102 protein-coding genes, 2 tRNA genes and 2 pseudogenes (2 of these 106 only partly in view) are annotated in these 112,497 nt (G+C 66.9%); 52 read left to right on the forward strand and 54 right to left on the reverse strand.

Annotated features, from left to right (window positions below; translation table 11 throughout):
• Positions 1–210 carry the 3' portion of a glycosyltransferase family 4 protein gene (locus PBT88_RS00875; protein WP_270077380.1) on the forward strand. Its footprint begins 1,593 nt before the window's first position, so 210 of the gene's 1,803 nt are visible here — the last part of the coding sequence; its start codon lies beyond the left edge, outside the window; its stop codon occupies positions 208–210.
• A gap of 13 nt (positions 211–223) precedes the next feature.
• Here PBT88_RS00875 and PBT88_RS00880 read toward each other — a convergent pair whose 3' ends face one another.
• Both PBT88_RS00880 and PBT88_RS00885 read right to left on the reverse strand, forming a co-directional pair.
• The gene (locus PBT88_RS00880) at positions 224–2,362 is read right to left on the reverse strand and encodes a glycosyltransferase family 4 protein (RefSeq protein ID WP_270077381.1); all 2,139 of its coding nucleotides are present in this window, start codon (positions 2,360–2,362) and stop codon (positions 224–226) included.
• 119 nt (positions 2,363–2,481) lie between these two features.
• Positions 2,482–3,594 (reverse strand): glycosyltransferase family 61 protein, encoded by a 1,113-nt coding sequence (locus PBT88_RS00885; protein WP_270079131.1) that lies wholly within the window; start codon positions 3,592–3,594, stop codon positions 2,482–2,484.
• 165 nt (positions 3,595–3,759) lie between these two features.
• Between PBT88_RS00885 and PBT88_RS00890 the strand changes: the two are divergent.
• Together PBT88_RS00890 and PBT88_RS21090 are read left to right on the forward strand one after the other, a co-directional pair.
• Positions 3,760–4,893, forward strand: a pseudogene (locus PBT88_RS00890) (IS701 family transposase); the annotation flags it as partial.
• Positions 4,894–6,482: 1,589 nt separating this feature from the next.
• Positions 6,483–6,848: pseudogene (locus tag PBT88_RS21090) on the forward strand (hypothetical protein); the annotation flags it as partial.
• 941 nt (positions 6,849–7,789) lie between these two features.
• Here the strand turns inward: PBT88_RS21090 and PBT88_RS00900 are convergent.
• On the reverse strand, positions 7,790–7,945 hold the full coding sequence (locus tag PBT88_RS00900; protein WP_270077383.1) for a hypothetical protein: 156 nt from the start codon (positions 7,943–7,945) through the stop codon (positions 7,790–7,792).
• A gap of 296 nt (positions 7,946–8,241) precedes the next feature.
• Between PBT88_RS00900 and PBT88_RS00905 the strand changes: the two genes are divergently transcribed.
• Both PBT88_RS00905 and PBT88_RS21095 read left to right on the forward strand, forming a co-directional pair.
• Positions 8,242–9,603 (forward strand): TniQ family protein, encoded by a 1,362-nt coding sequence (locus PBT88_RS00905; protein WP_270077384.1) that lies wholly within the window; start codon positions 8,242–8,244, stop codon positions 9,601–9,603.
• A 450-nt stretch (positions 9,604–10,053) separates the two neighbouring features.
• The gene (locus tag PBT88_RS21095) at positions 10,054–10,368 is read left to right on the forward strand and encodes a transposase (protein ID WP_407696545.1); all 315 of its coding nucleotides are present in this window, start codon (positions 10,054–10,056) and stop codon (positions 10,366–10,368) included.
• Positions 10,369–10,641: 273 nt separating this feature from the next.
• Here the strand turns inward: PBT88_RS21095 and PBT88_RS00910 are convergent, their stop codons facing one another.
• From PBT88_RS00910 to PBT88_RS00945, 8 genes are all read right to left on the reverse strand, one after another.
• Positions 10,642–11,199: a ferritin-like domain-containing protein gene (locus PBT88_RS00910; protein ID WP_270077385.1), complete on the reverse strand. Its 558-nt coding sequence runs from the start codon at positions 11,197–11,199 to the stop codon at positions 10,642–10,644.
• 124 nt (positions 11,200–11,323) lie between these two features.
• On the reverse strand, positions 11,324–11,824 hold the full coding sequence (locus PBT88_RS00915) for a DUF1993 domain-containing protein (protein WP_270077386.1): 501 nt from the start codon (positions 11,822–11,824) through the stop codon (positions 11,324–11,326).
• A 274-nt stretch (positions 11,825–12,098) separates the two neighbouring features.
• A complete protein-coding gene (gene rpoN / locus PBT88_RS00920) occupies positions 12,099–13,610 on the reverse strand; it encodes an RNA polymerase factor sigma-54 (protein WP_270077387.1) in 1,512 nt (503 codons plus the stop codon).
• Between the two features lie 5 nt (positions 13,611–13,615).
• Positions 13,616–14,392, reverse strand: coding sequence for an LPS export ABC transporter ATP-binding protein (gene lptB, locus PBT88_RS00925; RefSeq protein WP_270077388.1), 777 nt, complete (start codon positions 14,390–14,392; stop codon positions 13,616–13,618).
• Between the two features lie 102 nt (positions 14,393–14,494).
• Positions 14,495–15,127: an LptA/OstA family protein gene (locus PBT88_RS00930; protein ID WP_270077389.1), complete on the reverse strand. Its 633-nt coding sequence runs from the start codon at positions 15,125–15,127 to the stop codon at positions 14,495–14,497.
• Positions 15,124–15,795, reverse strand: coding sequence for an LPS export ABC transporter periplasmic protein LptC (lptC, locus tag PBT88_RS00935; RefSeq protein ID WP_270077390.1), 672 nt, complete (start codon positions 15,793–15,795; stop codon positions 15,124–15,126). The genes PBT88_RS00930 and lptC overlap by 4 nt, the downstream gene beginning before the upstream one ends.
• An 8-nt stretch (positions 15,796–15,803) precedes the next feature.
• Positions 15,804–16,424: a ribonuclease D gene (locus tag PBT88_RS00940; RefSeq protein ID WP_270077391.1), complete on the reverse strand. Its 621-nt coding sequence runs from the start codon at positions 16,422–16,424 to the stop codon at positions 15,804–15,806.
• Positions 16,425–16,456: 32 nt separating this feature from the next.
• Positions 16,457–17,227 carry a TerC family protein gene (locus PBT88_RS00945; RefSeq protein ID WP_270077392.1) on the reverse strand — a complete coding sequence of 257 codons (771 nt, stop codon included), beginning with the start codon at positions 17,225–17,227 and terminating at the stop codon, positions 16,457–16,459.
• 244 nt (positions 17,228–17,471) lie between these two features.
• Between PBT88_RS00945 and PBT88_RS00950 the strand changes: the two genes are divergently transcribed.
• The 7 genes from PBT88_RS00950 (at position 17,472) to PBT88_RS00980 (ending at position 24,112) form a co-directional block, all read left to right on the forward strand.
• Positions 17,472–18,272: a cold-shock protein gene (locus PBT88_RS00950; RefSeq protein WP_270077393.1), complete on the forward strand. Its 801-nt coding sequence runs from the start codon at positions 17,472–17,474 to the stop codon at positions 18,270–18,272.
• Between the two features lie 283 nt (positions 18,273–18,555).
• Positions 18,556–18,762 (forward strand): dodecin, encoded by a 207-nt coding sequence (locus PBT88_RS00955; protein WP_270077394.1) that lies wholly within the window; start codon positions 18,556–18,558, stop codon positions 18,760–18,762.
• 87 nt (positions 18,763–18,849) lie between these two features.
• On the forward strand, positions 18,850–19,605 hold the full coding sequence (locus PBT88_RS00960) for an SPFH domain-containing protein (RefSeq protein WP_270077395.1): 756 nt from the start codon (positions 18,850–18,852) through the stop codon (positions 19,603–19,605).
• Between the two features lie 190 nt (positions 19,606–19,795).
• Positions 19,796–20,674 carry an RcnB family protein gene (locus PBT88_RS00965; RefSeq protein ID WP_270077396.1) on the forward strand — a complete coding sequence of 293 codons (879 nt, stop codon included), beginning with the start codon at positions 19,796–19,798 and terminating at the stop codon, positions 20,672–20,674.
• 241 nt (positions 20,675–20,915) lie between these two features.
• Entirely contained in the window at positions 20,916–21,392 is a 477-nt protein-coding gene (locus tag PBT88_RS00970; RefSeq protein ID WP_270077397.1) for an RcnB family protein, read from the forward strand.
• A 133-nt stretch (positions 21,393–21,525) separates the two neighbouring features.
• Positions 21,526–23,355, forward strand: coding sequence for a DUF885 domain-containing protein (locus PBT88_RS00975; protein ID WP_270077398.1), 1,830 nt, complete (start codon positions 21,526–21,528; stop codon positions 23,353–23,355).
• 4 nt (positions 23,356–23,359) lie between these two features.
• A complete protein-coding gene (locus PBT88_RS00980) occupies positions 23,360–24,112 on the forward strand; it encodes an NYN domain-containing protein (protein ID WP_270077399.1) in 753 nt (250 codons plus the stop codon).
• A gap of 12 nt (positions 24,113–24,124) precedes the next feature.
• On the opposite strand, the gene PBT88_RS00985 is transcribed toward PBT88_RS00980, so the two are convergent.
• The 3 genes from PBT88_RS00985 to PBT88_RS00995 form a co-directional block, all read right to left on the reverse strand.
• Positions 24,125–24,805 carry a hypothetical protein gene (locus tag PBT88_RS00985; protein ID WP_270077400.1) on the reverse strand — a complete coding sequence of 227 codons (681 nt, stop codon included), beginning with the start codon at positions 24,803–24,805 and terminating at the stop codon, positions 24,125–24,127.
• A gap of 217 nt (positions 24,806–25,022) precedes the next feature.
• Entirely contained in the window at positions 25,023–26,603 is a 1,581-nt protein-coding gene (locus PBT88_RS00990; RefSeq protein ID WP_270077401.1) for a lysine--tRNA ligase, read from the reverse strand.
• 87 nt (positions 26,604–26,690) lie between these two features.
• Positions 26,691–27,110: an EF-hand domain-containing protein gene (locus PBT88_RS00995; protein ID WP_270077402.1), complete on the reverse strand. Its 420-nt coding sequence runs from the start codon at positions 27,108–27,110 to the stop codon at positions 26,691–26,693.
• A gap of 106 nt (positions 27,111–27,216) precedes the next feature.
• On the opposite strand from PBT88_RS00995, the gene PBT88_RS01000 reads away from it, so the two are divergent.
• Together PBT88_RS01000 and PBT88_RS01005 are read left to right on the forward strand one after the other, a co-directional pair.
• Positions 27,217–29,970: an ATP-dependent DNA helicase gene (locus PBT88_RS01000; RefSeq protein WP_270077403.1), complete on the forward strand. Its 2,754-nt coding sequence runs from the start codon at positions 27,217–27,219 to the stop codon at positions 29,968–29,970.
• On the forward strand, positions 29,967–30,518 hold the full coding sequence (locus tag PBT88_RS01005; RefSeq protein WP_270077404.1) for a SixA phosphatase family protein: 552 nt from the start codon (positions 29,967–29,969) through the stop codon (positions 30,516–30,518). Before PBT88_RS01000 ends, PBT88_RS01005 begins: the two co-directional genes overlap by 4 nt.
• Before the next feature lie 18 nt (positions 30,519–30,536).
• Here PBT88_RS01005 and PBT88_RS01010 read toward each other — a convergent pair whose 3' ends face one another.
• The 5 genes from PBT88_RS01010 to rpmF form a co-directional block, all read right to left on the reverse strand.
• Complete coding sequence (locus tag PBT88_RS01010; protein WP_270077405.1) at positions 30,537–30,908, reverse strand: MerR family transcriptional regulator; 372 nt, start codon at positions 30,906–30,908, stop codon at positions 30,537–30,539.
• A 5-nt stretch (positions 30,909–30,913) separates the two neighbouring features.
• On the reverse strand, positions 30,914–31,213 hold the full coding sequence (locus PBT88_RS01015; protein WP_270077406.1) for an integration host factor subunit alpha: 300 nt from the start codon (positions 31,211–31,213) through the stop codon (positions 30,914–30,916).
• Between the two features lie 86 nt (positions 31,214–31,299).
• Entirely contained in the window at positions 31,300–32,277 is a 978-nt protein-coding gene (locus PBT88_RS01020) for a beta-ketoacyl-ACP synthase III (RefSeq protein WP_270077407.1), read from the reverse strand.
• Entirely contained in the window at positions 32,274–33,332 is a 1,059-nt protein-coding gene (gene plsX, locus PBT88_RS01025) for a phosphate acyltransferase PlsX (protein ID WP_270077408.1), read from the reverse strand. The genes PBT88_RS01020 and plsX overlap by 4 nt, the downstream gene beginning before the upstream one ends.
• A gap of 23 nt (positions 33,333–33,355) precedes the next feature.
• Positions 33,356–33,535: a 50S ribosomal protein L32 gene (gene rpmF, locus PBT88_RS01030; RefSeq protein ID WP_270077409.1), complete on the reverse strand. Its 180-nt coding sequence runs from the start codon at positions 33,533–33,535 to the stop codon at positions 33,356–33,358.
• Between the two features lie 215 nt (positions 33,536–33,750).
• Between rpmF and PBT88_RS01035 the strand changes: the two genes are divergently transcribed.
• Positions 33,751–34,161 (forward strand): MAPEG family protein, encoded by a 411-nt coding sequence (locus PBT88_RS01035; protein ID WP_270077410.1) that lies wholly within the window; start codon positions 33,751–33,753, stop codon positions 34,159–34,161.
• 66 nt (positions 34,162–34,227) lie between these two features.
• Here PBT88_RS01035 and PBT88_RS01040 read toward each other — a convergent pair whose 3' ends face one another.
• Positions 34,228–34,905: an MBL fold metallo-hydrolase gene (locus PBT88_RS01040; RefSeq protein ID WP_270077411.1), complete on the reverse strand. Its 678-nt coding sequence runs from the start codon at positions 34,903–34,905 to the stop codon at positions 34,228–34,230.
• An 80-nt stretch (positions 34,906–34,985) separates the two neighbouring features.
• Here PBT88_RS01040 and pabB point away from each other — a divergent pair, with 80 nt between their 5' ends.
• The 4 genes from pabB (at position 34,986) to PBT88_RS01060 (ending at position 39,252) form a co-directional block, all read left to right on the forward strand.
• Complete coding sequence (gene pabB, locus PBT88_RS01045) at positions 34,986–36,719, forward strand: aminodeoxychorismate synthase component I (RefSeq protein ID WP_270077412.1); 1,734 nt, start codon at positions 34,986–34,988, stop codon at positions 36,717–36,719.
• Between the two features lie 83 nt (positions 36,720–36,802).
• Positions 36,803–38,005 carry a pyridoxal phosphate-dependent aminotransferase gene (locus tag PBT88_RS01050; RefSeq protein WP_270077413.1) on the forward strand — a complete coding sequence of 401 codons (1,203 nt, stop codon included), beginning with the start codon at positions 36,803–36,805 and terminating at the stop codon, positions 38,003–38,005.
• 73 nt (positions 38,006–38,078) lie between these two features.
• Positions 38,079–38,747 (forward strand): peptide-methionine (S)-S-oxide reductase MsrA, encoded by a 669-nt coding sequence (gene msrA, locus PBT88_RS01055; RefSeq protein WP_270077414.1) that lies wholly within the window; start codon positions 38,079–38,081, stop codon positions 38,745–38,747.
• A gap of 34 nt (positions 38,748–38,781) precedes the next feature.
• Positions 38,782–39,252, forward strand: a complete 471-nt coding sequence (locus PBT88_RS01060; protein WP_270077415.1) for a DUF3429 domain-containing protein — start codon at positions 38,782–38,784, stop codon at positions 39,250–39,252.
• Positions 39,253–39,258: 6 nt separating this feature from the next.
• Here the strand turns inward: PBT88_RS01060 and pdeM are convergent, their stop codons facing one another.
• A complete protein-coding gene (pdeM, locus tag PBT88_RS01065; protein ID WP_270077416.1) occupies positions 39,259–39,933 on the reverse strand; it encodes a ligase-associated DNA damage response endonuclease PdeM in 675 nt (224 codons plus the stop codon).
• A gap of 131 nt (positions 39,934–40,064) precedes the next feature.
• On the opposite strand from pdeM, the gene PBT88_RS01070 reads away from it, so the two are divergent.
• The gene (locus PBT88_RS01070) at positions 40,065–40,562 is read left to right on the forward strand and encodes a CcdC protein domain-containing protein (protein WP_270077417.1); all 498 of its coding nucleotides are present in this window, start codon (positions 40,065–40,067) and stop codon (positions 40,560–40,562) included.
• A gap of 10 nt (positions 40,563–40,572) precedes the next feature.
• Here the strand turns inward: PBT88_RS01070 and PBT88_RS01075 are convergent, their stop codons facing one another.
• Complete coding sequence (locus tag PBT88_RS01075) at positions 40,573–41,157, reverse strand: CHAP domain-containing protein (RefSeq protein WP_270077418.1); 585 nt, start codon at positions 41,155–41,157, stop codon at positions 40,573–40,575.
• 54 nt (positions 41,158–41,211) lie between these two features.
• Complete coding sequence (locus PBT88_RS01080; protein ID WP_270077419.1) at positions 41,212–43,653, reverse strand: ligase-associated DNA damage response DEXH box helicase; 2,442 nt, start codon at positions 43,651–43,653, stop codon at positions 41,212–41,214.
• Positions 43,654–43,863: 210 nt separating this feature from the next.
• Between PBT88_RS01080 and PBT88_RS01085 the strand changes: the two genes are divergently transcribed.
• From PBT88_RS01085 to PBT88_RS01100, 4 genes are all read left to right on the forward strand, one after another.
• The gene (locus tag PBT88_RS01085) at positions 43,864–44,043 is read left to right on the forward strand and encodes a hypothetical protein (protein WP_270077420.1); all 180 of its coding nucleotides are present in this window, start codon (positions 43,864–43,866) and stop codon (positions 44,041–44,043) included.
• A 38-nt stretch (positions 44,044–44,081) separates the two neighbouring features.
• Positions 44,082–45,080, forward strand: a complete 999-nt coding sequence (locus tag PBT88_RS01090; RefSeq protein ID WP_270077421.1) for a ligase-associated DNA damage response exonuclease — start codon at positions 44,082–44,084, stop codon at positions 45,078–45,080.
• Between the two features lie 151 nt (positions 45,081–45,231).
• Entirely contained in the window at positions 45,232–46,377 is a 1,146-nt protein-coding gene (locus PBT88_RS01095) for a glycosyltransferase family 2 protein (RefSeq protein WP_270077422.1), read from the forward strand.
• 51 nt (positions 46,378–46,428) lie between these two features.
• Positions 46,429–47,937, forward strand: coding sequence for a hypothetical protein (locus PBT88_RS01100; protein ID WP_270077423.1), 1,509 nt, complete (start codon positions 46,429–46,431; stop codon positions 47,935–47,937).
• Positions 47,938–47,945: 8 nt separating this feature from the next.
• Here PBT88_RS01100 and PBT88_RS01105 read toward each other — a convergent pair whose 3' ends face one another.
• The 4 genes from PBT88_RS01105 to PBT88_RS01120 all read right to left on the reverse strand — a co-directional run bounded on the left by PBT88_RS01105 (position 47,946) and on the right by PBT88_RS01120 (position 51,147).
• Positions 47,946–48,527: a TMEM175 family protein gene (locus PBT88_RS01105; protein ID WP_270077424.1), complete on the reverse strand. Its 582-nt coding sequence runs from the start codon at positions 48,525–48,527 to the stop codon at positions 47,946–47,948.
• Positions 48,528–48,641: 114 nt separating this feature from the next.
• Positions 48,642–50,024, reverse strand: a complete 1,383-nt coding sequence (gene pgmG, locus PBT88_RS01110; protein ID WP_270077425.1) for a phosphoglucomutase/phosphomannomutase PgmG — start codon at positions 50,022–50,024, stop codon at positions 48,642–48,644.
• 38 nt (positions 50,025–50,062) lie between these two features.
• Entirely contained in the window at positions 50,063–50,329 is a 267-nt protein-coding gene (locus tag PBT88_RS01115; protein ID WP_270077426.1) for a DnaJ domain-containing protein, read from the reverse strand.
• 11 nt (positions 50,330–50,340) lie between these two features.
• Complete coding sequence (locus PBT88_RS01120) at positions 50,341–51,147, reverse strand: division plane positioning ATPase MipZ (RefSeq protein WP_270077427.1); 807 nt, start codon at positions 51,145–51,147, stop codon at positions 50,341–50,343.
• A gap of 101 nt (positions 51,148–51,248) precedes the next feature.
• On the opposite strand from PBT88_RS01120, the gene panC reads away from it, so the two are divergent.
• The gene (gene panC / locus PBT88_RS01125) at positions 51,249–52,097 is read left to right on the forward strand and encodes a pantoate--beta-alanine ligase (protein WP_270077428.1); all 849 of its coding nucleotides are present in this window, start codon (positions 51,249–51,251) and stop codon (positions 52,095–52,097) included.
• Positions 52,098–52,238: 141 nt separating this feature from the next.
• The gene (locus PBT88_RS01130; RefSeq protein ID WP_270077429.1) at positions 52,239–52,532 is read left to right on the forward strand and encodes an SEL1-like repeat protein; all 294 of its coding nucleotides are present in this window, start codon (positions 52,239–52,241) and stop codon (positions 52,530–52,532) included.
• Positions 52,533–52,577: 45 nt separating this feature from the next.
• Here the strand turns inward: PBT88_RS01130 and PBT88_RS01135 are convergent, their stop codons facing one another.
• From PBT88_RS01135 to PBT88_RS01155, 5 genes are read right to left on the reverse strand one after another with little or no spacing between them, the layout of a single operon-like run.
• Complete coding sequence (locus PBT88_RS01135) at positions 52,578–53,711, reverse strand: GNAT family N-acetyltransferase (protein ID WP_270079132.1); 1,134 nt, start codon at positions 53,709–53,711, stop codon at positions 52,578–52,580.
• A gap of 41 nt (positions 53,712–53,752) precedes the next feature.
• On the reverse strand, positions 53,753–54,535 hold the full coding sequence (locus tag PBT88_RS01140; protein WP_270077430.1) for a glycerophosphodiester phosphodiesterase family protein: 783 nt from the start codon (positions 54,533–54,535) through the stop codon (positions 53,753–53,755).
• Positions 54,507–54,974, reverse strand: coding sequence for a RidA family protein (locus tag PBT88_RS01145; RefSeq protein ID WP_270077431.1), 468 nt, complete (start codon positions 54,972–54,974; stop codon positions 54,507–54,509). Before PBT88_RS01145 ends, PBT88_RS01140 begins: the two co-directional genes overlap by 29 nt.
• A gap of 10 nt (positions 54,975–54,984) precedes the next feature.
• Positions 54,985–55,635 (reverse strand): HAD family hydrolase, encoded by a 651-nt coding sequence (locus PBT88_RS01150; RefSeq protein WP_270077432.1) that lies wholly within the window; start codon positions 55,633–55,635, stop codon positions 54,985–54,987.
• A complete protein-coding gene (locus tag PBT88_RS01155; RefSeq protein ID WP_270077433.1) occupies positions 55,632–55,904 on the reverse strand; it encodes a DUF3572 family protein in 273 nt (90 codons plus the stop codon). The genes PBT88_RS01150 and PBT88_RS01155 overlap by 4 nt, the downstream gene beginning before the upstream one ends.
• Before the next feature lie 39 nt (positions 55,905–55,943).
• Between PBT88_RS01155 and PBT88_RS01160 the strand changes: the two genes are divergently transcribed.
• Positions 55,944–56,315 carry a response regulator gene (locus PBT88_RS01160; RefSeq protein WP_270077434.1) on the forward strand — a complete coding sequence of 124 codons (372 nt, stop codon included), beginning with the start codon at positions 55,944–55,946 and terminating at the stop codon, positions 56,313–56,315.
• A gap of 36 nt (positions 56,316–56,351) precedes the next feature.
• On the opposite strand, the gene PBT88_RS01165 is transcribed toward PBT88_RS01160, so the two are convergent.
• From PBT88_RS01165 to PBT88_RS01195, 7 genes are all read right to left on the reverse strand, one after another.
• Positions 56,352–57,974, reverse strand: a complete 1,623-nt coding sequence (locus PBT88_RS01165) for an NAD(P)/FAD-dependent oxidoreductase (protein WP_270077435.1) — start codon at positions 57,972–57,974, stop codon at positions 56,352–56,354.
• Positions 57,975–58,036: 62 nt separating this feature from the next.
• Positions 58,037–58,609, reverse strand: coding sequence for a potassium-transporting ATPase subunit KdpC (gene kdpC, locus PBT88_RS01170; RefSeq protein ID WP_270077436.1), 573 nt, complete (start codon positions 58,607–58,609; stop codon positions 58,037–58,039).
• 25 nt (positions 58,610–58,634) lie between these two features.
• Entirely contained in the window at positions 58,635–60,659 is a 2,025-nt protein-coding gene (gene kdpB / locus PBT88_RS01175) for a potassium-transporting ATPase subunit KdpB (protein WP_270077437.1), read from the reverse strand.
• Positions 60,660–60,670: 11 nt separating this feature from the next.
• Positions 60,671–62,374 (reverse strand): potassium-transporting ATPase subunit KdpA, encoded by a 1,704-nt coding sequence (gene kdpA / locus PBT88_RS01180; RefSeq protein WP_270077438.1) that lies wholly within the window; start codon positions 62,372–62,374, stop codon positions 60,671–60,673.
• Positions 62,375–62,389: 15 nt separating this feature from the next.
• Positions 62,390–62,479 (reverse strand): K(+)-transporting ATPase subunit F, encoded by a 90-nt coding sequence (gene kdpF, locus PBT88_RS01185; RefSeq protein WP_270077439.1) that lies wholly within the window; start codon positions 62,477–62,479, stop codon positions 62,390–62,392.
• 265 nt (positions 62,480–62,744) lie between these two features.
• Positions 62,745–63,512 (reverse strand): TIGR00266 family protein, encoded by a 768-nt coding sequence (locus PBT88_RS01190; protein WP_270077440.1) that lies wholly within the window; start codon positions 63,510–63,512, stop codon positions 62,745–62,747.
• Positions 63,513–63,630: 118 nt separating this feature from the next.
• Complete coding sequence (locus PBT88_RS01195; protein ID WP_270077441.1) at positions 63,631–64,620, reverse strand: DUF2171 domain-containing protein; 990 nt, start codon at positions 64,618–64,620, stop codon at positions 63,631–63,633.
• 247 nt (positions 64,621–64,867) lie between these two features.
• Between PBT88_RS01195 and PBT88_RS01200 the strand changes: the two genes are divergently transcribed.
• Both PBT88_RS01200 and PBT88_RS01205 read left to right on the forward strand, forming a co-directional pair.
• Positions 64,868–64,943, forward strand: a tRNA-Ala gene (locus tag PBT88_RS01200).
• Positions 64,944–65,075: 132 nt separating this feature from the next.
• Positions 65,076–65,753, forward strand: a complete 678-nt coding sequence (locus PBT88_RS01205; protein ID WP_270077442.1) for an NUDIX hydrolase — start codon at positions 65,076–65,078, stop codon at positions 65,751–65,753.
• A 28-nt stretch (positions 65,754–65,781) separates the two neighbouring features.
• Here the strand turns inward: PBT88_RS01205 and clpS are convergent, their stop codons facing one another.
• From clpS to PBT88_RS01220, 3 genes are all read right to left on the reverse strand, one after another.
• The gene (clpS, locus tag PBT88_RS01210; protein WP_270079133.1) at positions 65,782–66,105 is read right to left on the reverse strand and encodes an ATP-dependent Clp protease adapter ClpS; all 324 of its coding nucleotides are present in this window, start codon (positions 66,103–66,105) and stop codon (positions 65,782–65,784) included.
• Between the two features lie 210 nt (positions 66,106–66,315).
• Positions 66,316–67,305 carry a phasin family protein gene (locus PBT88_RS01215; protein WP_270077443.1) on the reverse strand — a complete coding sequence of 330 codons (990 nt, stop codon included), beginning with the start codon at positions 67,303–67,305 and terminating at the stop codon, positions 66,316–66,318.
• 136 nt (positions 67,306–67,441) lie between these two features.
• Positions 67,442–69,121: a PHA/PHB synthase family protein gene (locus PBT88_RS01220; RefSeq protein WP_270079134.1), complete on the reverse strand. Its 1,680-nt coding sequence runs from the start codon at positions 69,119–69,121 to the stop codon at positions 67,442–67,444.
• 188 nt (positions 69,122–69,309) lie between these two features.
• Between PBT88_RS01220 and PBT88_RS01225 the strand changes: the two genes are divergently transcribed.
• The 3 genes from PBT88_RS01225 to PBT88_RS01235 all read left to right on the forward strand — a co-directional run bounded on the left by PBT88_RS01225 (position 69,310) and on the right by PBT88_RS01235 (position 72,569).
• Positions 69,310–70,527: an LL-diaminopimelate aminotransferase gene (locus PBT88_RS01225; RefSeq protein ID WP_270077444.1), complete on the forward strand. Its 1,218-nt coding sequence runs from the start codon at positions 69,310–69,312 to the stop codon at positions 70,525–70,527.
• A 183-nt stretch (positions 70,528–70,710) separates the two neighbouring features.
• On the forward strand, positions 70,711–71,154 hold the full coding sequence (locus PBT88_RS01230; protein ID WP_270077445.1) for a glycine zipper 2TM domain-containing protein: 444 nt from the start codon (positions 70,711–70,713) through the stop codon (positions 71,152–71,154).
• 107 nt (positions 71,155–71,261) lie between these two features.
• Positions 71,262–72,569: a homoserine dehydrogenase gene (locus PBT88_RS01235; RefSeq protein ID WP_270077446.1), complete on the forward strand. Its 1,308-nt coding sequence runs from the start codon at positions 71,262–71,264 to the stop codon at positions 72,567–72,569.
• Between the two features lie 29 nt (positions 72,570–72,598).
• Here PBT88_RS01235 and PBT88_RS01240 read toward each other — a convergent pair whose 3' ends face one another.
• Positions 72,599–73,015 (reverse strand): hypothetical protein, encoded by a 417-nt coding sequence (locus PBT88_RS01240; protein ID WP_270077447.1) that lies wholly within the window; start codon positions 73,013–73,015, stop codon positions 72,599–72,601.
• 24 nt (positions 73,016–73,039) lie between these two features.
• Positions 73,040–73,417 (reverse strand): hypothetical protein, encoded by a 378-nt coding sequence (locus tag PBT88_RS01245; protein WP_270077448.1) that lies wholly within the window; start codon positions 73,415–73,417, stop codon positions 73,040–73,042.
• 61 nt (positions 73,418–73,478) lie between these two features.
• Here PBT88_RS01245 and glpX point away from each other — a divergent pair, with 61 nt between their 5' ends.
• From glpX to PBT88_RS01265, 4 genes are all read left to right on the forward strand, one after another.
• The gene (gene glpX, locus PBT88_RS01250; RefSeq protein ID WP_270077449.1) at positions 73,479–74,453 is read left to right on the forward strand and encodes a class II fructose-bisphosphatase; all 975 of its coding nucleotides are present in this window, start codon (positions 73,479–73,481) and stop codon (positions 74,451–74,453) included.
• A gap of 89 nt (positions 74,454–74,542) precedes the next feature.
• Positions 74,543–75,817 carry a cation:proton antiporter gene (locus PBT88_RS01255; RefSeq protein ID WP_270077450.1) on the forward strand — a complete coding sequence of 425 codons (1,275 nt, stop codon included), beginning with the start codon at positions 74,543–74,545 and terminating at the stop codon, positions 75,815–75,817.
• Between the two features lie 49 nt (positions 75,818–75,866).
• Complete coding sequence (gene recJ / locus PBT88_RS01260) at positions 75,867–77,636, forward strand: single-stranded-DNA-specific exonuclease RecJ (protein WP_270077451.1); 1,770 nt, start codon at positions 75,867–75,869, stop codon at positions 77,634–77,636.
• Positions 77,637–77,684: 48 nt separating this feature from the next.
• A tRNA-Glu gene (locus PBT88_RS01265) sits at positions 77,685–77,760 on the forward strand.
• Positions 77,761–77,770: 10 nt separating this feature from the next.
• Here PBT88_RS01265 and PBT88_RS01270 read toward each other — a convergent pair.
• The gene (locus tag PBT88_RS01270) at positions 77,771–77,896 is read right to left on the reverse strand and encodes a hypothetical protein (protein ID WP_270077452.1); all 126 of its coding nucleotides are present in this window, start codon (positions 77,894–77,896) and stop codon (positions 77,771–77,773) included.
• Between the two features lie 107 nt (positions 77,897–78,003).
• Here PBT88_RS01270 and PBT88_RS01275 point away from each other — a divergent pair, with 107 nt between their 5' ends.
• The 4 genes from PBT88_RS01275 to PBT88_RS01290 all read left to right on the forward strand — a co-directional run bounded on the left by PBT88_RS01275 (position 78,004) and on the right by PBT88_RS01290 (position 80,809).
• Positions 78,004–78,168 (forward strand): hypothetical protein, encoded by a 165-nt coding sequence (locus PBT88_RS01275; protein ID WP_270077453.1) that lies wholly within the window; start codon positions 78,004–78,006, stop codon positions 78,166–78,168.
• A 51-nt stretch (positions 78,169–78,219) separates the two neighbouring features.
• Entirely contained in the window at positions 78,220–78,405 is a 186-nt protein-coding gene (locus tag PBT88_RS01280; RefSeq protein ID WP_270077454.1) for a hypothetical protein, read from the forward strand.
• Between the two features lie 45 nt (positions 78,406–78,450).
• On the forward strand, positions 78,451–79,338 hold the full coding sequence (locus PBT88_RS01285; protein ID WP_270077455.1) for a bestrophin family protein: 888 nt from the start codon (positions 78,451–78,453) through the stop codon (positions 79,336–79,338).
• A gap of 256 nt (positions 79,339–79,594) precedes the next feature.
• The gene (locus PBT88_RS01290) at positions 79,595–80,809 is read left to right on the forward strand and encodes an MFS transporter (RefSeq protein ID WP_270077456.1); all 1,215 of its coding nucleotides are present in this window, start codon (positions 79,595–79,597) and stop codon (positions 80,807–80,809) included.
• 34 nt (positions 80,810–80,843) lie between these two features.
• Here PBT88_RS01290 and PBT88_RS01295 read toward each other — a convergent pair whose 3' ends face one another.
• Positions 80,844–83,195, reverse strand: a complete 2,352-nt coding sequence (locus tag PBT88_RS01295; RefSeq protein ID WP_270077457.1) for a TonB-dependent receptor — start codon at positions 83,193–83,195, stop codon at positions 80,844–80,846.
• Positions 83,196–83,476: 281 nt separating this feature from the next.
• Between PBT88_RS01295 and PBT88_RS01300 the strand changes: the two genes are divergently transcribed.
• The 3 genes from PBT88_RS01300 to PBT88_RS01310 are packed head-to-tail and all read left to right on the forward strand — an operon-like array spanning position 83,477 to position 87,401.
• Entirely contained in the window at positions 83,477–84,307 is an 831-nt protein-coding gene (locus PBT88_RS01300; protein WP_270079135.1) for an aldo/keto reductase, read from the forward strand.
• Complete coding sequence (locus tag PBT88_RS01305) at positions 84,304–85,386, forward strand: LLM class flavin-dependent oxidoreductase (RefSeq protein WP_270077458.1); 1,083 nt, start codon at positions 84,304–84,306, stop codon at positions 85,384–85,386. The genes PBT88_RS01300 and PBT88_RS01305 overlap by 4 nt, the downstream gene beginning before the upstream one ends.
• Before the next feature lie 11 nt (positions 85,387–85,397).
• Positions 85,398–87,401, forward strand: a complete 2,004-nt coding sequence (locus tag PBT88_RS01310; RefSeq protein ID WP_270077459.1) for an alpha-glucosidase — start codon at positions 85,398–85,400, stop codon at positions 87,399–87,401.
• A gap of 36 nt (positions 87,402–87,437) precedes the next feature.
• On the opposite strand, the gene PBT88_RS01315 is transcribed toward PBT88_RS01310, so the two are convergent.
• From PBT88_RS01315 to PBT88_RS01330, 4 genes are read right to left on the reverse strand one after another with little or no spacing between them, the layout of a single operon-like run.
• Positions 87,438–88,217 carry an ABC transporter ATP-binding protein gene (locus PBT88_RS01315; RefSeq protein ID WP_270077460.1) on the reverse strand — a complete coding sequence of 260 codons (780 nt, stop codon included), beginning with the start codon at positions 88,215–88,217 and terminating at the stop codon, positions 87,438–87,440.
• On the reverse strand, positions 88,181–89,185 hold the full coding sequence (locus PBT88_RS01320) for a FecCD family ABC transporter permease (RefSeq protein ID WP_270077461.1): 1,005 nt from the start codon (positions 89,183–89,185) through the stop codon (positions 88,181–88,183). Before PBT88_RS01320 ends, PBT88_RS01315 begins: the two co-directional genes overlap by 37 nt.
• A 10-nt stretch (positions 89,186–89,195) precedes the next feature.
• Positions 89,196–90,155 (reverse strand): ABC transporter substrate-binding protein, encoded by a 960-nt coding sequence (locus tag PBT88_RS01325; protein ID WP_270077462.1) that lies wholly within the window; start codon positions 90,153–90,155, stop codon positions 89,196–89,198.
• Positions 90,152–92,230, reverse strand: coding sequence for a TonB-dependent receptor (locus PBT88_RS01330; protein ID WP_270077463.1), 2,079 nt, complete (start codon positions 92,228–92,230; stop codon positions 90,152–90,154). The genes PBT88_RS01325 and PBT88_RS01330 overlap by 4 nt, the downstream gene beginning before the upstream one ends.
• Positions 92,231–92,554: 324 nt before the next feature.
• Between PBT88_RS01330 and PBT88_RS01335 the strand changes: the two genes are divergently transcribed.
• From PBT88_RS01335 to PBT88_RS01355, 5 genes are all read left to right on the forward strand, one after another.
• Positions 92,555–93,772, forward strand: coding sequence for an MFS transporter (locus tag PBT88_RS01335; RefSeq protein WP_270077464.1), 1,218 nt, complete (start codon positions 92,555–92,557; stop codon positions 93,770–93,772).
• Positions 93,773–93,944: 172 nt separating this feature from the next.
• Positions 93,945–94,904 (forward strand): LacI family DNA-binding transcriptional regulator, encoded by a 960-nt coding sequence (locus PBT88_RS01340; protein WP_270077465.1) that lies wholly within the window; start codon positions 93,945–93,947, stop codon positions 94,902–94,904.
• A gap of 110 nt (positions 94,905–95,014) precedes the next feature.
• Entirely contained in the window at positions 95,015–96,136 is a 1,122-nt protein-coding gene (locus tag PBT88_RS01345) for an acyltransferase family protein (protein WP_270077466.1), read from the forward strand.
• Between the two features lie 66 nt (positions 96,137–96,202).
• Positions 96,203–98,509 carry a beta-glucosidase BglX gene (bglX, locus tag PBT88_RS01350; protein WP_270077467.1) on the forward strand — a complete coding sequence of 769 codons (2,307 nt, stop codon included), beginning with the start codon at positions 96,203–96,205 and terminating at the stop codon, positions 98,507–98,509.
• Positions 98,510–98,738: 229 nt separating this feature from the next.
• The gene (locus PBT88_RS01355; protein WP_270077468.1) at positions 98,739–99,605 is read left to right on the forward strand and encodes an alpha/beta fold hydrolase; all 867 of its coding nucleotides are present in this window, start codon (positions 98,739–98,741) and stop codon (positions 99,603–99,605) included.
• 106 nt (positions 99,606–99,711) lie between these two features.
• On the opposite strand, the gene PBT88_RS01360 is transcribed toward PBT88_RS01355, so the two are convergent.
• From PBT88_RS01360 to PBT88_RS01375, 4 genes are read right to left on the reverse strand one after another with little or no spacing between them, the layout of a single operon-like run.
• Positions 99,712–100,785 (reverse strand): hypothetical protein, encoded by a 1,074-nt coding sequence (locus PBT88_RS01360; protein ID WP_270077469.1) that lies wholly within the window; start codon positions 100,783–100,785, stop codon positions 99,712–99,714.
• Positions 100,785–103,745, reverse strand: a complete 2,961-nt coding sequence (locus PBT88_RS01365) for a TonB-dependent receptor domain-containing protein (RefSeq protein ID WP_270077470.1) — start codon at positions 103,743–103,745, stop codon at positions 100,785–100,787. Before PBT88_RS01365 ends, PBT88_RS01360 begins: the two co-directional genes overlap by 1 nt.
• Positions 103,746–103,770: 25 nt before the next feature.
• Positions 103,771–104,772 carry a FecR family protein gene (locus tag PBT88_RS01370; protein WP_270077471.1) on the reverse strand — a complete coding sequence of 334 codons (1,002 nt, stop codon included), beginning with the start codon at positions 104,770–104,772 and terminating at the stop codon, positions 103,771–103,773.
• A complete protein-coding gene (locus PBT88_RS01375; RefSeq protein ID WP_270077472.1) occupies positions 104,717–105,232 on the reverse strand; it encodes an RNA polymerase sigma factor in 516 nt (171 codons plus the stop codon). The genes PBT88_RS01370 and PBT88_RS01375 overlap by 56 nt, the downstream gene beginning before the upstream one ends.
• Before the next feature lie 265 nt (positions 105,233–105,497).
• On the opposite strand from PBT88_RS01375, the gene PBT88_RS01380 reads away from it, so the two are divergent.
• From PBT88_RS01380 to PBT88_RS01395, 4 genes are all read left to right on the forward strand, one after another.
• Positions 105,498–108,347, forward strand: a complete 2,850-nt coding sequence (locus PBT88_RS01380; RefSeq protein WP_270077473.1) for a TonB-dependent receptor — start codon at positions 105,498–105,500, stop codon at positions 108,345–108,347.
• Between the two features lie 67 nt (positions 108,348–108,414).
• Positions 108,415–109,626, forward strand: coding sequence for a histidine-type phosphatase (locus PBT88_RS01385; protein WP_270077474.1), 1,212 nt, complete (start codon positions 108,415–108,417; stop codon positions 109,624–109,626).
• 122 nt (positions 109,627–109,748) lie between these two features.
• Complete coding sequence (locus PBT88_RS01390) at positions 109,749–111,086, forward strand: M20/M25/M40 family metallo-hydrolase (RefSeq protein ID WP_270077475.1); 1,338 nt, start codon at positions 109,749–109,751, stop codon at positions 111,084–111,086.
• A 240-nt stretch (positions 111,087–111,326) separates the two neighbouring features.
• Positions 111,327–112,497, forward strand: partial view of a DUF5597 domain-containing protein gene (locus PBT88_RS01395; protein WP_270077476.1) — the 5' portion only. 407 nt of this gene lie beyond the right edge of the window; 1,171 of the gene's 1,578 nt are visible here — the first part of the coding sequence; it begins with the start codon at positions 111,327–111,329; its stop codon lies off the right edge, out of view.

Genomic DNA, 112,497 nt, shown 5'->3' on the forward strand with positions numbered 1-112,497 from the left:
CGGGGCCGCGTGCGCGAGGGGGGGCTGTGCACGATCCTGATCGAATTGAGGGGCCAGACCGACCCTGGACCGGCCGACGGGCGGCTGTTCGGTGTCGGCCTGACCGCGCTCGGCTACGTGCGCGCGGACAATGCGATGCTCCGCGAGGATCTGGTCGAGCGCTTCACCTTTCACGATATGACCGACGAAAGCCGCTCCAGCCTCGCCTGAACGGCGAGGCGCATCAGCCGAACACGAATTCCTCGCGCAGTTCTGAGCGGACTGCGGCGTCCTCGCTCAGCGCATAACCGATCGCGTTGAGCCCCAGTGCGAAGCGACGGCGATCGGGCTCCGTCGCGCTGGGCTGACGGACATGGCCATCGTAGTGGAACGTGATCGTGCAGCCGCCGGCCTGGTCTACGCGCCCTTTCAAGCGCACCAGATTCGGGCCCGATGTCAGCGTCATCCAGGGGTGTGATCCACCCCGACCGTTCAGCTTCAGCGCACAACGCGCGCCGATCGCCCATGGCGCCGGACGGACGGACACAAGGACGACGATCTCGGTGCCCGCTTCCGCCTTCGTCAGGAAAGCAAATTCGCCGCTCGCGCCGCGCAACCATGCCCCCCACGGCTCGGGCTCGTAAAAGGAATCGATCAGCGCCAGTCCGAGCGGATTGGTGAGATAACCGGGAAGCGGCTTCACGCGCTTGGTGATCTCGCCTGGCCGGAAGATCGTGCCTTCGGGGAGCGTGACAGGAGGGAGTATTGACGGTGACGGCGCTACCGCAAGCATGCCCCGCAACTTGGTGACGAAATCGCGACCAACATCGTCCCACGTCCTCGCCACGAAATTTTCGCGGATGTTACGCCGTCGCGCTTCGAGATAGCTACCATCCTCGATAAGCCGGCGCAGCACGCCGATCGCGGCCTCCTGGTCACCGGTTTCGACATAATCGGCAAAATCGCCTCCGACTTCAGGCAGCGATGCGGTTCTCGTCACCACGCACGGCACACCATGCGCCAGGCTCTCGCCAACCGGGAGCCCCCAACCTTCGACCACGCTTGTGAACAGCGTGAACATCGCATCGGCGTAGACGCCGTTGAGTTCCGCATCGGAAAGTCCATGGACAATATGGATGCGCCCACCGAGATTGTCGGTGCTTGCCAGCAAGTCCATGAGCGGATCGACCTTCCAGCCCTCGCGTCCCACGAAAACGAGATCCGGCACGTCCACGCCGCGGGCGATCATCTGCTGCCAGGCCTGTACGACGAAGAGGTGATTCTTACGGCCCTCGATAGTCGAGACATAGGCGACATAGCGCCGCCTCTTGAGCTTCGCGAGGGCACGTGGCCAGACCGCCGCGGCTCCTTCGGGATGCGCCATCGAATGTGCCAGCGGCACGGTCTGCATCGGAATCTGTCGGCCGCCATGCTCGGCGATGAAACGCTTCAGCTCGGCCTGCGTGAAATCCGAGTTGGTCAACGCATAATCCGCCGAGTGCAGCAACTCCGCCAAGCCTCGCCAGAAGAAATTGGTGAGGTTCGCATCGCAATATTCGGGATGCGTAACGGGAATGATATCGTGGATGAACGGAACGATGCGCGCGCCACGCCGCCGCGGATACAGATATTGGTCTATACCGTTGCCGATGCCCCAGAAGGCACCGAGAATGACCACGGTTGAACCCGCTCCGAACGTGATCGGCACGGCGCGAAAGCGCGCGGCGGCAAGCTTCTGCTTGAGGATATCATGATCGATCGTTTTGCCCGAGGCATAAGCGATGATGTCGCGAAGATCGTCATCCTCTAGCCGAAGGAATGTCGGCACCTCATTCTGATATTCGCCGTTGATGATGAAATGCGAGTCGAACGTTGGATCGGCCATTGCGGCAAGCGCGACGCCGGCCTGTACGCGCTGGATACCCGTCGCCGTCGCGTGGACGGCAAACATGTTGAAGATATCCTGCATAGAAAACAGGATCGCGCCTTCTGCCGCGACGCGTTCGTGACGGCGGCGGCGAAGGCCGATCATGTGATTGAGCTCGGCAAGATTTTCTGGAGACGGCGCGACCTGATAGAGCGACACGAAAGCCTCGGCGGCATCGTCGAACCGCGCCTGCGTTTTCAGCAGATGCGCCAGGTGAAGCCGTGGGTCGGCATCCTTCGGCACGATTTTGATCGCCCGCCTGTAGGCTGCCTCGGCCTCGGCGAAGTTGCCCTGCTCCTTCTCAGCATGACCAACCTGCACCCAGATCGCGTGATCGAGCGGTTTATCATCCAGGTGCCGACGGTAAGCAGTGACGGCCAAAGCCCACTCGGCCGCGTTCCTATGCGCGTTGCCGATACGGCGGTGCGTTTGCTTGCTGCCAAAAAGAAATTTCATCGTCGGCTCCGGAAATCGCGATGGCGTTGATCGAGGCCGACACATATACAATGGCGATCGTCACGCAATGAGCGCGTCAGTCGGGGCGTGGCTATGCTTCCAGCCACGGAGCCCTTGGGTTAGAGGTCGCTTGAGAGCATTGCCATAGCCGCATCCAAACATCGACGGAGATCATCGGTCATGATCTCATAGTGTTGAAAGCCCTGTTCGTTCGCCCAGGTTCGCCCAAAGACGTAGGAAAGCGGCTGGCGCCGAATTTCGCAAAGACCGGATTGCAGGAAGCCCGGATGTAAATCGATTCCCCTGAGCGCGATAACCGATGTTCCGGGACGGCTGAAAATCGTGTTGTGCAGGCCTGATCCATAGTCACCCGCAACACATTTCGCCGAAGCGAGGAGGTCGGCCTGACCTGAGACGGAAAGTTTTTCGGGGAACACGATCTCGAAGCCATATTCGGCCATGACGTTTTCGATGGCGCGATAATTTTCCAGCTTGCGTGTGATATTTCCCCAATTTTCGCGAGAAACATACAGCAGCCGCGTTGGGCTGATATCGTTCGTGCACGCAATCTGCGTCATCCACGCCGCGGCTTCCGCCATGCTCGGCAATGCGCGTCCGCCAGCGCGCAGATTCGTCGGCATAAGCGCGCGTTCGCACCGGCAAAGTTCATCCGCTTGATCGTATAGAATGAGCTGGGCTGGCTTGATACCGGCAAGAAGAAGCCATTCGTGAGCAAACGCCGGAAGATCGGCGGGAAGTAGAAATCTCAGTTCAGCGAATTTGCGATTGGTCATGCGGAGCATTTGGAGGCGGGGCATGAAATCCACCATCCAATGCCCATAAAGACCGTAAGGGAATCCCGAGAGCAGGATGACATCCCCCTCGATGTCTCGAATACGCAATGTGCCAGCGGCACGACGCGTCCGCACCTCGGCCAGTGCATTCGTAGCAGATGCACTGGCGAGAAAATTCTGGTCGACCTCCAGCGCATGCGGCTCGCCATCCATCTCGATGTAGACAAGCGTCGATCCGAACACATGTGCCTGCGGAATCGTGATGATCCCGGCGGCTTCCGGCCCTCGCTCGTGGCAGAACCAAGCGTCCAGATCGGACGGGGGCGAGCCCCATGATAGATTGGCAGGACGGGGCCCCTCAAATGGTCGATCCAGCAGTTCGAACGTGATCCCATGAACGGGGTCTGCAACGATGGCTGAGAATGGAATTAGCGTCACGATCAACCTCTGTTGCCTTCGAAACATAACCATTTCGGCATAGGGAGATGCCCGTCAAGCGAGCGCTCTGGAATTTCGGCCTAGCACTACTTTGGCAGGTTGAAGGAACCGACAGGGATCGTCATGGATTCGGATGTGTCAGTGTAGGCTGACGGATCCTTTGCGATGGCGGTGGACGAGAGCTGGCGGATTGATCTGGAGCGATGGCTTGAACCGTTCCTGGTCGGGCTATCGCATCCAGCGCGGCGCAGGATGTGCCCGCTGTATATTGCTGGTCTGATTGGTCCAGGTGACCGCAAGAGCGTGCAGCCTATGGCGGCTCGCGCCGGCGAGGTCGGCTACGACCAGCTTCATCATTTTGTCGCGGCGGGCGTCTGGGACAGCGCGCCTTTGGAGAGGGCTCTCCTGACGGAAGCGGATCGCCTGGTCGGCGGCGACGACGCCTTCCTGGTCATCGACGACACGGCATTGCCGAAGAAGGGGCGCCACTCGGTGGGCGTCGCGCCACAATATGCCTCGTCGCTCGGCAAGACCGCGAACAGCCAGTCGCTGGTGTCGGTGACACTGGCATCGGGCGAGGTACCGGTGATGGTCGGCCTTCGACTGTTCCTGCCGGACAGCTGGACGCGCGATCCGGAGCGGATGGCCCGCGCTCGCATCCCAGCGGACCGACAAGTCGCTTTGTCGAAGCCCGAGATTGCGATCGAGGAGATCGACCGTGTCATCGCGTCCGGTGTCCGATTTGGCTGCGTACTTGCGGATGCGGGTTACGGGTCGAGCGCGCCGTTCCGCCATGCGCTGAGCGAGCGTGGCCTTGTGTGGGCAGTCGGCATGTCCCGGCGACAAACGGTTTATCCCACCGATGTCGCCATGATCTTCCCAACAGAGAAGGCTCGCAAACCGCGCAAGCACCACATCCCAAATATGCCGCCGGTCTGCGCAGAAGAGGTGCTGGCCGGCCAGAGATGGCGAAAGATAAGCTGGCGACGCGGCACGAAGGGCGCGCTCACATGCCATTTCGCTGCATGCCGTGTCCGCATCGCAGACGGTCCAAAGCACCGCATCTTCGACAAAGGCGTCTCCAGAATGCCCGGCGACGAAGTTTGGATTATCGGCGAGCGCCGCGCGACCGGTGAGCGCAAATATTACATCTCGAACCTGCCCGCGCACACGACCCTCAAAACTCTCGCAGCTGCGGTCAAAGCCCGGTGGATAACCGCGTTGATCGATCGCGCGACCCGGGCCATCCTTGGGATCCACTTCAGTTTCGAGCTGCCGTCCTATGCATCGCTGCAAAGGGCTCTGGCGCATGCCTTCTGGCGCAAGGACGTCAGCGGCATCGAAGGCATCGAGAATGACTGGCCAATGCATGGCCTGCCGGAGTTCATTTTTTCGGATAATGGCCGTGAATTCCACTCCGCGAGCATGCGCCTGACCGAAGCGACGCTGGACGTCGCGTTAGTTCACGTTCCGGCTAAGGCGCCGCACCTCAAGCCTCTGATCGAGCACTTGTTTGGGACGCTGAATGTGCGGGTGTTCTCTTTGTTGGAGGGGTACGTCAAGTCGAAGGATCCGGACTACGACCCGTCAAAAACCGCTCGATTCTGTCTGTCGGAGCTCAATCGGAAAATCGTGACCTGGATCGTCGACGAATACCATCAGCATCCCCATCCAGGCCTTCCCGGAAAGCGCTTACCGCAGGAAGAGTGGTTGCTTCGCACGCAAAAATGGCCGGTGCGGCCCTTGCGAAACTTTGGCGAGATCATTTCTCTGACGGGCGAAGACCTCGGCCAGTGCGTCATCGGCCCCTATGGCGTGACCGTGGACAAGTTTCACTACGTCGCCGAGGGGAATTACCTCAAGGAGCTTATGCGTCGGTTCGGCAAGCGAACGTGGCAGGTTCGAGCGGACCCATACAATTTGGGCGAGGTCTGGCTCTTCAACGATGTCGACGGCGAATGGGTGTCGCTCCTGAACGCCGATCCGAACTGGTTTGAGGTGTCACGATTCGCCTATCGGCTGATCCACAAGGTTGCTCTGCGCCGGTACAATAAGAAATCAGAGGATCTGACCCTCGCCGAGTTACTAGCTGTCAAACTCGATGCCGATCGCGAAGCGGCGGCCATATTCGATGGGACTGGTCCAGTCCGCCGGCTCAGCCTCGTGGCTCGCTTCGCGACCATCTTCATCGATGAGGCGACGCATGTCTTCAGATCGAGAGATTTTCTCGATATGGCTAAGGTCATCGACTTTTGGAAACAGCTGATAAACGGCCTGCCATGCCAGCTTATTTTCGCCGGCTTGCCGTCGCTCGTCGCAATGCGAGACGTCAGCCCCGAGCTTCGGGGACGGCTCAATCTCGCGCCCTTGGTTCCCTACCGCTGGGGCATCGACGATGAGGTCGAGTCGTTCTTCAAGGTCTTGGATCGTTTTGAAGAGCTTGCTGGCTTGTCCGGAAAGTCGAACCTTTCGGCCGATTTGACGGCGAAGCGCATGTACATAGCGAGTGAGGGAGGAAAGCTGGGGTTGGTTGCCCGCCTTTTGAGCAATGCGGTCTGCACGGCTCACGATATGGCACTAGACAAAATCTCGCTCGAGGTTTTGGGACTCGAGTATGACGATCTGGAGTTCTCCGAACGACCGGATGATGAGCTTGTCGATGATCTCAAAGACCATTCCGATGATGAATATGAGAGAATCAGGCTGCAAACAGAGTCGGACAAGCGCCAGGATAATCCGTTCTTGTGCGATAAGGATCAGATTCCGGTTTTGTGGCGCAGAGTGGTCGACCGGCAAAGGCGGGAGCGTCAGACGTATCAGCGGGTGATCGATCAGGTATCGAAGGCGGCCGAGAGTAACGGGAAGGACAGCGATCGGGGCGTCTTCTAATGGCGCACACAGGCCTCCGCGTAAGGCCTATTGGCTCTGAACCTTTGCACAGCTTCGCAGCTCGGCTGGCTGGTCGTTACGAGTCGGAATCCGTTGAGGATTTTCTTGGTCGGTATGGCTTGACCTTCGAAGGCTTGGTGACCGGGAAAGATCGAGGGGCATTCCTCGGGCTGTCAGGCTTTGAACATCATGACAGACGCTTTTTCCCCGTCACCGTAGACACGGGGAGGCGCGAGGCCTCAGTTGGCGAGGGTGTTTTATGGTTCAACGATTGGAGCCTACGGCACCGGCGCTGGTGCCCCGAATGCTTTGCTGACGACAGCCGGGCCGAAGATTCTGGGCCGCTCCCCGTTTTGCGCTGCTGGCATCGTCCGGAATGGGGTCTGCGATCCGTTGCAACCTGCGTTCTGCATGAAAGCCTCTTGCAAGAAATCTGTGATCGGTGTGGGCACCGTCCAGGCTGGTCTGTTCAGAACCTTCGGGAATGCAGGTGCGGAGCTGACCTTGCCAGGATGCCGTCGAATCGCATGCGCAGTGGTCTGGACGGGCTGATCACGGACTGCATTTACGGGCGGCGGCAGTCGAACCCGCTGCTGACGGGCCGACTGATGGATCTTCTACCGAGTGTCGAGCGGCTCGGATTCGCACTCCGCCTTGGCTACGTCGCGACCCGGGCGCGGCCAATGCCATCTCAGAGGCGCCATGCACGAGAGGAGGGGCTGAAGGCCGTTATGTGTTGGCCTGGATCCTTTCGCGATGCCCTTGATCGCCTGTCGACTGGTAGCCTCCCACAAAGCCGTCCTGCAGGCCTGATCGGGACCTATGGCTGGATCTATGCGGAATGGGCGTACCTTTCCCCGCGAGTACCGCTCGACGAGGCTGTCCGTGAAGAGCTGATTCGCCATGCCCGCGATCGGTCCGTCATACCTGCTGAAGAGCCAGTGTTTGGAACCGTAAGGCCCGATCACATCTCGATGACAGCTGCGGCGAAGCATTGGGGTATCGGATACGACACGGCGCGAGCACTTGCAGATGCGAGCGGGCTGATTCCGAACGGTGTTCGGCGTGGGATCCCGTTTCCGCTCGACCGCGACTCCGTGCTTGCCTGCCGTAAGCCCACGGAGCCTATTCCATGGCTGAAACATGCGCGAGCGATCCTTGGGGTAGGGAAGAAGCAGACCCAGGCTTTGCGACGAGCGTTCAGCGCCTCGGGGCCAGATTGGGCTGAGAGGCTCGTAGCCTCTTGTCGGCAGATCGTGCCGAGCGACAGCGCGGATTGTTTAAGCATGGGGCTGCCGCAGAGCTGTCAGGTGGCGAGGATCTCGCTCGTCCAGGCTTGTGAAGCAGTGGTGGCCGGCAAAATCTCGATAATTGAGATCAAAGGCGATGCCATTGGGCTGAACGCCGCAATGGTGCGCCCATCTGACCTTCGGGCGCTGCGAGTCAGCTCTTGGATCAGCATCGAAGGAGCGGCAAGATTGCTGAGCGTGCACCCTGACGTTGCGCGATGGCTCGCGAAAAACGGATATCTCAACAAAGAAGTCAGAACTGGCCGGTTCGGTGTGTCCAAATCGTCTGTAGACGACTTCCATCGCAGATTTGTCTCAGCGAGCGAGGTCCGAGAGCTCTGCGGCGTAGGATCTCGTGCAAGCCTCGATCGGCTACTCGGGACGGCAGTTTCGCCAGTGTTCAGCCCGCCGACGTTGAGAACAAACATCTTTCGGCGCGCTGAGATCAAAATCTCGCCCGGAGCTGGGCGTGCACCAGTTTAACCTGATCCCATCCTCGCTGCGAGTTCGATGGGCGGAAGGCGAGCCGGCATGGGGATTGCTCAATCGGTTAGCGCTCCGCAGCGACAGTGCCTCTGCAAGGGATTTACTAGCCACGTCGGCTGTTGGCAGCATCGCTGCGCTGCACGAGGCTATAGTTTCGGATAAATTGCCCGACGCTCTTTCGCGAATCAGCGGATTTTCTATCGATCAGATAAACTCTGGAGTTATTTCTGCGAAAGAAATCCAAAGAAATCTTGGCCGCATGAACTGGATTAGTAAATCCAGTCGATTGAACCAAGATTTGCGAAGGTCTGGTAGAGTTTGTCCTCAGTGTCTGGACGAGGATATGCAGACGCGTTCGGGTCTGTTTTCCCTTCGCCCTTTTAGGAGGGCTGAATGGGATCTTAGGTTCCTCGCAGGCTGCGACCGACACGACACTCAGTTTCTCGATGTATGTCCAGAGTGCCATGTTCGATTCTCAGAGAGCACTATGAATCCGGTGATTTGTAATTGTGGCAACGATAACCGCCGATTGATCGGCACCCCTCTTCAAAGAAAACTGACCGGATTTGACAGATACATATACTCAAGATTACTACTTAAACCGTGCGGAGATAATATTTTAGATGATTATTCAATAGCACATGCGAGATTGTTAGTTTTATCGTTGGGGCGTGCACTCAGTAACGTCCCCCTTGCTCAAGGCGGTTTGTTGAAGCAGAGCGAAACTGAATTGCTGGTCGACGTCGGGTGGTCCGCGTTAAGTGAAGGATTGTCGGGTCTCCAAAATGCCCTAGACCACGCACTCCCCGAGCTGAGGGAGATGAGCCCAGGTTTTCGCCAGTTCCAAAACCTCCTCATTCGACGTGGCGTACCTCGCGGGACAAGAATTGACCGAGTGTTCAACGAGTATCTGTCCTCTCGATTTGTTTCCTCACATGCGGGGGAGTTAACCTTTGCGCGAAGCGCAGGAAGTACGGTTGAGATTGAGAAAAGAGGCGGTCTGATAAATCTCAAAGATGCGGTGAAGAAATACGAAATAGATTATGTGATTTTGCGAAAAATCGTTGAGTCCGGATATCTGCTGATTTTAATTTGGCTATTGGTGCTCAAAAGGGGAATATTTATTGACGAAAATTCGATTGAAGAGCTTATAGAGAAATTATCGAATGGGGCGGAATCTGTCGACGCAATAGCCGGGGGGCACTGTGCTCTATTTGACTTTCGTGCCGGCGGGCCAACTTTTGGCAACTATTATTTAGATCTGCTACTCAGCGGACGGGTAAAATGTCGAGGAATGCTGAATGGAGCTGGTGGCTTCAAAAGAAGCATCATAAATGTTAGATAATTCAAACAAGCGCTTCTCGAGCGATATAGACCGTGTGGTTACCTTATCCGGTCCGAAGTGCCTGATATAATCGGAATTAGTGCGTCTAGTTTATGGATTATAAGCTCAGCAGGTTTCCTAGACACAAAAAAAGATGGCCGAGTGGGAGGGAATGACTTTTACATTTCTGAGAAATCTGTCGATTTATTCAGGAAAAAGTATGCGACGTTTTCGCAGGTAAAAGCTGCGTTCTATCGTTTTACAAGTCGATGTAGGAAGGCTGACGAACGGGTTTCCACGACGAATGCGAGCGCAGCTATTCGAGAAACAGGCGTACTTCCGGTGCTGGGATCTACGAAAACGCTTCAACTATTTGAGAGGGCGGAAATTTTCCAGGCATTGGGAATGCCGTACGAAGCCCCGCTCCCGGTGATAGCGCGGCAGTCCGTGACTCCGAGAGAAGATTTTAAGATGAGTGATCGGCAATGGAATGCCGTTCATCAGATCCTCCAGGAACACAAGTCTCTACACAAATGGCGCTCAAGGCTTGACGAGCTTCGGCGACGATATGATGGCATTTTCTATGTCCTTCAGACCCGATGCCCTTGGCGCTGCTTGTCGCCAGCGTACGGCGAGTATCAGTATATAAATAACCTGTACGCCGATGACATGGCCGCTGGCATTATGCCCCTTATCGTGGACGCGTTAGCTCAACATGGGGGACCTGTCCTCTCTCTGCGGGTGGGCGTGGGTACTAGCGCCGGCGCAAAATCGGTTGAGCTTTGAGTCAGCCCTTTGCGGGTCTGAATTCCTGCTCTCAAGGCCACTGAAATCGGTCAGAGACGATATTTGCCATCAAGTGACGATTCAGTTTGCGGGCAAAAGCCCGCCGCGAATTTTTAATTTATGGGATAGCAGATTCATCTTATGGCGAAGGCATGTCACGGGATTTCGCAGTTCAAGCCTGGTCAAGGATTCGTGAAACGGGAAAACCCACAGGCCGCATGACCCCCGGCCGCGGCGGCCGGGGGGCATCACTTCGGGGTTATGCTTCGGGGCTTATTTCAGGAACGGCGTGCCTTCATGCGCGACCAGCAGGTCGTGCATGTCGGAGGCATGATCCTCCTCCTCGGCGAGGATATGCTCGAGCATGATCCGGGTGGTCGGATCCTTGTCGCCGAAATAGCGGATCAGCTCCTGATAATGCTCGATCACGATCCGCTCGGCGATCAGGTTCTGCTTGATCATCTCGACGAGATTGCCGCCCTTGCCATATTCGGTGGCCGATCGGCTGGCGAGGCCCTCGGGATCGAGATTGGGGATGCCGCCGAGCTGGTCGATCCGCTCGGCCGCCATCAGCATGTGCTTGTGCTCCGACTCGGCATGTTCGGTGAACTCGGCCGCGACGCTTTCGGAGGTGATGCCCTCGGCGGCGATCGCGTGCATCTGGTAGCGCAGCACGCAGACCAGCTCGGTCGCGACGACCGCCTGGAGCAGCTCGATCGTCTTCTCGGGATCGCCCTGATAGGTCGGCATCACGGCGCCGTCGTCGAGCGATTTCTTGGCGCGGGCGCGCAGGGTCTTCACGTCGGTGAGGAAGGCGGTCTCGGTGGTCATGGGCTTGCTCCGTCAGGCGGTCTACGCCGGGAGGTACGAGCCGCCGCCGTGCAGGTTCCTGTGGCGAATCATTCTCAGCCCCGGCGCGCATCCGCCGGCCCGGCCGCGGACGCGCGCGCCGCGATCAGACGCCGCCCAGATAATCGAGCTTGCCGATCGGCACGCCCTTCATGCGCAGCAGGCCATAAGCGGTGGTGACGTGGAAGAAGAAGTTGGGCAGCGCGAATCCGAGCAGATAGTCGCGCGCCGGAAAGGAGACCTCGCCCTTGCCGGTCTTCAGGGTGACGATGGCCTGCTCGCGGCCCTCGAAGCTCTCGGGCGGGGTCGCCTGCAGCAGCGCGACCGTCGCGGCAATCCGCGCCTGCAGGGCGTCGAAGCTGGTCTCGGTGTCGGGCATCGCGACGTCGGGAAGCTGGCCGATTCGCACGGCCACCCCCTTGGCGCTGTCGCTGCAGCGCTGAATCTGCGCGGTCAGCGGCGCCATGTCGGCGATCAGCCGCGCCTCCAGCAGCTCGGCATGGGCAATGCCCCGCTCGTCGGCGAAGGCGCGGCCCTTTTCGAGAATCGCGGAAAGATTGCCGAAGGCGCGCAGGAAGACGGGGATGCTGGCATCATACAGGGTCATGAATCGCTCCGGGGCAGGGACTGCCCGCGCTATAATGAGGATGGCCCGCCGCCTTTACGAGGGCGCGGCACCCGATGGGTGCGCGGCACGGCATGGCTCGGCATTCGTTCGGCGCAACAAACGATTGTCATTAGTGCAATCACTATATGCGCGCTTAGCAATTGCAAAATTCCATGGTGCGATGCACAAAGACTACGCCTTTCAGGCATCCTCTCCTAAAACTTCAGGCCGTCCTTCGGGGCGGCCTTTTTTTGTGCGCCGGCAATGCTGCGGTTCAGCGCGAGAGCAGTTTCTGGCGACGGCGCTGGACCGACGAGCCGAAGCCCAGCGCTTCGCGATATTTCGCGACCGTGCGCCGGGCGATGTCGAAGCCGCGGGCCTTGAGCAGATCGACCAGCGAATCGTCGGACAGGATGGCGTCGGGGGCCTCTTCGGCGATCAGCTTCGCGATATGGCTCTTCACCGCCTGCGCCGATGCCGCCTCGCCGCCATCGGCGGACTGGATCGCGCTGGTGAAGAAATATTTGAGCTCGAACAGGCCGCGCGGACTGGCGAGATATTTGTTCGAGGTGACCCGGCTGACGGTCGATTCGTGCATCCCGATCGCCTCGGCCACGGTGCGCAGCGTCAGCGGCCGGAGATGCTCGACGCCGTGACGGAAGAAGCCGTCCTGCTGCTTCACGATCTCGCTCGCCACCTTGATGATGGTGCGGGCGCGCTGGTCGAGCGCCTTCATCAGCCAGTTGGCGCTTTGCAGGCTGTCGTTGAGCCAGGCCTTGCTCGAACGATCCTGTGCGGCCCCGGAGAGTTCTGCATAATAGCTGCGGTTGACGATCAGGCGGGGCAGGGTGGCATTGTTGAGCTCCACCGCCCAGCCCTTGGCGGTTCGCGCCACGAACACGTCGGGGGTCACCGCCTGCGCCTCGCCACCGGCGAATTTCAGGCCGGGCTTGGGATCATAAGCGCGCAGTTCGCGGATCATGTCCTGCATGTCCTCGTCGTCCACCCCGCAGATGCGGCGCAGCCGGGGCAGATCGCCGCGCGCGAGCAGATCGAGATGGGCGATCAGCTTGGCCATGCACGGATCGTAGCGATCCGCCTCCTTCGCCTGCAAGGCGAGGCATTCGGCCAGGTCGCGGGCGCCGACGCCGGTCGGATCGAAGGTCTGGACGACGGCCAGCACATGATCGACCTGATAGAGCGGCACGCCCAGCCGCTCGGCGAGATCGACCAGCGGCACGGTGAGGTAGCCCGCCTCGTCCAGCGCATCGACGATGTGGCCGGCGATCGCCAGATCGGTGCCGGAGAGGATTTGCCCGGCCTGCGCCATCAGATGATCGGCCAGGCCGATCGCGCTCGCCAGCCTATCCTGAATGTCGCCGCCCTCGCCACCGCCGTCCCGGTTGCCGCCGGTGACGCCATCGATGCCGAGGGCGCCGTCCATCCCCTGGGCGCCCGCGCCATCGGCACCGATCATGTCGGAGGGGGAATCGTGGTGGAAGGTCTCGGCGGCATAGTCGACGTCGAGCGGGGCATCGTCCCCGGCGCCGTGGAGGCCGGCCAGCGCATCGGTCGGCTCCGCCGGCTCGGCGTCGAAATCGGCTTCCGGCTCGCGCACCTCCTCGGGGGTGCCGGTATCGAGCAACGGGTTCTTCTCCAGCTCCTCGGCGATGAACGCCTCGATTTCGAGGTTGGAGAGCGCCAGCAGCTTGATCGCCTGCTGGAGCTGCGGCGTCATCACCAGCGATTGCGACTGCCGCAGATCGAGGCGCGGACCAAGCCCCATCGGCGTTAGAGCGCGAAGCCCTCGCCGAGATAGAGGCGGCGCACGTCCGGATTGGCGACCAGCGCCGCCGGCGAGCCCTGGAACAGCACCTTGCCATCATAGATGATGCAGGCGCGATCGACGATGTCGAGCGTCTCGCGGACATTGTGATCGGTGATCAGCACGCCGATGTCGCGGCGCTTGAGATCCTTCACCAGCTCGCGAATGTCGCTGATCGAGATCGGATCGATGCCCGCGAACGGCTCGTCGAGCAGCATGATCGTCGGATCGCCGGCCAGCGCGCGGGCGATCTCGCAGCGGCGGCGCTCGCCGCCCGACAGCGCGGTCGCCTTCGAGTCGCGCAGATGCTCGATGTGGAATTCGGCGAGCAGGGTGTCGAGCCGCTCGGCGCGGCGGCCGGGATCGGGCTCGGACAGCTCGAGCACCGACGCGATGTTCTGGCCGACCGTCAGGCCGCGAAAGATCGAGGTCTCCTGCGGCAGATAGCCGAGGCCGAGGATCGCGCGCCGGTACATCGGCAGCGCGGTGATATCCTCGCCATCGAGCAGGATGCGGCCGGCATCGGGCTTGACCAGGCCCATCACCGAATAGAAGCAGGTCGTCTTGCCGGCGCCGTTGGGGCCGAGCAGGCCGACCACCTCGCCGCGTGCCACCTCCAGGCTGACATCCTGCAGCACCGGGCGGCCGTCATAGGCCTTGGCGATCGAGACGATCGACAGCGCGCGGGTGGACGGCCGCGCCGGAGACGCGCTTTCGCGAGGGGTGAGGATCGTGTCGTTCATGGCTGGCCTTGTCTGCCTGCGCGCATGTGGCAGGCTTCGTGCATGGCGATCAAGCCCCCGCGTGGTCGGGGCCGGCAGGGGCGAGGGTGGTGCCGGAAGCGCCTATTGGCCGGCCGGCTTGGTCGCGGAGGGCTTGGCGGCGGCGGTGCCGTCATTCTTCTGCGGGACGGTGAAGCGGCCGGAGACGCGGCCGCCCTTGCCGCTGGTGCCGTTGCCGCCGACCGCGCCGCCATCCATCACCGCCTGGTTGGTGTCGAGATTGATGACCAGCCGGCCGCCGCGCACGGTGCTGGCATTGGCGCCGGTGCGATCGAGCGTGACGTTGCCGATCATCGTCACCAGCCGCTTGTCGAGATCGTAGATGCCGTACTGGCCGTGCGCCACCTCGGTCGGCCGGGTGACGACGACATGGCCGGTGGCATCCAGCCGATGCACCTGCGCGCCGCCGCCGGGGCCGCCGCTGTTCGCCATGCTGCCGGTGTAATTGGCGGTGACGCGATCGGCGGTCAGCGTCATGTCCTGCTGCACCGCCTTGACGCTGCCGGTCAGGAAGGCGCGATGCTCGAGATCATGGACCTCCATATGGTCCGCGTCGAAATCGACCGGGGCGTTGCTGTTATGCTTCGCCTGCTGCTGCTGCTGCTGCGCGTGGGCGGAACCCGCGATCATCAGGCCCGCCAGCAGCAGGGCGCCGGGCGTCAGGGGGAGGAGCGGCGCGGCGCGGCGGATCGTCATTTCGGCGATGTGCCGTTTCGCTGGGTGATATGCAAGCGGGCATGGCCATTCAGCACCACCACATGGCTGTCGAGATCGGCCTGCAGCTGGTCCGCGCTGAAGTTGCCGAGCGGCATCGTGCCGGTCACCGGATTGCGGCTGGCGAGCTTGCGGGTCTGCATGTCGAGATCGACGTCATGGGTATCGAGGCGATAGCCATCGGCGCTGTGGAAGGTGACGGGGCCGTTCAGCCCGACCTTCTGGTTGTCCATATTATAGGTGCCCGTCGGCGCGACGATCGTCGCCGGGCCACCCTGCAAGGCGATCTTGGCGGCCAGCGTATTGAGCTTCACCACCGGATCGGCCGAGGTCTGCTGGACGGCGGAGAGCGCGGTCAGCGAGAAAGGCTGCCCCTTGCTGTCCTCGCCGCGATAGAGCGCCTGGCTCACCCGCATCCGCTCCTTGGCGACGGCGACGCGATCCTTCGAGAGCACGAACGAAATGTCGCGCCCCGAGGTCAGCGGCGCAAAGCCGAGGGCGAGCACCAGCACCAGCACCGAGGCGGGCAGCGTGATCCGCGCCACTGCGATGATGCGATCATGGCTCGATCCCGGCATCGCCCAGGCGCGCCGCTTCCGCCGCTCGACGAGCCCGATGTCGGACAGCGTGCCGGCAAGGGGTTCAGGCATGATGGCGCTCAGGCATGCGCGAAGATGTCGATTTCCGGCCAGCCGGCGAGATCGAGCTCGGCGCGCGCGGGGAGGAAGTCGAAGCAGGCCTGGGCCAGATGCATCCGCCCTTCGCGAATCAGCCGCGCGTCCAGCTTCTCCTTCATCGCGTGGAGGAAGCGGACGTCGGAGGCGGCATAATCCTTCTGCGCGTCGGACAGGTCGGGCGCGCCCCAGTCGGACGATTGCTGGACCTTGGAGACCTCCTGGCCGAGCAGCTCGCGCACCAGTTCCTTCAGCCCGTGGCGGTCGGTGTAGGTGCGGATCAGCCGGCTGGCGATCTTGGTGCAATAGACCGGCGCCGCCACGGTATCGAGATAATGGCGGATCGCGGCGAGATCGAAGCGGGCGAAATGGTAGAGCTTCAGCCGATCGGGATCGCCCAGCACCGCACGCAGATTCGGCGCGGCATAGTCGCTGCCCGGCGCGAAGCGGACGAGATGCTCGTCGCCGCCGCCGTCCGAGATCTGCACCACGCAGAGCCGGTCGCGCGGGGTGATGAGCCCCATCGTCTCGGTATCGACAGCCACCGAGGCGCCCGGCGCGAACACGTCGGCAGGCAGGTCTTCTTCATGGAAATATACGGTCATGCCTCCGCGCATAGGCGTTTGGCGACGGTTGCTCAATGGCGCTTGGTGCGGCGCTTGCGCGCCATCATGTTGAGCGCCTCGACCCCGCCCGAAAAGGCCATCGCCGCATAGATATAACCCTTGGGCACATGGACGCCGAAGCCGTCCGCGATCAGCACCGCCCCGATCATCAGCAGGAAGCCCAGCGCGAGCATCACCACCGTCGGATTCCTGGCGATGAAATGGGCGAGCGGATCGGCGGCGACCATCATCAGGCCGACGGCGACGATCACCGCGACGACCATGATCGGCAGATGCTCGGTCATGCCGACGGCGGTGAGGATCGAATCGATCGAGAACACGATGTCGAGCGCGATGATCTGCGCGATCGCCGCGCCGAAGGAGAGGCCGGGCTTGCCGCCGGCCATGCCCTCTTCTTCGCCGCCTTCCATCGTGTGGTGGATTTCCTTGGTCGCCTTCCAGATCAGGAACAGCCCGCCGGCGATCAGGATCAGGTCGCGCAGCGAAAAGGCGGTATCGAACGCCGGATGGCCGTCGACCAGCGGGCCATGGATGCCGAGATCGAGCAGCGGCTGGGTCAGCCCGACCAGCCAGCTGATCGTCGCCAGCAGCAGCAGCCGCAGCAGCAGCGCCAGGCCGATGCCGAGTCGGCGGGCCTTCGTCTGCTGTTCGGGCGGCAACCGATTCGAGAGAATCGAGACGAAGACGAGATTATCGATGCCGAGAACCACCTCCATCACGATGAGCGTGGCGAGGGCGGCCCAGGCGCCGGGGTCGACGAGGAGCGAGAGGATCGATGGCATGACCGGCCGACCGTGCCCGTAATCGGCCGGCTTCCGCAAGCATTTCGATGTTCGACCGTTGCAAACATGTCACCGGGAGACGTGCCGGCCTGAACGCACGATGAAATGGCTCGCGGCCCTGTGGATAATCAGTTATGAGTCGCAATAGGCGCGCTCTCAAGTTCCGCGCCCGGAGGCCCGCGTGCTACGCCCGGCGCGCGACCTTCCAAGAGTTATTGGGCGACCCGGGAAAGATTATTCCAGCATGAGTTTTGATCGTGGGCGGCGCGGGCAGCGCGGCGGCAGGGACAAGCGCGACGGCTTCGGCGGCGACGATTTCGGTGGTGGCAGCAGCTACGGCGGCGGCGGCTTCGGTGGCGGCGACCGTTTCGGTGGCGGCGGCGGCTTCGGCGGCGGTGACCGTTTCGGCGGCGGCGGCGGTGGCGGCGATCGCTTCGGCGGCGGCGGCGGTGGTCGCGGCGGCTTCGGCGGCGGCGGCGGCGGTGGCGGCTTCGGTGGTGGTCGTGGCGGCGGCGGTGGCGGCTTCGGCGGCCCGCGCGGCGGCGGCGGCATGCCGGCCCAGGTGATTGGCGAGGCCAAGGGCACCGTCAAGTTCTTCAACGGTCAGAAGGGCTTTGGCTTCATCGTCCGTGATGATGGCGGCGAAGACGTGTTCGTTCACATCTCGGCGGTCGAGCAGGCCGGCCTCACCGGCCTCGCCGAAGGCCAGCCGCTGGCGTTCACGCTGGTCGATCGTGGTGGTCGCGTTTCGGCGTCCGACCTCAAGATCGAGGGCGATGCGCTCCCGGTCGAGGAAGCGCCCCGCGCCCCGGCCCGCCAGCTGACCGGCGAGAAGTCGTCCGGCACCGTGAAGTTCTTCAACCCGATGAAGGGTTTCGGCTTCATCCAGCGCGACGATGGCCAGCCCGATGCGTTCGTGCATATCTCGGCTGTCGAGCGTGCCGGCATGACCTCGCTCAACGAGGGTGATCGTCTCGAGTTCGAACTCGAAGTCGATCGCCGCGGCAAGTACGCGGCCGTGAATCTGAACTCGATTCACGAATAAGTCTTTCCCGGAGGGGGATGCCGAAGGCCCGGCCCGCGCCAATGAGCGCGGGTCGGGCTTTTTCGATTCCCGGGCCTTTTGATGAGCAGGTCGTCGCGATTCTGGGCTGTCGTGATTCCAGGGCGTGGCGTTTCCCAGCCACGCCGGTTCGCCCGTCGCCCGTCACCCGTTGATCGGCGGCGGGGCGACGGCTTCGCGCGGTCGCCGGCTTGCCCGCTGCCAGCGCGATGGGACGATATGGCCCTTGCCGCGTTGGTGAGTCGAACCGCAAGAGGAGACGACCATGTCCGACCGTAATTACAAGGTGATCGAGGTGGTGGGCACCTCCCACAGTTCGATCGAGGACGCGATCACCGGCGCGGTCGAAAAGACGGCGGAGACGATACGCGATGTCCGCTGGTTCGAGGTGGTCGAGACCCGCGGTCATGTCGTGGACGGCAAGGTCGATCATTATCAGGTGACGTTGAAGATCGGCTTCACGCTCGAATAGCCCGCTCTCCCCACCGCCATCGAAATCGCCTAGTCTCGGAACGGGCGGCCTCGGCCGCGTGGGCGAGGGGCGATGACGATGGTGCCGATGCTGGGGTTTCTGACCTTCCCGATCATCGCGCTGCTGGTGGCGGCGTTGAAGACGTTCGGCATCAATCAGGAATATGAGCGCGCAGTCGTATTCCGGCTCGGCCGGGTCCGGGAGCCCAAGGGGCCGGGCTGGTACTGGCTGATCCCGTTCGTCGATCGCGCGGTCAAGGTCGATACCCGCACCCTCACCGTGGCGCTCGATACCCAGGAGACGGTGACCCGCGATGGCGTCGCGGTGCGGGTGAACGCGGTATTGTGGTTCCGCGCGACCAACCCGACGCGGGTGCTGACCGTGGTCGAGGCCTGGCAACGGGCGGTGCTCCAGGCGGCGGAGACCGGGCTGCGGGACACGATCGGGCAGGCCGATCTCGATCAGCTGCTCAAGGATCGCGTCGTCATCAACGAGCGGCTGATGGGGATGCTGGCCCGGGCGGTCGAGCAATGGGGCGTCGCGGTCGACGCGGTCGAACTCAAGGATCTCGATATCCCCGAGAACATGCAGCGCGCGATCGCGCGCGAGGCCGAGGCGATTCGCGAGAAGCGCGCGCGGATCATCAAGGCCGAGGGCGAGAATGAGGCCGCCGCCAAGCTGGCCGACGCAGCGCGGATGATCGGCTCCAGCCCCGGCGCGCTCGAACTGCGGCGGCTGCAGACGCTGTCCGAAATCGGCGCCGAGCATAACAGCACCGTCATCGCCATGCTGCCGGTGGAACTGCTGGAGGCCGCCAAGGCGCTGGCCGGCCCGAAGCTCTAATGTCCGATTCCGCAGGCGGCGCCGGTGTCGGGCGCCGGAACCTCTCCCGGCCGCCTGTCGGTTGAAGGCGTGGCCGGTGGAAGCCACAAGCTTTCCCATTGCTGACGAACGGGTTCAGCCGCTCGTCAGCAGCGCGGTCGCATAAACGATTTATGGCGGCGCATCTCCGCGCCCGAGAGAGGATAAGGACATGGGCAGGGTAAGACTCACGATATCCGCGCTGCTGCTGGCATCGGCGGCGGCGATGACCGCGCCCGCCCTGGCGCAGGACTGGAACCATGGCGGCGACAATCGCGGGGATCGCGGCGGCGCGCCTCATGACGGCCGTGGCGACGGTGGCGATCATGGCGATGGCCGTCCGCAGGGCCAACAGGGGCCGCAAGGCCAGCAGGGCCAGCGACAGCCCCAGCCGCAGGCCCAGGGCCAGCAGCGCCCCCAGGGGCAGCCGCAATATCAGCAGCAGCAACGCCCCGGCCAGGGCGGGCAGGGCCCATATCGTCCGCAGGGCAATGGCGGCGGCAACGGCGGCTGGCAGCCGCGCCAGGGCGGTGGCCCGGGCGGGGGCCAGGGTGGACCGGGCGGCGACGAAGGCCGTCATGTCTCGGGTCGCCCCGACAATGGCGTGCAGGTCTGGCGCAACAATGATCGCGGTCAGGCGCAGCGCCAGGATTGGCAGCATGGTGGCGATCGCGGCAACTGGGATCGCGGCCAGGGCCGGCCCGGCGGCTGGGATCAGGGCCATGGCGGCGGCGGCGGCAACTGGAATCGCGGCTGGCGCCAGGATAATCGCTATGACTGGCAGGGCTGGCGCAACAGCCATCGCAGCTATTACCGCGCCGGCCAGTATCGCGCGCCTTATGGCTATGGCGGCGGCTACCGTCGCTGGGGCATCGGCGTCCGCATCGATCCGATCTTCTTCGGCCAGAATTACTGGATCGATAATCCGGGCTATTACCGCCTGCCGCCGGCCTACGGCAATTATCGCTGGGTGCGCTATTATAACGATGCGCTGCTGATCGATGTCTATTCCGGCACCGTGATCGACGAGATTCCCAGCTTCTTCTGGTAATCGCCGCGACATTGCGAAGGCCCGGCGTGGAAAATTCCGCGCCGGGCCTTTTTTCGTCCAGCGCTCGTCGGCTGCTGGGTCGTCGGCTGCTGGTTCGCTGACCCTCGGGGCGCCAATATCGCGAAGATGAACGAAGGATAAAGTCTTCGTTCGATGATGGTTCAGTTCGAATCCTTCAAATAGTCGTCAGGCGGTGTGGTCCGGTTCCTGTCATCCGCCCGAAAAGAAGAGGAGTGTTCTCATGCGCAAGTTCATCCTGGCCTCGGCCCTGGCCGCGACCCTGATCCCCGCCGCAGCGATGGCGCAATCCTATGGCGAGGTCCGCCACGACAACCGTGAAATCCAGCAGGATCGTCGCGATCTGCGTGACGCCCAGTGGCGTGGCGATCGCCACGATGCGCGCGATGCCCGCCGCGACATTCGCGACGATCGGCAGGAGCGTCGCGAGGATTGGCGCGACTATCGCCGCGCCCATCCCGATATCTATCGCGGCGGTGCCTATCGCGGCCCGCGCGCCGATTGGCGCTATCGCCCGGTCGCCATCGGCTATCGTTTCGATCCGGTCTTCTACGGCCGCAACTATTGGATCGATGCCGGCCGCTATCATCTTCGCCCGGTCGGCGCGGACACCCGCTGGGTGCGCTACGGCAATGACGTGCTGCTCGTGAACGTGCGCACCGGCCGCGTGCTCGAGGTCAATAACGGCTTCTTCTACTGATGTGATCCGGCTCACGGCCGGCCTGTCGCCACCCCGCTCCCCCGCGAGCGGGGTGGTTGACCCGTATAAGACACTGCTTGCCCCGCCTTTCCCCGGCTCCTAGCATGGCGCATCCCACCCCTTCGGAGGTTCCATGCGCCCGTTCGCGATGCTGCTCGCCGCTACCCTGCTGACCACGCCCGTTTTCACCCAGCCCGTCTTCGCGCAGGCTGCCGCTCCCGCCGCCACGCCCGAAGCGACGTCGCCCGAGGATGCCAAGCTGCGCCAGCTCTTCCATGACAGCGACGAGGCGATGCTGAAGCGCAATCCGCTGAGCGCGCTGTTCCGCGGCGATCTGCGCTATGCGGATCGACTGGGCGATTTCTTCAGCGACGAAGCCGTCGCCGAGGCCAAGGCGGCCGACGAGAGCGACCTCAAGAACCTCGCCGCGATCGACCGGACGAAGCTGAACCCTGTCGACCAGATCGCCTATGACGTGTTCCGGTGGCAGACCGATCTCGATCTGCGCAGCTACGCGCCGGATATCCTGAAAGAGACGATCGTGCGGCCGATCGACCATTTCAACGGCGTCCACATTTTCTACCCCGATATCGCCTCGGGTACGGGCGCGGCGCCGTTCAACACGCTCGCCGACTATGAGAATAACCTCAAGCGCCATCGCGACTATGTCCACATGCTCGACGAGGCGATCGCGCGCTTCCGCGAGGGGATGAAGACCGGCGTCGTCCAGCCCAAGCTGGTCGTCAACAACGTGATCGACCAGCTCGACCAGCAGATCGCGCAGGGAGTCGAGGGTTCGACCTATTATGGCCCGGTGAACAAATTCCCGGCGAGCATCTCGGCCGCCGATCAGGCACGGCTGACCAAGGAGTATGCGGACATCATCCGCACCGGCATCATCCCGGCCGAAACCCGGCTGCGCGATTTCCTCAAGACCGACTATCTGCCGGTCGCGCGCGACAGCGTCGGGCTGTCGCAGATGCCGGGCGGGGCCAAGCTCTACCAATATCTGATCGAGAGCAACACGACGCTGCCGCTCACCGCCGAGACCGTCCACAAGCTCGGCCTGTCCGAAGTGGCGCGGATCACCAGGGAAATGGAGGCACAGAAGCAGGCGGTCGGCTTCAAGGGATCGCTCGCCGATTTCTTCACCTTCCTGCGCACCGATCCGCGCTTCCAGCCGAGCAGCAAGGAGCAGCTGCACCAGAATTTCCTCGCGATCCGCGAGCGGGTGATGAAGCGCATCCCCGAACAGTTCAGCCTCGTGCCCAAATCCCCGCTCGAGATCCGCGCCACCCCGGCCTATCGCGAGAAGACCTCGGCCGGCGGCGACTATATGCAGGGCACGCCGGATGGATCGCGGCCGGGCGTCTTTTATTACGACACCTACGATCTCCCCTCGCGCTACATGTGGGAGGACGAGACCCTGTTCCTGCACGAGGCGATCCCCGGCCACCATTTCCAGATCAGCATCGCGCAGGAGGATCCGTCGCTGCCGGCGTTCATGCGCTTCGGCGGCAACACCGCCTATGTCGAGGGCTGGGCGCTCTATTCGGAAAGCCTGTGGAAGCCGCTCGGCATGGAGACCGATCCCTATCAGCGCATGGGCGGCCTGTCCGACGAGATGCTGCGTGCGATGCGGCTGGTGGTCGATACCGGCATCCATGCGATGGGCTGGACCCGCGATCAGTCGATCGCCTACATGCTCGCCAACTCGCCGATGGCGAAGACCGACGCCACCGCCGAGGTCGAGCGCTATATCGCGATGCCGGGGCAGGCGCTGGCCTACAAGATCGGCCAGCTGACCATCCAGAAGGAAAAGGACAAGGCGATGCAGGCGCTGGGGGCCAAATTCGATCCGCGCGCCTTCCATGCGCAGGTGCTCGATACCGGCGCGCTGCCGATGGGCGTCCTGGAGAAGAAGATCGACGACTGGATCGCCGAACAGCAGAAGGCCGGATAAGCCGATGAGCAGCGATCCGCGTGCCGTCCGCCTCGCCGTCCTGATCGATGCGGACAATGCCAGTCCGCGGATCGCGCCCGGCCTGTTCGAGCAGATTGCCGAGCTGGGCGAGGCCAGCGTGCGGCGCATCTATGGCGATTTCTCGCAGGGACGGCTGAAAGGCTGGGCGGAGATCCTGTCCAACCATGCGATCCTCGCGCACCAGAATTTCGCGACGACGAGCGGCAAGAACGCCTCCGACATCGCGCTGGTGATCGACGCGATGGACCTGCTCCACGCCGGCCGCGTCGATGGCTTCTGCATCGTCTCGTCGGACGGCGACTTCACGCGGTTGGCGGCGCGGATGCGCGAGCAGGGCCTGCTGGCCTATGGCTTCGGCGAGAAGAAGACGCCTGAGGCCTTCCGCCAGGCCTGCCACCGCTTCATCTACACCGAAAACCTGCTGCCCGAAGCGCCGACCGCGGCCGAGCCCGACAAGCCCGATGCAAGGCCGGCCTCGACGACGCGGCCGCCGGCGATCGCGGTGGCGCTGATCCGCCGCGCCATCGCGCAGATGGAGGACGAGGAGGGCTGGGTGCCGCTCGGCGGCGTCGGCCAGCGGCTGCTGGCGCTGTCGCCGGATTTCGATCCGCGCACCTTCGGGCAGCCCAAGCTGGTCACGCTGGTCGAGAAGACCGATGCCTTCGACGTCGATCGCAAGGCGGGCCGCAGCGTGCGGATCCGGGCACGGCCCAAGCCCGGCGCGCCGAAAGGCTGAGCGGGGGGAAGCCTAACTCAGCGCGCCGAACGGCAGCAGCTGCTTCGCCAGGTCGGACGCCGCCTTGCCGTTGCCGGCCTGGAGCAGCGGCACGATCCGCTCGGCGGCGCGCTGCATGACGCGGTCGATCGGGCTGGACGCCTGGGCGGCGGCGGCACGCTGCGCGAGGCGGAGCGGGGTGGCGGTGTCCGAGCTGTCGAGCTTGATCCGGATCAGAGCGGCATAGCCCGGGAAGAAGGCGTGGTTCCCGCCCAGCGCCACCGCCTTGTCGAGTGCCGCGAAGCCGGTGTCGCGGCTGGCGCCCAGCAGGGTGCGGGCGAGGAAATTGCCGAGATCGCCCACCGCCGTCAGATGCCAGCCGGCCACCGCCACCTGGGCTTCGGGATCGCGCGGATCGGCAGCGGCGAGTGCCTCCAGCAGGCTATGGGCGGTCTTGGCGTCGGATGGCGAGCGCTTGAGCTGCCCGCGATAGCCGATGCCGAGCGCCTGTTGCAGCTTCGCCTCGCGATCGTTCGGGGTCTGCGCCAGCGTCGCCTGGCTGTCCGCGATCGCCTGGTTGACCAGCGCCTGCGCCTGGGTCTTGTCGCGCGTCGCGAAGGCGGCGCGGATCAGATCGTCGCGCGGCGAGGCCGCCATTGCGGGGGCGGCGCTGGCGATCAGCGCCATGAGGACGATAGGTGCTTGAAAACGCATGATCTCTCCTAGGGGGCCTCTCCTAGGGGCCGGGCGATGAAGCGGAGCTGAAGCCATCGGCTCGGCCGCCGACGCATGACGAGGCGTCCCACCCCGCCCCGGTGGCCGCGCCGTGCGGAAGCGTCGACGCGGCCGGCGCGGTGCGCCGTTGAGCGCACACGACACCAGTCCGAAAGGGGGAGGACCGTGCGCATGAACGCCCGATGAAGCAGTTGGTTCAGTTCTGCCGTGCCAAAGCGTCGGAAATAAGCGCGCGCGTTTCTGCCAGGCCGTATAGCGCGGCGAAGCTGCCCATCCGCGGACCCTGCGAAGAGCCGAGCAACGTCTCGTACAAAGCCTTGAACCAATCGCGCAGCGGCTCGAAGCCGGCGGCCTTGCCGGCTTCGTAGACCTCGTTCTGGATCGTCTCGGCGTCGGCATCGCCGGGCAGCGCGGCGAAGCGGGCATCGAGATCGGCCAGTGCCGCGCGCTCCTGATCGGTCGGGGCGCGGCGGTGGAGCGTGGCGGCGACGAAATCGCGGAAATAGGCCACCGCATAGCCGAGCAGGCGATCGACCGCCGGGTGCGTCTCGGGGCTGAGCGCGGGGGCGTAGCGCTGGACGTAGCGCCACAGCAACGCCTTGTCCTCGGTCATCGCGACGCTGACCAGGTTGAGCATCAGCCCGAAGGTGATCGGCATGTCCGGCGCCGGCACCCGGCCGAGATGGACGTGGTGAACCGGATTGCCGAGCTGCTGCTCGATCGGCTGGGTGGGGTAGGCGGCGAGGAACTGGTAATATTCGTCCACCGCGCGCGGGATCACGCTGAAGCTCAGCGCGCGCGCCTTCCGGGGCTCGCGATAGATATAGAAAGCGAGGCTCTCGATCGGCGCATAGGTCAGCCATTCCTCGATGGTCAGGCCGTTGCCCTTGGTCTTGCTGATCTTGGCGCCATGCTCGTCGAGGAACATCTCGTAGTTGAAGCCGTCGGGCGGGGTGGCGCCGAGCGCGCGCGCGATCTTGCCGGACTGGGTGACCGAATCGATCAGATCCTTGCCGGCCATCTCGTAATCGACCGAGAAGGCGACCCAGCGCAGCGCCCAATCGACCTTCCACTGGGCCTTGGCGAGGCCGCCGAGTACGGACTGCTCGCGGTGCGCGCCGGTCTCCGGATCGGCATAGGCGATGGTGCCGGCCTCAGCATCGATCACCGTGATCGGCACCTGCAGCACCTTGCCGGTCTCGGGGTGGATCGGGAAGATCGGCGAATAGGTCTTGCGGCGCTCTTCGCCGAGCGTCGGCAGCATGATCGCCATGATCTTGTCGTAATGGCGCAGGATGCTCTTCAGCGTCTCGTCGAAGCGGCCTTCGACATAGGCCTGGCTGGCGGCGATGAACTCGTAGTCGAAGCCGAACTGGTCGAGGAAGCTGCGCAGCCGGGCATTGTTGTGCGCGGCGAAGCTCTCATGGGTGCCGAACGGATCGGGCACGCGGGACAGCGGCAGATCGAGATGGGCGAGCAGCATGTCCTGCTCGGGCAGGTTGCCGGGCACCTTGCGCATGCCGTCCATGTCGTCGGAGAAGGCGACCAGCCGGGTGGCGTGGCCGGTCATCTCGGCATAGGCGTTGCGCACCATCGAGGTGCGGGCGACCTCGGTGAAGGTGCCGATGTGCGGCAGGCCCGAGGGGCCGTAGCCGGTCTGGAACAGCACCGGCTCGCTTTTGCCGTCCGGCCAGCGCTTGATCAGCTTGCGCGCCTCCTCATAAGGCCAGGCCTTGGACGCGAGGGCGGCGGTGCGGAGGGTGTCGGTATCGCTCATGATGCCGCGCTCCTAGCCGAGGCGGCGCGGTTTCGCCACCGTCCCGGCCGATCCGGCGCGCTGAATCCGAGGTCCGCCCGTCGCGGCCTATTTACCGAACGAACTCAGCGCCATCGCCATATGCGCCTCGCTGGTGCTGACCACGCCGTCATGGTTCATGTCGGCCATGTCGAACAGCTGGAGCGGATGCGCTTCGGCCATCGCCAGGGTCACGCGGCCGGTGCCGTCGGGATCGGCATGGTCGAACCAGTGACCGCCGACATGGCTGAACGGGCTTTCGCCGCCGCCGCCCTGATTCGCCTGCTTCGCGCGATAGGCCTGGAACTCGGCCGGGGTGACCACGCCGTCATGGTTGGCATCGATCTTCTGGAACTGGGCCTTCACCGCGGCGATCACCTCGGCACGCTGGATCGGGCGATCGGGCAGCGCTTGCGCGGTCGCGCCCGTGGCGGCCAGGGGCGCGAGCAGGGTGGCAGTCAGCAGGGCGAGCGGTGTTTTGATCATCATCGGCAACCTTCCAAACGATGGCGGCGCTGTAGAGCGTGCGGCCTGTATGCGGGTTGAACGCGGTTGAGCCGTTTCCCTTCCGTTCACGCCTCCCTATAGTCGGGGCGTGACCTTCCCGCTGCCGCCCCTCGCTTTGCACGCCACCCATGGCGGCATCTGGCTCGCCGAGCGCGGCGGCGAAGCGGGCGGCGGAGTGCGCGGACTCGCGCGGGGCGAGGCGATCGCACTCGCCGCAGAACGCCCACTGGTGATGCTCAACGCGCCCTTGGTCGGCCAGCGGCTGGGCTATGCCGAGATCGTCGGGCTGGATCTGCTAGAGCTGTTCGCCTTCGTCCACCCGGCGCGCTTCGCGGTGCCGACCCCGGCCGGCATGGCGCGCGCGCTCGGGATCGATCCGCCCGAGGACGATGCCAACGCCGCTGCCACCCTGCTCGCCATCGCCGACGCGCTGCTCGGCGTGGCCGAGGCGGACTGGCCGGAGAAGCATGGCGCCTGGGATGTCGCCCATGCGCTCGCCCGGCTGCGCTGGCCCTGGGCGCAGGCGCTGATCCAGCGGATGCGCGAGCCGGAACGCACCGAGCGCGGCCTGTTTGCCAAGCTGCCCGAATGGGAGGAGGCCGCGCCCCGCCCGCAGCCCCGTGCGGTGACGATAGCCGAGGCCGATGCGGTCGAACGGCTGGCGATGCTGACCGGCCAGGGCGCCGAGACGCGCGAGGGCCAGCGCGCCTATGCCGCCGCCGCGTCCCACGCCTTCGCCCCGCGCATGGCCGAGGGGCGGCCGCGGGTGATGCTGGCCGAGGCCGGCACCGGCATCGGCAAGACGCTCGGCTATCTGGCGCCCGCCGGCCTGTGGTCCGAACGCGCCGAGGGGACGGTGTGGATCTCCACCTACACGCGCGCGCTGCAACGCCAGCTCGATCGCGAGACCGAGCGGCTGTTCCCCGATCCCGTGGAACGGCGCGCCAAGGTGGCGGTGCGCAAGGGGCGGGAGAATTATCTCTGCCTGCTCAATCTGGAGGATGCGCTGTTCGGCGGCTTTCAGGGGCGGGCGGCGGTGCTGGCGCAGCTGGTCGCGCGCTGGGCGGCCTATACCCGCGATGGCGACATGGTCGGCGGCGATCTGCCCGGCTGGCTGACCACCCTGTTCCGCCGTGCCGGATCGACCGCGCTGACCGATCGGCGCGGTGAATGCGTCTACGCCGGCTGCCCGCATTATCGCCGCTGCTTCATCGAGCGATCGATTCGCCGGGCGGAGGAGGCGGATATCGTCATCGCCAACCATGCGCTGGTCATGCTGCTCGCCGAACGGCGGCGGGACGAGGCCGCGCAGGGCAAGGCGCGGGCACTGGGGCGGATCGTGTTCGACGAGGGCCATCATCTCCACGATGCCGCCGACACCACCTTCTCGGCCGGGCTGACCGGGCAGGAATCGATCGAGCTGCGCCGCTGGATCGCCGGGCCGGAGCGAGCCTCGCGCGGGCGCCGCCGGGGCCTTGCGGCACGGCTTGCCGATGTCGTCTCCTATGACGAGGCCGGGGCGATCGCGCTCGACGGCGTGATCCAGGGATCGCAGGCGCTGGTCGCGACCGACTGGCTGTCGCGGATCGCCGAGGACATGCCGCTCGGCCCGATCGAGAAGCTGCTCGCCGCGGTGCGCGGCGTGGTGATGGCGCGCGCCACCGCCGCCGACGCCGGCTATGGTATCGAGACCGAGGCGGCGGCGCTCGACGGCCCGATCGTCGAGGCGGCGGGCGAAGCCTCGGTGGCGCTCGAAGGGTTGATGCGGCCGATGGTCGCGCTCGGCGGGCGGCTGGTGGCGGTGCTGGAGGAGGCGCCGGACTGGCTCGACGGGCCGGCGCGCGCGCGCATCGAGGGGGCCGCCGCCGGGCTGCATCTGCGCGCGCGGATGATCTCGGCATGGCAGGCGCTGCTCGGCCGGATCGGCGGCGCGCCGGACCCGGACTTCGTCGACTGGCTGGCGGTCGATCGCGTCGAGGGGCGCGAGTTCGATATCGGCATCCGCCGCCACTGGCTCGATCCCGGCCGTCCGCTCGCCTCGGTCGTGCTGGCGCCGGCGCAGGGCGTGCTGGTGACGTCGGCCACGCTCACCGGGCCGCAGGGCGACTGGAACCGGGCCGAGGCGCGCACCGGCACCCGCCATCTCGATACCGCGGTCGAGCGGTTCGCGGCGAAGAGCCCGTTCGATTACGCCGCCCAGTCCGAGGTGCTGATCGTCACCGACGTCAAGCGCGGCGACATGCCGGGCCTCGCCCATGCCTATGCGCGGCTGATCGAGGCCAGCAAGGGCGGCACGCTCGGCCTGTTCACCGCGATCGCGCGGCTGAAGGCGGTCTATGCACGCATCGCCGATCGGCTGGCCCGCGAAGGCCTGCCGCTCTACGCGCAGCATGTCGATCCGATCGACACCGGCACATTGGTCGATATCTTCCGCGACGACCCCCACGCCTCGCTGCTCGGCACCGACGCGCTGCGCGACGGCATCGACGTGCCGGGTCATTCGCTCCGGCTCGTCATCATGGAGCAGGTGCCGTGGCCGCGCCCGACCGTGCTGCACGCGGCCAGGCGGGCGGCGGGCGGCGGCACCGCCTATGACGACGAGGTGGTGCGGGCGCGGCTGGCGCAGGCGTTCGGGCGACTGATCCGGCGCGCCGACGATCATGGCCGATTCGTGCTGCTGTCGTCGGCCACGCCGTCGCGGTTGCTCGATGCCTTCCCGGCCGGCGTGCCGATCCGACGGGTCTCGCTGGACGAAGCGGTGCGCGCGGTCGCCTCCGGCCTTCCCTCCGGGGATCAGATCGGGCATCACGCCACCGAGACGGCCAGCGGCGGAGAAGCATGAAGAGGCTCATCACCTTCCGCCACGCCAAGTCCGGCTGGGATCAGCCGGCGCTGCGCGATTTCGATCGCGCGCTCAACGACAAGGGCAAGCGCGCGGCGGTCACCATGGGGCGGCACATGCGCCAGATCGGGCTCGGCTTCGATGCGGTGGTCGCGTCGCCGGCTGTGCGGGTGGTCGAGACGCTGGATGCGATGTTCGACGGCTATGGCCGGCGGCCGGCGGTGAACTGGGATCGCCGCATCTATCTCGCCTCGGCGCCGACCCTGCTCGAAGTGGTGCAGGAAACCGCCGACGCGATCGGCACGGTGATGCTCGCCGGCCATAATCCGGGGATCGAGGAGCTGGTGCTGCGCCTCTCCACCGATACCGGCGAGGAAGAGATCCGCGCGCGGGGAGAGATCGGCGAGAAATATCCGACCGCCAGCGTCGCCGAGCTGACCTTCGACGTGCAGCGCTGGGAGGATGTCGGCGATGGCGGCGGCCATCTCGTCCGCTTCGTGCGGCCGCGCGATGTCGATCCGGCGCTGGGGCCGGATCGGCTTTCCTAACGTTCCGCCCGGCGAGAATCAGGCGGCGGCCAGCGCCTCGGCCAGCAGCGCGCGAATCGCCTTCAGTTCATCGATCGGCAACGCCATGGGCGCCGTGGCGGGTGTGGATACGGGCACTTCGGCCGCCGCATCCGCCGGCGCGCCGCCGCCCTTGGCCGCCAGCAGCTTCTGCACGCCCTTCACCGTATAGCCCTGCCCGTTGAGCAGACCATGGATGCGCCGCACCAGCGCGACGTCCTCGGGGCGGTAATAACGGCGATTGCCGGCGCGGGTGATCGGCTTGAGCTGGGGGAAACGGGTTTCCCAATAACGCAGGACATGCTGCGGCACGCCGATCTCGCCCGAAACCTCTCCGATCGTGCGGAAGGCGGTGTCGGACTTGTCGGCCATGGCGATCAATCCGCCTCGGCGATGCGATCGCGCAGCATGTTGGAAGCGCGGAAGGTCAGCACCCGGCGCGGCGCGATCGGCACCTCGATGCCGGTCTTGGGATTGCGGCCGACCCGCTCGCCCTTGTCGCGCAGCACGAAGGTGCCGAAACCGGAAATCTTGACGTTCTCGCCGTTCGACATCGCCTCGCACATCAGGCCGAGCACTTTTTCGACCATCGCCGAGGAATCGGCACGCGAAAGCCCGATCTCGCGATGAACCTCGTCGCTGAGGTCGGCACGGGTCAAGGTCTGAAGGTCGGCCAATGTCGTGTCCCTGGGTTCTGTTTGCTGGCAACAGCATAGACCTGCCCGGACGTCACGCAAAGGATCGTTACGCACCCCGTCGCATGTTAGAATCGGATGACCGCAGCGCCCCATGTGAAGCCGCCGCCCATTGCCTCCAGCACGAGCAGATCGCCGCGCTTGATCCGCCCGTCCTTCACCGCGACGTCGAGCGCCAGCGGCACCGAGGCGGCGGACGTGTTGGCGTGCTGGTCGACGGTCACGACGACGCGATCGGGCGACAGGTCGAGCTTGCGGGCGGTCGCATCGAGGATGCGGGCATTGGCCTGGTGCGGCACCAGCCAGTCGATATCGGCGGCGGTAAGGTTCAGCTCGGACAGCACTTCGCCGAGCACATTGGCGAGGTTGACGACGGCGTGGCGGAACACCTCGCGCCCCTTCATGCGGAGCTTGCCGACGGTCTGCGTGGTCGAGGGGCCGCCATCGACATAGAGCAGCTCGTTATGGCGCCCGTCGGCATGGAGCTTGGCGGCGAGCACGCCGCGCGCCTCGGCGGGATTTTCGGGGCCGTCCTCGGCCTTCAGCACCACGGCGCCGGCGCCGTCGCCGAACAGCACGCAGGTGGCGCGATCTTCCCAGTCGAGGATGCGGCTGAAGGTCTCGGCGCCGATCACGATCGCGGCCTTGGCGGTGCCGCCCCGGATCATGCTCTCGGCGACCGACAGCGCGTAGAGGAAGCCCGAGCACACGGCTTGCACGTCGAAGGCGACGCAGTCGGCGATGCCCAGCATCGCCTGCACCTTGGTGGCGGACGAGGGAAAGGTCTGGTCCGGCGTCGCGGTGGCGAGCACGATCAGGCCGATCTCGGCGGCGTCGATGCCGGCGTCCGCCAATGCCTTGCGCGCGGCGTCGGCGGCGAGGCTCGCGGTGGTCTCGTCGTCGCCCGCAATGTAGCGCGCGCGGATGCCGGTGCGCTCGACGATCCACGCGTCCGAGGTGTCGACGGTTTCGGTCAGCTCCGCGTTGGTGACGCGGCGTCTGGGCAGGGCGGAGCCGGTGCCGGCGATGAAGGCGCGGATGGTCATTGGGCGGCGATCGGCTGGGGGGCGGGCGGCTGCGAGGCGGCGCGATAATCGGCCAGATCCTCGGCGATCAGGCGATTGAGATCGTCGCGCACCAGCTTGGCGGCGACGCCGATCGCATTGGCGACCCCCTTGGCGTCAGCGCTGCCGTGACTCTTCACGACGATGCCGTTGAGGCCCAGGAAGACGGCGCCATTGTGATTATTGGGATCGAGATGGACGCGCAGCAGGTGCAGCGCCGGCTTCGACAGCAGGAAACCCATCTTCGAGCGGAAGCTCGACAGGAAGGACCGGCGCAGCAGATCGGTGACGAAGCGGGCGGTGCCCTCGATCGCCTTCAGCGCGATGTTGCCGGAGAAGCCATCGGACACCACGACATCGACGCCGCCGCGATTGATCCGATCCGCCTCGACATTGCCGATGAAGTCCAACGGCAGGGTCGGATGCGCGCGCAGCTTGGCGGCCGCCTCCTTGAGCGCGTCCGTCCCCTTCATCTCCTCGGTGCCGATGTTGAGCAGGGCCGTCTTGGGCCGCTCGATATCCAGCGCGACGCGCGAATAGGCGGCACCCATCAGGGCGAACTGCACGAGATTGTCGGCATCGCATTCGGTGTTGGCGCCGAGATCGAGCATGACCACGTCATTGTCGCCGAGCGACGGCATGATCGCGGCCAGTGCCGGCCTGTCGATGCCCGGCAGCGTGCGCAGCGAAAGCTTCGCCATCGCCATCAGCGCGCCGGTGTTGCCGGCCGACACCGCGCCGCCCGCCGCGCCGTCCTTCACGGCGGCGATGGCGAGGCCCATCGATGTCGTCTTGGCGCGCCGAATCGCCTGCGACGGCTTGTCGTCGCCGGTGATCCGGTCGGGCGCGTGACGAATCTCGCTGACTGCCGCCAGCTTGGGCAGGCGTGCAAGCTCGGCCCGGATCGTGGCCTCGTCGCCGACGATCAGGAAGGTCAGGTCAGGAAAGCTGGTGAGTGCCAGCGCGGCACCTGCCAGCATGGTGGCCGCACCTGCGTCTCCTCCCATCGCATCGATGGCGATTCGCGGCGCGTCCACTCTGTCTGTCCGTTGCGTGAGGCTCAGGCCTCGACCGAGACGATCTCGCGGCCATTATAGTGGCCGCAGGCGTTGCACAGATTGTGCGGACGCTTGAGTTCGCCGCAGTTCGGGCATTCCTGGAAGGACTGCACGGTCAACGCATCGTGGCTGCGGCGCATGTTGCGCTTGGAAGGCGAGGTCTTTCGCTTGGGGACGGCCATCTCGGCACCTTGATCCTGTATTCAATGGATGCGACGCCGCATACCATCCAATGCACCACAGCCCTGGGAGCCGCGGACCATCAGCGGCCGGCCTCGTCGTGAGTGGGGGCCTATAGCGGATTTCCGCGCTGTTGCAACCCGGGGCGTGGCGTGCGAGCGATGCCGGCATAGCGGCCGATACCAGGCCCCTTACCTCCGGGGGAGACCACGCGACCATGCTGCCCGTCACTCTTACTTTCGCGGGCGCCGCCGCGCTGATCAACATCTGGCTGGCGATTCGCGTCGTACAGATTCGCCGCTCGGGCAAGGTGCTCCATGGCGATGGCGAGAATCGGCTGCTGCTCTGCCGGATGCGGGCGCAGGCCAATTTCATCGAATATACCCCGTTCGTGCTGATCCTGATGGGACTGCTCGAGCTGGCGGGCGAGCCGAAGCCGTGGCTGCGTGCGATCGGCTATCTTTATATCGCGGCGCGGCTGGCGCATCCGTTCGGCATGGACAGCGCCAAGCCGCACCCGCTGCGGCTGGTCGGCGCGCTCGTCACCTGGCTCGTTCTGGTGGTGCTGGCGCTGTGGGCGATCTGGGTCGGCGCCCATCCGCCGGCCGAGACCATCCATTATCTGTGAGGCCGGTGCCCGCTTCGGCGGGCGTGCCCTTCGTTCAGCCGCTCCCTCGTTCAGCCGACCCCTCGCTCAGCCGAATCGGGTGTCGGCGACGAAGGGATTGCTCGCTCGCTCGTGGCCGAAGGTGGAGGTCGGGCCGTGGCCCGGCACGAACGCGACATCGTCGCCCATCGGCCACAGCCGCTCGGTGATCGAGGCGATCAGCGTGTCGTGATCGCCGAGCGGGAAATCGGTGCGCCCGATCGAGCCGCGGAACAGCACGTCGCCGACGATCGCGAATCGCGACGGGGCATGGTGGAAGACGACATGGCCGGGCGTGTGGCCCGGCGTGTGGCGGACGGACAGGGTGAGTTCGCCGACGGTCACCTCGTCGCCATCCTCCAGCCAGCGGGTCGGCTCGAACGGTCTGCCCTGGAGTCCGAAGCTGGCCCGATCGTCGTCCAGCCGGGCGATCCAGAAGCGATCCGCCTCCTGCGGGCCTTCGATCGGCACGCCGAGCTTCTCGGCCAGGATGCCGGCCTGCCCGCAATGATCGATATGGCCGTGGGTGATCAGCAATTTCTCGATGGTCACGCCATGCTGGGCGGCGGCGGCCTCCAGCTTGTCGAGATCGCCCCCGGGATCGACGAAGGCGCCGCGCATCGTCTTCGTACACCATAGCAGGGTGCAATTCTGCTGGAGGGGCGTGACCGGCACGATGGCGGCGCGAAGCGGGGGCAGCGGGGGGACGGGGGGCTTGTCGGTCATGCCCTCCAGATGCGCATCATGGGGTGTGCGTGCAAGCGAAGGGTTGCGGGACGGGCGCTCGGGGGGGCAGGGAGAGAGCAATGACGCTCGACCGATCCCGCCCCTTCGTGCTGCTCGACGATGCCCGCCGCGAGGGCGCTGCCCCGGCGCGGCTCTATCGCGATCCGATCGAGGCGGTGGCGACCGACGATCCGGCCAGGCTCGCCAATTGTCTGGCGGCGCTCCGTTATGCGACCAAGCACGGCCTGCACGCCGCCGGCTGGATCGCCTATGATGCCGGGGCGCTGGCCGAGGCGCCGGTAGCGGCCGATGGCGCCGCGCCGCGCACGCCGCTGCTCTGGTTCGGTCTGTTCGAGCGGTTCGAGGAGATCGGCCCGGCGGATATCGCCGCATTGCTGCCCGATCCTGCCGGCGCATGGGCGGGATCGCCCCGGCCGGCGATCGATCGCGCGGCCTATCTCTCCGCCTTCGCGCGGGTGAAGGACTATATCGCGGCCGGCGACATCTATCAGGCCAACCTCACATTCCGGGCGACGGTGCCGGTCGCGGGCGACCCGCTCGCGCTTTACGCCCGCATCCGCAACCGGGCCGCGGCGGGCTGGGGCGGCATCGTCCATGACGGCCGGACCACGATGCTGAGCTTTTCGCCGGAGATGTTCTTCCGGCTCGACGGCCGGCGGCTGGAGGCGCGGCCGATGAAGGGCACGGCGGCGCGGGACACCGATCCGGCGAGCCTCGCCGCCGATCCCAAGCAACGCGCCGAAAATCTGATGATCGTCGATCTGATCCGCAACGATCTCGCGCGGATCGCGGTGCCCGGCAGCGTGTGCGTGCCCGAGCTGTTCACCGTCGAGACCTATCCGACGCTCCACCAGATGACCTCCACCGTCGTTGCCGATCTGGCCGAGGGCGCCGACGCGCTGTCCGTGCTGGAGGCCGCCTTCCCATGCGGATCGATCACCGGCGCGCCCAAGCTGCGGGCGATGGAGGTGGCAGCAGAGGTCGAATCGGATCGGCGCGGCCTCTACACCGGCGCGATCGGGCGGCTCGATGCGGGCGGCGGCGCGGCGTTCAACGTCGCGATCCGGACCCTGACGATCGGCGAGGACGGCGCCGCGTCGATCGGCCTGGGTTCCGGCATCGTCGCCGATTCGGAAGGCGACGACGAGTGGCGCGAATGCCTGGCCAAGGGCGCGTTCGTGGCGGCCGCCTGCCCGCGGTTCGATCTGATCGAGACGATGGCGTTCGATCCGCACGAGGGCTTTCCCGATCTCGAGCGCCATGTCGCCCGCGCCTGGCGCTCGGCCGATGCGCTCGGCTTCACCTTCGATCGCCACGATCTGCGCAATGAATTGCAGGCGGCGACGTTCAGGCTGCGCGATCCGGCACGGGTCCGCATCCTGCTGTCGCCCGCTGGCCGGATCGCGATCGAGGTGAGGACCGCCCCCGCTCCGGTGGACGGCGTGGTGGTGGCGCCGGTGGTGCCCTTGCCCGTTGCGGCGGACGACTTCCGGCTCGCACACAAGACGAGCGATCGCGGCTTCTACGATGCGGCGCGCGGCGATCATTTCGAGGTGGTGTTCGTGCGTCCCGACGGCCTGCTGACCGAAGGCAGCTTCACCAGCCTGTTCGTGGCGCGGGACGGGGTTCTGCTGACCCCGCCGCTCGCCCGTGGCCTGCTGCCCGGCATCCTGCGCCAGCGCCTGATCGAGCAGGGCGAGGCGATCGAGGCCGATCTGCGGATCGCGGACCTGCGCGACGAATTCTTGCTCGGCAACGCGCTGCGGGGACTGATTCGCGCACGATTGCCCTGATTGACACCTGAGCGGCGTTGCCCTGCATCGCGACATCCGGCATAGGCGCGCCGCCCCTTCCTCAGTCGGAAAGCCAGATTCCCATGCGATACACGTCGGAAGCGCTCGACCGCATCCAGCCGTCCGCCACGCTCGCCATGACCAGCCGGGTGCTGGACCTGAAGCGTCAGGGGATCGACATCATCGGCCTCGCTGCCGGCGAACCCGATTTCGACACGCCCGACTATGTGAAGGACGCCGCGATCGAGGCGATCCGCGCCGGCAAGACCAAATACACCAATGTCGACGGCACCGCCGAGCTGAAGGAGGCGATCGCCGCCAAGTTCCAGCGCGACAACGGCCTCGTCTATGCGGCCAACGAGATCAGCGTGAACGTCGGCGGCAAGCACACTTTGTTCAACGCGCTCGTCGCCACCATCGACAAGGGCGACGAGGTGATCATCCCGGCGCCCTATTGGGTGAGCTATCCGGACATCGTCGCTTATGCCGGCGGCACCCCGGTGGTGATCGCGGCCGGTGCGAACCAGAATTACAAGATCCTGCCCGAGCAGCTGGAGGCGGCGATCACGCCGAAGACGCGCTGGGTGATCCTCAACTCGCCGTCCAACCCGACCGGCGCGGCTTACTCGGCCGCCGAGCTGAAGGCGCTGGGCGAGGTGCTGGAGCGCCACCCGCAAGTCTTCGTGCTGACCGACGACATGTATGAGCACATCCTCTACGACGATTTCCAGTTCGCCACGATCGCGCAGGTCTGCCCATCGCTTTACGAGCGCACGCTGACCGTCAACGGCACCTCCAAGGCCTATGCGATGACCGGCTGGCGGATCGGCTTCGCGGGTGGCCCGGCGTGGCTGATCAAGGCGATGGCCAAGCTCCAGTCGCAATCGACCTCCAACCCCTGCTCGATCGCCCAGTCGGCGGCGACGGCGGCGCTGAACGGCGATCATGGCTTCCTCAAGGAGCGCACCGTCGCCTTCCAGCGCCGTCGCGATCTGGTGGTGGCCGGGCTGAACGCGGTGCCGGGCATCCACTGCCCGACGCCTGAAGGCGCCTTCTATGTCTATCCGGACGTCTCCGGCCTGATCGGCAAGACGACGCCCAAGGGCGTGACGATCGAGAATGACACGGCACTGGTCGGCTATCTGCTCGACGAGGCGAGGGTCGCCCCGGTGCAGGGCGCGGCCTTCGGCCTCTCGCCGGCGTTCCGCATCAGCTACGCGACATCCGATGCGATCCTGACCGAGGCGTGCCACCGCATCGCGGAGGCGGTGTCGGCGCTGCGCTGAGCTGAGCGGAGCAATATGTAACCCGAAGGCGGGGAGCGAACGTATCTAGGGCATGATCCTTCGGAGACATGCCATGAAGACGTCGCTTCCCGTCATCGCCGCCACCGGCATCGTCGCCGGCCTGCTGTGGGCCGCCGCGCCCAGCTTTGCCGCGGAGCAGGCGGTGAAGGCGCCGGCGCCTGCGCTTGTCGAACCCGTCACGGGCCATCGCGAGACCGCGATCTTCGCGGGCGGCTGCTTCTGGGGGGTGGCGGGCGTGTTCAACCATGTGAAGGGCGTGGTCGGCACCACGTCCGGCTATACCGGCGGCAAGGCCTCGACCGCGCAATATGAGGATGTGGCGACCGGCACCACGGGCCACGCCGAATCGGTGAAGGTCGTGTTCGATCCGACCAAGGTGAATTACGCCGATCTGCTGCGCATCTATTTCTCGGTGGTCGCCGATCCGACGCTGGTCAACCGTCAGGGGCCGGACCATGGTCCGCAATATCGCAGCGCGCTGTTCCCGCAATCGCCGGGGCAGGCCAAGGTGGCGCAGGCCTATATCGCGCAGCTGACCGCCGCCCATGTCTATGCCGCCCCGATCGCGACGAAGCTGGAGACGGCGCCCGGCTTCTTCCCGGCCGAGGGCTATCATCAGGATTTCATGGCTCGCAATCCGGACTATCCTTATATCGTGATCAACGATCGCCCGAAGGTCGAAGCGCTCAAGCGCATCTTTCCGCAGAGCTGGAAGGCCTGAGGGAGCGGACACCGGGCATGCGCGTTGGTGGGGGATGGATGACCCCGCCGATCGCCCGATCCCCGCCACCAGCCTGATCTTCGGCTATGGCGCGGTGTTGCCGTTGCCGATCGCGGCCGTGCTCGCCTGGCTGATGTCGTCGCCGTGGCCGACGGTGGTGACATGGCTGGCGGTCTGGTGGGGGGCGTCGATCCTGATCTTCCTCGCCGGCGTGCGGCGCGGGCTCGGCTTCCGGGGCGACGCCGAAACGCCGGCATCCGTGCTGGTGCCGATGCTCTGGCTGTTCGCGCTGGGCGCCGGGGCGCTGGCCAGCCCGACCCCGCTGATGTCGCTGGTGCTGCTCGCGATCGGCTATGCCAGCGTCGCGATCCTCGATCCGATCGCCGCGCGCCGCGGCGAGGCGCCCCCGCATTTCGCCCGGATGCGCCCGCTCCAGATGGGGGTTGCCCTGCTCGGGCTGATCGGCCTCATCCTCCATCGCGGCGCCGTCGCCATTCCGATCTAGATCTGGTCAGGCCGCGAGCGGGAAGCGCAGCAGCCGGTCGGCGAGCGGCACCAATGCCTGGGCGGCCCGCCCGCCCAGCGCCTTGCGGATCACCGGATCGCCGGCATCCATTCCCCCGGTGAGCGCGCCGAACGCCGGCAGGATCAGCTTGTCGGCGGTGGCGACGAAGCAGCGCCGCGCGACGTGGCGGCCCTTGATCGTCAGCCGCAGCTTGGGATGGAAATGGCCGGACAGTTCGGGGCGGCTCTCCTGCGGCTCGGCTTCGTGGCGGAGCAGCAAGCCGTCGACCTCCGCCTCGCCGAGCACCCGCCCGCCGCAATGATCGGCCAGCGTCACCGCCGCGATGTCGTGATTGCCGGCGATCCATGTCCAGCGCGTGCTGCCGGTGAGGGCGCGGAGCAGGTCGCGGGTTTCGTCGGCCAGTCGCTCGCAGCCCTCGGCATCGTGGAAGCTGTCGCCCAGACACCATATCTCCTCGGCGCCGGTCTGGCGGACCAGCAGTTCCAGTTCGCGCAGGGTCGCGTGCGAATCATAGGGCGGCAGCATCTGCCCGCCGCGAGCGTAGAAGCTTGCTTTCTCGAGATGCAGATCGGCGAACAGCAGCGCGCGGCGCGCCGGCCAGGCCAACGCCCCGGGGACCATCGCGACCAGCTCCGCGCCTGCGAACGAAAAGGGAACCATGGCAATCCGAATAGCAGGACCGGCGACCCGCGCAAGCCGGCTTGCCGCGGTGGCCGCACCGGGCCTAGCATCGCGCGGGGGAAGAGCGGGGAGTTACAGCTATGCAGTCACATCCGATCCAGGGGCCCTGGATGCAATATGTCGTTCCGGCGGTCATCATCCTGCTGGTGGTCGGGATCAGGCTGTGGCGGATGCGCGGCGCGCGCCGGCTGCGGCTGGAGACGTTGTGGATCCTGCCGGCGCTCTATGCCGTGTTCGTGATCGGCATGTTCGCGACCCATCCGCCGACGCCGATCGGCTTTGCCGCGGCCGCGGCGGCGCTGGTCATCGGGGGTGGGATCGGCTGGTATCGCGGCACGATGATGCGGATCAGCGTCGATCCCGAAACCCATGCGCTCAGCCAGCAGGCGTCACCGCTCGCGGTGCTGCTGCTCGTCGGCCTGCTGCTCGTGCGGCGGGTGGCGATGGAGGAGATGGGCGGCACCGGCCTCAACGCGCAGATCGCGATCGACGTGCTGATGGCGTTCGCGCTCGGCCTGATCGCGACCACCCGGATCGAGATGCTGCTGAGGGCGCGCCGGCTGCTGCGCGAGGCGCGGGCGAGCGGATTGTCGCAGACCTTCCGCTGAGGACGGCCGATCAGCTCGCCGGGGCGGCGCCCAGCGAATCGATCACCGCGCCGACGATATCGGGCGAGGCGCTGGCGAGATCCTTGCTGACATGGGCGATCTGCTCGCCCGAATTGGCGTCGCGTCCGTAGATGAAGCCATAGACCGGGTAGCGGGTGGTGCCGAGGCCGTGATTGTCGCGCCACCACACGCGCACCTCGCTCCAGTCGTTGCCGGCCGAGACGTCGACCAGGGTCACGTCCTTCTCGATCTGGCCGCGCACGCCGCCGATTCGCGACCAGTTGGCATGACTGATCATCAGGATCCGGCTGGACACGATCTTGCTGACGACCGCGACATGGCCGAGCTTCATCACGCCCTTGGGGCGGAAGACCAGCACCGCGCCGACCTTGGGGGCGGCGCCTTCCTGATAGCGGGCGGACGCCTGATCCCACCAGGTCCAAGCATTGCCGTAAATCTGGATGCCGGACATCTGGCGTGCATAGGGCACGCATTCGAGCCCCGCGCCGATCCGGCCGTCATAGCTGTCCTGCGCCACCGCGGGCGTGGCCACTGCCGTCACCGCGGCGATCACGCCAAGCACATAACCCTTCACATGCCACCTCAGGTCGTCGCTCCCCCGAGCGAGGACCAGCGCTAGCGGGATTCCTTAATTCGTGGGTAAAGGATCATGGTTAAAATCGGCGTCTCCACACATTGCTTCGGCGACGAGGGCCTCGGCCTCGATGAGCAGCGCATCGTCGACGCTGCCCGCCGCCACCCGCTCGCGCCCGATCAGCACCAGCACCGGCACCGCGAGCGGCGAGACTCGCTCGAGATCGACATGCTCGATCCGTTCCGCTGCCGTATCGAGCAGGCGGCCGAGCCGGCCGACGTCGGTCATCCGCGCCTTGGCGTCATCCCAAGCCGCTTGAAGTAAAAGATGTTCCGGCTCGTAGCGGCGCAGCACGTCGTAGATCAGGTCGGTCGAGAAGCTCACCTGGCGCCCGGTCTTGCGCTGGCCGGGATGCTGGCGCTCGACCAGCCCGCCGATCACCGCGACCTCGCGGAAGGCGCGCTTGAGCAAGGCCGATTCCTGTACCCAGTCGACGAACTCATGCTCAAGAATGTCGGGCGAGAAGAGCGGCCGGGGGTCGATCACCGGCTTTAACGAATAGGTCGCGATGGCATAGTCGCTGGCAACGAATCCTATCGGCTGGAGACCCGCGGTTTCCATCCGCCTTGTGACCAGCATCCCGAGCGACTGGTTCGCGTTCCAGCCCTCGAAACTGTAGACCACCATGTAGTGCCGCCCCTCGCGCGGGAAGGTCTCGATCAGCAGCCGGTCGGGCGCGGGCAGGACCGAGCGGCGGCGCTGCATCTCCAGCCATTCGCGCACGTCGGCCGGGAAACGCGGCCATTGCGCCGGCTCGTGAAGGAAGTGGCGGACGCGATCGGCGAGGTTGGTCGAGATCGGCATCCGCGCGCCGCCATAGGTCGGGATGCGGGCCGGCCGCGCGGTGGCGCGGACGAACAGATCCTCGCCCTTGACGCCCTCGACCTCCAGGCTGAGGCCCGAGAAGAAGAAGGTGTCGTGCGGGCTGAGCGACGAGGCGAAGCCCTCCTCGACGCGGCCGAGCGAGCGGCCGTTGCGGAACCGCACATTGAGCATCGGCGCCTCGACGATGATCCCGGCGTTGAGGCGGTGCTGGGTGACGAAGCGCGGGTGCGAGACCCGCCACAGCCCGTCCGCGCCTTCGGTGAGCCGCTTATATTTGTCGTAGGCGCGCAAGGCATAGCCGCCGGTCGCGACGAAGCCGAGCACGCGATCGAAGGTCTCGGCGGGCAGGGTGGCATAGGGCGCCGCTTCATGCACCTCGGCGAGCAGATCGTCGCGGGCGAACGGGGCGGAGGCGGCGACGCCCATGATATGCTGGGCCAGCACGTCGAGCGCGCCGGGGCGGAAGACGTCGGGATCGCGCTCGCCCGCCTCCACCGCATCGACGGCGGCGCGCGCCTCCAGATATTCGAAGCGGTTGCCGGGTACGATCAGGGCTTTGCTGGGCTCGTCCAGCCGGTGGTTGGCGCGGCCGATGCGCTGGAGCAGGCGCGACGAGCCCTTGGGCGCGCCCATCTGGATGACCAGATCGACATCCCCCCAGTCGACCCCGAGATCGAGGCTGGCGGTGGCGACCAGCGCGCGCAGCCGCCCGTCCGCCATCGCCTGCTCGACCTTGCGCCGCGCCGCGATGTCGAGGCTGCCATGGTGGATGCCGATCGGCAGATGCTGCTCGTTGGCTGCCCACAGATCCTGGAAGATCAGTTCGGCGAGGCTGCGGGTGTTGCAGAAGATGATCGTGATCCGGTGTGCGGCGATCTGCGCCATCACCTGCTCGGCGGCATAGCGGCCCGAATGGCCCGACCAGGGGATGCGCTCCTGCGGCAGCAGGATGGCGATGTCGGGCTCGGCGCCGGGATCGCCCTGCACCAGCGCCACGGTATCGAGATCGCCGTCGCCGGACAGCCAGGCGCGATAGACATCGGGCTCGGCGACGGTGGCGGACAGCGCGACGCGCCGCATCGCGGGCGCCAGCCGCTGGAGCCGGGCCATGCACAGGGACAGCAGGTCGCCGCGCTTGGAGGGCGCGAAGGCGTGGACCTCGTCGATCACGATCGTGCGCAGATTGGCGAACATCTCCGCCGCCTCCGGATAGGAGAGCAGCAGGCTGAGCGACTCGGGCGTGGTCAGCAGCATCTGCGGCGGGCGGACGCGCTGGCGGGCCTTGCGATCGGAGGGCGTGTCGCCGGTGCGGGTCTCGACCCGGATCGCCAGCCCCATCTCCTCGATCGGGCCGAGCAGGTTGCGCTGGATGTCCACCGCCAGCGCCTTCAGCGGCGAGACGTAGAGGGTGTGGAGGCCGTCGCTCGGCTGCTCGATCAGTTCGACGAGGCTGGGCAGGAAGCCGGCCAGCGTCTTGCCCGCCCCGGTCGGCGCGACGAGCAGCGCGCTCTTCCCCGCCCGCGCGGCGTCCAGCATCGCCAGCTGGTGGCGGCGCGGCTGCCAGCCCCGGCCGGCGAACCATTGGGCGAGAATCGGGGGGAGATCGGACATTCGCCATCGAATATCGGGGCTCGTCGCCCGGTTCGCCAGCCCTCGCCACACACGCCCGGCCGAGCTAGAAGGATGGCTCCTCCAGGAGACATGCGATGGCCAAGGGTCAGGTGAAGAGCAACAAGGAAGCCAAGAAGCCCAAGAAGGAGGTCAAGAAGACGATCGCCGCCAACCCCTCCACCAAGGGCAAGGTGATCACGGAGTAGGCGCATGGCCGAGGGTTTCGTCCGTCACAAGCAACCCTGGACCACCGACGAGGTCCAGAAGCTGCACCGCCTCGCCGCCAAGGGCATGGCGCTGAAGGCGATCGGCAAGGCGCTCACCCGCTCCGAGGAATCGGTGCAGGCGCGGGCCAAGCAGGACGGGCTGAAGATATCCAAGCTGCGCTGACCGGCGGAACTTAGCGGCGCGCCAGCGATATAGCTGGGATGGCGCGCCTCGGCTCCTGGATCGAACCGCATCCCCACGGCATCTACGTGCCCGCCGCGGATGCCTGGATCGATCCCTCGCAGCCGGTGCCGCGCGCGCTCGTCACCCATGGCCATGCCGATCATGCCCGTGGCGGCCATGGCGCGGTCCTCGCCACGCCCGAGACGCTGGCGATCATGGCGACGCGCTACGGCCCGCAGTCCGGCCAGAGCGTGGCCTATGGCGAGACGGTGACGGTCGGCGACGTCACCGCGCGGTTCGTGCCGGCGGGGCATGTGCTGGGATCGGCGCAGATCGTGCTGGAGCATCGCGGCGAGCGCATCGTCGTGTCGGGCGATTACAAGCGCCGCGCCGACCCGACCTGCGCGCCGTTCGAGCCGGTGCCGTGCGACATCTTCGTCACCGAGGCGACGTTCGGCCTGCCGGTGTTCCGCCATCCCGATACCGGCGCCGAGATCGACCGGCTGCTGGAAGCGCTCCACGCCAACCCCGATCGCTGCGTGCTGGTCGGCGCCTATGCGCTGGGCAAGGCGCAGCGCCTGATCGCCGAGCTGCGGCTGCGCGGCCATGACGCGCCGATCTACATCCATGGTGCGATGGAACGGCTGTGCGCGCTCTATCAGGAGCTGGGCGTCGATCTCGGCGAACTGGTGCCCGCCACCGCCGCCGCGAAGGAGCAGTTGCGCGGCAAGATCGTGATGTGCCCACCCGGCGCGCTCAACGATCGCTGGTCGCGCCGTCTGCCCGATCCGATCACCGCCATGGCGTCGGGCTGGATGGGGGTGCGGCAGCGGGCACGGCAGCGCAATGTCGAGCTGCCGCTGATCGTCTCCGACCATGCCGACTGGGACGAGCTCACCGCGACGGTGAAGGAACTGGCGCCCCAGGAGTTGTGGGTGACGCACGGCCGGGAAGAGGCGCTGGTCCACTGGTGCATGACCCGTCAGATCAAGGCGCGGGCGCTGGCGCTGGTCGGCTACGAGGACGAGGACGATTGAACCGTCTGCCGCGCATGCTGCCCGGCGCACCGCCGATAGGGTGCGCGATCAAGGTTCTACGGCAACGTGTGCGTCTTCCTTCATGGATCGTTCAGCCCGTTTTGGGCCTGCACGGGCGCGGGTGACGACGCTCGCGTGTGAGGAAGAAGATATGTCGATAGGCGTCGCGGTGCCGGCCAAGAATGTCCGGCCGATCATGGTGGCGAAGGCCGGCGGATTCGATCTGGCGGTGATCGTGCCGACCTTCAACGAGGCCGATAATGTCGCGAAGATCGTCGCCGGGCTCGATGCGGCGCTGGCCGGCATCCGCTACGAGATCCTGTTCGTGGACGATTGGTCGCAGGACGGCACCGCCGAGCGGATCGCCGCGCTGGCGTCCGGGCGCGCCGACATCCGGGTGGTGCGCCGCTTCGGCCGGCGCGGGCTGTCGTCGGCGGTGATCGAGGGCATGATGGCGACGATGGCGCCGGTCGTCGCGGTGATCGACGGCGATGGCCAGCATGACGAGCGGCTGCTGCCCCGCCTGTTCGCGCTGGTGAACGGCGGCGCGGCCGATGTCGCGATCGGATCGCGCTATTGCGAAAATGGCTCGACCGGGGACTGGGACAGCTTTCGCCTGAAGTGCAGCCGGGCCGCCACCAAGCTGTCGCAACTGGTCCTTCAGGCGCCGGTGACCGATCCGATGAGCGGCTTTTTCGCGGTGCGCCGCACCAAGGTGGAGGCGCTGCTGCCGCGTCTTTCAGGGCGTGGCTTCAAGATCCTGTTCGACCTGCTGACGTCCAGCCCCCAGCCGCTGCGCGTGGTCGAACTGCCCTTCCGCTTCCGCACCCGCGTCGCCGGAGACAGCAAATTGGGCGCCGGGGTGGCGATCGATTATGCGGTGACGATCGCGGATCGGCTGATCCGCCGCTTCGCGCCGCCCCGTCCGGTCATGTTCGCCGCGGTCGGCACGCTCGGGCTCGGCGTTCATGTCGCCGTGCTCAGGGGGATGATGGCGTTCGATGGCGCATCCTTCGCGAGGGCGCAGATCATGGCCGTGCTGGTCGCGATCGCGTTCAACTTCCTGTTCAACAACAGCCTGACCTTCCGCGATCGTCGCCTGACGGGCCTGCGGATGGTGGCCGGTCTCGCGAGCTTCTATCTGCTGTGTGGAATCGGCGCGCTGGCGAATGTCGGCACGGGCGTGGTCCTGTTCAGCGAACATCATCGCTGGTGGGTGTCCGGCGTCGCCGGCGCGGTGATCGGCTCGGTGTGGAATTTCGGTGCCTCCGCATTGGTGACGTGGCGCAAGCGCTGAATCCCTGACAATAGCTTCCATGACGATAATGCATCTGGGGCAACAGTTTTCATGATCGCGCTGACATCCAGCCGGCGCCCTCGGCAGGTGCGGGCCGAGGGTTTCGAATCCCGGCCCCACGCCGCCGAGGCCAGGCTGTTCCGGATATTGGCGTGGCTGTGCCTGATCATTCTGGTGCTGTCGCTGCTCCCGCCCCTGGCCGGCATGTTCATCCATGTGTCCAACGATTATGGCGAGGGATGGAGTGCCTATTGGTCGCGTGCCGCGGTCGGCGGCGGTGTGCTCTATCCGGTCTCCAACACGCTGATCGCCAATAATTACCCGCCTCTATTCTTCTATGCGGACGGCTATCTGGGCAGCCTGGTCGGCGATAATATCTTCGCGGGGCGGATCATCGCGTTCCTGTCGCTGCTCGCCGTCGCCGCGATCATCGGCCGTATCGTCCATATGCTGGGATCGCCCGTCCGCTGGGCGTGGATGTCCGCGCTCCTCTTCCTGCTGTTCGCCACCGTGGATTTCCGGGAGTTCGTCGGTGTCAGCAACCCGCAATGGCCCGGCCAGGCAGTGGCGCTGTCGAGCCTGCTGCTGCTGCTGCGCGTCGAACCTCGCCGACTGGGTGCCCGCGATATCGTGCCGGCGGCGGCGATCATGGTGGTGGCGGGCCTGATCAAGCACAACCAGATCGCGCTTCCGCTGTCGGTGACGGCATGGCTGCTCCTGTACAACCGCCGGGCGTTGTTGATCTGGTGCCTGTCCGGTGCGCTCTTCGCGGGTGCGGCGGTCGCGCTTCTCGCGGCCTGCTTTGGGAATGCCATCTTCCTGGAGCTTTTCGGCTTCAAGCGGACGACCGATTTCCAGAATTTTCTCGATGGGTTCGTGACGGTGGCCGACCTGGCCGGGCTGATCGTCGTCGCGCTGGTCGCTTCCCGATCGCTGCGCCGTGATCCGCGCGCCATGCTGCTGCTCATCTTCGCGGCGCTCGGCACCGTCTCCGGGCTGGGGCAGCGCATGGGGGCGGGCGTGTTCCTGAACGCCCATTTCGACGGGTTGATCGGCCTTGTCCTGGTGTGCGGCGCCTTTCTGGGGCTGGCGGCAGAAAAAGCGACGCCCGGCGGCCCGGATATCAGGGCGCGGAGCCGCTGGCTGCTGTTGGCGCTGGCACCGCTGCTGCTGTTCGCGCCGCTCAACGTGACCCGCACCATCGGCCGCCTGATCGCCATTCCGAAACAGCAACGGGCCTGGGCCGGGATGATCGACGGGGTGCGCAGCGCGCAGGGGCCCGTGCTCTGCGAGATGCTGGCGGTCTGTTATTGGGCGGATCGACCGGTCGGCATCGATTTCTTCGCATATGGCCAGCGGCTCAGGACCGGGACCGATCCGCGGCCGTTGGAACGCGCCATTGGCGAGCGGAGGCTCGCAGCGATGGTGATCGATCGGAACCAGCATTATTTCCGCGGCAGCGGCCGGCTGCCCGAGCCGCTGCCGCGCCTGATCGAACGGAATTATGCGGTCGTTCTGACCGCCAAGCGCGATCTCGCGCTGATGGTCCCGCGGCATTAGCCCCGCCGCTAGTCGGCCATCAGCCTTTTCTCGATCCGCTGATCGGGCACCAGCCAGACCCCCGAGATGATGACATACAGCGCCACGGCGATCCACGGCGTCACGAAGGCCAGCGGGATGGCGATGAGATAGCCGAGCACCGACATTTTCCCCTTCCAGTCCTGCCCCAGCGCATCGGCGAGGCGCGAGGTGCGGCCGCCGTTGATCCGGATCATCTCATGTTGCAGCCAGCGATAGCCGATCGCGGCCATGCCCAGCACGAAGCCGTAGGCGGCGACCGGCATCGAGCCGAACCCGGCCTCGTCCATCCAGCGGATCACGAAGGGGACGAGGCTCAGCCAGAACAGCAGGAACAGGTTCGCCCACAGGCCCCGCCCATCGACCCGGCTGGCGGCCTGGAGCAGATGATGGTGGTTGTTCCAGTACAGCCCGACATTGATGTAGCTGAGGATATAGGCGCCGAGGATGGGGGCGGCGGCCAGCAGAGCCCGCGGCTCGGTGCTTTCGGGCACCTTGAGCTCCAGCACCATGATGGTGATGATGATGGCGACCACGCCATCGGTGAACGCGGTCATCCGCTCGGTCTTCATGCGTGTCCCCCTGTGCAGCGCCCAGCTTAACGGCGGCGCCGCGGCGTGGCGAGAGGGCCTTGAAGCCGGGGCCGCCCCATCCCGGCGATCGCCGGAATGGGGCGGGGAACAGGATCAATGGCCGGCGGACAGCACCGGCTCGACGCCCGACTGGGCGAGCTGATCGTTGATCTGGGCCATCAGCCGCTCGAGGCCGGCCTCGTCCTTGGCTTCGGCGCGGGCGACCAGCACGTCCTGCGTGTTGGACGCGCGCAGCAGCCACCAGCCGTCGTCGGTGTTGACGCGGGCGCCGTCGGTCTTGTCGACCTCCGCGCCCGACGCCGCGAGCCGCTCCAGCACCTCGTCCACGACCTTGAACTTGCGGTCTTCGGACGACTGGAAGCGCATCTCGGGCGTGTTGATCATCACCGGCATCGCCGACTTGATCGCGGTCAGCGATCCGCCGAGCACGCGCACCGCCTGGATCAGGCGGATCGCGGCGTAGAGCGCATCGTCGAAGCCGTAATAGTCGTGCGCGAAGAAGATGTGGCCGCTCATCTCGCCGGCGAGCGGAGAGTTGGTCTCCTTCATCTTGGTCTTGATCAGCGAGTGGCCGGTCTTCCACATCAGCGGCGTGCCACCGAGCTCGGCGATGCGATCATAGAGCGCCTGGCTGGCCTTTACGTCGGCGATGATGGTGGCGCCGGGCAGTTCGCGCAGCACCGGCTCGGCGAGGATGCCGAGCAGCTGGTCGCCCCAGATCACCCGGCCTTCGCCGTCGATCGCGCCGATGCGATCACCGTCGCCGTCGAAGGCGATGCCGAAATCGAGGCCCTTGTCCTTCACCAGCGCCTTGAGGTCGGCGAGGTTCTTCTCCTCGGTGGGATCGGGGTGGTGATTGGGGAAGGTGCCGTCGATCTCGGTGTAGAGGGTGTGATGCTCGCCCGGCAGCAGCTTGACGAGGCGATCGACGATCGGGCCGGCGGCGCCATTGCCCGCATCCCAGCCGATCTTGAACGCGCCGCCGGCATAGGCGGTCATCAGCCGGGCGACATAATCCTCCATGATCTCGTAGTTGGAGATCGTGCCCTGGCCCTCTTCCCAGTCGCCCGCTTCGGCCAGCGTGCCGATATCCTGGATGTCGGCGCCGAAGAACGGCTTGTGCTGGAGCACCATCTTGAAGCCGTTGTAATCGCCCGGATTGTGGCTGCCGGTGATCATGATGCCGCCATCGACCTCGAGCGTGGCCTCGGCATAATAGAGCATCGGCGTGGGGCCGAGGCCGATGCGGACGACGTCGACGCCGGCGCTGGTCAGCCCTTCGACCAGCGCGGCTTCGAGCAGCGGCGAGTGGGTGCGGCCGTCATAGCCGACGGCGACGCGGGTGCCGCCGGCGCGGCGCACGCGCGTGGCAAAGCCCCGCCCGATCGCGGTCGCATCCGCCGGCCCCAGTGCCTTGCCGACGATCCCGCGGATGTCATATTCGCGCAGCGACGTGGGATCGAAACGATGGGCCATGTGGTAGGTCTCCCTTGGAAAGTATGCGGTTGAGACGCTTAGGCGCTCTTCCGGTTCAATTCGGCGACAAGAAGATCGCGGGCAGCGTTCACCCGGCTGGCCAGCGCCTGCGATCCGCCCGCATCGGGGTGGACGCGGCCGATCAGCCGGCGATGCGCGGAGCGTACCTCGTCCTCGCTGGCGCGCGCGGACACGCCGAGCAGCTCGCGCGCCTCGCTGATCGACAGCAGGGTCGTCTTGCGGCGCTGCCCCAGCCACCAGATGGCAGCCATGATCGCGAGCGCGACGAGAATCTTTTCGGACATGATCCCGCGCCTCAGGCCGTCGCGCTGGCCTGGGGGCGGCTGAACAGGTCGGGCGCTTCGGGCAGCTGGAGGCCGGAAACCATCTCGCGCAGTTCCTGGCGCGCGGCGACGTGGGAGAGCCCCACCTCCTTGATCGCGCCGAGATCGAGCAGGGTCAGCCCCTTGGGGAACAGCTCGCGATAGATGACGCGCTCGCCGAGGCCGGGGATCACGCGGAAGCCGACCCGCTTGGACAGTTCGTCCACCGCCTGGCCGACGCGGCGCATATTCTTGGCCTCGAGATGCTGGAGGCGATTGCGCAATACCACCCAGTCGACGGTGCCGCCATCGGCCTTGGCGCGGACCTTGCGCGCATCCCACACGATCTCGGCATAGAAGCTCGGGCGCTTGATCCGGTAGGTATCGGGATCGACCTGCCCGATCAGGTCGAGGTCGATGAAGCTGTCGTTGATCGGCGTCACCAGCGTGTCGGCGCGCGTCACCGCCTTCATCGCATAGGGGTCGTCGCGGCCCGGCGTATCGATGACGACGAATTCGGCATCGGTGGACAGCGCATCGATGCGGGCGAGGATGTTGGCGTCCTTGTTCGGGTCGAACACCTCGAAGCGGGGCGTGGCGAGCTCGACCTGTTCGCGCGTGGCGGTGGCGACACGGTTCTCCAGATAGCGCACCATCGTGCGCTGGCGGGTATCCAGATCGAGCACGGCGACCCGGCGGCCCTGCGCGGCGAGCGCCACGGCGACATGCACGGCGGTGGTCGATTTGCCGGTGCCGCCCTTCTCGTTGGCGAAAACAATCAAGTGCGCGCGGTCGGTCATATGTCTCGAAAACTTCCCCATTCGGCTTGCGGCGGTCCTTGATTTGGCCCCAATGCCGCCGCACAGAGCCAGCCCCAAGCCATATCGGAGGCCCGTCGCCCGTGCAAATCATCCGTGAACTGGCCGCCTTGCGCGGCGCCGTCGCGGACCTTCGTGCAGAAGGCAAGCGAATCGCACTGGTGCCCACCATGGGCGCCCTGCACGAGGGTCATATGGCGCTGGTGGCAGAAGGCCTGCGTCGCGCCGACGCGGTGGTCGCATCGATCTTCGTCAATCCGAAGCAGTTCGCGCCGAGCGAGGATTTCGGCCATTATCCCCGCCGCGAACGGGCCGATGCGCAGCTGCTGGAGAAAGCCGGCTGCACGATCCTGTGGGCGCCGGCGGTCGAGACCATGTATCCGGAAGGCTTCGAGACCAACATTTCGATCTCCGGCGTGTCCGAGGTGCTGGATGGCGCGGCGCGGCCGGGCCATTTCGACGGCGTCGCGACGGTGGTGCTCAAGCTGATCAACCAGGTGGCCCCCGATGTCGCGCTGTTCGGCGAGAAGGACTGGCAGCAGCTCGCCATCCTCCGGCGGCTGGCGACGGACCTGGATCTCGGGCTGGAGATTGTCGGCGTGCCGACCGTTCGCGACGATCAGGGCCTCGCCCTCTCGTCGCGCAACGCCTATCTGATGGAGGACGAACTCGCCCGTGCCCGCGCTTTGCCGCGCGCGCTGGGCGAGGCGGCGGCGGCGATCGGGCGGGGCGAGCCGATCGAGGGCGCGCTGGCCACCGCGATCGCCCGGCTGGCCGAGGCCGGCTTCGATCCGATCGATTATGTCACGCTCCGCGATGCCGAGACCCTCGCCTCGATCGACCAGCTGGGCGACCGCCCGGCGCGGTTGCTGGCGGCGGCCCGGATGGGCGCGGCACGACTGATCGACAATCTTCCGGTCGTCGCCGCCTGAACATGGTTCGACAAGTGCGAGCAAGAAATCGCAAGTAACGGAAATAATTTAGACCATAGTCTAGATCGTGCCGATTGGGCCGTTAACCATTTGTTGGATGTCTGACGGCAAAACCAGCTGCGTGGAAAAGGACCAACGCAGATGGCCAGCAGTTTCAAATCCGCCGCCTTCCTGATCGAGAGCCGCCTCGCCGAGGCGGCGTTCGATCCGGAGACCCTCTATCAACTCGGCATCGCCTATTCGAGCGGCAGCCGGGGCGTGGAGGTCGATCTGATCGAGGCGCACAAATGGTTCAACCTGGCGTCCGCCGCCGGTTCGATCGAGGCGCAGGACATGCGCGCCGAGATCGCCGACGAGATGACCGCGCGCGAGATCGTCGAGGCGCAGAAGCTGGCCCGCGCCTGGCTCGCCACGCACCAGCGCCGCGCCGCCTGATGCCGGGGCCTGATCCTGCGGGATCGATCCCGACAGGCTGACGCTTCACCCGTCCTTGCGGAAGGGTGCCATCTGATCGAGCATCTCGATCTGCTCCTCCATCGCCCGGCGTTCGCGGGCGAGGAAATCCTCCACCGCCCGCCGGAATCCGGGGTGCGGGATATAATGGGCCGACCAGGTCGGCACCGGCCGATAGCCGCGCGCGAGCTTGTGCTCGCCCTGCGCGCCCGCCTCGACCCGCTGGAGGCCGCGCGCGATCGCCGCGTCGATCGCCTGATAATAACAAAGCTCGAAATGGAGGAAGGGAATGTCCTCCGTGCAGCCCCAATAGCGCCCGTAGAGCGCGTCGCCGCCGATCAGGTTGAGCGCGCCCGCCACCGGCTGGCCGTGCCGATAGGCGAGCATCAGCAGCACCTTGTCGCCCATCCGCTCGCCGAGCAGCGTGAAGAAGGCGCGGGTGAGATAGGGGGTGCCCCATTTGCGGCTCCCGGTATCCTGGTAGAAGCCCCAGAAGGCATCCCACTCGGCCTTGCCGATCTCGGCGCCGGTCAGCGTGCGGATCTCGACCGCGGCTTGGGCTCCCTCGCGCTCCTTGCGGATCGCCTTGCGCTTGCGCGACGACAGCGCGGCGAGGAAATCGCCGAAATCGCCATAGCCGTCATTGTGCCAGTGGAACTGGCTGCCGGCGCGGATCATCCAGCCGGCCGCTTCGAACAGCGGCAATTGCTCCTCGGTCAGGAAGGTGGCGTGGGCGGAGGAGAGCTGGTGTTCGCCGACGACCAGCTCGGCCGCCGCGATCAGCGTCGGCGCGGCGGCGGGATCGCGCAGCAGCAGGCGCGGGCCGGGAACGGGCGTGAACGGCACCGCGATCTGGAGCTTGGGGTAATAGTCCCCGCCGGCCTGCTGCCAGGCATCGGCCCAGGCATGATCGAAGACATATTCGCCCTGGCTGTGGCTCTTGGCATAGGCCGGCAGGATGCCGGCGGGCCGTCCGTCGGCGCCGTCGACGACGATCGGCACCGGCTGCCAGCCGGTACGCGCCACCGCGCTGCCCGAATCCTCCAGTGCCGAGAGGAAGGCGTGGGAGACGAAGGGGTTGTCGTCGCCCGCGCAGGCATCCCAGTCGGCCGCGGGGATCGCGCCGATGCCGGGGGCGATGCGGGCGGTGACGTCGTCCATGCCGCCTGTGTCCATGTCGCTCCTGTCCATGCCGTCCCCGCTCATGCCGCGTGGGGCCGCTCGAAGATCGGGCGATCGGCGTGCTCCGCCACGATCGCGCGCTGTTCGGGGGTGCGCACCGTCCAGCTCAGCACCGGCAGGCCCGTCGTCTGGAGCGCGGACGGTAAAGGGGAGGGCAGATGGCGCACGTCATAAGCGAGGAAATCGGGTCTCGCCCGCTTCACCGCAAGGCGTCGGGCGATCGCGTCGCGCAATGTGCGGAAGCGCCCGTCGCGATGCTCGGTCATGACGAGGCCGCGCACGATCTTCGGGGCATGGCTGGCGAACCAGTGGCCGACCTCCGGATTGAAGCCCATCACCGCGACCGGGCCGCGATAGCCCTCCAGCACGCGGCGCACCGCCAGGCAGAGCGGCGCGGTCTGGGCCAGCGTGTCGGTCTTGATCTCGATCAGCAGCGGCACCCGGCCGGCGATCAGCCCGATGAGCTGCGCCAAGGTGGGGACGCGCTCCTCGCCGCCGCCCAGCCGCAAGGCGGCGAACGCGTTCGCCGTCGTTCCGGCGACGCTGCCGGGCACGCCGGTCAGCCGCTCGGTATCGGCATCGTGGAACACCATGACAGTGCCGTCCCGCGAGAGGCGGACGTCGCATTCGATGCCGAAGCCGCCGGCGATGGCGCCGCGCGCCGCCGCCAGGCTGTTCTCGGGAACCGGGCCGCCCCACAGGCCGCGATGCGCGAAATCCTGCGCGCGCAGAAAGGCGATGCGGCCCGCGTCCGGCGCGGCCGCAAGCCTGCGATCAAGCCTCGCGAAGGGCGACGATCGCATCCACTTCCACCGACGCGCCGAGCGGGAGCACCGGCACGCCGACCGCCGAGCGGGCATGCTTGCCGGCCTCGCCGAACAGCGCGACCATCAGTTCGGAGGCGCCGTTGATGACCTTGGGCTGATCGGTGAAATCGGCGCCCGACGACACGAAGCCGCCGAGCTTGACGATCCGCTCGACCCGATCGAGCGATCCGCCCAGCGCCGCCTTGATCTGCGCCACCAGCATCAGGCCGCAGCGCTTGGCGGCTTCCTGGCCCTTGGCGACGTCATCGGCGCCGTCGAGGCGGCCGGTGATGAGGGCGCCGGCTTCGGTGAAGGGCAGCTGGCCCGAGACATGGAGCAGGCCCCCCACCTCGACGGCGGGCACATAGGCCGCCACCGGAGCGGCGGCCTGGGGAAGGGTGAGGCCGAGCTCGGCCAGCTTCGCGTCGATATCCATGATCCGAGCGCTAGGCTTCGTCGGCAGTCGCGGTCAAGGGGGCCGGTTCGCCGTCCGCGAATCGCGCGAGAATCCAGTCGGCCGCCTCGGCCCAGTCGTCGATGCGGGCATGGGCGTCGGCCGCCTGCGGGCGATGCACCGCGACCAGCGGCTCGGCGACCATGTGCAGCCGCCAGACCTGCGGGGCCGCCTTGGCGACCGAATGAAGCTGGTAGGACAGGTCGTCGACGAACAGCGCGACGCTGGGCTTGTGCTCGGCGAGGATGGCGTTCAGCGCCGCGCCCTTGCCGCCTTGGTTGGTATAGACCTCGTGGACGATGCCGTGGCGGCTGAGCTGATCGATGCGCGGCTGGCGGCGGTGATCGGGCAGGTTGGTCAGCACCACGATGTCGGCGTGCGCGGTGATCCGGTCGAGCGCCTCGATCACGCCCTTCACCGGCGTCTGCCGCTCCATCTCGCTATCGAAGAAGCCGTCCACATAGGGCCATACCTCGTCCAGCGCGACCTTCTCGCCAGTGTCGCGGCGGACCAGCGCGTCGCCCCAATTCTCATGCTCGACGGCGAAGTCGATGCCGTGCGCCTCGGCCAGCCAGTCGCGGAAATGCGCGACCATGTGCAACAGCACCTCGTCGCAATCGGTGATCAGCAGGGGGCGGGTCATGCTTCAAGCTCCTGATGGGCGCGAACGAGCGCCGCGGGCGTGACGTCGAGCGCGTCGGCGCAGGACATCAGATCGGGTTCGTAGGATTCGAGGAAGGCCAGCACCGCGGCGAGCAGCGTCGGGTCGGTGGCGCGGGCGCGCAGCTCGTCGGCATCGAGCCCGGTCAGCGCCAGCAACCGTTCGGCGCGCGGGCCATCGGAGAGCGTCCAGGCCAATGCGGACAAAGCGAGGGTCGCGCTGTCGGGATGATTTGTGTCGGCCGCGCGCATCGCCTATCTCCGTCTCTCTCTTCTGGAGGATAGGTCGCTTTGCCGGGCAAGGTGCTCGTTGTCGAGGACAACGAACTCAATCTCAAGCTGTTCTGCGATCTGCTCGAAGTCCATGACTATGAGCCGACCCCCGTGCGCGACGGGCTGGAGGCGATCGAGACGGCGCGGGCGGTGATGCCCGACCTGATCATCATGGACATCCAGCTGCCGCACATCAGCGGCCTCGAGCTGATCGCCGGGCTGAAGGCGGACCCGGAGCTGGCCTCGATCCCGATCCTCGCCGTCACGGCCTATGCGTCACCAGCGGACGAGGACAAGGCGCGCGAGGCCGGTGCCTCGGCCTATGTCTCCAAGCCGATCTCGCTGCTGCGCTTCATCGAGGCGGTCGAGGCGCTGGCGCCTCCAGCCTGACGATTCGGGATATCCCCGTTCGTCCCGAACGGGGGATCATGGGCGAACGAGGCTCGCCGCGACCGCTTCCGCCGCCTTGATTCCGTCGACGCCGGCCGAGAGGATGCCGCCGGCATAGCCCGCGCCTTCGCCCGCCGGGAACAGGCCGGCGAGGTTGAGGCTCTGGCCGTCCTGGCCCCGCGTGATCCGGATCGGCGAGGAGGTGCGCGTCTCCACCCCGGTCATGACCGCATCGGGATGATCGTAGCCGGCGATCTGGCGGCCGAACATCGGCAGCGCCTCACGCAACGAATCGATCACGAAGGGCGGCAGGCACTGGGCGAGATCGGTGAGATGCACGCCCGGCTTGTAGGAGGGCGTCACCTCGCCCAGCGCGGTGGACGGCCGCCCGGCGAGGAAATCCCCGACCGTCTGGCCGGGCGCGGCGTAGCTCGATCCGCCCGCCACATAGGCCAGCGATTCGAGCTTCCGTTGCAGTTCGATGCCGGCGAGCGGATGGCCGGGATAATCCTGCTCCGGATCGATGCCGACGACGAGGCCCGAATTGGCGTTGAACTCGGCGCGCGAATATTGGCTCATGCCGTTGGTGACGACGCGGCCCTCTTCCGATGTCGCGGCGACCACGCGCCCGCCGGGGCACATGCAGAAGCTGTAGACCGTGCGCCCGTTGGTGCAGTGGTGGGAGAGGCTGTAGGCGGCGGCGCCGAGGATCGGGTTGCCCGCGCAGGCGCCGAAGCGGGCCTTGTCCATCCAGCTCTGCGGATGCTCGATGCGCACCCCGATCGAGAAGGGCTTGGCCTCGATATGGACGCCGCGAGCGTGGAGCATTTCGAAAGTGTCGCGCGCCGAATGGCCGACCGCGAGCACGACATGCTCGGCGGCCAGCACCTCGCCGGTCTGGAAGCGCAGGCCGGTCAGGCGGCGCGTGCCGTCGGGCCGCTCCTCGATCTCGATATCCTCGACGCGATGCTGCCAGCGATATTCGCCGCCGAGCGCCTCGATCGTCTTCCTCATGCTCTCGACCATGGTGACGAGGCGGAAGGTGCCGATATGCGGATGCGCCTCGGTGAGAATCTCGGCGGGCGCGCCGGCCTGCACGAACTCCTCCAGCACCTTGCGGCCGAGGAAGCGCGGATCCTTGATCTGGCTGTAGAGCTTGCCGTCCGAGAAGGTGCCGGCGCCGCCCTCGCCGAACTGGACGTTGCTTTCGGGATCGAGCACGCCGCGCCGCCACAGGCCCCAGGTGTCCTTGGTCCGCTCGCGCACCAGCTTGCCGCGATCGACGATGATCGGCCGGAACCCCATCTGGGCGAGGATCAGCCCGGCGAACAGCCCGCAGGGGCCGGCCCCGATCACGACCGGGCGGGGGCCGTCCCAGCCGGCCGGCGCGGTAACGGGTGGACGATAGGCGGTATCGGGGGTCTGGCGCAGGCGATGGTCGCCGGCGAAGCGCGCCAGCACCGCCGCCTCGTCGGCGAGCGCCACGTCGACCGAATAGATCAGCAGGATCGCCGATTTCTTGCGGGCATCATTGGCGCGGCGCGCGACCCGCCAGTCGAGCAGGTCTGCGGGCGCGATGCCCAGCCGCTCGACGATGGCGGCGGGCAGCGCCTCGGGCGGATGATCGAGCGGGAGCTTGAGTTCGGTGAGGCGGAGCATGATGCGGGCCTTAGCCCGGATCGCGCCCCGCCCCAATGCCGTTCGCCGATCCGGTTGGCGGATCAGCGCGCCATGCGATCCAGCGCGCGGTTGAGCGCCAGCACATTGACATGGGGATCGCCGAGAAAAGGCAGCCACGGCCGCTCGATCGCGTGCGTCACGAGGGTTTCGACGGTGGCGGGCGAAAGGCCGCGCGCATGGGCGACGCGATCCACTTGATACAAAGCCGCCTCGGGACTGAGATCGGGGTCGAGCCCCGAGGCGGAGGCCGTGAGCAGGTCGGGTGGAATATTGGTCCCCGCCACGGAATTCTTGGAGATGTCGCCCTTCAGCCGATCGACCAACGCCTGCGACGTCGGGCCGAGATTGGAGCCGGACGAGGCCATCGCGTCATAGCCCTTGCCGGCCGCCGAGGGGCGCGGGTGGAAATAGCGATTGCTGGCGAAGGCCTGCCCGATCAGCGCCGAGCCGACCGGCTGGCCCTTCTCCATGACGAGGCTGCCATTGGCCTGGTGCGGGAACAGCGCCTGGGCGATGCCGGTCATCGCCAGCGGATAAGCGAGACCGAGCAGCAGGGCGAACAGTCCGGTCATCACCAGCGACGGGCGAAGCGAAGAGAGGAGATCCTTGTTCATATCCATATTCCTCAGGCGGGTTTGCTCAGGCGAGGCCGATGCCGGTGACGAAGAGATCGATCAGCTTGATGCCCACGAACGGCGCGACGAGGCCGCCCAGCCCGTAGATGGCGAGGTTACGCCGCAGCAGCGGCCCGGCGCCGATCGGCCGGTATGTCACGCCCTTGAGCGCCAGCGGCACCAGCAGCGGGATGATCAGCGCGTTGAAGATGATCGCCGAGAGGATCGCCGATTGGGGCGTCTTCAGCCCCATCACGTTGAGCACCGCCAGCGTCGGATAGATCGCCACGAACATCGCCGGGATGATCGCGAAATATTTGGCGACGTCGTTGGCGACCGAGAAGGTGGTGAGCGCCCCGCGCGTCATCAGCAGCTGCTTGCCCAGGCCGACGATCTCGATCAGCTTGGTCGGGTCACTGTCGAGATCGACCATGTTGCCGGCCTCGCGCGCGGCCTGCGTGCCGGTATTCATCGCCACGCCGACATCGGCCTGGGCCAGCGCGGGGGCGTCGTTGGTGCCGTCGCCGCACATCGCCACCAGCTTGCCGCCGGCCTGTTCCTGGCGGATCAGCGCCAGCTTGTCCTCGGGCGTCGCCTGCGCGAGGAAATCGTCCACCCCGGCCTCGGCGGCGATGGCGGCGGCGGTCAGAGGATTGTCGCCGGTGATCATCACGGTGCGGATGCCCATCTTGCGCAGCTCGCCGAAGCGCTCGCGGATGCCTGCCTTGACGATGTCCTTGAGCGCGATCGAGCCGAGCAGGCGGCCGTTCCGCGCGACCGCCAGCGGGGTCATGCCGGCCCGCGCAATCTCCTCGGTGGCGCGGCGCAGGTCGGTTGCCGCCGCGCTCTCGCCGACGCCGGGATTGGCCTTGAGGATCGAATCGACCGCGCCCTTCTGGATCAGCAGGTCGCCGATCTTGACGCCGGAGATGCGGGTCTGCGCGGTGAACGGGATCACCTCCGCAGCCTCGGGCAGTGCGCGGGTCGCGATGCCGAACGCCTCGCGGGCGAGGGTCACGATCGAGCGGCCTTCCGGCGTCTCGTCGGCGAGGCTGGCGAGCAGCGCGGCCTCCGCCAGATCGGCGCGGGTGACGCCATGGACCGGCCGGAACTCGGTCGCGGCGCGGTCGCCGATGGTGATGGTGCCGGTCTTGTCGAGCAGCAGCGTATCGATGTCGCCGGCGGCTTCCACCGCGCGGCCGGACTTGGCGAGCACGTTGAAGCGCACCAGCCGGTCCATCCCCGCGATGCCGATCGCCGACAGCAGCGCCGCGATCGTCGTCGGGATCAGCGTGATCAGCAGCGCGGCGAGGATCGCCACCGGCACCTGGCCGCCCGCATAATGGGTGAAGCCGGGAATGGTGCCGACCGCGATCAGGAAGATGATGGTCAGGCCGACCAGCAGGATGGTCAGCGCGATCTCGTTGGGGGTCTTCTGGCGTTCGGCGCCTTCGACCAGCGCGATCATGCGATCGAGGAAGCCCTGGCCGGGATCGATCGTCACCCGCACCGTGATCCGATCCGAGATGACGCGGGTGCCGGCGGTGACGGCGGAGCGATCGCCGCCGGCCTCGCGGATCACCGGCGCGCTCTCGCCGGTGATCGCCGCCTCGTTGACCGAGGCGACGCCTTCCACGACCTCGCCGTCGGAGGGGATGAGGTCGCCGGTCTCGACCAGCACGACGTCGCCCTTGCGCAGCGCGCTGGCCGGCACGGCCTCGGTGCCGTTGCCCCTGATGCGCTTGGCGGTCAGTTCCGCCTTGGTGGCGCGCAGCGAGGCGGCCTGCGCCTTGCCGCGGCCTTCGGCGAGCGCCTCGGCGAAGGTGCCGAACAGCACGGTCAGCCACAGCCACAGCACGAGCTGGAGCTTGAAGCCGGCGGCGAGACTGTCGTGGCCGACGACGAGCAGGATGGTGAGCAAGGCCGCCACGACGGCGGCGGTGAACATCACCGGGTTGCGGATCAGCTGGCGCGGATCGAGCTTGCGGAAGGAATCCCCCACCGCAGGCAGGATCAGCTCGAGAGTGAAGAGGGTCGCATCACGGGCCATGTCGATAGACCTTAGAAAAGCTGGCCGCGGATCATCGCGAGATGATCGGCGATGGGGCCGAGCGCGAGGCTGGGCAGGAAGGTGAGGCCGCCGAGGATCAGCACGATGCCGATCAGCAGGCCGATCCACAGCGGGCCGGTGGTCGGGAAGGAGCCCGCCGTTGCCGGCGTCACCTTCTTGGCGGCGAGCGATCCGGCGATGGCGAGCATCGGCACGATCACGAAGAAGCGGCCGAGCCACATCGCGATCATCAGCATGCCGTCATAATAAGGCGTGCTGGCGGTGAGGCCGGCGAAGGCCGAGCCGTTATTGCCCACCGCGCTGGTGAAGGCGTAGAGGATCTCCGAGAAGCCATGCGGCCCCTTGTTGAGCGGGCCGGCAAGCCCCGGCGCCACCACCGCACTGATCGCGGTCATGCCGAGGATGACGAGCGGCAGCACCGCGATCGCGAGCACCGCGAGCTTCACCTCGCGCCCCTCGATCTTCTTGCCGACATATTCCGGCGTGCGACCGACCATCAGCCCGGCGACGAACACCGCGAGGATGGCGAACAGCAGGAAGCCGTAGATGCCCGAGCCGACGCCGCCGACCACCACTTCGCCGAGCTGGATGTTGAACAGCGGGATCAGCCCGCCGAGCGCGGTGAAGCTGTCGTGCATCGCGTTGACCGCGCCGCAGGAGGCGGCGGTGGTGACGACCGCGAACAGCGCCGAGGCGGCGGTGCCGAAGCGGACCTCCTTGCCCTCCATATTGGCGCCGGCGATGCCGAGATGGTGGACGATCGGGTTGCCGGCGGCCTCCTGCGCATAGGTGACGAGCACGCCCGCCAGCACGATCAGGATCATCGCCGAGAGGATCGCCCAGCCCTGCCGGGTATTGCCGACCGCCTTGCCGAAGCACCAGGTCAGCCCGAAGCCGATCAGGAAGATCGACAGCATCTGGACGAAGTTGGTGGCGGCGCTGGGATTCTCGAACGGGTGCGCGGAGTTGGCGTTGAAGAAGCCGCCACCATTGGTGCCGAGCATCTTGATCGCCTCCTGGCTGGCGACCGGCCCGATCGCGAGGGTCTGCTTGATCCCTTCCAGCGTGGTGACGTCCACCGAGGCGGCCATGGTTTGCGGCACGCCGGACGCCACCAGGTAGAGCGCGTAGACGATCGAGAGCGGCAGCAGCAGATAGAGGGTGATGCGGGTCGCATCGGCCCAGAAATTGCCGACCGTCTTACTCTCGCGCCGCGCGAAGCCGCGGAACAGCGCGAAGGCCAGCGCGATGCCGGTCGCGGCCGACAGGAAGTTGTGGATGGTGAGCGCGAGCATCTGGCTGAGGTTCGACATGGTCGATTCGCCGGCATAGCTCTGCCAGTTGGTGTTGGTGGTGAAGCTCACCGCGGTGTTGGCGGCGAGATGCTCGGGCAGCCCGGCCAGGCCGCCGGGGTTGAACGGCAGCAGCGCCTGCGCGCGCAGGATCGCATAGCTGAACAGCGCCAGCACCGCGTTGAACACCAGCATGTGGACGGCGTAGCGGCGCCAGCCCTGCTCCGCGGTCGGCTCGATGCCGGACAGACGGTAGAAACCGCGCTCGACGGGGCCGAGCACGGCATGGAGCGGGGTGCGGCGGCCTTCGTAGAGCGCGTGGAGCCACAGCCCCACAGGCTTGGTGAGGGCCAGCAGCACGGCGAAGAAGGCGAGGATGAGCATCCATCCGGAAACGGTCATGGTGTCGGCCCCCGATCAGAATCGTTCGGGGCGCAGCAGCGCCGCGACCAGATAGACGAGCAGGCCGAGCGCGGTGATCGCGGCGAGCCAGAGGTCGATCGTCATCGCCGCCTCACGCCTGATCGCACAGGCGAACATAGGCGAGCGTCGCCGCCAGCAGCCCCAATATCGCCGCGACCCAGAATATGTCCTGCATGATGCACGTCCCTCGCAACGGGCGCGCGACGAGGATCGCCGCGCGGCGTCAGGAGGGCGGATTAGGCGCCTCACCCGTCAGCTTTCGAGACGGGGTTCGCGGGTGCCGCATAAGATCGGCATAGTATCGGCGCGATCGGAGACGTCGCCGAATGCCGTAATGCCGAGTATTCGCCTACTCGTTGCCGAATATCCCGCCGAGGATGCCGCCGACCACGGCGCCTGCCGCGCCGGTGCCAACGATCGGCGCGACGCTGCCGCCGCGTTCGCCGCTGCTCGGCAAATAGCGCGCAATCTCTTCGGCGAGGTTGAGGATCGGCATCGATTGCAGCCAGATCTTGCCCGGCCCGGTCAATGTCGCGAGGAACAGGCCTTCGCCGCCGAACAGGATGTTGCGGAATCCGCGCATCATCCGGATGTCGGTGGCGACGCTCGGCTCCTGGAGGCCGATATGCCCGGCATGGACGAGCAGTCGCTCGCCGGGGCTGAGCTGCTTCTCGATCACTTCGCCGGAAAGATCGAGGAACACCGTGCCCGGCCCGGTGACACGCTGGAGGATGAAGCCTTCGCCGGCGAAGAAGCCCGCCCCCAGCCGCTGCTGGAAGGCGATGTCCAGCGTCACCGATTGCTCGGCGCACAGGAAGGTCTCCTTGCGGCAGACCAGCGACTGGCCGGCGGCGAGCCTGAACGGCAATATCTGGCCCGGAAAGCGGGGCGCGAAGGCGATGTGCCCGGCGCGTTCGGCGGTGAACTCGGTGATGAACAGGCCGCCGCCGCTCATCGCGCGCCGCAGCCCCGCGAACAGGCCGCCGCCGGTGTGGGTCTGCATGGCGATGGTCTCGCTCATCCACGCCATGCTGTGAGGCTGGCTGTAGAGCCGTTCGCCGGCCTCCAGATCGATCGAGACGGTCTGCATCGTCGTGCCGGAAACTTCGTAGCGCATATCGTCCTCCGTCGACTCCCGAAGACGATCCTATCACGATGGCGCACATGCAAAAGGCCCGGCCGATGGCTCGGCCGGGCCTTCGCCTCATGGGTGCGTCACGCGCCCATCAGTACCATCAGTAGGTGCCGGAGAAGCTCCGGTTGAGGTCGGTCGATCCACGATCGCCGTCGCGATCGCGATCGCTGCCGAACAGGCCCTGATTCTGCTCCTCGTCGCGCCAGGCCTGCTGGGCCTGTTCCGCGGTCTTGGAGAGATGGACCTTGTCGTCGACCGACTGGATCCACGAGGACGGGATCGAGTGGTGATGGCCGCCGGCGTCGCGATCGGTCTTGGTCAGCAGGATGCGGTCGCCGCGGACATGATCGACCTTGCCGACATGCACGCCGTCGGAGCCCAGCACCTCCATATGCTCCTGCGCCTGCTGGAGCGAGGATCGCTGGGTCTGGCGATTCTGGCGCCATGCCGAGAATTCGCTGGCAAAGCGCGTCTGGTTCTCGCGGCGATACTCGTCATAATCGCGATCGAGTTCGCTGATCTGGCGATGGCGCCAGCCATGATAGCCATGCTCGTCGTCGCGGGCGGCATCGCGACCGGATGAGCCGGCGCCATAGCCCGTACCATAGGATGCGCGATAGGCGTCGTAGCGCTGGTCGCGATCGCTGCCAAAGCCGGTATCGGCATAGCTGCGGGTGCGGGTGCCGTCGGGATAACCGGTCTCGAACTGGCGGTCCTCGCCGGTCGCCGGATAATGATAGGCGGTCGGCGCATAGCCGCGCGAGAAGCCGCGATCATCGTCGCTCTGGTTGGAGCGACGCCAGTTCGGATAGCGATCGGGGCCAGCATAGCCGCCCGGCGCCGAGCGGGCGAAGCGACCGCCTTCGTAGCGACCCTCGTAGCGGCTGGCGGGATGGTCGCGATCGTAGCGCTGATCGAAGCGTTCGTCGCGGCGCCGGCGGCGCTCCGCCTCTTCATCGCCGAACCAGGATCGGATCTCGTCACCGGCGCGGTCGAAGAAGCCGCGGTCGTCGGGGCTGCCATAACCCGGCTCGCGGCGATAATCGTCGCGGCCATAGCCATAGGGGCGATCGTTGCGTTCGTAACCCATGATAAGTCGTCCTTTCTCCTGGGAAAAACCTGCCGAACGGTATCGGCCGCAGAGTGCGGCGCCCGCTCGATCAGCCTTCAAAACGGAAGAAAAGCGTGGGCGTTCCTGTCGTTACGGGTGCGCCCTGGCGCGGTTCGCCCAGCCGCCGCGCTGTTGCGACGAGCAGTGGCGGGCGACCGATGCATGATCGGAATTTGCGCGTTGCCAGCGGCGGAAAGCGCCGCTAAATGCAGCGCTCCGGCGGTGCGGGGCTGTAGCTCAGATGGGAGAGCGCTGCAATCGCACTGCAGAGGCCAGCGGTTCGATTCCGCTCAGCTCCACCACGCCGCCGGTCCTTTTCCCCTGTCGATCCGGACAGCGTCCCGCGCCGCGATTTCGCGCGCGTGCCGCATTTCGGCGATGGCCGGAAATGTGCGACGATCATGATATGACTGATTCACGATCGGGGCGCGGCCTTGGCGTCCACTGACCCCGCCGCGCCGGTATCGGATGCCGCATCGCTGATCCTGATGCAGGATCGGGCGGGCGAGGCGCCGCGCATCCTGATCGTCCAGCGCGGCGCGGCGCTCGTCTTCGCGGCCGGCGCCTATGTCTTTCCGGGCGGGCGGGTGGACCCCGAGGACCGGGCGGCGGCGGCATCGGCCCATCCGCAACTGGCGCCGGACGAGGCGGCGGCGCGGATCGCGGCGATTCGCGAGACTCGCGAGGAGACCGGCATCGCCCTCGATCCCGCCATCGGCGCGGCGCTGATCCCGTTCGCACGCTGGCTGCCGCGGCATGAGGCGGTGAAGCGGCGATTCGATACGCGCTTCTATCTGGCCCGCGCCACCGGAGAGGACATCCCCGTGGCCGACGGCGAAGAGACCAGCCAGGCCTTCTGGGCGACGGCGGCGGATGTGCTGGCGCGCTGCGAAGCGGGCGACGGGCGGGCGATCTTCCCGACTCGGCGATTGCTGGAGCGGATCGCCCGGTTCGGCAGCTTCGCCGACGCCTGTGCCGATGCGGCGCGGTGGCCGCAGCGGATCATCTCGCCCTGGATCGAGTCGCGCGAGGATGGCGACTGGCTCCGTATCCCGAACGATGCCGGCTATCCGGTTACCGGCGAGCCGATCGCGACCGCCTTCCGCTACTGAGCGCGGGCTCGTCGCCCAGGCTCGTCGTTCAGGCCTTTTCGATCGTGCATTGCAGCGGATGCTGCTGCTGGCGGGCGAAATCGACCACCTGGGTCGCCTTGGTCTCGGCGACCTCGTGGCTGAACACGCCGCACACGCCGACGCCCTTCTGGTGGACGTGGAGCATCACCCGCGTCGCATCCTCGATGTTCATCCGGAAGAAGCGCTGCAGGCACAGCACCACGAACTCCATCGGGGTGTAGTCGTCGTTGAGCATCAGCACCTTGTAGAGCGACGGCTTCTTGGTGCGGCTCCGCGTGCGGGTGGCGACGCCGACGCCGTTGCCGGTGTCCTCGCCATCCTTGTTCGCCATGGCGCGGATCGGTTCATGAACCGGATCGACGCTGGCGAGGAGATTATGGGGCTGCTGCATGGTCATCGGCCACGATATGGCATCGCGCGGGGGGAGGGCAAGAGCCGGCTGCGGACAAGCGTGCGGCATTGGTCCAAAAGGTGCCGTCGCCGATGCGAAAAGGCCGCCCCGCGAGGGACGGCCTTTCCTGGCACGATGTTCGATCGCGGATCAGAAAGCGCTGGTGGTCTTCGCCTTTTCGACCGCGACGGCAACCCGGTTCGAGATCGGCTGGACGACGTCGCCGGCCAGCTTCAGCCAGGCTTCGGTCACCTTGGTGCTCTCGGCGACGGCCGACTCGAAATAGGACTTCATATAGTCGCTCTGGAGCTTGAACAGCTCGGTCGGCGATTTGGCCGACGCGAAGGTCTTGAAGGCGGCGGTGCCGCTCTCGAACGACTTGCGCGCATAGTCGGCCGCTTCCTGGCCGAGCGACTCGGCGGCCTTGGCGGCGAGCTTGCCCGACTCGACGATCGCCTCGACATTGCCCTTCTGGAATTCGGTGAACTCCTCGGACAGCTTGACGCTCTTTTCGTAGGCGCCCTTGGCGCGCTCGCTGGCATCGCCGAACAGCGCCTGCATCTTCTGGCCGGCATCGGCGGTGAACTTCTTGGCGGTTTCCTGGACCTTGGTCACGGTGTCGTTCATGATTGTGCTTCCCTCGGTGATGACGGCGATGGGCGCCGCCGCCTGTTTCGTCATGGCCTTCGCAATCGGGGTCTTCGCAACGGGCTGGGGCGCGGGCACCCCAACCTTGTCTTCCACCTTCACAGCAGCCACTTCGACCGGCTTCGGCGCAGGCGCCGGAGCCACGGGGGCCGACTTGATCTTGGGCGCCACCGGCACCGGCTTGGCAGCCACCGGCGCGGGTTTCGCGACAGTGGGTGTTTCGGTCTTCGCCGCCGCCGCCGCCGGCTTCGGCGCAGGGGCCGCAGCGGCGGACTGGATGGCGGGTGCAGCGGGGGGCGGCCCGGCCGCGGCGGTCACGGGTTTCGCCGTTCCGGCTGGCGTCGGCGCCGCGGCGGTCGCTGGGACGGGTTTCGCGGTGGGAGCGGCGGCCTTCGCCTCGGGCGTCCTGGCGACGGTGGCGGCTTTCGCACGTTCCGAACTCACCCGCTTGGGCGGGGTGGCACGCGTCGGCTGGCCGGTCTTCTCTACCATAGGTCCGCTCCAAGCGAGACTTGTTACGTTTATATTGCGGCGCACAATACACCTGCTGCGAACGCCACGCAAGTGGATTTTGTGCGGTGCAGCATGGCTGTTGAGGTGAAGCGATAACGGCGTGCGCCGAACCGCCTCAGCGCTGGCTGACGTAGCGTCCCGGCGCGTCCTCGATCGCCTTGCGCCGGCCCTTGCCCGGCAGGCGCGCACCCTTGGCGGCGACCATCTCCGCATCATGACCGGCCAGCCAGGCGCGCCAGTCCGGCCACCAGCTGCCCTTGGTCTCGATCGCCTGACCGAGGAAGTCGGCCAGCGTCGCGGCGGGATGGTCGCTCGTCCAATATTGATATTTGCCGGAGGCGGGCGGGTTGACCACGCCGGCGATATGGCCGGACCCGGCCAGCACGAAACGGAGCGGCCCGCTGAGATGTTCGGTGAGCTTCCACACGCTGTCGGCCGGCGCGATATGGTCTTCGCGCCCGGCCTGGACATAGGCCGGGGTGGTGATGGCGGTCAGGTCGATCGGCGTGCCGGCGACGGCGATGGCGCCGGGCTGCACCAGCAGATTGTCGCGGTAGAAATCACGCAGATAGGCCTGGTGCCACAGCGCCGGCAGATTGGTGACGTCGCCGTTCCAGTGGAGCAGATCGAAGGCGGGGTGCTCTTCGCCCATCAGGTAATTCTGGACGACATAGTTCCAGATCAGATCCTTGCCGCGCAGCAGGTTGAAGGTCGCGGCCATGTAGCGCCCGTCGAGATAGCCCTTGTCGCCGGCGAGGCCGGCGGCGAGATCGAGCTGGGCGTCGTCGATGAACAAAGCGAGATCGCCGGCGGCCGCGAAATCCACCTGCGCGGTGAAGAAGGTGGCGGTGGCGACCTTCGCCGCCTCGCCTTGTGCGGCGAGCAGCGCCAGCGTCGCGGCGAGCGTGGTGCCGGCGACGCAATAGCCGATCGTGTGGGTGCTCTCGACCCCCAACAGGTCGCGCACCGTATCGATGGCGTCGATCTGCGCGGCGACATAATCGTCGAGCATGACATGGGCGATGCTGGCGTCGGCCGATTTCCACGAGACCATGAACACGCTGATGCCCTGCTCCACCGCCCAGCGCACGAAGCTCTTCTGCGGGTTGAGATCGAGGATGTAGAAGCGGTTGATCCACGGCGGGAAGATCAGCAGCGGGATCTTCGCCACCCTGTCGGTGGTCGGGCTATATTGGATCAGCTGGTAGAGCGGTGTCTCGTGGATCACCTTGCCGGGGGTGGAGGCGATGTCGCGGCCGAGCTGGAAGGCGTCGCGATGCGAATGGGTGAGCTGGCCGCGATCGAGATCGGCGAGCAGATTCTCCATGCCCCTGAGCAGGCTCTCGCCGCGTGTCGTGAGGATCTTCTCCAGCGCCTGCGGATTGGTGGCGACGAAATTGGCGGGCGACATCGCCTCGGTGAAGGACCGGGTGGCGAAGCGGAGCTGCTCGCGCTGCTTGTCCGACAGGCCGCCGATCGCCTCGACCGAGCGGACCATATGATCCGAGACGATCTGGTAGGATTGGCGGATCAGATCGAACATCGGCAGGTCGCGCCATTGCGGCGCGGCGAAGCGGCGATCGGCATCCGGTTTGGGTGCCGGGGCGGCGGCGGGATCGAGGAAGCGCTGCCAGAGCGTCAGGCTGTCCTTCCAGAAATCGGCCTGCGCATCGGCGAGCGTATCAGTATCGAAGCGGATCGCGGCCGGATTGGTCCACATCTTCGAGAAATCGGGCAGAGCGGGCGGTGTCGGCGGCGCCAGCAGCGCCTGGCGGGAGGCATATTCGAGCAGCATCTGCTGCGCGCGACCGATCACGCCGGTCCAGTGCTGGATCTCCTCGAGCGTCGGCTGGAACGCATCGCGTGCATCGGTCTGCTCGGCCAATCGACCACTCCCACAGAAACGCGCCTGTGCCGTTGCGCGCGATTCCGCTATAGCGCGGCTGCCGCCACCGTGGCGAGCCATCCAGAAGGTCTTTGAGAATGTCCGAGGATTTCTACCGTATTCGTCGCCTGCCCCCTTATGTGTTCGCCGAAGTGAACGCGATGAAGGCAGCGGCGCGCGCGGCGGGAGAGGACATCATCGATCTCGGCATGGGCAATCCGGACGGCGCGCCGGCGCAGCATGTCATCGACAAATTGTGCGAGGTCGCGCGCGATCCCGGCGCACATGGCTATTCGGCATCGAAGGGCATTCCGGGGCTGCGCAAGGCGCAGGCCGGCTATTATGCGCGCCGCTTCGGCGTCGATGTCGATCCCGATAGCGAGGTGGTGGTGACGCTGGGGTCCAAGGAGGGCCTCGCCAACCTCGCCCAGGCTATCACCGCGCCCGGCGACGTCGTGCTGGCGCCGAACCCGAGCTACCCGATCCACACCTTCGGCTTCATCATCGCGGGTGCCGCGATCCGCTCGATCCCGGCGGCGCCGGGGCCGGACTTCTTCACGCGGCTGGAGCATGCGATCGCCTACACGGTGCCGAAGCCCTCGGTGCTGGTGATGGGCTATCCGTCCAATCCCACCGCCTATGTGGCAGATCTCGCTTTCTACGAGCAGGTCGTCGCCTTCGCCAAAGAGCACAAGCTCTGGGTGCTGTCCGATCTGGCCTATTCGGAGATTTATTTCGGCGACAAGCCGACGCCCTCGATCCTCCAGGTGCCGGATGCCAAGGATGTCGCGATCGAGTTCACCTCGGTCTCCAAGACCTATTCAATGGCGGGCTGGCGGATCGGCTTCGCGGTCGGCAACAAGACGCTGATCGGCGCGCTGACGCGGGTGAAATCCTATCTCGATTATGGCGCCTTCACGCCGATCCAGGCGGCGGCGGTGGCGGCGATCAACGGCCCGCAGGATATCGTCGAGCAGAACCGCCAGCTCTACAAGCGCCGCCGCGACGTGATGGTGGAGAGCTTCGGCCGCGCCGGCTGGGAGCTGCCGTCGCCGGAAGCCTCCATGTTCTGCTGGGCGCCGATCCCGCCGGCGCTGAAGCATCTCGGCGCGCTCGAATTCTCCAAGCAGCTGCTCCAGCACGCGCAGGTCGCCGTCGCGCCCGGCGTCGGCTTCGGCGAGGAGGGGGAGGGGCATGTCCGCCTCGCGCTGGTCGAGAACGAGCATCGCATCCGCCAGGCCGCGCGCAATCTGAAGCGCTATCTCCAGTCGATGGGCGTCAATGCGCCGGCGGACCAGCCGCGCAAGGCGGGCTGACACGGCAGGCGGGCTGACACGGCAGGCGGCCTGACCAGGCGGGGCGGCGGCGCGAATCTTTCGTTTCGCTGTCGAACCGGTTCATGACGGCGTCATGGTTGGCGAGGCACAATCTCGATCAAGGTCGGGCGGGCAACCTTATGCCGTCCGGTCGGTTTGGGGATCACCCAAGAGGAGTGTAGCATGAAGAAGATATTGTTCGGCGCCATCGCCCTATCCGCTTTGGCCACCCCGATGGCGATGCCGCTTCCCGCGCTGGCGCAGGATTGGCACCATGATGATCGCGGCGGCAACGGTGGCGATAATGGCTGGCACGGCGGCAATGACGGCAATGGCGGCGATCATGGCTGGCGCGGCGGCGACCATAATTGGGATCCCGCCAATTCCTATCATGGCGGTGGCCGTGGCGATCGCCGGCTCGGCCGCAACGATCAGGTCTATCGTGGCCATGACGGCCGCTATTACTGCAAGCGCAACGACGGCACGACGGGCCTCGTGATCGGTGCGCTCGGCGGCGGTGTCGCCGGCAACCGGCTTGGCGGCGGCACGCTGGGCACCCTGCTCGGTGCCGGTGGCGGCGCGCTGCTCGGCCGTTCGATCGATCGCGGCAATGTGAAGTGCCGTTGATCCTACTCGGCTGACCCAAGCCTGAGTAGCTTTCGGCCAAGCCTTACTGGCTTGCCCTGACCCTCCCGACGTGCCAGCGCATCGCTGTCACTCGGGAGGGTTTTTTGATGTCCAAGGCTTTGCGTGTCGCTCTGGCTGGTCTCGGCACCGTGGGTGCGGGCGTGATCAAGCTGATCGACACCAACCGCGAGATCGTCGAGCGTCGTGCCGGCCGCGCGATCGAGATCGTCGCGGTGTCCGCGCGCGATCGCACGCGGGATCGCGGCGTCGATCTTGCCCGGTTCCAATGGGTCGACGATGCGACCGCACTCGCCGCACGCGACGATATCGATGTCGTGGTCGAGCTGATCGGGGGTGCCGATGGCCCCGCGTTGACGCTTGCGCGCCGCACCATCGAGGCCGGGCGCCACTTCGTCACCGCCAACAAGGCGATGATCGCGCATCATGGCCTGGGGCTGGCCGGCGATGCCGAGGCCAAGGGCGTCGCGCTGAAATATGAAGCTGCGGTCGCCGGCGGTATTCCGGTGATCAAGGGGCTGCGCGAAGGCGCCGCGGCCAATGCGATCGGCCGCGTCTATGGCATCCTCAACGGCACCTGCAACTACATCCTGACCACCATGGAAGCGGAAGGCCGCGACTTTGCCGAGGTGCTCGGCGAGGCCCAGCGGCTGGGTTATGCCGAGGCCGATCCGAGCTTCGACATTGACGGCGTCGACGCCGCCCACAAGCTCTCGATCCTCGCCTCGCTGGCGTTCGGGACCAAGATCGATTTCGGCGCCGCCGCGATCTCGGGCATCCGCCACGTCATCGCCGCCGACATCGCGCAGGCGCAGGCGCTCGGCTATCGCGTCCGCCTCGTCGGTCTCGCCGAGGCGCAGCCGGAGGGCAGCTCGACCGCCGGCCTGTTCCAGCGCGTCCATGCCTGTCTCGTCCCCAACAACCATCCGCTCGCGCATGTCGCGGGCTCGCTCAACGCGGTGGTGGCGGAGGGCAATTTCGTCGGCCGCCTGTTGTTCGAGGGCCGGGGCGCCGGCGAGGGGCCGACCGCCTCCGCGGTGGTCGCCGATCTCATCGACATCGCGCGCGGCGAATATGGCCCGGCCTTCGCGATGCCGGTGGAGAGCCTCGCCGAGATGGCGCCGGCCGTCACCGGAGAGCGCCGCGGCCGCGCCTATCTGCGCTTCTCGGTCGCCGATCGGCCGGGCGTGCTCGCCGAAATCGCGGCGGCGATGCGCGATGCCGGCGTCTCGATCGAAAGCCTGATCCAGCGCGGCGCGACCCCGGAAGGCGGCGTGCTGGTCGCGATGGTGACGCATGAGGGGCCGGAGCGCGCGGTCAGCGACGCACTGGCGCGGCTCGAAGGATCGTCCAGCCTGCTCGGCCGGCCGATGCTGATGCACATCCTCGACGTGTGAGGCTGGATATATGACGGCCGGGGCGCGGATCAGTCGTCGGGATCTTCGCCCTTCAATATCCTGAACAGCCGCCCCCAAGTCTCCTTCGCCGGGCTCGGCCCGCAATTATACTGACATTGCGGCTTGTCGTTCAGGGCGCCGGCCGCTCGCGGCGGTTCGGCCGGGTGCCGCACGACCTCGCCCGGTTCGGCTCGTTCGTCGCGCAAGGGCAGGCGCTGCGGCTTGTCCGGGCGATGGGCGCAGACCAGAATATCGGTGCCGGTTCCGAGCGGGCAGTCCTGAGAGGCGCCGTGCGGCGCGGGGGCTGCCGCGTCGATCATCGCGTGATAATGCGCCATCGCCTGTTCGGCGGTCATCGTCGATGCGGGCGGTGCATTGGCCGGTGCATCGGGCGGCGCGCTCGCAACGGCGAGCAGCGCCAGCGCGGCGCTGATTCCCATCGTCATCCGCGCCGTCCCCGGATCGGCCATTCAATCGCCGCTGTCTTCGCCGGTGACCGCACCCTTCAGTAGGCCGAACAGCTTTCCCAGGGTCTGCATCTGCCTGCTGGGCGGGCCGGTCGGCGGCCCGGGATCGCCGCCGCCCGGCTCGCCGCGATGATGGACCACCTCGCCGGCCTCCGCCCGCTCGTCCGGCATCGGCAGGCGGGGGGCGGGGCGGATATTGCGGCGGCAGACGACGATCTCGGCCGGGGTGCCGGTCGCGCATTGCGCCGCCGGCCCGCCGGGAGCCGGGACGATCACGCCGCCGAGCTTCGCGCGATAATTGGCCATCGCCTGCTCGGCGGTGATGCCGGTGGTGGATGGCGCCGGCGGCCCATAAACCGCGATCAAGACCAACGCTGCCATGCTCGACATCGTAACACGCCTTCCCTATCGCTCGACGCATTGAGGGTTTGAAGGAAGCATCATGCCGGATAGTCAGGTCGCCGCAAGTCAGGTTCTCGATCGTGTTCTCGTGCTGGAAATGGTGCGTGTCACCGAGGCGGCGGCCATTTCCGCGGCGAAGCTGATCGGGCGTGGCGACGAGAAGGCCGCCGATGCCGCCGCCGTCGAGGCGATGCGCGCCGCGTTCAACGAGCTGGATTTCGATGGCACCGTGGTGATCGGCGAGGGCGAGCGCGACGAGGCGCCGATGCTCTACATCGGCGAGAAGGTCGGCACCGGCAAAGGCCCCAAGATCGACATCGCGCTCGATCCGCTGGAAGGCACGACGATCACCGCGACCGGCGGACCCAATGCGCTCGCGGTACTCGCCATCGCCGAAGAGGGCGGCCTGCTCAACGCGCCCGACGTCTATATGGACAAGCTCGCGATCGGGCCGGGCTACGAGCGCGGCGTCGTCTCGCTCGACATGACGCCGACCGAGCGCGTCGAGGCCTTCGCCAAAGCCAAGGGCGTCTCGCCCTCCGAGATCACCGTGCTGGTGCTCGATCGTCCCCGCCACGAGAAGATGATCGCCGAGCTGCGCGCGCTCGGCACCGGCATCTATCTCATCCCCGATGGCGACGTCGCAGGCGTGATCTCGGTGGCCAGCCCCGAAACCACAATCGACATGTATATGGGCTCCGGCGGCGCACCCGAGGGCGTGCTGGCCGCGGCTGCCCTGTCGTGCGTCGGCGGGCAGTTCCAGGGCCGCCTGCTGTTCCGCAACGACGACGAGAAGAGCCGCGCCGCCAAATGGGGCGTGACCGATCTCAACCGCATCTACGAGCTCGAGGATCTGGTGAAGGGCGATGCGATCTTCGCCGCCACCGGCGTCACCGACGGTTCGCTGCTCGGCGGGGTGAAGCGCCGCCGCGATGGCGTGATGACCACCGAGAGCGTGGTGATGCGTGCGTCGTCCCGCACCATCCGCTGGGTCAAGGGCGAGCATCGCCGCTGACGGTCGGTGCCGTTCGGAACGGCACCGGCACTATTGACGGCGATGGCGGCCGGCCTATCCTCGCTCCCATAAGAAAAAGGGAGTGGGGCATGGCGTCAGTGCATGCGAACGAGCAATTGCTGTTCTCGATCCTGTTGCAGCTGATCGTGATGATCGGCGCGGCGCGGATGATGAATGCGGCGTTCCGCGCGATGGGCCAGCCCGGGGTGATCGGCGAGATCGTCGCCGGGCTGCTGCTGGGGCCGTCGCTGTTCGGCCATTTCTTTCCGGGCGTGTCGCTGGCCGTGTTCGGCGCCAAGCCGAGCCCGGCGATCACGATGCTGAGCCAGATCGGCCTGATCCTGCTGATGTTCCAGATCGGCGCCGATTTCGATTTCGGCCATCTCCGATCGGCGAAGATGAAGCGCGCGGTGCTGCTGATCGCGGTGGGATCGATCGTCGTGCCGTTCGGGCTGGGCCTGTGGCTGGGCTTCGCCTCGCAGCCGAGCATCGCGCCGGGCATCGATCCGGTCATCTATGCCCTGTTCTGCGGCGTCGCGCTGGCGATCACCGCGGTGCCGATCCTCGGCCGCATCCTGCGCGAATTCCGGCTGACCCGTACCCCGATCGGGGTGGTCGCGATTTCGGCGGCAGCGATCAACGATGTGGTCGGCTGGGTGATGCTCGCCTGCATCTCCGCCTATGCGACCGCCGTCTTTTCGGGCGCCTTCCTGCTGTGGCGCCTGGTCGCGATCGCAGTGCTGCTGTGCGCGTTGCGCTTCGTGCTCGCGCCGCTGGTGGACTGGCTGCTGCGCCGCTGGCCGGTGGTGGACGGGCGGCTGCCCGCCAATCTGATGGCGGTGACGCTCTGCATCATGTTCGGGCTCGGCATCGCCACCTATCAGATCGGCATCTTCGCGATCTTCGGCGGCTTCGCGGCGGGGCTGCTGTTCCACCGCCACACCGATTTCGTGGAGGCCTGGAGCAGCCAGGTCGGGCATTTCACATTGGTCTTCTTCCTGCCGGTCTTCTTCACCTTCACCGGACTGCGGACCAATTTGCTGGGCCTTTCGCCGGCCGATCTCGGCTGGCTGGTGCTGGTGCTGGCCGCGGCCGTCGGCGGCAAGATCGTGCCGGTGTTCTTCGCCAGCCGCGCGGCGGGCTTCGACACCAACGAATCGAGCATCCTCGCCAGCCTGATGAACACGCGCGCCCTGATGGAGCTGATCGTGCTCAACATCGGCTATGATCTGGGCTTCCTGCCCCAGAATATGTTCACCATGCTGGTGGTGATGGCGGTGGTGACGACGCTGATGACCGGGCCGCTGCTCCGTCTGCTGCTGCCGCGAACGGGGCATGTCGTGCTGCGGGCGGCGGAGGCCTGATTCGCCGCCTCGCGTTCACAGGCGGGCCGCGATGGTCTAGGCGCAGCGCATGACCCTTGCCGCACCCTGTGGAGTGACCCGTTCGATCCTCGGCCAGCCGTGGCGCTGGCGGGGCCTGGCCAGCGACGATGGCGATGCCGGCTTCCGGCCCGATGCGCTGGTCGATCAGCTGCTGATGGCGCGGGGTTGCCCGCGGGAGGCGCTCGACAGCCATCGCGTGCCGACCATCCGCGGCTTCATGCCCGATCCGTCGATCTTCCGCGACATGGACAAGGCCGCCGATCGTCTGGCCGATGCCGTGGAGCGCCAGGAGCGGGTGACGATCTTCGGCGACTATGACGTCGATGGGGCGACCTCGGCGGCGCTGATGATCCGCCTGCTGCGCGACCTCGGCCTCCATGCCGGCGCCTACATCCCCGATCGCCTGCTCGAAGGCTATGGCCCGTCGGCGGACGCGCTGGTGATGCTGGCCGAACAGGGCGCGAGCCTGGTCGTCACCGTCGATTGCGGTGCGATGGCGTTCGAGGCGCTGCAGGCCGCGCACGACGCCGGGCTCGACGTGATCGTGGTCGATCATCACAAATGCGCGACGGTGCTTCCCGTCGCCCACGCGCTGGTCAACCCGAACCGGCTCGACGAGGGCGAGGGCGCGGCGCATGGCCATCTCGCCGCCGTCGGCGTCGCCTTCCTGCTCGGCGCCGCGCTGATCCGCACCCTGCGCGCGCGGGGATGGTTTGCAACGCGTGCCGAACCGAAGCTGCTGGAGCTGCTCGATATCGTCGCGCTCGGCACGGTCGCCGACGTGGCGCAGCTGAAGGGACTCAACCGCGCGTTCGTGGCGCAGGGATTGAAGGTGATGGCGGGTCGTCGCAACATCGGCCTCGCCGCGCTGATCGAAGCCTCGCGCCTCACCCGGAACCCGACCGCGACCGATCTCGGTTTCGCGCTCGGCCCCCGGATCAACGCCGGCGGGCGGGTCGGCCGCGCCGATCTCGGCGTCCGCCTGCTGACCACGCAGGACGAGGGCGAGGCGCGCGCGATCGCCGCCGAGCTCAACCAGTTCAACGAGGATCGCCGTGCCATCGAGCAGGCGGTGCGCGAGGAGGCCGAGGCGAAGCTCGCCGGCCAGGGCAACCGCGCCGTTTCGGTGATTTCGGGTGCCGGCTGGCACCCCGGCGTGATCGGCATCGTCGCCAGCCGCATCAAGGAGCGTTCGGGCAAGCCGGCGATCGTCGTCGCGCTCGATGGCGGCATCGGCAAGGGATCGGGGCGCTCGATCTCGGGCGTCGATCTCGGCGCGGCGGTGCTCGCCGCCAAGGATATGGGCCTGCTGGTGGCGGGCGGCGGCCATGCGATGGCGGCGGGGCTGACCATCGACGAGGCCAAGCTCGATGCCTTCGCCGAATTTCTCGACGAGCGCCTCGCCGCCGATGTCGCGATCGCATCGGACAAGCGCGCGCTGTTGCTGGATGCGGTGGTCGGTCCGGGCGGCGTCACTCCAGCGCTGGTCGAGGCGCTGGAGGCGGGCGGCCCTTACGGCGCCGGCTGGCCCGGCCCGCGCGTCGCGGCGGGCCGGGTGCGGGTGGTGAAGGCCGATGTCGTCGGCACCGGCGGCCATGTCCGCGCGATCGTGGCCGGAGACGATGGCCGCTCGATCAAGGCGATGGCCTTTGGGTCGGCCGATACCGCGCTCGGCCAGGCGCTGCTCGGGGCGGGTTCGACGCGCAAGCTGTGGCTGGCCGGCCGGGCGCGGATCGATGACTGGGCGCAGCGTCCGTCGGCCGAACTGCATGTCGATGACGCCGCCTGGGCCGATTGATGCGCTTGACCCGGCGGGATGCGTGCCCTAAGCGCCCGCAACCGAGACGGCCCCATCGTCTAGCGGTCTAGGACGTCGCCCTTTCACGGCGAAAACACGGGTTCGATTCCCGTTGGGGTCACCAGTGGCGGAAATCAGCCACTTTTGCCGGATCGGGCCGGCAGATTTGCCACCGGCATCGCCAGCAATTTGCCACCCTTGATGCTCGCGGCGGCCGTCTGGGCGATCATGGGCACGCGCATGACGTAGCGGCGGGCCATCGCGGCCCCATGCCGGGAATCGCGCCTGACTCCCTGTCTGAGATGTCGAACTCGAGAAGATAGCGGCACGCCTTCTTGTGGGAACGCGAAAGGAGCGGGGCGCGGCCATGGCGCTCGTTTGCCGCGCGACCTCCGGCAAGTGGGGCCTGCTCGCGCAGGCCGAGAGCGATCTCGCCCTCGATGACGCGATGGGCGAATGCGGGCTTCACGATGCCGCACGACGCCGCACGATGCCGCAGCGCGGCAAAGATATGTTACAAGGCAGTCGGTGACGGGACATCGGGACATGGAATGACACTCACCGTTCCAACGGAGATTTGCCCATGCCGCCCGCCGACAATTCCGCCCAGGCCAGCGTCGCGACGATGGTGATGGGCCGGCTGCTGCTGGCCGCGTTCGGCCTCGGTAGCCTGGCTTTCCTGATCGCGATCGATCGACCACAATGGTTTCACATCCATCCGGCGAATGGCGTTGCGGCCGCGCCGCCTCATGCCGCACGACCGTTATGAGCATCGCCCCGTCGTCATCGGCGCGTTCCAGCAAGAGGTAGAGCCATGATCGTCACTGCGGTTCCCCGCTTCAAACGGATCGTCACGGAGATCTGGCGGCCGCTCCTCCTGCTGTTCGCATGGGACGTGATCGTCACCGCGACTTATTATATCCTGCCGTTCAAGGCGCCGGACCTGCCGCTGGCGCTGTTCGGTTCGGCATTGGCGCTGTTCCTCGGCTTTCGGAGCAATTCGGCTTATCAGCGCTGGTGGGAGGGGCGCATCCTCTGGGGCCAGATGATCAATGCCAGCCGCAGCCTGGCGCGTGCGGCGCGCAATTTCCTGCCCGATCCGCAGGCGCTCGACATGAAGCGCAGCATCGTGCTGCGCCAGATCGCCTATGTGAACGCCCTGCGCTGCCAGCTGCGACGCCAGCCGCCCGATGCCGAAGTGCTCCGCTTCCTGTCCCGCGGCGAGGCTGATTTCGCGCTGGCGCGGACCAATGTGGCGAACGGCATTGTCGACGGCACCGGGCGACGCATCGACCTCGCGCGGCGCAACGGCTGGATCGACACCATCCAGCAGGTGTCCATGGAACGGGTGCTGATCGACATCGCCAACGCGCAGGGCGGCATGGAGCGTCTCAAGAACACGCCCTTGCCCAACCAATATCGTTTCTTCCCGATGCTGTTCACGCATCTCTTCTGCGTCTTCCTGCCGCTCGGTCTGGTCGATGCCTTGGGGTTCGCGACGCCGCTGGGCTCCACGGTCGCGGGATTCATGTTCCTCACCGTGCTGGCGATCGGCGACGATCTGGTCGATCCGTTCGCCAACACCGTCCACGATGTGCCGCTTCTCGCCATGTGCCGGACGATCGAGATCGATCTGCTCCAGGCGATCGGCGACGATGCGCCCGAGCCGGCACGACCGGACGGCAGCTGCGTTCTGTGGTGATCGATGCGCGAGACGCCCCGGGTCATCGGCGGCCGGCCGGCAATCGGCAGGGCATCCGCGCCTTCTCGCGTCTAGAAAGGCTGGTCGACCGTCTGCGTCCGTGCGCCGATGCCATCGGCGGCGATGCGATGCTGTCGGCCAGTCGGGCCGGGCGTGGCGGCGCCGGCCAGGAAGATATCGCATCCGTCCTTCAAGATTCCGTGCTTTGACGCAGCACCCCGCCGCGGACAACCGTGGCGCCGATGGAAAAGACAGGATGACCCGCGACATGGCGGGCGGCGCACGGCGGATGATCGTGGCTTTGGCGTTCGCGGCGATCATGCTCAACTATGTCGATCGCCAGATGATCGCGCTGCTGAAACCGACCCTGCAAGCGCAGTTCGGCTGGGACGATCGCGACTATAGCCACATGGCCTCCGCCTTCCAGCTCGCCGCCGCCGTGGCGTTCCTAGGCAGCGGCTGGTTCATCGACCGGATCGGGCTGCGGCGCGGCTTCGCGATCGGGGTCGGGGTGTGGAGCCTCGCCGGCATGGCCCATGCGGTCGTCACCAGCGTCGGCGGCTTCATCGGCGTGCGCGCGCTGCTCGGGGCGGCAGAATCGATCGGCACGCCGGCCCAGGTCAAGACCGCGGCGGCCTATTTCCCGCCGGAGCAGCGATCGATCATGATCGGCATCGGCAACATGGCCCCCAATCTCGGCGCGGTGCTCACCCCGCTGATCATCCCGCCGCTCGCGCTGTGGCTGGGATGGCGGGCGACCTTCCTGCTGACCGGCGGTGCCGGGCTGGTCTGGGTGATACTGTGGCTGCTCGCCCCGCGCCCGCCCGCACAGGCTGCGCCGGCCGACGCCACCCCCCGGATATCCTCGGGCGCCATGCTGCGCGATCGCCGGCAATGGGCGCTGATCGCCGCCAAGGCGTTCAGCGACGAGGTGTGGTGGTTCCTGCTGTTCTTCGCGCCCGATCTCTTCCACCGGCTGTTCGGGCTCGATCAGGGCGCGCTCGGCCTGCCCGTCGCCTTCATCTACACGATGGCCGCGCTCGGATCGCTGAGCGGCGGCTGGCTGCCGGGGCGGCTGATGGCCCGCGGGGCCGACGCCAACCGCGCGCGCAAGCGCTCGCTGCTGCTCTATGCGCTGCTGATCCTGCCGGTCCCCGCGCTGCTGCTGACCCACAGCGCCTGGGTGGCGGCGGGGCTGCTCGGGCTGGCGCTGTTCGCGCATCAGGGCTTCTCGACCAACGTGTTCGGCATGGCGACCGACCTGTTCCCCGCGCACCGGGTCGGGACGGCGATCGGGATCGGCGCCTTCGCCGGCAATCTGGCGGGGATGGCGATGATCGAGGGGGCGGGCTGGTCGCTCGACGGCGGCTTCGGCTATGCCCCGCTGCTGCTGATCTGCGGCGGCTCCTATCTGGTCGCGCTGGCGCTGATCCAGTGGCTGGTGCCGCGCATCGAGATGGCGGCGGACTGACGGGGCCGGCCGCGCCGCCGACCCCCGCCGGAGATCAGAAATTCACCCGGCCGGTGACGCCCCAGTAGCGATCGGCGTCGCGCGAAATCTGGTAGCGGTACGAGCCGCCCGGCCCGCCGCTCTGGATCGCTGCCGCGAAGCTCTCGTCGGTGAGGTTGCGGACCTGGAAGGTCAGGCGATAGCGATCATGGGTGTCGCCGATCCCGGCGGACAGGTTGACCAGCGCATAGCCGTGGATGGTGGTCTGCGCGCGCACCACCGGATCGGGCGAGAATTGGGAAAGCTCCTTGCTCTCATAGCTGCCCTGCGCGCCGAGGAAGACGTCGATCGGGCCGCCGGTGCGCCAGCGATAATCGGCCGACAGCGAGCCCTTCCACTTGGGCGCATAGATGAGCGGCGTGCCCGACGGGATGATCGCGGTCGCCGCCGCGCCCGGCGCGACCTTGAAGCGGTCGACATGCGCGTCGGTATAGGCGACGCCGCCATTGATCGCGAGATCGCGCAGCGGGCGCCAGACCAGATCGGCCTCGGCGCCGCGGGTCGAGACGGTGCCGGCATTGGTGAAGCGGGTCGTCACCACGCCCGCCACCAGATCCGGGTTGTTCGCCTGGAAATTGTGATATTTGGTGTAGAAGGCGTCGATGTTGAGCACCAGCGTGCCACCGAACAGCGTGTTCTTGAGCCCCGCCTCGAAGGCGTTGGAGGTTTCCGGCGCGATCACGTTGGTGCCGGTCGCGGTCAGGTTGTAGAAGACGTTGAACGCCGGCCCCTTATAGCCGCGCGTGTAGCTGACATAGGCGGTGGTGCCCCGCGTCACGTCATATTGCAGCGCCGCCTTGCCCGACAGGTTGGTGCTGGTCGCCTTGCCCTGCCACGGCACGCCGTTGGAATAGCTGCCGGGGTTGCTGAGTCCGGCGACGGTGGCGTCATAGACACCCTGATCGAAATTGCTGTTGATCCCCGGCCCGGCCAGCGTCGTGCGGCGGATCGCGAAGACGTTGAGCTGGTCCATCGTGTAGCGCGCGCCGCCGATGAAGCGGAAGCGATCGGTGAGGTTGAGCGTGCCCTGCCCGAACAGTGCGAGATTCTTGAAGCGCGAGCCGAAGTCGGCGGTGCCGGTCGGATAGGTCGAGGCGTTGGCCAGCGGGCTGGTGCAGGGCGTCAGCGTGGTCGGCGCGACACCGCTGGCCGGCGTGCAGACCTGATCGTAGCGGGTGAATTTCCGCTCCGACCAGGCGTTGGAATAATAAGCGCCGACGACATAGGACAGCAGCTGGTGGACCGGCGAGGCCAGCCGGATCTCCTGGCTGAAGGTGTGCGAGGTCTCCGGGCCGAAATCGTGGAGCTGGTTGAACCCGATATAGGCCTGCGGCAGCCAGTCGCCATCGCGGATCTCGGTGTTCTTCCAGTGGCGATAGGCGGTGATCGTCGTGACCGTCTGGGTGCCGAGCGCGAAGTCGCCCTGCAGCGAGAAGCCGTAGCCGGTCTCCCTGGTGCGGGTGACCAAATCCTGATCGACGGTGCGGCTCTTGTCGCCCTTGGGGGTCGGCAGCACCTGGAAGGCGGCGCTGCTGGTCGGCACGCCGGCCGACGTCAGCGCGCCGGTGCCGATGATCTCGGCGCAGCAGTCGTCATTGTTATGGTGATAATCGGCGATGAAGGCGAATTTCGCCTTGTCGGACGGTTCCCACGTCACCTGCTCGCGGCCGCCATAATGCTTGTAGCCATTGACCTTGTGATCGACGTTCGGCGCGACATTGTGGATGTTGCCGTCATAGCTGCCGTAGAAGCCGGTGAAGCGGGTCAGCAGGGTCGGGGTGATCGGCACGTTGAGCACCGCGCGCTCGCGAAACTCGTTGCCGCTATAATAGCTGCTCTCGAACGATCCGCCGAACCGCGCGGTCGGTTGCTGCGAGACGATGTTGATGACGCCGGCGGAGGCGTTCTTGCCGAACAGCGTGCCCTGCGGGCCGCGCAGCACCTCCATCCGATCGATGTCGATCAGATCGCCGAACGCCTCGCCCGAACGGGCATAGACGACGCCGTCCAGCACCGTGGAGACCGACGGCTCGCCCGCGATCGAGAAGGACGAGGTGCCGACTCCGCGCAGGAAGATCGATTGGTTGAGGGTGGTGCCCGACTGGAGCACGTTGAGCGAGGGGACGAGGGCGACCGCGCCCTGGATATTGGGCTTGCCCTGCGCCGACAGCGCGTCGCCCTTCACCACCGAGACCGCCAGCGGCACCTCCTGCAGGCGCTCGCTGCGCTTCTGCGCGGTGACCACGATCTCGCCGGGGCCGTTCGCGCCGGCCGGGGCGGCGGGTGCCGCGGTCTGCGCCCAGGCCGGCATCGCCAGCCCTGCCAACAGTGCCGCAGCACTCGTCATCGTCCTACGCACTATGGCTCGCCCCTTCTGTTCGTCCGCTTTCCGCTCGCTGGGGACGTAGCTGCCTCTATGTTCGGCCATTTGCAGCCCGAGAGCTTCTTGGGGCCGGCAAAGGGAAACTTGAGTGCAAGGCTAGGGATCAGTGCAGACGCCCCCTTTTGCTGGCCGCCACCGCATGGCATGGGCGCGGGGTGACCGATATCAGCCCTCCGCTCAGCAGCCCCGCCCCGCATCGCCCGCTTGGCGGCAGCGGATTGACCGTCAGCGCCCTCGCCTGGGGCATGTGGCGCTTTGCCGGCGATGATGTCGCTGCCGCCCGTGCCCGGATCGAGGCGGCGTTCGACGCCGGCATCACGCTGTTCGACACCGCCGATATCTATGGCCCGGACAATGGCGAGCCGTTCGGTGCGGCGGAAGCGCTGCTCGGCCGGGTGCTCGCCGAGACACCGGCGCTGCGCGACCGGATGGTGCTCGCCACCAAGGGCGGCATCCGCATGGGCGTGCCTTATGATTCGGGTCCGACCGCGCTGGCGGGGGCGATCGACGATTCGCTCGCCCGCCTCGGCACCGATCGCGTCGAGCTCTATCAGATCCACCGGCCCGATCTGCTGACTCATCCGCAGGAGGTCGCTCGCACGCTCGACGATGCGCGGCAGGCCGGTAAGATCGTCGCGATCGGCGTCTCCAACCACACGCCGGCGCAGGCGGCGGCGCTGGCCCATTTCCTGCCGGTGCCGCTGGTCAGCCACCAGCCGGAATTCTCCGCGCTGCACCTCGCGCCGCTGTTCGACGGTATCGTCGATCAGGCGATGGAGCGCGACATGGCGCTGCTCGCCTGGTCGCCGCTCGGCGGCGGCCGGCTGGCGCGGGCCGAGGATGCGCGCAGCCAGGCCGTCGCGGCTTTGCTCGACGCCAAGGCGGCGGACGCCGGCGTCGATCGCGCCGCCGCCGCCTATAGCTGGATCATGGTGCATCCGGCCCGGCCGATCCCGATCGTCGGCACGCAAAACCCGCAGCGTATCCGCGCCGCCGCCGACGCCTACAAACCGCGATGGACGCGCACCGAATGGTATGCCGTGTTGCAGGCTTCGATGGGAGAGTCCCTGCCATGACCGATGGATCGGCGCCCGGCCCCTGCGAAGTCAGCTGGTTCTCGGCCCTGTGTGACGATGATTACGAATTTCTCGGCCAGCCCGATCCCGCGCTGAAATCCAGTTTCGAGCATTGCCGCGACATCGTGCTGCAGGCGGAAAGCGGCGGCTTCGACAATATCCTGCTGCCCTCGGGCTATCAGCTCGGCATCGACACCACCGCCTTCGCCGCCGCGATCGCGCCGATGCTCAAGCGCATCGCGCTGCTGATGGCGGTGCGCGTCGGCGAGAGCTGGCCGCCGCAGCTGGCCCGCCAGATCGCCACGATCGATCGCATTCTGGGCGGCCGGCTCGCCGTCAACATCATCTCCTCCGATCTGCCCGGCGAGACGCTGCCCTCCGCGGCCCGCTACCGCCGCACGATCGAGGCGATGCACATCCTCAAGACGCTGCTGAACGGTCAGTCGCTCGATCATGACGGCGAGTTCTGGACGCTCAAGATCGATCCGCCGCGGATCGGCACCGTGTCCGGCAAGGCCCCGCCGCTCTACTTCGGCGGCCTTTCCGAGGACGCCCGCGAGGCGGCGGCGCAGGGCTGCGACGTCTATCTGATGTGGCCCGACAGGATCGAGGCGGTGCAGGCGATCATCGCCGACATGCGCGGCCGCGCCGCGAAGCATGGCCGCACGCTGCGCTTCGGCTATCGCGCCCATGTCGTGGTGCGCGATACCGAGGCCGAGGCGCGCACCGCCGCCGACCGGCTGCTCTCCAAGCTCGACGCGAGCGAGGGCGCCGCGATCCGCGCGAAATCGCTCGATTCGCAGTCCGTCGGCGTCGCCGCGCAGGCGGCGCTGCGCGAGGGCGCCGCCGATGATGGCTATGCCGAGGCCCATCTGTGGACCGGCATCGGCCGGGCACGATCGGGCGCGGGCGCGGCGATCGTCGGCGATCCCGATCAGGTGTTCGCCAAGCTCCAGGCCTATCGCGCCATGGGGATCGAGGCGTTCATCCTGTCGGGTTATCCCCACGCCGCCGAGGCCGACCTGTTCGCCCGCCATGTCCTCCCCCGGCTCGATCACGCGCCGCTGAGCCGCGATTGAGCCTGCCGGTCATGGATGCGTTGCGCCTCGTCGCGATCGATGGCGGGTTCGACCTGACGCTGGATGGCCGTCTGATCGTCCGTCACCGGCCGGATTCCCCCGCCCTGTTCGTGGGGCGCGGCCGACCCGACATCGCGATGGTGCGCGGCAATTTCGACATATCCGATCGGCTCGACGAGCGCATCGCGCTGCGCCATGCCACCTTCGATGGCGCCCGCATCGCGCTGGCCGCTCATGCTGACGCACCGCCGCTGCTGTATCTCGATCTCGACGGCGCGACGCTGCGCCCCGTCGCCACCGATCCCGCGCTCAACCGTTTCTGGCTGCGGATCGTCGCCGAGCCGGACGAGCAGCTCTGGGGCGCCGGCGAACAGCTTTCCTATTTCGGGCTCCGCGGCCGCCGCTTCCCGCTATGGACCTCGGAGCCGGGCGTCGGCCGCGACAAGGCCAGCGCGATCACCTTCCAGGCCGATGTCGCCGGGCAAGGCGGCGGCGACTATTGGAACACCAATTACCCCCAGCCGACCTGGCTGTCCTCGCGCCGCTACGCGCTGCATGTCGAGACGACCGCCTACAGCGCGTTCGACTTCCGCGATCCGGCCTTCCACGAGATCGAGGCCTGGGCGATTCCCGAGGCGATAGAATGGTTCGCCGCCGATCGCTTCGTCGATCTGGTCGGCCAGCTCTCGACCCGCTTCGGCCGGCCGCCACGGCTGCCCGACTGGGCCTTTTCGGGCGCGATCCTCGGGCTCAAGGACGGTGAGCGCAGCTTTGCGCGGATGGAGGCGATCATCGCCGCCGGCGCCGCCGTCACCGGCCTGTGGTGCGAGGATTGGGTCGGCCTGCGCGTCACCAGCTTCGGCAAGCGGCTGTTCTGGGACTGGACGGCCAATGAGGCCCGCTATCCCGATCTGCGCGCGCGGATCGCCGCACTGGCGACACGCGGCATCCGCTTCCTCGGCTATGTGAACCCCTATCTGGCGATCGACGGCGGTCTCTACCAGGAGGCGCTGGCGGCCGGGCATCTGGCGCTGAAACTCGATGCCGACGAGCCCTATCTGGTCGATTTCGGTGAGTTCGACTGCGGCATCGTCGACTTCACCAGTCCGGCCGCCGCCGACTGGTTCGCCGAGCGGGTGATCGGTCAGGAGATGCTCGATCTCGGTCTGGCCGGCTGGATGGCCGATTTCGGCGAATATCTGCCCACCGACGTGCGCCTCGCCAACGGCCTCGACGGGATGCTCGCCCACAATGCCTGGCCGACGATCTGGGCCGAGATCAACGCGCGGGCCGTCGCCGCGCGCGGGCAGACCGGCGAGGCGGTGTTCTTCATGCGCGCGGGGTTCACCGGGGTCTCGCGATATTGCCCGCTGCTCTGGGCCGGCGACCAGTCGGTCGATTTCTCGCGGCATGACGGGATCGGCACCGTGATCCGCGCGGCGTTGTCGTCGGGGTTGCTCGGCAACGCCTATCACCACAGCGATCTTGGCGGCTACACCAGCCTGTTCGGCAATGTCCGCACGCCCGGGCTGATGATGCGCTGGAGCGAGCTTTCCGCCTTTTCGCCGGTGATGCGCAGCCATGAAGGCAATCGGCCCGACGAGAATCTCCAGCTCGACGGCGATCCGCAGGTGCTCGATCATTTCGCGCGGATGAGCCGCATCCATGCCGCGCTGGCCCCCTATGTGGCGACGCTGTGCGACGAGGCCGTCGCGACGGGCCTGCCCTTGCAGCGGCCGCTGTTCCTGCACCATGAGGCGGATCCGAACGCCTTCGCGGTGGACGACGCTTTTCTCTACGGCCGAGACCTGCTCGTCGCGCCTGTTCTCGAGGCCGATCGCATCGACTGGCCGGTCTATCTGCCGGCCGGCGCTGAGTGGGTGCATCTGTGGTCCGGCGAAGCCTTTGGCGGGGGCACGCGGGTGACGATCGGCGCGACATTGGGGGCGCCGCCTGTCTTCTTCCGTGCTGATTCGGCGATGCGCGGGCTATTCGCGGAAATCTCCGATCTATAGCCATGGTCGCGCCGTAAACCCGGCCCAGGCGATGGGTTACGGGACGGCGCCACCGAGACGATCCAGCACGGTGTCGGGAATATCATAGCATCGGCTGAGCAGCGCGCGATCGATGACGGTGCGCGAAGGCCCGTCGGCGATGACATGACCCTCGTGCAGCGCGATGGCACGGCCGAAGCGGCGCAGCGCCTGATCCGGGTCGTGCGTCGTCGCGAGCACGGCGAAGCCGTCTGCGGACAGTTGCTGGAGCAGCGTCATCAGCCGCTCGCGCTGGCCGAGATCGAGCGCCGCGGTCGGCTCGTCCATCACCAGCGTCCGCGCGCCTTGCGCAAGCGCGCGCGCGATCAGCACCGACTGGCGCTCGCCGCCCGACAGCGCGGTGTAGAGCCGGTCGGCGAGATGCGCGATGCCGACGCGCTCGATCGCCTCGCCGGTGATCGTGTCGGCCGTCCTGCGGCGATCCCAGCCGGTCGCGGGCGCGCGGCCCATCGCGACCATCTCGGCGACGGTGAAGGGGAAGGTCGGCTGGTGGCTCTGCGGCACATAGGCGATGCGGGTGGCGATCTGCCGGCGCGACAGCGACGCGATCGGCTCGCCGTCGAGCAGCACGCGCCCGGCATCGGGCTTGAGCAGCCCGAGCAGCAGCCGCAGCAGCGTCGTCTTGCCCGATCCGTTGGCGCCGAGCAGCGCGACCATCTCGCCCGGCTCCAACGCGAGCGAGACGTCGCGCAGCACCGGCCGCCCATCGCGGCTGAGCGAGAGGGCTTCGGCGCGCAGGCTCATGCCCAGCCCCGGCGGACGCGCGGCAGCACGCACAGGAAGGCGATCACGCCGACCAGATCGGTGACGATCCCGATCGGGATCTCGGAAGGAGTGAGCGTGCGCGCGAGCGTGTCCGCGACCACCAGAAACGCCGCGCCGACGCAGGCGCAGACCGGCATCAGCCGACGATGCGCGGGGCCGGTAAGCAGCCGCACGATATGCGGCACGACGAGCCCGACCCAGCCGATCGTGCCCGCCAGCGTCACGGTCAGCGCGCAGGTCGCGGTGGCGATCGCGATCACGACCAGGCGGAGTTGGCGAACCGGCACACCGAGGCTCAGCGCCTCGTCGTCGGCGAGCACGAGCAGGTCGAGGAAACGTCCGCAGCCGATCAGCAGCGCGATGCCGATCGCCAGCGGCACGCCGGCGATGGCGAGCGCCGGGCCGCCCGCGCCGGTGAGGCTGCCGAGCAGCCAGAAGACGATGTCGGCGAGCGTGTTCTGCGGATCGGCGACATATTTGGCGAGAGACAGCAAGGCGGTGAACAAGGCGCCGCTGACGAGCCCGCCGAACACCAGCAGCAGGATGCCGCCGCCGCCCGCATCGTCGCGATCGCCGAACAGCCGCGCCACCAGCACGCCGAGCGCCACCGCCGCGGCGCCGCCCGCGAAGGTCAGCGCCATCCGCGCTGCGGGCGGAAGATCGAGTAGGATCGCCACCGCCGCGCCGAAGCCGCTGCCCGCGAGCACGCCGAGCAGGTCGGGCGACACCAGCGGGTTGCGGAACACCCCCTGATAGGCGGCGCCGGCGCTGGCGAGACCACCGCCGACGAGCATCGCGCCGAGGATGCGCGGCAGTCGCTCGTGCCACAGCAAAGTCACCGCGATCGGATCGCCGCTGGGACCGCCGATCCCGAACAGGCCGAGCAGCGCGGTGGGTGCGATCGGATAGCGGCCGATGCACGCCGATCCCGCGACGACGAGGACGAGCAGCAGGATCGACAGCGTCAGGCTTTGGCGCATCGCGTGCGGCTCAGGGCGCGGGCGGCAGCGAGGCGAGGATGCGATGCGCATCGGTATCGCTCAGCCGGTAGCCGTAGAAGCGCTGATAAAAGCGCTGGGTCTCGGCGGCCATGTCGCCGATCTTTGCCTGCTTGGGATGGAAGAGCTGCGCCGCCCATTGCAGCTGGAGCGCGAATTCGGGGCCGTAGCGATCCCAGGGGAAGACGCCAGCCGGATTGCGCACGATCCGCCGGCCGGCCATCGCCGGCACGCCCACCCAGGGATGGTCATCGGGGCCCTTGGCGGGGCCGCCGACGATGATGATGTCGGGATTCCACTGGGCGATCTGCTCGATCGAGATCGGCTTCTGGTTGCCGACCAGGCCTTCGGCGGCGTTGCGGCCGCCGGCTTCGCGGATCCAGGTGTCGATCATCGTGCCCGCCCCATCGGCTTTGAGCGGTGACCAGGAGACGAGATGAAGCACACGCGGCTTGCTGCTCTCGGGCAGCGCGCCGACCGTGGCGTGCAGCTTGCGCAACACGCCGGCGGTATAGGCTTCGTAGGCGTCAAGCCGCTGGTGGGCGAGCGGCGTGCCGATCGCGGCGGCGGTTTCGCGCAGACTCCGCGCCATGCCGGGCACGTCGGAGAAGGACATGTCGCGCGCATCGATGCCGAGCGCCTTGAGCCGCGCCGCCTCGGGCGCCTGCGCGGTGAAGACGAGCTTCACGCCATGCCCGGCGAGCGTCTCGGCATTGGCGGAGCCGACCGCGACGATCTGTGCCTGGTTGAGGACTGGGGCGATACGGAACATCCAGGGCTGCGCGGTCGGCGTGTCGACGGTGACGCGGATGCTCGAGGCGGCGCCCATCATCATCGTCATCGCATTGTGCGCGTACCAGAGGTCGGCGATCGGCGGCGGCGCGGTAGGCGCGGCGCCGATCAGCGCCGGCATCGCCAGTGCCAGCAGCGCGGGGAGGGCGATCCGCCTCACAGCGCCACCGCCATCGAGGCGGAGACGGTGCGCGGCTGGCCGAGCGACGCCGAGGCGTTGCCCGCGCCGGTATAGCCGTTGAGCCCGCCCGGCACGATGTTGGTCAGATAATGCTTGTCGGTGATGTTGGCGACATCCACGCGGAAGGTGACTTGATGGCCGTCGAGCGGCACCATCTTCTGCGCGCCGAGATCGACCGTGGTATAGCCCGGGGCGAAGAAACGGTTCTGGTCGTCGGTCGGCCGGTTGCTGGCGTGGCGGACGAAGGCGGTGAGCTGGAAGCCCGGCACATGCGGCACGTCCCAGGTGAACAGCGAGCTCATCACCCAGCGCGACAGGCCGACGATGCGCGTGTCGTCGGTCGCGGCGGAGGCCGTGTTCAGCAGCTTGGGATCGAGATAGGTGATCCCGCCGAACGCGGTGAGCCCCGGCAGGATGCGGCCATTGGCCATCAGCTCGGCGCCGCGGTTGCGCTGCTTGCCGTCCTGCTCGAACGCCAGCGTGCTCGCATTGATGTAGGCGAAGGGGCGGCTGATCTGGAAGACCGCCAGCGTCAGGTCGAGCGCCTTGAGACCGAGCTTGGCGCCGCCTTCATATTGTTTCGATCGGAACGGCGCGAGGATCTGGTTCTGGTTGCTGGCGCCCGCCGGCGCGGTGTCGCCCTGCTGCAGGCTATCGGCATAGGTCGCGTAGAACATCAGCCTGTCGACCGGCTTGTAGACGAGGCTGACCGACGGGCTGAACCCGTTGTTCGACGAGCGGCTCGTCGTCGCGCCCGTCGCCGCCGAATTGACCGAGCCGAGCCAGCTCTCGCTGCCGGTCAGCACCGCGCTCCAATGATCGCCGAGGCTGATCCGGTCGCTCGCCACCAGCACCTGCTGCCACGCGCGCGACGAGCGGTAGCGATCGGTGTAATCGGGCAATGCCGGCCGCGCGAAGGCACGCGGATCGGCGAGCGTCGCCGAGCCGAGCGTGAAGGTCTTGCCGCCAGTGGGATTGAAGTTCTTCCACACGAAGCCGTTGGTGCCGATGGCGAGGCTGTGATGCAACGGCCCCGTGTCGAAGCTGCCGTCGAGATAGGCCTGGTTGGACAGGATGGTGAAGCGGCTGGCGGTCGATGTCTGGATCGTCGCGGTATAGGCGCCGGTGGAGGCGTTGGTGATCGTGTCGGTGATCTGGCTGGTGTCGCGATCGGCGACCTGATCGAGCACGCCGACCACAAGATGCCAGTCGCCGCCGAGATCCTGCTTGAGCTTGGCGCTGCCCGTATAAGTGTGGTTGCGCTGGCCGGCATAGGGTTGCGCGTAGCCGGGCTTCGAGGGATCGATGGTGGCGGGGAAGGCGACGTTCGCCGCCGTCGCGAAGCTCGGTTCGACGCCATCAGTGACGTAGCGATAATAGCTGCCGTTGAGCTCGATCACCGTCGTCGGCGTGGCATGGATGTCGAAGGCGAGGCTGGCGAGCTGGCGGCTGACATGGCTGCTATCCAGATAGCCTTCGCCGGCCTCGTTGAGCAGGTTGGCGCGGACGCCGATCAGGCCGTGCAGCGCGGTGTCGGACGCATCGAGATGCTCGAGCCACAGATCGCCCGAGCCATAGCCGACGCGCGCATAGGCCATCGGCGTCGCGGTCGGGCGCTTGAGCGTATATTCGAAGGTGCCGGCCGGGTTGGTCGGGCCGTAGATCGCGCCGGACAGCCCGTTGAGCACCTGGATGTCCTGGAATTGCTGCGCCGGATAGTCGGTGGTGGAGACGATGTTGAAGCCATCGATCCGGCTGTTCTGGACGACGCTGCCCTGGAAGCCCCGGCTCTGCGGCCGGGCGCCGTCGCCCTGGACCGAGGGCAGATAGCGCAGCGCATCCTGGACGTTGCGGAGCTGCTGCTGCTCGATCAGCGCGGTGGGCACGATGTCGATCGCATTGGGGGTGTCGTGGACGTCGACGGTGCCGAGCGGCCCCAGCGATGCCCTTTGCGTCTGGGCGTGGACGGCGTCGTCGCTGGCGCCGGTGACGATGATGTCCCGGTGCGAGGGGCTGTCCTGCGCCGATACCGGTATGCTGGTGACGAGGCCCATGACCAGAGCCGCTGGAGTGCCGAACCGAAGCTGTCGCAAAAATCGACCTTTCCGCAGGATATATACCGCTGAATATAGCCCTCTAAGGCGGCCATCCGCTTTTTGCATCTGCAAACGCATTGCGGTGCAATATGTCGCGACGGCTGTCCGGCCGGTTGGCGGCCGCCTTCGCGACGCATTCCGCACCGATCATGCGGGCCGGAATCCGGTGTATGGGATCGCCTTGCGGGGCGGCCGATCAGGGCAACATGTGCAATGTGCAATCCCGCCGACCAAGTTCGCATCGGCACCGGTTTGACCTCGCCTGCGATCGGCTTATGTGCGGTGCAGCATAAATTTTCCTATTTTTTGAGCAACGTGATGGCGCCGAACCGACCGAAGATCCTGATCCTGCTCAGCGTCACCTGCACGGCGCTGACCTATTTCGCCGTCGGGTTGCCGCTTGCCGTTCTTCCCGGCTGGGTGCGCGATGATCTTGGTTATAGCGCCGCGCTCGCCGGGCTGGCGATCTCCATCCAATATGTCGCGACGATCGTCAGTCGCGGGATCGTCGGCCCGATGGTCGATCGGTCGGGGCCTAAGCGGGCCATCCTGATCGGCTTTGCGTGCAGCGTGGGCAGCGGCGCCGTCCTCATCGCCGCCGCGCTGCTCGCCGCTCGTCCGGTGCTGGCGCTGGGCACGCTCTTCGCCAGCCGGATCATCCTCGGCTTCGGCGAAAGCCTGGTCGGCACCGGCGCCATCGCATGGGGGATCGGCCGCACCGGGCCGGAGCATACCGCACGGGTCATCTCGTGGAACGGCATTGCCACCTATGCCGCGATCGCGCTCGGCGCGCCGGCCGGCGTGGTGCTGCTCCATCTCTGGGGCCTGGCGGCGGTGGGCGTCGCGTTGCTGAGCGTCGGCGTGGCCGGTTTCGCCTTCGCCTGGCCGCAGGCGAACATCACCACCCATGCCAGCGATCGCCTGCCCTTTGCCGCCGTGTTCAGCCGGGTGCTGCCCTATGGCCTGGCGCTCGGCCTCGGCGCGATCGGCTTCGGCGTGATCACCGCCTTCATCGCTCTCTATTACGGCGCGCATGGCTGGCCGAACGCCTGGATCGCGATCAGCGCTTTCGGCGTCGCATTCATCCTGGCACGCCTGATCTTCGTGAACAGCATCGCCAGACATGGCGGTCTCATCGTCGCCTTCTCATTCCTTTCGGTAGAGGCCGTCGGCCTGCTGATCGTCTGGCTGGCCTTCGTCCCGAGCATGGCGGTGCTCGGCGCGGCGACCGCGGGCTTCGGCTTTGCCCTGCTCTTCCCGGCGCTGGGGATGATCGTCGTCGATCTGGTGCCGCCGCAGAATCGCGGCGCGGCGATCGGCGCCTATTCGATGTTCACCGACGTGGCGTTGTGCGTCACCGGGCCGGTCGCCGGCGTGCTGGCCGGGGCGGCGGGATATCGCGCGCCGTTCCTCTTCGCCGCCGTCGCCGCCGCCATCGCGATCGCGCTGGTCTACGCGCTGATGCGGCGCCGGGCGCCGGTCGTCACCGCCCTGCGCTGAGGCCCCGGCCTGCGGGGCGCGCCGCCCGTCGCGTGATCGCTTGCCCCGGCGCGCCGGTTCGATCATGCCGCGCGGGACGATCGCTCAGCATGGCAGGCGCATGGGACGGCCACGACAAGATTCCAATCGCCTCACGATCGCGGACGTCGCCCGATCGGCGTCGGTCTCGGCGATGACGGTGTCGAACGTCATCAACCAGCGGGGGCGGGTCGGTATGGCGACGCGGGAGCGCGTGCTCGCGGCGATCGCGCGCCTGGGCTATGTCCCCAACCAGTCGGCGCGACGGCTGGTGGGCTCCGCGGTCGCCCATATCGGGCTGATCTACACCGACGTGGAGAGCATCTTCATCGACGCGATGCTTGCGGCGGTGGCGGTGGTCGCCGCCGAACGGGGCATCCAGCTTCATATCCGGCCGCTGGACCATGCGGCGCCCGAACGCATCACCGACGTCGCGCGAGACATGGTGGCGAAAGGCGCGCAGGCCTTGCTGTTGCTGCCGCCCTATGCCGAGATGATGGGCGAGGATGCGCACCGTCTCGATCTCGGCGTCCCCATAGCGGCGATCGCGACCGCTGCGCCGTTGCCGAACATTTCCACCGTTCGGATCGACAACCGCGCGGCAGCGCGCGCCATCACGGACCATCTGATCGCCAAAGGGCGCCGGCAGATCGCGATGGTGACCGGGCCGCGCCGGCATTCCGACAGCGTCGCGCGCGTCGAGGGCTATCGCGATGCGCTGGCGGCGGCCGGCCTGGCCTATGATCCCCGCCTCTGCGTGGACGGCGACTTCACATTCCCGTCCGGCTTGGTGGCGGCCGAAATGCTCCTCGGATCGGCGGTGCGGCCGGACGCCATCGTGGCCGGCAATGACGACATGGCGGCCGCCATCCTGTGGGTGGCGCACCAGCGAGGGCTTGCGCTGCCCCGGGATCTCTCCGTCACCGGCTTTGACGACACGATGATCGCGACGCGCGTGTGGCCACAGCTCACGACGATCAGGCAACCGCTCAAAATGATGGCCACCGAGGCCATGGCCTGTCTGGCGCAGGCGGTCAGGGAGCCGGATCACGATCACGCGCCCCGCGATATCATATTGCCGTTCCTGATGGTCGAACGCGCTTCGGTCCTGTGAAATAGCGGCTTGTGATTTAGCGTTAAATCACTCACCTCCTTGTCCCAATAATAAAGGGAGGATGGATGGAAGTCGCGCGGGCACTGCGCCAATCGGCGAGGAACAGGGATATGGACGCCTCGGCGTCTGCCGCGGCGCCCGACCGAACCGCCACGGGCAAAGAGCATTTCGAGGTGCTCGATGGCCTGCGCGGCACCGCCGCCATGCTGGTCGTCCTGTTTCATATCCAGGGAATCACCGTCTTCTGGGACGGGGCGAAGGTCATCCTCCATCACGCTCCGCTGGCGGTGGATTTCTTCTTCATGCTGTCCGGCTTCGTCATCGCTTATGCCTATGACGATCGCTGGGGGCGGATGGGTATCGGCCACTTCCTGACGCTGCGGCTGATCCGGCTGCACCCGCTCGTCATCCTGGGCGTGCTTCTCGGCCTGGCCAGCTACCTGTTCGATCCGTTGGCCGGCGCGGCCCAGAATGCGCCGCTGCCACGGATATGGCTCGCCTTCGCGCTCGGCCTGCTGCTGCTGCCGGCGCCGTCGCTCGCCAACCGCTGGACAGATACGCATCCGCTGAACGGCCCGTGCTGGAGCCTGCTGCAGGAATATGTCGGCAACATCGCCTATGCGCTCCTGCTGCGGCACCTGTCGGACCGTGCGCTGGGCATCCTTGCATGGGCAAGCGGCGCGCTGCTGGTGGGATGCGCCGTCTATCTCGGCAGCCTCGATCAGGGATCGGACTGGCACAGCCTCTGGATGGCGCCGGTGCGCCTTTGCTTCCCGTTCGTCACGGGGCTGTGGCTGTACCGGGCGAGACAGCGGCTGCCGCGCCTCCGCCTCGGCTGGCTGCCGCTGACCGTCATCATGGTCGCCGCGATGGCGTTCCCGACGCTGCCGCCGGTGGGCGGCATCAGGATCAACGGCCTCTACGAAGCAGCCTGCGTGACGATGCTGTTCCCGTTCATCGTGATGGCCGGCAGCCACTCCGATGCGGGACGCGGCATGACCGGCCTGTGCAGGGCGAGTGGCCGACTGTCCTACCCGCTCTACATGACCCATTTCCCGTTGCTGTACGTGTGGATGAACTATGTGGCGAACGACAGGCCGTCGCAGACCGCACTGATCGGGATCGGCCTCGCGCTCGTGCCGGCGTTGCTCGGGATCGCCTGGATCGCCGCCCGCTGCTGGGACGAACCCCTTCGGGCGTGGCTCCGCCGACGCCTGCGGGCGCGGGGCTAGGCCGCCATGCCCGACCATTTCCGACACCGCATTGCCACGCATCATCATTACGCAAGGGGAATATCCATGAAGGCATCACATACCCGCCGTCGGCTGGCGCTTGCGGGGGGCACCTCGCTCGCCTTGCTCGCCGCAGCATCCGCCTGTGCCGCGCAGGCCGCCGCGCCGTTGAGCGACGCTGCGGTGCGGGCGCGGGCCGACGCGCTGATCGCGCAGATGACGCCCGAGGAGAAAGCGGGGCAGATCACCCAATATTTCGATTTCACCTCCGCGCCCGACGAAGCCAAGCGCGTCACCGGCGAGATGGCGGCGGGGCGCGCCGGTTCGCTGCTGTTCGTCACCGACCCGGCCGAGCTGGACCGTCTGCAGCACATCGCGGTCGAGCAGACCCGGCTCAAAATCCCGCTGCTGTTCGGCTTCGACGTGATCCATGGCCTGCGCACGATCATGCCGGTGCCGATCGCGATGGCGGCCAGCTGGGATCCGAAGCTCGCCGAGGACGGGCAGTCGGTCGCCGCTTCGGAGGCGCGCGCCATCGGCCTGCACTGGGCGTTCGCGCCGATGGTCGACATCGCCCGCGATCCGCGCTGGGGGCGCATCGTCGAAGGCGCCGGCGAGGATCCCTATCTGGGCTCGGCGATGGCCGCCGCGCAGGTTCGCGGTTTCCAGGGCGCCTATATCGGCAGCCCCGGCCATATCATCGCCGGCCCCAAGCATTTCGCCGGCTATGGCGGCGCGCTGGGCGGTCGCGACTATGACGAGGTCAACCTGTCCGACAGCGAATTGTGGAACGTCTACCTCAAGCCGTTCAAGGCGGCGGTGGACGCCGGCGCCGGCAATATCATGAGCGCCTATATGGGGCTCAACGGCACGCCGGCATCGGGCAACCGCTGGCTGCTGACCGACGTGCTGCGCAAGAGCTGGGGCTTCAAGGGCTTCGTCGTGACCGATGCGGGCGCCGCCCATGATCTGATGACCCATGGCTTCGCGGCCGACAATCAGGATGCCGGCGTCCGCGCGCTGACCGCCGGTGTCGACATGGAGATGGCGCCGCCGTTCGGCGAATCCGCCTTCAAGACGCTTCCCCAGTCGCTGGCGGACGGCAAGATCACGACCGCCCAGCTCGACGAGGCCGTGCGCACCGTGCTGGAGACGAAGATCCGGATGGGACTGTTCGAGCATCCCTATGTCGACGTGAAGGCGGCCCAGCGCGTGCTCGACGATCCCGATCATCGGGTGACGGCCCGTATCGCGGCGGAACGCACCGCCGTGCTGCTGCGCAACGAGGGCGGTCTGCTGCCGCTCGACCGCAAGGGGGTGAAATCGATCGCTGTGCTCGGCCCGCTCGCCGATTCCAAGCGCGATACGTTGGGGCCCTGGGTGTTCGACCAGAATAACGACGAGACGGTGACGGTGCTGGCCGGCATCAAGGCCAAGGTCGGCGCCGGCGTCCGCGTCGACTATTCGGCGGGCGTCAGCATCCCGCCGCGGATGTTCCCGTCGATCTTCGAGACCGGGCCGATGGCCGCGGCCCCGCGCGTGACGGTGGACGACGACACCGAGATCCAGCGCGCCGTCAAGCTGGCGCGGGCCGCCGATATCGCGGTGCTGGTGCTGGGCGAGGGCTGGAGCATGGCCGGCGAGCAGGCCTCGCGCTCGTCCTTCGATCTGCCGGGCCGCCAGCAGGAATTGCTCGACGCCGTGACCGCCACCGGCAAGCCGGTCATCGTGCTGCTGATGAGCGCGCGACCGCTCGAACTGAAGGGCCGCAAGCCCCAGGCGCTGATGGACATCTGGTATCCGGGATCGCAGGGCGGCGCGGCGGTCGCCAACCTGCTCTTCGGTGAGGTCTCGCCGGGCGGCAAGCTGCCCTACACCTGGCCGCGCGATATCGGCCAGGTGCCGCTGCCCTATGCGCATCTGACGTCGTTCCAGCCGAAGACCGCCGAGCAGCGCTATTGGAACGAACCCAACTCGCCGCTTTACCCGTTCGGCTACGGGCTCAGCTACTCGACCTTCGCCTTCTCCAATCTCAGGATCGACAAGGCGCGGGTGGCGCTGAACGAGGCGGTGCCGGTTTCGGTCGACGTGAAGAATATAGGCGCGCGCAAGGCCGACGAGGTCGCGCAGCTTTACATCCACCAGCGATACGGCACTGCCGCCCGGCCGGTGCGGGAACTCAAGGGCTTTCAGCGCATCACCCTCAATCCGGGCGAAAGCCGGACGGTGCATTTCCTGCTGAAGCCGGAGGATCTCAGCTATTGGGCGTCTTCGACCCGCAGCTTCGTGCAGGATCAGACGGTTTTCGACGTGTTCGCCGGCGACGACTCCACCGCGTCGCTGACCGGGTCGTTCGAGGTCAAGCAGCCCTGAGCCGAGCGCGCCTCGCGCGCCATCATGCCGCCGCCGTTCGATCGTCCGAACGGCGGCGGCGACTTTGCCCGGAAGCAGGATTTCGCACGCAGCGGGTCGTCCATTTCATGATAGGCTGGCGTCGCCGTCCACAACGCGATTCTCCATCGTCGGCGACCAGGCTGACGGGCCTGGAGTGTGGTCTTGTGGCGGCCCGTACTCGCTTGAGCCGCTTACAAGGAGACGTGACATGCCGATCCACACCACGCGTGACGGAACCCAGATCTACTATCGCGATTGGGGCAAGGGCCGGCCGGTCGTGTTCAGCCATGGCTGGCCGCTGACGGGCGATGCCTGGGAGGGACAGATGATGTTCCTGCGCGCCCACGGCTTTCGTGCCATCGCGCACGATCGGCGCGGCAATGGCCGCTCCGATCAGCCCGATTTCGGCAATGACGTCGATACATGGGCGGACGATCTCGCCGGCCTGATCGAGCATCTCGATCTCGAGCAGGTCGTCCTCGTCGGCCATTCGACGGGCGGTGGCGAGGTCGCACGCTACATCAGCCGGCACGGCAGCGGCCGCGTCGCCAAGGTCGTGCTGCTGGATTCGATCGTGCCGCGGATGCTGCAGGCCCCCGACAACCCGGCCGGCGTTCCCATCGAGGGGATCGACCAGATCCGGGCCGGTACGCTCGCCAACCGGTCGCAATTCTTCCAGGATGTCGCGATGCCCTTTTTCGGCGCCAACCGAGAAGGCTCGAAGGTCACGCAGGGGATGCGTGACCTGTTCTGGTTCCAGGGCCTGCAGGGTGGGCTGCTCGCGGAATATGAGACATCCTATAGCTGGGAGATCGATTATACCGAGGATGCGCGCCGCATCGACGTGCCGACGCTGGTGATCCATGGCGACGACGATCAGATCGTGCCGATCGACGCCGGCGGCCGGCGCGCGGCCGAGATCATCCCGAATGCCCGCCTGATCGTCTATCCGGGCGGCAATCACGGCATCGCGATCACCGATCCCGATCGGGTCAACGCCGATCTGCTCGCATTTCTGAACGAGGCGGCGCCGACGCCGGCGGCGGAGCAGGCCGCGGAGCCGGCGACGGCATGATGCGGCGGTGACATGCGGCGGGGTGTGCGCTTCGGCGTCGTGCCCCGCCTGTCCGCTCCCGATAGGCCGCATAAGCCGGCGATCGGCGGGCTCATTCTCGGGTCGATCATTCGCGATCGGCCCGGCCACAGGGCGGGTGTGTCCGGAACATTTTTCGCAACAGGCGGTCACGCTCGGCAGGCGTGGCCGAAAACATCCGATCCGCGCCGAGATAAGCCAGTGCGACATGGCGATAGCAGAGCCGGTAGTCGGCGGCGGTGGCGGCGCCGAAGCCATATCGACCGGCGTCGGCGGCCAGCGCCCGATCCGCCCCCGCGATCGCGGCATCGGCAAATATCCAGTTCTGGTCCGACAGGTGATGGATCAGGCATTCGGGCGTGATCGTCACGGGATATAGCCGTGCGTCGACACTGGCCACCAACGCCGCCGCCCCGAGCCATGCGGCCAAAAGGGCGGGATCGACGCCGTGGGCGCAGGCCTGCACCATCACCTGCGATGGAGGAAATCCGCGCCGCATCGCTTCGGCGAGCCCCAGGATGTGATGGGCACCGGTTCCTGCGACAGGGATTTCCGGGGTCAACATGCCGTCGGCCCGCCATTGCAGGGTGAGCGCCTTGGCCCAGTCGTGCCACAGCGCCGCCGTGACGATCTGGTCTTCATCGATGCCGGTTGCGTGGGATTGCCGGGCATATAGCCCGATCTGCGCACGGGCACTGGCGATGTTGAAGGCGACATGGAGGGCGAGGCCGCCCGGCCAGCTGTGATGCGATACGCCATCGCCACCGGCGGCCAGCAGATCCGGCGACGGCAGCCGGGGGCAGGGAGTCCCGGCGTCGCGGAGCGGCGGGAACAGCCCCTGGCTCGCCGCCGCATCGGACAGCGACGCATCGATCCAGCCGTGCGCGCGCAGGCTGTCGATAATGCCGTGCTCGCGCGTCGCATCCATGCCGATCCGGTGCCGGATGCAATCGTCCGGATCGAAGAGGGCGGCGATCGTCGCGCGGCGCAGGGCGGGATCGCGCACATTCTCTGCCGATGCGCGCACCCGGCCGATCGCGTCGCGCACCAGCGGCGAGGAGCGCGCGATCGCGGCCATGCGCTGCTGCGGATCGGGCGGTGTCGCGTGCCCCGCACCGGCCGCCAGCAGAAGAGTGAAGGCGAAACGGAGAAATCGTGTCATCACCAGGCCCGATCGAAGCGCATACCGATGAGCCGGCCGCTCACCACGGTTTCAGGAACGGCATCGCTGGAGCGGCCGAGCGTCGCGCGATAGGCGATGTCGTCGAGCGCGTTGCGGACCATCAGGCGCAGCGTCGTGCGCGCATCGAACGCGTAAGCGATGCTGAGATCGAGACGGCGCGATGGACGCACCCAATCGTCGATCGCGCTCCCGTTGAGCGAGGCGCCGGCGCCCAGGGACGTGCCGTAGAGACCATATTGCTGCACATAGGCGCCGACGAAATCGAGCGCGGCATCCGCCGAGAGCCGATCGCGCGCATAGGCCAGTCGCAAGGTGGCCGCGTGTCCGGGGGCATATTGGGCGCGCTCGACCGGATCGAGAAGCGGGACATCGAGATGGACCCGGCTACGGAGCAGCGTCGCCTCGCCCCCCAGGCTCCAGCCGCGCAGTAGCGGCGTGAGCGATGCGAGCGGCCAATGGACGGTGAACTCCAGCCCGGTGATGTTCGCAGACCCGCCATTATGCGGTTCGGTCACTTCGACGCTGCCTTCGCCTTCGCTCGTGCCGCCGATCAGGCTGGCGCTGCCCATGTCGTAGAGATAATGGTCGAGATGCTTGGCAAAAGCGGAGAAAGAGGCCGACGCGCCGGCAGCGCCGCGCCACTCCACGGCCCAATCCGCATTATCGGCGTCGACCGCCTTGAGCCGGGGATTGCCCTGCTCGACGATCCGGTCGCCATCCGTCTCCAGGGTGACGCTGGTTCCGCCGGACAGCTGGTAGTCGGCGGGTTGCGACTGGCTGCGCCACAGCCCGGCACGTAGCGTGAATCCCGGCAACGGGCGCCAGCGGGCGAGGATGCTGGGTAGGATCGCCCGATAGCTGCGGGCGCTCCGATTCCAGCCATAGTCGATCCCGTCGAGGGCGACGCCGTTATTGCCGGATATCCAATAGATATTCGCGATATGGACCAGTTGCATCCGGATGCCGGGTTCGACCTCCAGCGCCTGGTTTCCCAGCCGCGCCATGCCGTGGATCGCGATACGCCGCTCATGCCCGAAGATGGTGGCGCCGTTGATGTCGTCGGCGCTGAGCGGCGCCGCCGTCGCCCCGGCAAACGCCGTCGCCAGCCGGTCGTCGTCGATCAGCGGCACGGGATAATCGTAGGTTCCGGGCAGCAAGGTACGGATGCTGCCGCTGGTCAGGCCGGTTTGGCCCAGCGTGGTGTCGGCCGGATAGGTATTGGGATAGCTCAGATTGACCAGCGATTGCGAACGGCGGGATCGCACGAACTCGATGCCGCCATCCAGCGATCGCAAGGGGCCGAGATCGAGCGTGCGGCTGAGCGCGATGTCACCGCCCAGTCGCCTGTCCTGGCTATGCTGGACCTGCCTCTCCCCTTCGTCGTGAACCGGGAAGGTGAGGGCCCTGCCCAGCAGCGCTTCATCCTGGGGGGTGAGGACAGGCATCGGGAAGCGGCCGTTCGGCGCGACCGAAAGCCCGCCGGAGAGGCCGCTGGCCTGAGGACTCCAGAAGGAGATTTCGAGATGGTCCGGCCGCCCGGTGTCGCCGGATGCCGCGAATGCCCTGGCGACGATATCGGTGCGATCGCCGCGCCAGTGCGCACCGATTTGGCCAAGCGCGAGACGCGACGATTCCGGATTCGTCTCGAACCAGTAATGCAGTTCGGATTTCACGCTCTGCGTGCGGTAGAGGCCACCGCCGATCGGGATATGCGCGAGATAGCTCGCATCGCGTCCGCCCTGAAAGCCGATCTGGAAGACATCCTGTCGGGTATGCTCGTCCGCATAGCTGAACTTCGCGAACAGGCTGAGCCGATCGGTCGCCCGGACATCGACGGCGCCATGCAGCGTGATGTCCCGGCTCGCCCCCCGCGTGATCTGCGCGTTGACCGAGGTCAGCATCAGGTTGCGGGCCGGGTCGAGGCCGGGGGCGCTGTTCCCCGCCGCATCGGTGACGGCATATTCGAGATTGCCGGATTGATAGGTCTGCTCGGCATTCGTAAAGGCCCGGCGGGCATAATCGGCCCCGATCGTCACCGCCAGCTGGTCGTCGGCGAAGAGCCCGGCGAAGGTGAACCCCGCGCCGATGCTGGCGGCATCCTGCCGATAGTAGAGCGCGCGCTGATCGAGCGCGGCCAGGCCGTGGACGTGAAGCCCCCGTATCGCCGGATCACGCGGATCCGGCCCGCTGATGTCGATCACCCCGGCATCGGCATCGCCGGCATGATCGGGGCCGAGCATCTTGACCACCGATATGCGGGTGAACCCGTCCGCCGGCAGCAGGCCCAATTCGGTGCCACGACTGTAAGGAAGGCTCTGGGGCAGGGCGATGCCGTCGATGCGGGTTTCGATATAGCCGCCGTTCAGGCCGCGCAGCGCGATGAAGTCGCCTTCGGCGCGGGCGGCGTGATCGATGCCGCCCATGCTGCCCTCCAGCGAGGTAGAGAGGGTGAGCACCCCCGGCAGCCGTCCCAGCGCCTCGGCCGCGGTGCGATCGGGCAGGCGACGGATATCGGCGGCACTGAGCGTCGATTGCAACGACAGGCTGCTTGCCGCCGCCAGCGGCGGATCGGCATCGGGCGTCGCCGAGACGAGGATCGGCTGGTCGCTATGCGTCGCGCCCGGAAGCGGCCGCAATGCCCCGCGGATCGCGAGGTGGGGAGCCCCGGAAGCGTGCGGAACGAGCATCAGCGCGCCGCCCGGCGCCTGCACGATCCGCAGCGGCGTTCCCTGCGTCATCTGCCGCAGGGCGGACGCGAAATCGTCGGCATCGACGGCGTGGGTGCGCAGGCCGGCGACGTTGCCGGGTGCGAACAGGATGTTGCGCCCGGTCTGGCGCGCGAGCGTCAGCAGCGCATCGGGCATCGCCATCGGCGGCAGGTGGATGGCCCGCGCCGTCGCTGATCCTGCAAGGCCGAACAGCATCGCCGTGGCGAGCATGGATCGACCGGCGCGACGGGCGGGATCAGCGATGCCGCCGTACCGCGTAGCCAGCGCCATCGGCCGTCCAGCTGACAGGGTAGAGCGTGGCCAGCGCGGTCAGGAAGCCTTCGACATCGTCGCCGGCGTAGCTCCCGCTCACCGGCAGCCTGCCAAGCTCCGGTTCGGCGAGCCTGATCCGGGGTGCCCCCAGGGACGCAAAGCGCGACACCACCTCCGCAAGGGGGATATCCCTGGCGACGATACGGCCATCGCGCCAGGCCAAGGCATCGTCGGCGTCGACGGTGCTGACGGTCGCATGGTCGCCATGGACATCGATCCGCTGCCCGGGCGACGGCGTGGCGATGAGGGCGCCGGTGGCGGCATCCTCGACCGCGATGCTGCCGCGCGCCAGCAGCACGGACACGCCCTGTCGATCCGAAACCGAAAAGAGCGTGCCGTGGTCCACGGTTCGCACGCCGCCGGCATCGACCACGAACGGGCGCCACGCGTGACGCACGTCGAACGCCACCTCGCCTTGGATCGAGACGGTGCGCGCCAGCGGCGTCGTCCGTATCGCCAGGCGACTGCCCGGCGCGAGCCACGCACGGGTGCCATCGGCGAGCGCGACCATGCGGCGTTCATGCGGCCCGGTCGCGATCGTGGCGCTGTGGATCGACCCGAACCAGAGCAAGGCGGCGGCGACCCCGGCGAGGGCCATGCCGCCGACAGGCATGAGCCGGCCGACGCTCGCCCCGAACGCCCGAGCGCGCCCGGCATCGCGGGTTCGCCCCCGGGCACCGGCGAGCCGGGCGGCGTCCGGCGCCATCGCCCAGGCGCGCTGGACGAGGTCCATCGCGGCGACATGGTCTGGCGCTTCCGACAGCCAGAGACGGAAGGCGGCACGATCGGCGTCGCTGCCGGAGCGGGCACGCTCCATCCATTGCGCGGCCTCGGCGAGCAGGCGGTCGCCGTCGGGGAACCAGCCGCCTTCAGTCATGCCGGGAGCCCAATTGGCGGGCGAGGCGCGCCAGCGATCGTTCGACATGATGGGATACGGCCTTGGGCGTGATGCCGAGCCGCAACGCGGCCTCCTTGTGACTCAGTCCCTCGACCCGGACGAGCAGGAAAGCATCGCGCGCGACCGGGCCCAGTTCCTGGATGGCCTTCGCGACATGCGCGAGTTCCTGCCGCCCGCTCAGGGTGCGTTCGGGATCGGCGCCTTCGTCACGGATCAGCATATCATCGACCGTGACATGCTCTTCGGCCATGCGGACATTTTTCCTGCGATGATGGTCTATCAGGAGGTTAGACGCGATCCTGACGAGAAATCCCCGCCAGCTGCGGACATCCTCCTGCGGCGGCGCGGACAGGACGCGCAGATAGACGTCCTGAACGAAATCCTCGACGTCCTCGGACGGGCCGATCCGGCGCCGGAGATAGGCGCGCAAGGCGGGCTCATGATCGGTAACGTCGGGCGGAGCATGATCGGATGCGCGCCCGGGCACATCGGCACCCGCGCGTGTGCGCCTGCCATCGCTATCCATTTCAAGCTCCAGCAAACCCACGAATGTCCGCCCGCTAGAGGCCAGCGATTGCATGATTGTGACGATATCCGTCGCGCCCTGAAAGGCGCGCCAATTAGCCGCGCATCCGTGTCACTTCCGTGACGAAAACGACGGAATCTTTTTGCGGGGAAACGCCGAAATCGCCGCGTCTGATCCTGCGAGGGGCGGCCAATCCGGCCGGCTTCGCGAAGACAAGGGACTGACGATGCGTATCGCAACATCGAGGGGACTGCTGCTGGCCGGCACCATGGTCGGCGGCATGATGATGGGAGCGCCGGGTCGGGCCGCGCAGGCGACCGATGCACCTGCCATCGACGCGACCGCGGTGGCCGATCCGGCGCTGGCCAAGCCGGCAGCCGCCGCAGCGCCGTCCGAGTCCGCCAACGCTGCCGTGGTCGGTGCGGATGCCATCGTGGTGGTCGGCACGCAGGCAGGCGCCCGCGATCTGCAATTCTCGTCGAACCAGCCGATCGCGGTGCTGTCCGAGGACGATCTGCGCCACACCGCCGTCCACAACGTCGCCGAGGCGCTCGGCCTGCTGCCCGGCGTCAACGTGATGAACACCGGCAACAGCTTCATCGGCGGCGTCGACGGCGCATCGCGTGGCGAGGGCCAATATGTCTCGATCCGCGGCCTCAACGCCGAATATAACGTCAACATGATCAATGGCGTCGAAGTGGCGCAGGGCGAGCCCTATAGCCGCCAGGTCCAGCTCAGCCTGCTGCCGCCGAGCGGCCTCAACACCATCGTCCTCAACAAATCCTCGACCGCCGCGATGGACGGCGATGCGATCGGCGGCACCGTCGATTTCCGCACGCCCAACGCCTTCGACTATCACCAGCCTTTCTATGCGAGCGTCACCGCGACCGGCCGGCTGGAATCGCGCGCCCGCGATTATGGCGACAGCGGCCTCGGCGGCGGGGCGGCAGCGGAACTGGCCAAGCGTTTCGGCGGCGACGGCCAGTTCGGCGTCTATGTCAGCGGCTATTATGACGAGCGTCACTATGCCAACAGCGAATTGCGCGGCGCGGTTTCGGCATTGAACGACGGCGGCTGGGGCTATCTGGTCGAAGACGCCAACGGCAACAGCTATCCCGGCATCGACCCTGAGAAGAATGCCACCCAGACCGGCATCGACGTCGGCATCTCGGATGGCTCCAGCAAGCGCTACGGCGGCAACATCTCGCTCGACTGGCACCCGGACGACGACACCAAAATCTATCTGCGCGGCACCTATGCCCGCGACAAGACCCAGCAGAATTCGACGCTCAGCCAATATAGCAGCTCGGGCAAGAGCTATGACCAGATCGCCGGCACCGATCGCTATGCGCTGGATGTCACCGGCATCTCGACCCGCCTCTATTATGAGACCAACCCGGAAGACGACGAGCTCGATACCGCGTCGTTCGGCGGCAGCAAGAAGATCGGCCAGTGGACGATCGCGCCCGAGGCCTTCTTCAGCTATGGGCGCAACTCGCGGCCGAACCACATCGAGGCCTCGGCCCGCGTCAACCAGCAGGACGATTATAACAACGGCCAGCTCGAGCCGCTGGGCGGCCTGTCGATCGGCTACACCAACAATTTCCCGCAGCCGCTCTACACCTCCGCCATCTACGACGATCTCAACGATGCCGGCAGCCGCCTGCTCGCCCGCCGTGCCGGCGAGGTGACGGACAGCGAGAGCAGCCAGACCAAATATGGCGGCCGCCTCGATCTGAGCCGGGATTTCTCGGATGTCAGCAGCATCCTCCAGTCGATCTCCTTCGGCGGCAAGATCAGTACCAGCTCACGTCACGTCACCAGCCGGGACTGGACCAATGATCAATTCGCGAACCTGCTGGGCCATGGCGGAGAAACCTGGGACTCGCTTGGTCTGACCGACGGCAGCTACGCCCATGTCTTCCCCGGCCAGTATGAATGGTCGATCCCCAAGATCGACAAGCAGAAATTGTTCGATTATTATAATCAGTACAAGACCGATGCCAGCCTGGACACCTGCGGCAGCCTGGCCATCAACAACTATAATTGCGATACGCAGCGCGGCTCGGAGACCGTCTATGCCGGATATGCCTCGGCCGACCTCCAGATCGGGGACGTGCAGGTCATTCCCGGCATCCGTTTCGAACATACCGACATCCACAATGTCTATTGGGTGATGAACGCGGATGCGTCCGGCGAACTGCCGGGTGCGTTCCAGTCGAACGACACCCATTACAACGCGCTGCTGCCCAGCCTGTTCGTCAATTACCGGCCGTCCTCGACGCTCGTCACGCGCGCCGACATCTGGACCTCCTATACGCGCCCGTCCTTCTTCCAGCTCGGCGGCGGTGCCAGCGAGAGCGTGGGGGACGACGGCAACGTCACCATCACGCAGGGCAATCCCAACCTGAAGCCGATCCGTGCGATCAACACCGATATCTCGGGCGAGTGGAAATTTGCGCGCGCCGGCTATGCGATGCTCGGCGCCTATTACAAGCATCTCGACAATTACCTCTATGATGCGGGCGCCGGCCGGGAAAATTCGGCGAGCAGCGCCGGCGCGAACAACGTGTTCATCAACACGCCCGAAAATGGCGGCAGCGGCCATGTCGTCGGTCTCGAAATGCAGTTCCGTAAGCAGTTCGTGGAGCTGCCCGGCCTGCTCGGCGGCCTGGGCGTCAATATCGATTTCACGCGCCAGTGGACGCGGGTGAACACCGGAACGCTCGGCGACAAGCCGATCCAAAACGCGCCGAACATCCTCTCCAATGCCCAGATCTTCTACGAGAAGGGCGGCTTCTCGTTCGACATGATCTATCATTATCGCGGCAGCTATGTGGAGAGCTACGACTATCTCGGCCAGTCGAGCTGGGACGATCGGTGGGTGCGGCCGACGACGAGCGTCGATCTGCATGTCGGCTATGATTTCGGCCATGGCCTGAAGGCGGACCTGTCGATCGCCAACCTGTTCGACAACTACACCTATTGGGCGCATGTCGGGAAGAACTCGCTGGCGATCTCCGATGTGGTGGATTCCGGCCGCACCGGCCTGATGACGGTCAAATACAGCTTCTGAACCCATGAGCGCGGCAGTCCGGGCGGGCTGCCGCGCGCTTTGTCTCGAAATCGGGAAAGGATGGCCGATGCGCCTCTGGCTTGGCGGGCTGTCGATGCTCATGGCGTTGGCGGCCGGGATATCGGCCACCGCTGCCGAACCTCGCTATCGGGTGGACCGCGTCGTGATGCTGATCCGGCACGGTGTCCGCGCGCCGCTGGATGGCGAGGCGGCGGCGGCGAAGCTGGCATCGCGGCCCTTCCCGCGATGGTCGACCCGGCAGGGCTTTCTCACGCCCCATGGTGCGGCCGCGCTGCGGTTGATCGGCGCCTATGACCGAAGCCGGCTGATCGGGCAGGGCATCCTTGCCAAGACCGGCTGCCCCGCCGGCGGCTCGGTGTCGATCTGGGCCAACACCACCGAACGGACGATCGCGAGCGGCCATGCCCTGGCGGACGGGCTGGCGCCCGGCTGCGGGCTGCCGGTTCGCCATCGCCCCGACGGGCAGATGGATCCGCTGTTCGATGCCATCGAATCCGGCCAGGTGCCGCTGGATGCACCGCGCGCGGTCCTATCGATCAACCGCGAGTTGCAGGATGGCCGGGCATTGATGCGCGGCCAGCGGCCGGCCTTCGCCACCATGGCGCATATCCTCGGATGCGACCGAGGCCCGCGCCCGTGCCGGCTGGCGGCGATGCCGAACCGGATCGAGGTCGGCCCCGATGGCAAGGGCATCCGGCTCGGTGGCCCGATCAATCTGGCCTCGGGCACGGCGCAGGTGTTCCTGATGCAATATGCCGAGGGTTTGCCGATGGCCGAGGTCGGGTGGGGGCGGGCGACGGCGCCGCGCATCGCGCAGATATCCAGCCTCCACGCCAAAATGTTCGATGTCTATGCGCGCTCGCATGCCATGGCGCCCCGGGTGGGCGGCCTGCTCGCCCGCCGGATATGCGCGGCACTCGCGGCGCCGACCGGCCCGAAGCTGACTGTCTTTGTGGGGCACGACAATAATATCGCGGCCGTCACGGCGCTGCTCGGGGTGGATTTCAGGATTGCGGGTTATGGCGCGAACGATCCGCCGCCCGGCGGGGCCGTGGTGTTCGAGCGGTTGCGGGACGTCGCGACCGGCCGGCATTCCGTGAGACTGGTGTATATCGCGCAGACCCCCGACCAGATGCGCCGTCTCACCCGTTTCGGCGCACAGGCGCGACCGGTGCTTCTGACGCTGCACATGCGCGCCTGCAAAAGCGATATTTGCGACCTGCGGAGGGCGGGGGCGGCTCTGCAGTCGTCGATGTGACTGCGCACCCGCGGGCGGCGGTGCCGCGTCGGACAGGGCAGGGTTCGCGAACGCCCCCTGCAGCGGGGAAGGGTGTCTTATCGGGGGTTGCGGATGCGCTGGGCGTGCAACACACAAGTGCCATGAAACATCTGCTCCCCGCCCTCCTTCTCGCCGCATCGGGCGCCGTCGCGGCGTCTGCGGCCACGCCGGTGCCCGCGCCGGACCCCGTGGCGCTCCGCGCCACGGTCGCCCGGCTGGTCGATTTCGGGACGCGGCATACGCTGTCCACGACGACCGACCCGGTTCGCGGGGTCGGCGCTGCCCGCCGCTGGATTGCCGGGCGTTTTGCGGAGATCGGCCAGGGCTGTGGCGATTGCCTGGCGATCGAGACGGTGGGCACCGACACCGCCGGCCCGCGCGCGCCTGCCGGCGTCCGCGTGGAGGATGTGATCGCGGTGCAGAAAGGCACCGGCGATCCCGACCGCGTCGTGATCGTGCAGGCGCATATCGACAGTCGCGTCAACGATGTGATGGATGCCGTCACCGATGCGCCCGGCGCCAATGATGATGCTTCGGGCGTGGCGTTGGTGATGGAATCCGCCCGCTTGCTGTCCCGCCAGCATTTTGCCGGGACGATCGTCTATGCGGTGCTGACCGGCGAGGAGCAGGGGTTGTGGGGCGGCAAGCTGCTGGCGGACACCGCCAAGGCACGCGGCTGGAAGGTCGCGGCGGTGCTCAACAACGATATCGTCGGCAACACCCACGGCATCGGCGGCGAGCATGTCGATGATCGGGTCCGGGTGTTCAGCGAAGGCGTCGAGGCGGCGGCCGACGAGGCCGGCGTCAAGCGGCAGCGCGCGATCGGCGGCGAAGACGATTCCCCCTCGCGCGCGCTGGCGAAAGCGATCGTGCGCCTGGGCGATACCCATAAGGAGATCGGGCTGGACGTGATCGCGATCCGCCGCCCCGATCGTTTCCAGCGGGGCGGCGATCACATGCCCTTTCTGGAGGCGGGCTATCCGGCGGTGCGGTTCACCGAAGCGACCGAGAATTATGATCGCCAGCATCAGACCGTCCGTTCCGAAAACGGCCGCCAATATGGCGACACGATCGCCTTCGTGGATTTCCCCTATCTGGCGCGGGTGACGGCGCTCAATATTGCCGCGCTGCGCGAACTGGCGAGTGCGCCGGCGGCCCCGGCCGGGGTTTCGATCGCGGGCGCGCTCAGCGATGATACCCATGTCGCCTGGCAGGCGGTGCCCGGCGCCGCGGGATACCGCATTCGCTGGCGCCGCGCCGACGGCTTCGCCTGGACCGACTATCGCGACGTCGCGGCCTCCGCCACATCGCTCGATCTCGCCCACATCAACATCGACGACCATTTCTTCGGCGTATCGGCGCTCGCTCCCGCCGGCGCGGAGAGCCTCGTGACCTTCGCCGGAGTGCCACCACGTCCGGCCCCGCCAGCCGCCAAGTGAAAGCGACCGGGACGGGGCGCCCGGTTCCTGATCGCCCGCCGGCCATCCGGAAATATCGTATATAGTAGACACTGCCTGATCTTCGCGGCAGGATGGCGGTTCGAAGCGAGGAAGAGTGCCGCTGATGACATTGACCGCCGGCTCTCCCGTGGCAATCGCATGGTGGGCTCGCGGTCGATCGGACGCGACGGCAGCACCGCTCCTCGCCGACGATGCTTTTGTCCAAGGAATCCTCTTCGCATGAACCGCACCCGCGCCATGATCGCAGCCCTCGGCCTTCTCGCCAGCACGGCGGTGGCTGCGGCGACGCCGTCTCCGATGCCGAAAATCGAGGGCGGCAACGGCCATTACCGGCTGGATGTCGATGGCCGCCCCTTCTTCGTGCTGGCGGCGCAGATGCATAATTCGAGCGCCTGGCCGGCCGCGCTGCCGACCTTCTGGAAGGTGGCCGAGCAACTGCACGTCAACACGGTGCAGGCCCCGGTCTATTGGGAGACGATGGAGCCGAGCCCCGACCAGTTCGATTTCTCGGCGGTCGATGCGCTGATCGACGGCGCGCGTGCGCACCATGTCCGGCTTGCTTTGCTCTGGTTCGGCACATGGAAGAACGGGGCCGGCCATTATGTGCCGCTCTGGATGAAGCGCGACACGACGACCTATCCGCGCCTGGAGGATGCCGACCATCACCAGCTCGATGGCATGTCGCCCTTCGGGATGGCGACGATGGCGCGGGACAGGGCGGCATTCGGCGCCCTGATGGCGCATCTGAAGTCCGTCGACGGCGATCGGCATACCGTCATCCTCGTGCAGGTCGAGAATGAGCCCGGCCTGATCGGCACCGCCCGCGATCACAGCCCTGCCGCCGACGCCGCCTTCGCCGCGCCGGTGCCCGCCGATGTGCTCAAGGCCAGCGGGCATGATGCGCCCGGCAGCTGGGATAAGGTGTTCGGCGCCACTGCCCCCGAAGCGTTCAGCGCCTGGGCCGTCTCGCGCTACATCAACACCGTGGCGGAGGCCGGCAAGGCGACTTACGGCCTGCCGCTCTACGTCAATGCCTGGATGCGCTATCGCGGGCTGACCCAGCCGGGCGCCGAATATCCGAGCGGTGGCGCCACCGCCAATGTGCTGGATATCTGGAAGAGCCAGAGCCCGGCGATCAATGTCATCGGTACGGACAGCTACACGGGCAATCTCGCCGAATTCCACGCCGGAGTCCTCCCCTATCAGCGGCCGGACAATGCCCCCTGGCTGTCCGAAAGCGGCGTCACCCTGGCATCGACGCGGTGGACCTATGATCTGCTGGCCCGCGGCGGCATCGGCGCATCGGTCTTCGGGATCGACGACGACACCCATGACGCCGCGCTGGCTGCGCATGGTGCGGACAATGCGATGCTGTCGCCGTTGCTGCCGG

Origin of the sequence: Sphingomonas abietis (genome assembly GCF_027625475.1) — a bacterium.
GTDB classification, from domain to species: Bacteria; Pseudomonadota; Alphaproteobacteria; order Sphingomonadales; family Sphingomonadaceae; genus Solisphingomonas; species Solisphingomonas abietis.

What these genes read in the sequence shown, in the direction of transcription:
- PBT88_RS00985 (WP_270077400.1), bottom strand. Translation starts at nt 24,805, where the DNA reads ATGCGTTTTCAAGCACCTATCGTCCTCATGGCGCTGATCGCCAGCGCC.
- PBT88_RS01285 (WP_270077455.1), top strand. Translation starts at nt 78,451, where the DNA reads ATGATCGTCACTGCGGTTCCCCGCTTCAAACGGATCGTCACGGAGATC.
- msrA (WP_270077414.1), top strand. Translation starts at nt 38,079, where the DNA reads ATGAAGACGTCGCTTCCCGTCATCGCCGCCACCGGCATCGTCGCCGGC.
- PBT88_RS00980 (WP_270077399.1), top strand. Translation starts at nt 23,360, where the DNA reads ATGAGCAGCGATCCGCGTGCCGTCCGCCTCGCCGTCCTGATCGATGCG.
- PBT88_RS01340 (WP_270077465.1), top strand. Translation starts at nt 93,945, where the DNA reads ATGACGGTGTCGAACGTCATCAACCAGCGGGGGCGGGTCGGTATGGCG.
- PBT88_RS01145 (WP_270077431.1), bottom strand. Translation starts at nt 54,974, where the DNA reads ATGGATATCGACGCGAAGCTGGCCGAGCTCGGCCTCACCCTTCCCCAG.
- lptC (WP_270077390.1), bottom strand. Translation starts at nt 15,795, where the DNA reads ATGCCTGAACCCCTTGCCGGCACGCTGTCCGACATCGGGCTCGTCGAG.
- glpX (WP_270077449.1), top strand. Translation starts at nt 73,479, where the DNA reads ATGCCGGATAGTCAGGTCGCCGCAAGTCAGGTTCTCGATCGTGTTCTC.
- PBT88_RS00900 (WP_270077383.1), bottom strand. Translation starts at nt 7,945, where the DNA reads ATGCTGATCCAAGAGCTGACTCGCAGCGCCCGAAGGTCAGATGGGCGC.
- PBT88_RS01035 (WP_270077410.1), top strand. Translation starts at nt 33,751, where the DNA reads ATGCTGCCCGTCACTCTTACTTTCGCGGGCGCCGCCGCGCTGATCAAC.
- PBT88_RS01090 (WP_270077421.1), top strand. Translation starts at nt 44,082, where the DNA reads ATGGCGCGCCTCGGCTCCTGGATCGAACCGCATCCCCACGGCATCTAC.
- PBT88_RS01095 (WP_270077422.1), top strand. Translation starts at nt 45,232, where the DNA reads ATGTCGATAGGCGTCGCGGTGCCGGCCAAGAATGTCCGGCCGATCATG.
- PBT88_RS00950 (WP_270077393.1), top strand. Translation starts at nt 17,472, where the DNA reads ATGAGTTTTGATCGTGGGCGGCGCGGGCAGCGCGGCGGCAGGGACAAG.
- pabB (WP_270077412.1), top strand. Translation starts at nt 34,986, where the DNA reads ATGACGCTCGACCGATCCCGCCCCTTCGTGCTGCTCGACGATGCCCGC.
- kdpA (WP_270077438.1), bottom strand. Translation starts at nt 62,374, where the DNA reads ATGACCGTTTCCGGATGGATGCTCATCCTCGCCTTCTTCGCCGTGCTG.
- PBT88_RS00945 (WP_270077392.1), bottom strand. Translation starts at nt 17,227, where the DNA reads ATGCCATCGATCCTCTCGCTCCTCGTCGACCCCGGCGCCTGGGCCGCC.
- PBT88_RS01240 (WP_270077447.1), bottom strand. Translation starts at nt 73,015, where the DNA reads ATGACGATGGGAATCAGCGCCGCGCTGGCGCTGCTCGCCGTTGCGAGC.
- PBT88_RS00940 (WP_270077391.1), bottom strand. Translation starts at nt 16,424, where the DNA reads ATGACCGTATATTTCCATGAAGAAGACCTGCCTGCCGACGTGTTCGCG.
- PBT88_RS01040 (WP_270077411.1), bottom strand. Translation starts at nt 34,905, where the DNA reads ATGACCGACAAGCCCCCCGTCCCCCCGCTGCCCCCGCTTCGCGCCGCC.
- PBT88_RS21095 (WP_407696545.1), top strand. Translation starts at nt 10,054, where the DNA reads ATGAGTGATCGGCAATGGAATGCCGTTCATCAGATCCTCCAGGAACAC.
- PBT88_RS01195 (WP_270077441.1), bottom strand. Translation starts at nt 64,620, where the DNA reads ATGGGTTACGAACGCAACGATCGCCCCTATGGCTATGGCCGCGACGAT.
- pgmG (WP_270077425.1), bottom strand. Translation starts at nt 50,024, where the DNA reads ATGGCCCATCGTTTCGATCCCACGTCGCTGCGCGAATATGACATCCGC.
- PBT88_RS01220 (WP_270079134.1), bottom strand. Translation starts at nt 69,121, where the DNA reads ATGCTGCTCGAATATGCCTCCCGCCAGGCGCTGCTGGCGCCGCCGACA.
- PBT88_RS01295 (WP_270077457.1), bottom strand. Translation starts at nt 83,195, where the DNA reads ATGACGAGTGCTGCGGCACTGTTGGCAGGGCTGGCGATGCCGGCCTGG.
- PBT88_RS01020 (WP_270077407.1), bottom strand. Translation starts at nt 32,277, where the DNA reads ATGACCATCCGCGCCTTCATCGCCGGCACCGGCTCCGCCCTGCCCAGA.
- PBT88_RS01050 (WP_270077413.1), top strand. Translation starts at nt 36,803, where the DNA reads ATGCGATACACGTCGGAAGCGCTCGACCGCATCCAGCCGTCCGCCACG.
- PBT88_RS01070 (WP_270077417.1), top strand. Translation starts at nt 40,065, where the DNA reads ATGCAATATGTCGTTCCGGCGGTCATCATCCTGCTGGTGGTCGGGATC.
- PBT88_RS01365 (WP_270077470.1), bottom strand. Translation starts at nt 103,745, where the DNA reads ATGCTCGCCACGGCGATGCTGTTCGGCCTTGCAGGATCAGCGACGGCG.
- PBT88_RS00995 (WP_270077402.1), bottom strand. Translation starts at nt 27,110, where the DNA reads ATGATGATCAAAACACCGCTCGCCCTGCTGACTGCCACCCTGCTCGCG.
- PBT88_RS01105 (WP_270077424.1), bottom strand. Translation starts at nt 48,527, where the DNA reads ATGAAGACCGAGCGGATGACCGCGTTCACCGATGGCGTGGTCGCCATC.
- PBT88_RS01245 (WP_270077448.1), bottom strand. Translation starts at nt 73,417, where the DNA reads ATGGCAGCGTTGGTCTTGATCGCGGTTTATGGGCCGCCGGCGCCATCC.
- PBT88_RS01275 (WP_270077453.1), top strand. Translation starts at nt 78,004, where the DNA reads ATGGCGCTCGTTTGCCGCGCGACCTCCGGCAAGTGGGGCCTGCTCGCG.
- PBT88_RS00915 (WP_270077386.1), bottom strand. Translation starts at nt 11,824, where the DNA reads ATGACCCTGTATGATGCCAGCATCCCCGTCTTCCTGCGCGCCTTCGGC.
- PBT88_RS01165 (WP_270077435.1), bottom strand. Translation starts at nt 57,974, where the DNA reads ATGCTCCGCCTCACCGAACTCAAGCTCCCGCTCGATCATCCGCCCGAG.
- kdpF (WP_270077439.1), bottom strand. Translation starts at nt 62,479, where the DNA reads ATGACGATCGACCTCTGGCTCGCCGCGATCACCGCGCTCGGCCTGCTC.
- PBT88_RS01190 (WP_270077440.1), bottom strand. Translation starts at nt 63,512, where the DNA reads ATGCGCTACGAAGTTTCCGGCACGACGATGCAGACCGTCTCGATCGAT.
- PBT88_RS01255 (WP_270077450.1), top strand. Translation starts at nt 74,543, where the DNA reads ATGGCGTCAGTGCATGCGAACGAGCAATTGCTGTTCTCGATCCTGTTG.
- PBT88_RS01155 (WP_270077433.1), bottom strand. Translation starts at nt 55,904, where the DNA reads ATGCGCGCGGCCGACACAAATCATCCCGACAGCGCGACCCTCGCTTTG.
- PBT88_RS01225 (WP_270077444.1), top strand. Translation starts at nt 69,310, where the DNA reads ATGTCCGAGGATTTCTACCGTATTCGTCGCCTGCCCCCTTATGTGTTC.
- lptB (WP_270077388.1), bottom strand. Translation starts at nt 14,392, where the DNA reads ATGAACGACACGATCCTCACCCCTCGCGAAAGCGCGTCTCCGGCGCGG.
- PBT88_RS01150 (WP_270077432.1), bottom strand. Translation starts at nt 55,635, where the DNA reads ATGACCCGCCCCCTGCTGATCACCGATTGCGACGAGGTGCTGTTGCAC.
- PBT88_RS00880 (WP_270077381.1), bottom strand. Translation starts at nt 2,362, where the DNA reads ATGAAATTTCTTTTTGGCAGCAAGCAAACGCACCGCCGTATCGGCAAC.
- PBT88_RS00955 (WP_270077394.1), top strand. Translation starts at nt 18,556, where the DNA reads ATGTCCGACCGTAATTACAAGGTGATCGAGGTGGTGGGCACCTCCCAC.
- PBT88_RS01310 (WP_270077459.1), top strand. Translation starts at nt 85,398, where the DNA reads ATGGATGCGTTGCGCCTCGTCGCGATCGATGGCGGGTTCGACCTGACG.
- PBT88_RS01330 (WP_270077463.1), bottom strand. Translation starts at nt 92,230, where the DNA reads ATGGGCCTCGTCACCAGCATACCGGTATCGGCGCAGGACAGCCCCTCG.
- kdpB (WP_270077437.1), bottom strand. Translation starts at nt 60,659, where the DNA reads ATGGCCCGTGATGCGACCCTCTTCACTCTCGAGCTGATCCTGCCTGCG.
- PBT88_RS01270 (WP_270077452.1), bottom strand. Translation starts at nt 77,896, where the DNA reads ATGGCCCGCCGCTACGTCATGCGCGTGCCCATGATCGCCCAGACGGCC.
- bglX (WP_270077467.1), top strand. Translation starts at nt 96,203, where the DNA reads ATGAAGGCATCACATACCCGCCGTCGGCTGGCGCTTGCGGGGGGCACC.
- kdpC (WP_270077436.1), bottom strand. Translation starts at nt 58,609, where the DNA reads ATGAACAAGGATCTCCTCTCTTCGCTTCGCCCGTCGCTGGTGATGACC.
- PBT88_RS01060 (WP_270077415.1), top strand. Translation starts at nt 38,782, where the DNA reads ATGGATGACCCCGCCGATCGCCCGATCCCCGCCACCAGCCTGATCTTC.
- PBT88_RS01345 (WP_270077466.1), top strand. Translation starts at nt 95,015, where the DNA reads ATGGACGCCTCGGCGTCTGCCGCGGCGCCCGACCGAACCGCCACGGGC.
- PBT88_RS01305 (WP_270077458.1), top strand. Translation starts at nt 84,304, where the DNA reads ATGACCGATGGATCGGCGCCCGGCCCCTGCGAAGTCAGCTGGTTCTCG.
- PBT88_RS01100 (WP_270077423.1), top strand. Translation starts at nt 46,429, where the DNA reads ATGATCGCGCTGACATCCAGCCGGCGCCCTCGGCAGGTGCGGGCCGAG.
- PBT88_RS01380 (WP_270077473.1), top strand. Translation starts at nt 105,498, where the DNA reads ATGCGTATCGCAACATCGAGGGGACTGCTGCTGGCCGGCACCATGGTC.
- PBT88_RS01390 (WP_270077475.1), top strand. Translation starts at nt 109,749, where the DNA reads ATGAAACATCTGCTCCCCGCCCTCCTTCTCGCCGCATCGGGCGCCGTC.
- rpoN (WP_270077387.1), bottom strand. Translation starts at nt 13,610, where the DNA reads ATGGGGCTTGGTCCGCGCCTCGATCTGCGGCAGTCGCAATCGCTGGTG.
- PBT88_RS01140 (WP_270077430.1), bottom strand. Translation starts at nt 54,535, where the DNA reads ATGCGATCGTCGCCCTTCGCGAGGCTTGATCGCAGGCTTGCGGCCGCG.
- PBT88_RS01230 (WP_270077445.1), top strand. Translation starts at nt 70,711, where the DNA reads ATGAAGAAGATATTGTTCGGCGCCATCGCCCTATCCGCTTTGGCCACC.
- PBT88_RS00975 (WP_270077398.1), top strand. Translation starts at nt 21,526, where the DNA reads ATGCGCCCGTTCGCGATGCTGCTCGCCGCTACCCTGCTGACCACGCCC.
- recJ (WP_270077451.1), top strand. Translation starts at nt 75,867, where the DNA reads ATGACCCTTGCCGCACCCTGTGGAGTGACCCGTTCGATCCTCGGCCAG.
- PBT88_RS01320 (WP_270077461.1), bottom strand. Translation starts at nt 89,185, where the DNA reads ATGCGCCAAAGCCTGACGCTGTCGATCCTGCTGCTCGTCCTCGTCGTC.
- PBT88_RS00990 (WP_270077401.1), bottom strand. Translation starts at nt 26,603, where the DNA reads ATGAGCGATACCGACACCCTCCGCACCGCCGCCCTCGCGTCCAAGGCC.
- PBT88_RS01135 (WP_270079132.1), bottom strand. Translation starts at nt 53,711, where the DNA reads ATGGACGACGTCACCGCCCGCATCGCCCCCGGCATCGGCGCGATCCCC.
- clpS (WP_270079133.1), bottom strand. Translation starts at nt 66,105, where the DNA reads ATGGCGAACAAGGATGGCGAGGACACCGGCAACGGCGTCGGCGTCGCC.
- PBT88_RS01360 (WP_270077469.1), bottom strand. Translation starts at nt 100,785, where the DNA reads ATGACACGATTTCTCCGTTTCGCCTTCACTCTTCTGCTGGCGGCCGGT.
- PBT88_RS01385 (WP_270077474.1), top strand. Translation starts at nt 108,415, where the DNA reads ATGCGCCTCTGGCTTGGCGGGCTGTCGATGCTCATGGCGTTGGCGGCC.
- PBT88_RS00910 (WP_270077385.1), bottom strand. Translation starts at nt 11,199, where the DNA reads ATGACCACCGAGACCGCCTTCCTCACCGACGTGAAGACCCTGCGCGCC.
- PBT88_RS01115 (WP_270077426.1), bottom strand. Translation starts at nt 50,329, where the DNA reads ATGTCCGAAAAGATTCTCGTCGCGCTCGCGATCATGGCTGCCATCTGG.
- PBT88_RS00930 (WP_270077389.1), bottom strand. Translation starts at nt 15,127, where the DNA reads ATGACGATCCGCCGCGCCGCGCCGCTCCTCCCCCTGACGCCCGGCGCC.
- PBT88_RS00965 (WP_270077396.1), top strand. Translation starts at nt 19,796, where the DNA reads ATGGGCAGGGTAAGACTCACGATATCCGCGCTGCTGCTGGCATCGGCG.
- PBT88_RS01120 (WP_270077427.1), bottom strand. Translation starts at nt 51,147, where the DNA reads ATGACCGACCGCGCGCACTTGATTGTTTTCGCCAACGAGAAGGGCGGC.
- rpmF (WP_270077409.1), bottom strand. Translation starts at nt 33,535, where the DNA reads ATGGCCGTCCCCAAGCGAAAGACCTCGCCTTCCAAGCGCAACATGCGC.
- PBT88_RS00960 (WP_270077395.1), top strand. Translation starts at nt 18,850, where the DNA reads ATGCTGGGGTTTCTGACCTTCCCGATCATCGCGCTGCTGGTGGCGGCG.
- PBT88_RS01010 (WP_270077405.1), bottom strand. Translation starts at nt 30,908, where the DNA reads ATGGCCGACAAGTCCGACACCGCCTTCCGCACGATCGGAGAGGTTTCG.
- PBT88_RS01290 (WP_270077456.1), top strand. Translation starts at nt 79,595, where the DNA reads ATGACCCGCGACATGGCGGGCGGCGCACGGCGGATGATCGTGGCTTTG.
- PBT88_RS01355 (WP_270077468.1), top strand. Translation starts at nt 98,739, where the DNA reads ATGCCGATCCACACCACGCGTGACGGAACCCAGATCTACTATCGCGAT.
- PBT88_RS01080 (WP_270077419.1), bottom strand. Translation starts at nt 43,653, where the DNA reads ATGTCCGATCTCCCCCCGATTCTCGCCCAATGGTTCGCCGGCCGGGGC.
- PBT88_RS01005 (WP_270077404.1), top strand. Translation starts at nt 29,967, where the DNA reads ATGAAGAGGCTCATCACCTTCCGCCACGCCAAGTCCGGCTGGGATCAG.
- PBT88_RS01235 (WP_270077446.1), top strand. Translation starts at nt 71,262, where the DNA reads ATGTCCAAGGCTTTGCGTGTCGCTCTGGCTGGTCTCGGCACCGTGGGT.
- pdeM (WP_270077416.1), bottom strand. Translation starts at nt 39,933, where the DNA reads ATGGTTCCCTTTTCGTTCGCAGGCGCGGAGCTGGTCGCGATGGTCCCC.
- PBT88_RS01215 (WP_270077443.1), bottom strand. Translation starts at nt 67,305, where the DNA reads ATGGTAGAGAAGACCGGCCAGCCGACGCGTGCCACCCCGCCCAAGCGG.
- PBT88_RS01280 (WP_270077454.1), top strand. Translation starts at nt 78,220, where the DNA reads ATGCCGCCCGCCGACAATTCCGCCCAGGCCAGCGTCGCGACGATGGTG.
- PBT88_RS01300 (WP_270079135.1), top strand. Translation starts at nt 83,477, where the DNA reads ATGTGGCGCTTTGCCGGCGATGATGTCGCTGCCGCCCGTGCCCGGATC.
- PBT88_RS01085 (WP_270077420.1), top strand. Translation starts at nt 43,864, where the DNA reads ATGGCCGAGGGTTTCGTCCGTCACAAGCAACCCTGGACCACCGACGAG.
- PBT88_RS00970 (WP_270077397.1), top strand. Translation starts at nt 20,916, where the DNA reads ATGCGCAAGTTCATCCTGGCCTCGGCCCTGGCCGCGACCCTGATCCCC.
- PBT88_RS01130 (WP_270077429.1), top strand. Translation starts at nt 52,239, where the DNA reads ATGGCCAGCAGTTTCAAATCCGCCGCCTTCCTGATCGAGAGCCGCCTC.
- PBT88_RS01370 (WP_270077471.1), bottom strand. Translation starts at nt 104,772, where the DNA reads ATGTCGAACGATCGCTGGCGCGCCTCGCCCGCCAATTGGGCTCCCGGC.